This is a genomic window from Enterobacter sp. RHBSTW-00994, from assembly GCF_013782625.1.
Taxonomy (GTDB): domain Bacteria; phylum Pseudomonadota; class Gammaproteobacteria; order Enterobacterales; family Enterobacteriaceae; genus Enterobacter.
Genome location: NZ_CP056199.1, coordinates 402,823 through 518,165 on the forward strand (window position 1 = coordinate 402,823; position 115,343 = coordinate 518,165).

Sequence of the window (115,343 nt, forward strand, 5' to 3'; positions counted from 1 at the left end):
ACGCCGTAAGCTTCGGCATCCAGCATGCCGGGTGAAACATGGACTGCGTTACCATCACGATAACCCCAGGCGTAGTGCTTCTCTTCCGCTTTGGGGACATTAATCCAGGTATGTGCCATGTTTAGTGGCTTGAGGACTCGAGTGGTCATGGCTTTTTCAAAACTCATGCCGGAAGGCTTTACTGCCAGTGCGCCAAACAGACCAATACTGGCGTTCGCATAGAGGCGTGTTGTGCCGGGTTTCCATTGTGGTTGCCAGGTTTGGTAGAAATGCAGCAGAGAGTCGGTGTCTGTGACGTCGTCCGGGACTTGCAACGGTAGGCCGCCAGCGGTGTAGGTCGCCAGATCCAGAAGGCGAATACCTTGCCACTGTTTTCCGGTGAGTTCAGGCCAATATTGTGTTACCTGATCGTTGAGTGAAATTTCACCCCGGGCAATTGCGTCACCGCCAAGCACGCCCGTGAAGGTTTTGCTAATGGATCCCAGTTCGAACAGTGTCTGTTGCGTCACCGGCCGGTTTGCTGCGGTATCCGCTTTCCCGAAGGTGAAATAGTAGGGGTGACCCTCATAAATCACGGCCACCGCCATGCCAGGGATCGCCTGTGTTTTCATCAGCGGTGTAATGGTTCTTTCCACCACGTCAGCCAGCTGTTTTTCTGACATCGGTGCGGCAATGGCGGAGTAAGATAGGCCGAGCAACAGCGCGCAGCAAAGGGATTTTTTCATCATCAGTTATCTTCCGTAATGGCGGGTCGAGGGAGTGTCCGGGCCCATCAGACGAGCGTAGTCTGTTGGATTTGACTCCGCCTGACAAACGGTTAAATTTAGCATTAGCTGTTAATTTTTCTAACGGATTGGTCTATGACGCGCAGCTATCTTCCGCTTAATTCGCTTCGGGCATTTGAAGCCGCCGCAAGGCATCTCAGTTTTACTCATGCTGCAATCGAGCTGAATGTTACTCATTCTGCAATCAGCCAGCATGTGAAAACGCTGGAACAACACCTCAATTGTCAGTTGTTCGTCCGTGTCTCGCGCGGCCTGATGTTGACCACGGAAGGTGAGAATCTGTTGCCGGTACTGAACGACTCGTTCGACCGCATTGCCGGTATGCTGGATCGCTTTGCGCACCATCGTGCGCAAGAAAAACTGAAAATGGGTGTCGTGGGTACGTTTGCGACCGGTATTTTATTCTCGCAGCTCGAGGATTTTCGCCGCAGTTATCCCCATATCGATCTCCAGCTTTCTACCCATAACAACCGTGTTGATCCGGCGGCAGAAGGGCTGGATTACACGATTCGCTACGGCGGAGGAGCATGGCACGGAACCGATGCAATTTTCCTTTGTGATGCGCCACTGGCGCCGCTTTGCACACCAGACATTGCCGCCGGGCTGAATTCACCTGCGGATCTACTGAAATTTACCCTGCTGCGCTCCTATCGGCGGGATGAGTGGGCCACCTGGATGCAGGCCGCCGGTGGACCACAACCATCGCCTACGCACCGGGTTATGGTGTTTGATTCTTCTGTCACGATGCTGGAAGCCGCACAGGCAGGTGTGGGTATTGCTATTGCGCCAGTGGCGATGTTTACCCATTTGCTGAACAGCGAGCGAATCGTGCAGCCCTTCGACACGCAAATTGATCTCGGTAGTTACTGGCTCACGCGATTGCAGTCACGGGCAGAAACACCCGCAATGCACGAGTTTTCACGGTGGCTGGTGGGGAAAATGTCGAACTAAAAGGCCCGCAGGATAGCGGGCCTGAACAGTCAGATGGTAACAACAGCGATCAGTGTTACCACGGTCAGGATGGTTGCCAGACCGTAGAACACCCATTTCCCATTTGGTACATGGATTTTCAGATCATGCATGGCGTGGTGGATACGGTGCAAACCACACCACAGCGGCAGGACAATCATCAGAAAGATGAATACGCGGCCAATAAAGCTGCTCGCGAAGGCCAGCACGCGTTCGTAACCTAATGCCTCGCCAGGGAACAGCCCCAGTGGCAGCATAACGCCGACCAGCAGGATAATGACGGGAGCGATAATGGCACTCCACATGCCGCCTGCACCAAACAGACCCCAGAATACCGGCTCGTCAGAGCGTTTTGGATTTGGATTGATCACAGTGGCCTCCTTTACCAGAACAGTGCGACAAACAGAACGACCACGGTGACGATTGCCGTCACTCCCCAGAGCCCTTTAATCACCGGCTCTGGCCCCATTTTTTCACCTTTAACAATGATGTTCGCTGCTTTTGGCGCGAGCTCAAACCAGGTTTTGGTATGCAATAATGCGGCAGCCAGTACGATCAGGTTCAGGAGCACTACAACAGGGTTTTGCAGGAAACCGACAAAGTTAGCCCAGGTTTCCGGACCGTGCTTCAGGGCAAATACGGCATACATCAGTTCAATACTGAACCAGACAGCCGGAACCGCTGTACCTTCACGCAGCATATAGAAGCGATAAAACGGCAGTTTTTTCCACCAGGTGGCAGGCATTGGCCGCACGTAGGCTTTGCGTTTAGTCGTCATCATGCACTCCTTAGCGTGGTTTCAGGGTTGCGATAAGAAAGTCTTTCGAACTTTCCACTTTACCCTGCTGAATAGCGGCAGCCGGATCGACATGCTTTGGACACACTTCGGAGCAATAGCCTACGAAGGTGCAGGTCCAGACGCCGTTCTGGCCGTTGAGTTGCGCCATACGTTCTTTTTTCCCGTGGTCTCGGCTGTCCTCGTTGTAGCGGTGTGCCAGCGTAATGGCCGCCGGGCCGATGAACTCTGGGTTCAGGCCAAACTGCGGACAGGCGGCGTAGCACAGGCCACAGTTGATGCAGCCGGAGAACTGATGGTATTTCGCCATCTGTGCAGGCGTCTGGGTGTTGGGGCCTTGATCCGGCGTGCGCGGATTGCCGATGATATACGGCTTAATCGCTTCCAGGCTTTCGATAAAGTGGGTCATATCGACCACCAAATCGCGTTCAATCGGGAAGTTACCCAGCGCTTCTACCTTGATGCCTTTGGTGTATTCACGCAGGAAGGTTTTACAGGCCAGTTTTGGTACTTTGTTGACCATCATGCCGCAGGAACCACAAATCGCCATACGGCAAGACCAGCGGTAGCTGAGATCTGGTGCCAGATTATCTTTAATGTACCCAAGCGCATCCAGCAGCGATGTTTGCTCGTCGTAAGGAACTTCATAGAAAGCGCTGTGCGGTGCGGAATCCACTTCCGGGTTGTAGCGCACCACTTCAACTTTCAGGGTTTGCATCTCAGCCATTGGTCGTCTCCTTCTTCTCGGCTGCTTCCGCTTCCGCGCCATACACTCGTTTTGCTGGTGGCAGCGTTGTGATCTTCACATCGCTGTAATCCAGACGCGTTGCGCCATCTGCATCACGCCAGGCAAGAGTGTGTTTCAGGAAATTGACGTCATCACGTTCAGTACAGCCTTCATCCAGACGCTGGTGAGCACCACGTGACTCTTTACGCGCGAGGGCGGAGTGTGCCATACATTCGGCCACGTTCAGGCCATGGCCCAGTTCGATGGTATAGAGCAGGTCAGTGTTGAACACGCTGGAGGTATCGGTAATGCGGACGCGTTTGAAGCGCTCTTGCAGCTCTGCCAGCTTGTCGACGGTTTTTTGCATCAGTTCTGGCGTACGGTAGATACCGCAACCTTCTTCCATCGACAGGCCCATTTCGTCACGGATTTTTGACCAGTTCTCGCTGCCTTCCTGGTTGACCAGGTCCTTCAGCCGTTTTTCCACGTCAGCCACTTGCGCATCCAGCGCCGCGCTGTTTGCTTCGCCCGCGGTAGCCGCACGTTCCATGGCGCGTTCACCGGCCATACGTCCGAACACCACCAGTTCTGCCAATGAGTTAGAGCCCAGACGGTTTGCACCGTGCAGGCCAACAGAGGAACACTCACCGACGGCAAAGAGGCCTTTAATCCGGGTTTCACACTGCTGATCGGTTTCGATACCGCCCATGGTGTAGTGTGCGGTTGGGCGAACCGGGATCGGCTCTTTCACCGGGTCGACACCCACGTAGGCTTTTGCCAGCTCACAGATGAACGGCAGACGCTCCAGTAACTTTTTCTCACCGAGATGACGCAGGTCGAGATAGACCACATCACCGCGCGGGGTCGGGATCGTGTTGCCTTTGCGCCATTCATGCCAGAATGCCTGGGAGACTTTGTCGCGTGGGCCCAGTTCCATGTATTTGTTTTTCGGCTCGCCGAGCGGTGTTTCCGGCCCCATGCCGTAGTCCTGCAAATAGCGGTAGCCATTTTTGTTGACCAGAATACCGCCTTCACCGCGACAGCCTTCCGTCATCAGAATGCCTGAACCTGGCAGCCCGGTTGGGTGATACTGGACAAACTCCATATCTCGCAGAGGAACGCCGTGGCTGAGTGCCATGCCCATCCCGTCGCCGGTGACGATGCCGCCGTTCGTGTTGTAGCGATAAACACGACCAGCCCCGCCTGTCGCCATCACCACCGCTTTCGCGCGGATCTGGACCAGTGAGCCTTCCATCATGTTCATTGCCACCAGGCCACGAGCCTCTCCGTCATCAACCAGAATATCCAGTACGAAGTGTTCGTCGAAGCGTTGAATTTGAGGGAACTGGAGGGAGGTCTGGAACAGGGTATGGAGCATGTGGAAGCCCGTTTTATCGGCGGCGAACCAGGTGCGTTCAATCTTCATTCCACCGAAGCGGCGAACGTTAACGCTGCCGTCTGGACGACGGCTCCACGGGCATCCCCACTGTTCGAGTTGGGTCATTTCGGTTGGACAATGATGCACGAAGTAGTCAACGACATCCTGTTCGCAAAGCCAGTCGCCCCCTGCAACCGTGTCGTGGAAATGGTATTCGAAGCTGTCATGATCCTGCGCAACGGCGGCGGATCCTCCTTCTGCAGCAACCGTATGGCTACGCATCGGGTAGACTTTTGAAATCAATGCGATTTTAGCGTTTGGATTAGCTTGTGCTGCAGCAATTGCAGCCCGTAATCCCGCGCCGCCAGCACCTATAACGGCAAGATCGGCTTGAAAAGTTTGCACGACATTCCTCCAGATTTTTGTTATTTCGCGATGCGATGACCTAAAGGTAGTTCACTTACCCGAGTCGTCGACGACGAAAGTGTTTCCACTGTTCCTTTATGGGTAAGGCAGTATAACCGCGTGGATGTGAGGGAAATTTGACGTGTTCGATTTTTTTGCTGTTATGTGCGGTGATTTATCATTGTGATTGATGAATTGGGTCACGTAATTTCCTGCTCCGGTGAAATGGACGCTTTTGCCGCGCAAAATTTGTCTCTGTCCCCGCTAACGAGTAGACTTCGTGCCCTTGTCTGACATCGGAGAAAAACTCATGAGCGAAACGGCCACCTGGCAGCCGAGCGCATCCATCCCTAACCTGCTAAAACGCGCAGCAATTATGGCGGAAATTCGTCGCTTCTTTGCCGATCGCGGTGTACTGGAGGTGGAAACGCCGTGCATGAGTCAGGCAACGGTAACCGATATTCATCTGGTCCCGTTTGAAACCCGTTTTGTTGGCCCCGGCCACTCGCAGGGTATGAATTTGTATCTGATGACCAGCCCGGAATACCACATGAAACGTCTTCTGGCGGCGGGATGTGGCCCGGTATATCAACTGTGCAGAAGCTTCCGTAATGAAGAGATGGGGCGTCACCATAATCCAGAATTCACCATGCTGGAGTGGTATCGCCCACATTACGATATGTACCGCCTGATGAACGAGGTGGACGACTTGCTCCAACAGGTGCTGGATTGTTCCGAAGCTGAAACGCTCTCCTACCAGCAGGCGTTTCAACGCCATCTGGAAATTGACCCGCTGTCTGCCGATAAAACCCAACTGCGTGAAGTGGCGGCGAAGCTGGATTTGAGCAATGTTGCGGACACAGAAGAAGATCGTGATACGTTGCTGCAACTGCTGTTCACCTTTGGTGTCGAGCCGCAGATTGGTAAAGATCGGCCGACCTTTGTTTACCATTTCCCGGCGAGTCAGGCCTCTCTGGCACAGATCAGCACTGAAGATCATCGTGTGGCAGAACGTTTTGAGGTCTATTACAAAGGTATTGAGCTGGCGAATGGTTTCCACGAACTGACCGATGCGCGTGAACAGCAACAGCGCTTTGAGCAGGATAACCGTAAGCGCGCAGCGCGCGGGCTGCCACAACAGCCGATTGACCATAATCTTCTTGAAGCATTAGCGGCGGGCCTGCCGGATAGCTCCGGTGTCGCGCTGGGGGTGGATCGTCTGGTAATGCTGGCGCTGGGTGCTGAGCAGCTTGCGGATGTGATTGCTTTCACGGTCGACAGAGCCTGACGGTTTTTGGCCTCTCCTGTAGGAGAGGCTTGGTGTGTGGGCATTAGGCCCCACACACCATTAACCTTACAAACTTCCTGCCGGGCGTTTCCTTGCCGCTGATGTAATCGTTCTTCCCGTTTTGCGGCCATCCAGGCTTTCCAGACGCATCTGGAACGGAGGGAATGGCATATCGATTCCGTGTTCACGGAAGCCCGCCAGAATCAGTTGATGGATTTCATGGCGCAGCGGCATGCGATGCCCCATTTCGGCGGCGTAGATACGCAGTTCGAAAATCTGGATCCCCTGCTGTAAATCCACCAAAAAGACTTCCGGTGCTGGGTTATCGATAACCAGTGAACAGCGCTCTGCCGCGGTGTACAGAATTTGTGTGACCTCTTCACTGTTAGCATCCGACGGTGCAGGAACCGTCAGAACAACACGTGTTACCGAATCGGACAGCGACCAGTTGATAAACTGCTCGGTGATAAACGCTTTGTTCGGCACGATGATCTCTTTGCGATCCCAATCGCTGATCGTGGTCGCACGGGTGTTGATCTTGGTGACGCTACCCGTTAAATCGCGGATCGTGACCGTATCGCCAATGCGGATCGGTTTTTCGAACAAAATGATCAAGCCTGAAACGAAGTTAGCGAAGATCTCCTGTAAACCGAAGCCCAGACCAACGGTCAGTGCGGCAACCAACCACTGCAGTTTTGACCACTCAATACCGATCATTGAGAAGCCAACCAGCCCACCAAACAGCATAATTAAATACTTGGTGATAGTGGTAATGGCGTAACCCGTTCCCGGTGTTAAATCCAGGTGCTGCAACAGTGCCAGCTCTAACAACGCGGGGAAGTTACGCACCAGTTGCGTGGTAATGATGAGCACCAGAATGGCAATCAATACCGCGCCGAGGGTAATAGGCTCCAGGCTTTCGACACCCTGAACCGTTGAGGTGACGTCCCACAGGGAAATATTTTCCAGGAAACCAAAAGCGGAGTGAATTTCCGACCACAGAACGATCACCGAGAGCAGGGCGATCAACATCAGAATAGAACGTACCAGACGCAGCGACTGGGTACTAATGGCATCGAGATCCAGTTCGGCCTCATCCACCTCATTGTTGCCTTCGGTGCTGTTGGCGTGGTGAGGATCTTCTTCACCGCGTGCTCGTTGGGCCAGGATTTCAGCACGCCGATGTTTGGCTCGATCAAATGCCAGCCGGCGGCGCTGAATTAACATCCAGCGACGGATGACGTGATAGACCACCAGAAGAAGGAACCATATGGCAACAGACGTTTCGAGTCGCGCCAACAGGGCCTGAGCCGTTGCCAGATAACCGACCGCTGCTGCCAGAATGGCGGCCAGCGGTGCGGTGAGTAACAGATTCCACAGCAGGCGGTTGAACATGTTTTCACCGCTACCTGTTTTATCAAGATAGAGCGGAATGCCCGCCCGTTTCAGGCTGAGTGTCACCATCGCCAGCGCCCCGCCAATCAGCATAAAGCAGAGACGACCCAGCGAGCCGGAGAATTCCCGATCGTTAAGGTTATCGAACATAATCAGTGCCATGATCAATGGCACGATAAGCCCGATACTCATCAGGTAATAGCGCATGGCGCGGACTACGCGCTGGCGCGGCCAGGCAAAGTGGGCGATGAACAGTCCATTTGGACGCGCAAAGGTGGCACAAATCATTACGACCCACAGCAGAGGTACGGTGGCGGTAACACCATCGCCAATTGCCACTGCGAGCGGATACGGCCAGGCCTCGCGCAGGCCGTAGCCCAGTGTCATCCAGAGCACAGGCAGCGGTGAGGCGACGAGTATCGACCAGAACACAGTGCGCAGTGTGAGCCAGAAGTGATCTTGCGTGACTTTGCCTACGCGCGCACCAGAGCGTTCAAGGAAGCGGGTGAAATGCCTGCGCGAATAAATGCTGCACCCTACCAGAATCAACGCCCCTAGCAGCGGGAAGATGGTCTCTTTGCTGGTGAGCATCATGACGCTGGCCTGGCCCAACTGGCTGAAGGTATCCAGCGAGATCAGACGGCGCAGATCCTGCACAATCTCAATCGGCCACGAGAATGTCATCGGACGGACATCAGAGGTCCAGAAGAGATAGCGGTGGGTCGCTTCGTTCACCTCCTTCAACGCATCTTCAAGCTGGCTATTGGAGACCTTCAGCTTGGTCAGCTCCAGAATCAACGTATCGCCACCCTGCAACAGTGAGTTCAGTAATTCCCGCTGAGTCCGCATCTGCGCTTCCAGAATGCGGTTTTGCTCGTTGGTGAGCGCTTGCCCATCGGCCTGACGGATCTGGCGGATTTGCGGCTGTTTGTTGAGTAAATCTTCAAAGTGCAGGCGCTGGACGCGTAACTGCGCCATTTCGGTATCAAGCTGCTGCGGTTTTGGCATTTCCGGCAAACGTGCAACCTGCGCACGCAGTGCTTCACCCAACAGGTTAGAAGACCCCAGCCACTGGGATTGTTCACGCAAGGTGTTTAGAGCCTGGCGAACCTGCAAGGTCTGGTTAGTTGCCTGACGTTGCTGTGAGGCGACCAGATCCATACGTTGCGCTTGCTGGTTCAGTGCCGCGGAAAGCTCACGGTTGACCTTAAATTGATCGACGATCCCGACTGGCAGGTTATCGCTGTTTTCGGCCAGTAATTCGGTACTTTCCAGTGCGCGTTCAGCTTCACGCTGACGCTGGCTGTTCAACTGGTTACGCAAGGCTTGCAGGTAGGCATCAAGCTGTTCGCTTTGCTTTTGTGCCAGCTCGGAGCGCATACGCGCCAGTTCCTGACGGTTATTTGCCGATAGCTGGGCCAGCTCTAGCTCATTAACCAGCGCTTTCAGTTTGGCCGATTCAGCCTGAATGCCGAGATTCTGGGCCTGACTTTGCGGAGTGTTGCCTGATTGCGTGCCGACCCGGCGCTCAACATCATTAAGCTGGCGGCGGGCATCGGTTTGCTGTTGTGGAAGCTGGTTGAGAGAGTCAGCGATTTCCCGCGCTCGTTCCTGTTCCTGTTGAGCCTGACGGCTTTTTTCCAGCAACTGGCTACTGACCTGCAAAATCTCCTGATTCAGGGCATCAGAGGTCATGCCTGCCGGGATCTCACGTGGCTCATCACGCAGGTTATTCAACTGCGAGCGTAATGTTTGTGAGAGTTTGGGGAAGTTATCGATAACTTGCTGATATTGCTGAGCACGCTCAAGAGAACCTTTCCGTTCCTCAAGCGCGTTCAGTGCGGCCTGGAGCGTTTCGACAGTATCGGGCTGTGCGGGTTTTGCCGCTTTAGCCTGCTCCAGTTCTTGTGTGATGTGTTTGGCGTCGGGGGCCGTCGCTGCGTACGCCCCCATGCTGAGGCACCAGGCCATCAGAATTACGATAATCGGGCGCACGTCAGCGATCCTTCTTGAATTAGCCTTCGGTTTTTTTGTCGTCAACCACCGGACGGGTGCTGTCTACGGCAACGATCTCTTCTTCTGTCTGCGGAGCCGATTCAACAACGGGTGCTGCGACGGTTTCCGTAGATATAGCCAGTGGCTGGCCGAGTTTTGTGACTGACAGGCTTTCCAGCTCTTCAACCAGCTTCACTTTGCCTGGCGCAAACAGGTTGATTACTGTTGAACCCAGTTTAAAGCGACCCATTTCCTGACCTTTCAGCAGTGCAACGGAGCCATCGTTTTCACCAGCAGGCCAGGTCCAGCGCTTGATCACACCTTCACGTGGCGGGGTGATCGTGCCAGCCCAAACGGTTTCGATGCTGCCTACAATTGTCGCACCCACCAGAATCTGTGCCATTGGCCCAAATTCAGTATCAAACAGGCAGATGACGCGCTCGTTACGTGCGAACAGGTTTGGTACGTTCTGTGCGGTCAGGTGGTTTACGGAGAACAAATCACCCGGCACATAGATCATTTCACGCAGGATGCCGTTACACGGCATGTGCACGCGGTGATAGTCGCGTGGTGACAGGTAGGTTGTTGCAAATGAACCGTTGCGGAACAGGTCTGCCATCAGGTAGTTACCTGCCAGCAGCGCTTCCAGGCTGTAGTTGTGGCCTTTAGCCTGCAAAATTTTATCGTCTTCAATTTTGCCAAGCTGGCTGATGACGCCATCGGCCGGCATGACCAGTACCGCAGGGTCGTTATTGACAGGGCGAACATCATCACGCAGTGGGCGTACGAAGAATTCGTTGAAAGAGCGATAGCTGGCCGTATCGGGCTTTTGCGCTTCTTTCATGTCAACCTTGTAGTATTTCACAAACAGGTCGATGACCAGCTTGGTCAACCAGCCCGCTCGTTTGCTTGCGCCCCAGCCCGCCAGGCGAGTGAGCCACAGTTTTGGCAGAATGTATTGAAGCGAAAGTTTAAATGAGTTTAACAAGGTAGCCTCCAGGCCATTGTTTTGTCGTTCCTGATCCGGCCAAAAACAGCCGGAACCTGAAAAAAGGGGACGATTTTAGCGATGCTTAGCTTAGTTGTCAGTTATCAGAATCAGAAAAGTTTTTACGCGTTTTTACCTGGTCCATGCTTTCGAGAATACGGTGGTAGTTCTCGAAGCGGGTTTCCGCTATTTCACCGTTTTCAACCGCTTCGCGGATAGCGCAGCCAGGGTCGTTATCGTGTTTACAGTCGCGATATTTGCAAGCGCCTAAATAGTCATGGAATTCGACAAACCCATTGAAGATTTGTTCCGGCTCAAGATGCCACAACCCGAATTCACGCACGCCTGGGGAGTCGATCACATCGCCGCCATGTGGGAAGTGATACAGACGTGAGGCTGTGGTGGTGTGCTGCCCCAGACCTGAGTTGTCGGAAACATCATTCGTGAGGATTTCGTCCTGCAGACCCAAAAGATTGTTCAGAAGGCTGGATTTACCCACACCCGACTGGCCAGCAAAAATGCTGATACGCCCGGTAAGTGCCTCTTCGAGCGGCTTCAGGCCATCTTTCTTATGGCTTGAAACCATCAGTACGCGATAGCCAATATGACGATAGATATCCATCTGTTCGTTGACGAAGTTCATTCCTTCGTCGTCAAGCAGATCAATCTTGTTCAGGACGATCAGCGGTTCGACGTCAAGCGTTTCGCAGGCCACGAGGTATCTGTCGATGATATTGAGTGACAGTTCAGGCAGGATCGCAGAAACGATCACAATCTGGTCGATATTAGAGGCGATGGGTTTCACACCATCATAGAAGTCCGGGCGCGTCAGCACGGACGTGCGTTCGTGGACAGCTTCGACGATCCCTTTTACGGTAACCCCTTCAGCCGCGGCTTTACCAGGCCGCCATACGACACGGTCACCGGTAACCAGCGAGCGGATGGTACGACGGATATTGCAACGGTGAACACCACCATCGGCGGCTTCGACATCCGCATGCATACCAAAGCGGCTAATCACAACGCCTTCTGTCGCTTCACCAAACAGGTTGTCGTCGTAATCGGGCTTCTCCGTAGTGGTTTTAAGACGGCGCTGGTGGTTGGCATTCACGCGGCGCTGTTGCCCTTTGGAGAGTTTATTTTTACTCAATCGTGCTGACTCCTGGTCGCCCATATCGGGCAAAACCTCTATGATACACACTAATTAATACTAGTTAACCTGCTACAGCCGGTTATGCGAGAAGGGTGGAAAATAACATGAGCGCAGATGAAAACAACCTGATTTGGATCGATCTTGAAATGACCGGGCTTGATCCAGAACGCGATCGCATCATTGAGATCGCGACGCTGGTAACTGATGCGAACCTCAACATTCTGGCTGAAGGACCAACCATCGCAGTGCACCAGTCGGATGAACAACTGGCATTGATGGATGACTGGAATGTGCGTACCCATACGGGTAGCGGTCTGGTGGAGCGCGTTAAAGCGAGTACGCAGGGCGATCGCGATGCTGAGCTTGCGACGATTGAATTTCTGAAGCAGTGGGTCCCGCAAGGCAAATCACCGATTTGCGGTAATAGCATTGGTCAGGATCGTCGCTTCCTGTTTAAGTACATGCCGGAGCTGGAAGCCTATTTCCACTATCGCTATCTGGATGTCAGCACGCTGAAAGAACTGGCACGCCGCTGGAAACCTGAAATCCTGGATGGCTTTAAGAAGCAGGGTACACACCAGGCAATGGATGACATTCGTGAGTCCGTGGCGGAACTGGCTTACTACCGTGAGAATTTTATTCAGTTATAAATTTTGGGCCCGGCGTGCTTGCGCAGCCGGGTTTTTGCCGTTAAATTGTGCAGCTTGCCGATTAATTAATCACTTGAACGTAATTTCAAAAAAATCGCTTTCAGGGGGGTTGCAGCTCAGAGGATTTCTCGTATAATGCGCCTCCCGTAACGACAGAGAATTACGCGTTACGACAGCAACAAAAGCAGTGCAAATTTGCGGGAATAGCTCAGTTGGTAGAGCACGACCTTGCCAAGGTCGGGGTCGCGAGTTCGAGTCTCGTTTCCCGCTCCAAAATTTGAATGTATCGCAAGATACAAGCAGCACCAGAACCACCCAAGCGGGAATAGCTCAGTTGGTAGAGCACGACCTTGCCAAGGTCGGGGTCGCGAGTTCGAGTCTCGTTTCCCGCTCCAAAATTTGAAAGTGCTTCTAAAGCACAGACCACCAAATCGTGGAATTTCGAGTTGTAACGTCAATACAGCGGCAGCTTGAAAAGCACAGATTAAGCGGGAATAGCTCAGTTGGTAGAGCACGACCTTGCCAAGGTCGGGGTCGCGAGTTCGAGTCTCGTTTCCCGCTCCAAATTCTTCTTCACTCTCCAGATATCTACAGCGAATTTCTTCGTTGGGGACATTTTCTATTGCGTTTGAAATACTCTTGTAAACAGAGTTATCCACAGAATGGTCACTTTATCGATGAAGAGAAAAACCTTCGCACGGTGAACGGTATCTTGATAACTAGCTGAATTTGTTTAATTAAATTTCATTTAGAAATGTTAAAGAGATCACTTGACCTGTTTGCAAACCCTCATGGTGCTTGAGTTTGTATTTTTATACACAGGCTGTGAATATATCAGGCGTCGCGTGTTAGCCCTTTTTCAATCACTCTCACCAGGCGCTGTTTTTTCGGTAATTGCACCTCTATCACACAGGCATTTCGCTTCTCAATTTGCTGCGCAATCGCCCATTCTATGTGTTCATCGAGAAGTGGGTGCTCACCTCTACGGCTTTCGAGCGCCTGAATATTGGCCTCATTCCAGGCTGCATTACCCAGTGCAACGGCAATATTTCGCAGCCAGCGTAAATGCCCTATCCGGCGGATGGCGGACCCCTCGGTCACTTTAAGGAACCAGGCCTCAGTCCAGGCGAATAACTCGATAAGCGGCGGGGCATGCAGTGCTTTTCGCGGGCTAAAGTCTTCTTCATCCGTGAGCTGTGAGTAGCGGTTCCACGGACAGATTAGCTGGCAGTCATCGCAACCATAGATACGGTTTCCGATGAGTGGGCGAAACTCTTCCGGAATTGCCCCTTCCAGTTCGATGGTGAGATAGGAGATACAGCGGCGAGCATCGACAGTGTAAGGTTCAACGATAGCGCCTGTTGGGCAGATAGTCATACACGCCACGCAGCGCCCGCAGGCTTCTTCTACAGGGCCATCCACCGGCAATGGCAAATCTATTAGCAGTTCGCCCAGAAAGAAGAACGACCCGGCATCACGACTGAGAATAAGTGAGTGCTTACCTGTCCAGCCAAGCCCGGCTTTTTCTGCAATTGGGCGTTCAAGAATAGGCGCAGAGTCTACAAAGGGTCTAAAATTCAGCGAAACACAGTGTTGCTGAATAGTTTCCCCGAGTTTTTTTAACCGATTGCGCAGAAGTTTATGGTAATCACGACCCAGAGCGTAACGGCTGACATAACCCAGGGAAGGATCTTTCAGCGTGCGAGCAAATGCCGCATTGGCAGGCAGATAGTTCATACGCACGCTGATGACGCGTAATGTACCCGGTAAAAGCTCGTGTGGGCGTGCGCGCATCATGCCATGACGCGCCATCCACTCCATCTCGCCGTGGTATTGTTTATCCAGCCAGGCCTGAAGTTTAGGCTCGCTGGCGGAGAGGTCGGTATCCGTGATGCCCACTTTCTGAAAGCCAAGCTCAGCGCCCCACTGTTTGATGTTTTGCGCTAATTGATTGAGATCGAGGGGCTGTGACATGACGGACCATACAGTGAAGAAAAACCCCGCAAGTATACCACATTCCATCTGGCATGCGGATGACCTCCGCCGCGCTGAAAAAGCGGCGGCAGACAGTCTCGGTATGACCTTATATGAGCTGATGCAGCGAGCGGGTGAGGCCGCATTCACTCTTACCCGTAATACCTGGCCGCAATCAGCACACTGGCTAATTTTGTGCGGACACGGTAATAACGGCGGCGACGGTTATGTCGTCGCGCGTCTGGCCGTTGCCGCCGGTATTTGCGTCACCCTTCTGGCGCAGGAAAGCGATAAACCGCTGCCAGAAGAGGCCAGTACGGCACGCAAAGCCTGGCTCAATGCGGGTGGGGTGATTCATGCGTCAGATTGCCTATGGCCCGATGATATTGATGTGATTGTCGATGGCCTGCTGGGAACTGGGCTACGTAGTGCTCCACAGGACAACATTGCCGCGCTGATTGAGCGTGCTAATACACATGCCGCGCCTGTTGTTGCTCTGGATATCCCTTCCGGGTTAATCGCGCAAACCGGCGCAACACCGGGGGCGGTGATCCATGCGACGCTTACCATTACCTTTATTGCACTTAAACCAGGTCTACTAACGGGTAAAGCGCGGGATGTCATCGGGGTATTGCATCACAACGCCCTCGGGCTGGAAAGCTGGCTCGCCGGACAGGAAACAAACCTTTCTCGTTTTGATGCTTCGCAGCTTGCACAGTGGCTTACGCCACGCCGCCCGACATCGCACAAAGGCGAGCACGGAAAGCTGGTGATTATCGGTGGCGATCATGGAACGGCTGGGGCGATTCGCATGGCGGGCGAAGCGGCAGTGCGCTGCGGGGCTGGATTAGTACGAGTGCTCACTCGCCTTGAAAATATCGGTCCAATTGTTACCGCCAGGCCGGAATTAATGGTGCATGAGCTGACGCCGCAATCCCTTGATGACAGCCTCGAATGGGCGGATATGGTAGTGATAGGCCCTGGTCTTGGGCAAGCAGCATGGGGCAAAAATGCGCTTCGCAAAGTCGAGAATAGTCGTAAACCGATGCTGTGGGATGCCGATGCGCTGAACCTTCTGGCAATCAATCCTGATAAGCGTCACAATCGCATCCTGACACCTCACCCCGGCGAGGCCGCGCGTTTGCTCAATTGTAGCGTTGCAGAAATTGAGCGCGATCGCTTACTTTCCGCACAACGTCTGGTAAAACGTTACGGAGGTGTTGCTGTTCTGAAAGGGGCAGGTACAGTCGTCGCCTGTGAATCGGGCGCGATGGGGATTATTGATGCCGGTAATGCGGGAATGGCCAGTGGCGGAATGGGCGATGTGCTCTCCGGTATTATTGGTGCGTTGCCTGGGCAGAAATTTACCCTTTATGATGCAGCCTGTGCGGGCTGCGTGGCCCACGGCGCGGCAGCGGACATGCTTGCCGCACAGTATGGAACACGCGGCATGCTGGCCACCGATCTTTTTTGCACGCTAAGGCGTGTTGTTAACCCGGATGTGATTGACGTAGAAAATGACTAATCGAGCGATTCCTTTACCTGACGAACAAGCGACTTTAGATCTTGGCAAGCGTGTGGCGTTGGCCTGCCAGGGCGCAACCGTCATTTATCTGTACGGTGATTTAGGCGCAGGTAAAACGACCTTCAGCCGTGGTTTTTTGCAAGCATTAGGCCATGACGGGAACGTGAAAAGCCCGACCTATACGCTGGTAGAGCCGTATACGCTTGAAAATGTCATGGTCTACCACTTCGATCTTTATCGTCTTGCGGACCCCGAGGAGCTGGAATTTATGGGGATCCGTGATTATTTTGCCAACGATGCCATTTGCCTGGTGGAGTGGCCGCAACAAGGTGCGGGTGTCTTACCTGACCCGGATGTCGAAATTCACTTAGATTACCAGGCACAAGGGCGTGAGGCACACATCAGTGCTGTTTCCTCATCAGGTAATGCCTTACTGGCCCGTTTGGCCGGTTAAGCTAAGGGATGACGGGATGATTAATCGCGTTAAAGGTTGGTTGTTGGCTGCAACGACACTGCTGTGCGCGCAGGCCGGAGCGGCAAATCTGTCGGATATTCAGGTGTCGAACGGGGATAACCAGGCCCGTATTACGTTCAGTTTTATGGGCAACCCTGAATATACTTTCTCACCGCTTGATAATCGCAGTGTCGCTCTGGACATAAAACAGACGGGTGTCATTCAGGGGCTTCCGCTGCAATTTAGCGGCAATAACCTGGTGAAGAGTATCCGCTCCGGTACGCCTAAAGACAGCCAGTCGTTACGACTGGTGGTCGATTTAACCCAGAAGGGCAAAACTCAGGCGATGAAGCAGCAAAACGGCGCAAATTATACCGTTGTCTTTACGATTAATGCGGATGTCCCGCCGCCTCCGCCCGTAGTGGCTAAGCGCGTAGAAACACCGGTATATACACCGCGTCCGTCTGAGCCTGCACGCAACCCGTTTAAATCAAGCAATGACCGTATCACCAGCGTAACCAGTAGTAATACGGCGACACGTCCTGCCGCCAGTGCGCGCATAGCCAGTGGCGATAAAGTCATTATTGCGATTGATGCCGGACACGGCGGGCAAGACCCGGGGGCAATTGGACCGGGAGGGACTCGCGAGAAAAATGTCACTATTTCGATCGCCCGTAAGCTGCGCGCATTATTGAATGACGACCCGATGTTTAAAGGTGTAATGACCCGTGACGGTGATTACTTTATTTCGGTGATGGGGCGTTCGGATGTCGCGCGTAAGCAAAATGCCAACTTCCTGGTGTCAATTCATGCTGATGCCGCGCCGAACCGTGATGCGACAGGGGCGTCTGTCTGGGTGCTTTCTAACCGTCGCGCCAACAGTGAAATGGCTGGCTGGCTTGAACAACACGAGAAGCAGTCAGAACTGTTAGGTGGTGCAGGCGATGTACTGGCAAACAGCCAGTCTGACCCTTACCTCAGCCAGGCGGTACTGGATTTACAATTCGGTCATTCCCAGCGTGTCGGGTATGATGTCGCCACTAACGTCTTGAACCAACTGCAAAGTGTGGGTGCGCTGCATAAGCGTCGTCCTGAACATGCAAGCCTGGGCGTTTTGCGCTCGCCGGATATTCCGTCAATCCTGGTAGAAACAGGCTTTATCAGCAATAACGGTGAAGAGCGTTTGCTGTCGAGCGATAGCTATCAACAGCAAATTGCCAACGCGATTTATAACGGTCTTCGTCACTATTTTGAGGCGCATCCGCTGCAGTCCGCACCGCAAGGTAGTGCAAGTCAGACGGCCAGCGCGGCTCTGCCTGGCGAGATGACTGCGACAAACTAAGGAGAATTCATGCCGATTCAGGTTCTGCCGCCGCAGCTCGCGAACCAAATCGCCGCCGGTGAGGTGGTGGAACGCCCTGCATCGGTGGTGAAGGAGCTGGTAGAGAACAGCCTCGATGCGGGGGCAACTCGCATCGATATTGATATCGAACGTGGTGGCGCAAAGCTGATTCGCATTCGGGATAACGGTTGTGGCATCAAAAAAGACGAGCTGGCGCTGGCGCTTGCACGTCATGCCACCAGTAAAATTGCCTCCCTGGACGATCTGGAAGCGATTATTAGCCTTGGTTTTCGCGGCGAAGCGCTGGCCAGTATCAGTTCAGTTTCACGCTTGACCCTCACTTCCCGTACCGCTGAGCAACAAGAAGCATGGCAAGCCTACGCCGAAGGGCGTGATATGGACGTGACGGTGAAACCCGCCGCTCATCCTGTGGGGACCACGCTGGAAGTATTAGATCTGTTTTACAACACGCCAGCCCGACGCAAGTTTATGCGTACCGAAAAGACCGAGTTTGGGCATATCGACGAAATTATTCGACGTATCGCGCTGGCGCGTTTCGATGTGGCCATCAATCTGAGTCATAACGGTAAGATAATACGCCAGTACCGCGCAGTGGCCGAAGGTGGACAGAAAGAGCGTCGGTTAGGGGCTATCTGCGGAACCGCGTTTCTTGAGCAGGCGCTGGCGATTGAGTGGCAGCATGGCGATCTTGCGATGCGTGGATGGGTGGCCGATCCGAATGTGAGCAGTTCTGCTTTCGCTGAGATCCAGTATTGCTATGTAAATGGCCGCATGATGCGCGACCGGCTGATTAATCACGCTATTCGTCAGGCCTGCGAAGATAAGCTGGGGGCCGATCAGCAACCCGCCTTTGTCCTGTACCTGGAAATCGATCCGCATCAGGTCGATGTGAATGTGCATCCTGCCAAGCATGAAGTTCGCTTCCATCAGTCTCGTCTGGTGCACGATTTTATCTATCAGGGGGTGCTGAGTGTACTGCAACAGCAGGTGGAGCCTCAGCTTCCAATGGAAAACGAGGCATTAATACCTCGTAGCATCCCGGAAAATCGAGTGGCGGCAGGGCGGAATCATTTTGCCGAACCTGCTGCTGCGCGCGAGCCTGCCGCACCGCGCTTTGCAGCGACGGGAAGCACGCCGCGCCCAACAGGAGCCAGCTACCCTCATGCTCAGCCTGGTTATGAAAAACAGCAGGGTGCGCTTTACCGGAAATTGCTGGATACCCCAGCCGTGGAGCGTAAAGCACACGCAGAGACACCAATGTCTTCACTGGAAGGACATAGTCAGAGCTTTGGTCGGGTATTAACGATTGTTGCACCGGATATGGCGCTGCTCGAGCGAGATAACAAACTGGCATTGTTATCCTTACCGGTGGCTGAACGCTGGCTCAAACAAGCGCAGTTGACGCCCGGGGTTAATGCGGCCTGTGCTCAGCCACTGTTGATCCCGGTTCGCTTGAAAATATCCCCACAAGAAACAGCAGTTTTACAGCGTGCGATGGCATCGCTTACTCAAATGGGTATCGAATGCGTACTGGAAGCACAACATGTGACAATTCGTGCAGTGCCTTTACCCTTACGCCAACAAAATTTACAAAACTTGATTCCTGAACTGATAGGCTACCTGGCGCAGCAAACAACGTTTGATGCCGCGAATACTGCTCAGTGGCTTGCTCGTCATCTGGCGAGTGAACACACCGTGTGGAACATGGCGCAGGCGATTACTGTGCTGGCAGAGGTTGAACGCCTTTGTCCGCATCTGGTCAAAATGCCGCCGGGTGGTTTATTGCAACTTGTTGATTTAAAAACGGCTATGACCGCCCTGAAACATGACTGATGCAAGCAAGGCGAGCCTGCCTAAGGCAATTTTTTTAATGGGGCCTACGGCCTCCGGCAAAACGGCATTAGCCATTGAGTTACGTAAAGTTTTGCCTGTAGAGTTGATTAGCGTTGATTCCGCCCTCATCTATCGAGGGATGGACATTGGTACGGCAAAGCCTGACGCAGAAGAACTGCGTGCTGCGCCGCATCGTTTGCTGGATATTCTCGATCCCGCACAGGCGTATTCGGCTGCTGATTTTCGCCGCGATGCGCTTACGCAGATGGCTGAAATCACTGCGGCAGGCCGTATCCCGTTGTTAGTTGGCGGAACCATGCTTTATTTTAAGGCGCTGTTGGAGGGATTATCGCCTCTGCCATCAGCAGATCCTGACGTTAGAGCGAAGATTGAACAGCAGGCGGCAGAGCAGGGGTGGAGTGCTTTGCATAAGCAACTGGAAGAGATTGATCCGGTTGCGGCAGCCCGGATTCATCCAAATGATCCGCAAAGGCTTTCCCGGGCACTGGAAGTTTTTTTCATTTCGGGTAAAACTTTAACGGAACTGACGCAAACGTCAGGAGACGCTCTGCCGTATCAGGTGCATCAGTTCGCCATCGCCCCGGCGAGCCGTGAACTGCTCCATCAGCGAATTGAGCAGCGTTTTCATCAGATGTTAGCTTCAGATTTTGAAGCAGAAGTGCGGGCGCTTTTTGCCCGTGGAGATTTGCATACGGATATGCCTTCCATTCGTTGTGTGGGATACCGCCAGATGTGGTCGTATCTTGAAGGTGAGATTTCATACGATGAAATGGTTTATCGAGGTGTTTGCGCCACGAGACAGTTAGCGAAGCGCCAGATAACCTGGTTACGCGGTTGGGAGGGAGTTCACTGGTTAGACAGCGAAAAACCACAACAAGCGCTAAACGAAGTCATTCAGGTTATTGGTGATATCGTTCACTGAATGTGTACAATTAAGCCGTATCGTGCGCAATTTTTCAGAATCGCAAGGTTCTAAGTACAAAACAAGCATATAAGGAAAAGATAGAATGGCTAAGGGGCAATCTTTACAAGATCCGTTCCTGAACGCATTGCGTCGGGAACGTGTTCCAGTTTCTATTTATTTGGTGAATGGTATTAAGCTGCAAGGTCAGATTGAGTCTTTCGATCAGTTCGTGATCCTGTTGAAAAACACGGTCAGCCAGATGGTCTATAAGCACGCGATTTCTACTGTTGTTCCGTCTCGCCCAGTATCTCATCACAGCAACAACGCTGGCGGCGGCACAGGTAGTAACTACCACCATGGCAGCAACGCGCAGGGTTCTTCTGCGCCGCAGCAGGACAGCGAAGATACCGAATAAGGTTATTGGCTGTTTTCCACACGGGGAGCCAGGGATCCTGCGTTCCCCGCTGATCTATCTTGAGGGTTTTACGCTTGTTTGACCGTTATGATGCCGGTGAGCAGGCGGTGCTGGTACACATCTATTTTTCGCAAGACAAAGATATGGAAGACCTCCAGGAGTTTGAAGCTCTGGTCTCTTCCGCCGGCGTCGAAGCAATGCAGGTGATTACCGGTAGCCGTAAAGCGCCGCACCCAAAGTATTTTGTTGGTGAAGGTAAAGCAGTTGAAATTGCGGATGCCGTAAAAGCAACTGGCGCGTCAGTCGTGTTGTTTGATCATGCGCTGTCTCCAGCCCAGGAGCGCAACCTGGAAGCCCTTTGCGAATGCCGTGTTATCGATCGCACGGGACTGATTTTAGATATTTTTGCTCAACGTGCGCGTACCCACGAAGGGAAGTTGCAAGTTGAGCTGGCGCAGTTGCGCCATCTGGCAACGCGACTTGTGCGTGGCTGGACCCATCTTGAAAGACAAAAAGGCGGGATTGGTTTGCGTGGCCCGGGTGAAACCCAGCTCGAAACCGACCGTCGATTACTGCGTGGTCGTATTACCCAGATCCTGTCACGTCTGGAAAGAGTTGAGAAACAGCGTGAGCAGGGACGTCGTTCGCGAACGAAAGCCGACATCCCAACGGTGTCGCTGGTGGGCTATACCAACGCCGGTAAATCCACCCTGTTTAACCAGATTACCGAGGCCCAGGTTTATGCCGCAGACCAGTTGTTTGCGACTCTGGATCCAACATTGCGCCGCATCGATGTCGCGGATGTCGGTGAAACTGTGCTAGCAGATACCGTAGGGTTTATCCGTCATCTCCCGCACGATTTGGTCGCAGCGTTTAAAGCGACATTGCAAGAGACGCGACAGGCAACGCTGTTGCTGCATGTGATTGATGCTGCAGACGTGCGGGTGCAGGAAAATATCGATGCGGTGAATGTCGTGCTCGAAGAGATCGACGCGGATGAGATCCCAACGCTGTTGGTGATGAATAAGATCGATATGCTGGATGATTTTGAGCCGCGTATCGATCGAGATGAAGAGAACAAACCAATTCGGGTCTGGCTTTCAGCTCAGACCGGAGTTGGCGTGCCACTGCTTTTCCAGGCTTTGACAGAACGTCTTTCCGGTGAGGTAGCCCAGCACACGCTGCGATTGCCGCCACAGGAAGGTAGGCTGCGCAGCCGGTTTTATCAGCTTCAGGCGATAGAAAAAGAGTGGATGGAGGATGACGGCAGCGTGGGGATGCAGGTGCGTATGCCGATCGTTGACTGGCGTCGCCTCTGTAAACAAGAACCTGCGCTGGTCGACTATATCGTCTGATCAGAAAGGGGATGCCTGAAATAATTCGCCCTTGCATAACAAATATGGAGCATATACATGGCGTGGAATCAGCCCGGTAATAACGGACAAGACCGCGACCCGTGGGGAAGCAGCAATAATCAAGGCGGCAACTCTGGGGGAAATGGCAACAAAGGTGGTCGCGAGCAGGGGCCGCCGGATCTGGATGATATCTTCCGCAAACTCAGCAAAAAGCTGGGTGGTCTTGGCGGGGGGAAAGGTTCTGGCTCGGGTGGCAACACCACTCAGGGACCTCGCCCACACATGGGTGGCCGCGTAGTAGGCATTGTTGCTGCTGCTGTGGTGATCATCTGGGCTGCCAGCGGATTCTACACCATCAAAGAAGCAGAACGTGGTGTGGTAACCCGTTTTGGTAAGTTCAGCCATTTGGTTGAACCTGGCCTGAACTGGAAACCGACCTTCATTGACGACGTCACTGCCGTTAACGTTGAGTCTGTTCGTGAGCTGGCTGCATCAGGTGTGATGCTGACATCTGATGAGAACGTGGTTCGCGTCGAGATGAACGTGCAGTACCGTGTCACCGATCCGCAGCATTATCTGTTCAGCGTGACCAGTGCTGATGACAGCCTACGTCAGGCAACTGATAGCGCCCTGCGTGGTGTTATCGGTAAATACACCATGGACCGTATCCTGACGGAAGGTCGTACCGTTATTCGTAGCGATACCCAGCGTGAGCTGGAAGAGACCATTCGCCCGTACAACATGGGTATCACCCTGCTGGACGTTAACTTCCAGGCTGCTCGTCCGCCGGAAGAGGTGAAAGCGGCGTTTGATGATGCGATTGCTGCACGTGAAAACGAACAGCAGTACATCCGTGAAGCGGAGGCCTACACCAACGAAGTGCAGCCGCGTGCTAACGGTCAGGCGCAGCGTATTCTTGAAGAGGCGCGTGCATACAAGACTCAGACCATCCTGGAAGCTCAGGGTGAAGTGGCTCGTTTCGCGAAGATCCTGCCTGAATATAAAGCGGCTCCGGAAATTACCCGTGAACGTCTGTATATCGAGACCATGGAAAAAGTGCTGAGCCATACGCGTAAAGTACTGGTTAACGACAGCAAAGGTGGAAACCTGATGGTGTTGCCGTTGGATCAGATGCTGAAAGGCGGTTCTGCGCCTGCGGCGAAATCAGATAGTGGCGCGAACAGCCTGCTTCGTCTGCCGCCAGCGGCATCGGGTAGCTCAAGCGCAACAACCACGCCTTCTTCGAACGATGGTGACATCATGGACCAACGCCGTGCTAACGCGCAGCGTAACGACTACCAGCGTCAGGGGGAATAAGGATGCGTAAGTCAGTTATTGCGATCATCATCATCGTACTGGTCGTGCTTTACACCTCTATCTTTGTGGTAAAAGAGGGCGAGCGCGGTATTACCCTGCGTTTTGGCAAAGTTCTGCGTGATAGCGAAAACAAACCGTTGGTGTATGCCCCAGGCCTGCATTTCAAAATCCCGATGATTGAATCGGTGAAAACGCTCGATGCCCGTATCCAGACCATGGATAACCAGGCTGACCGTTTTGTGACCAAAGAGAAGAAAGACCTGATCGTTGATTCTTATATCAAATGGCGTATCAGTGATTTCAGCCGCTACTACCTGGCAACAGGTGGTGGTGATGTTTCTCAGGCAGAAGTGTTGCTGAAACGTAAGTTCTCTGACCGTCTGCGTTCTGAAATTGGTCGTCTGGATGTGAAAGATATCGTCACCGATTCTCGTGGTCGTTTGACCCTGGAAGTGCGTGATGCGTTGAACTCCGGTACTGCGGGTACAGAAGACGAAGTATCGACTCCTGCTGCAGATGACGCAATTGCAAAAGCCGCTGAGCGCGTTCAGGCTGAAACTAACGGTAAAGTACCGATGGTCAACCCGAACAGTATGGCTGCACTGGGTATCGAAGTGGTTGACGTGCGCATCAAGCAAATCAACCTGCCTGCTGAAGTGTCTGAGGCGATTTACAACCGTATGCGCGCTGAGCGTGAAGCGGTAGCCCGTCGTCACCGTTCACAGGGTCAGGAAGAGGCTGAGAAGCTGCGCGCTGCCGCGGACTACGAAGTGACTAAGACACTTGCTGAGTCTGAACGTCAGGGTCGTATCCTGCGCGGTGAAGGTGATGCCGAAGCGGCGAAACTGTTCGCTGATGCCTTCAGCCAGGATCCAGACTTCTATGCCTTTATCCGTAGCCTGCGTGCTTACGAGAATAGCTTCCAGAGCAACCAGGATGTGATGGTGCTCAGCCCGGATAGCGATTTCTTCCGTTATATGAAGACGCCAGCTAACGCGACGCGATAAACTCAGGCTCGTTTGAGTATTCAAACCACCGCTCCTCACGGCGCGGTGGTTTTCTTTTATGAGGGATAAAAATGAATTCAACCATTATCCTGGCGCTTGCGTTAGTGCTGGTGCTCGAAGGACTCGGTCCGATGCTTTATCCGCGTGCCTGGCGTCGAATGATCGCTACCATGAGCCAACTCCCGGATAATATTTTACGTCGTTTTGGCGGCGGTCTTGTGGTTGCAGGTATTGTTATCTACTACATGTTGAGGAAAACGATTGGCTGATCAAAAAGTGGTCTGATTTGCCTCATTTAGCGGTCAAAAAGTGCTGTATATCTGAAAAAGCGATGGTAGAATCCATTTTTAAGCAAACGGTGATTTTGACAAAATGGGTAACAACGTCGTCGTACTGGGCACCCAATGGGGTGACGAAGGTAAAGGGAAGATTGTTGATCTTCTGACTGAACGGGCTAAATATGTTGTACGCTACCAGGGCGGTCACAACGCAGGCCATACTCTCGTAATCAACGGTGAAAAAACCGTCCTCCATCTTATTCCATCAGGCATTCTTCGTGATAACGTCACCAGCATTATCGGTAACGGCGTTGTGTTGTCTCCTGCTGCGCTGATGAAAGAGATGAAAGGTCTGGAAGACCGTGGTATCCCGGTTCGTGAGCGTCTGCTGCTCTCTGAAGCCTGCCCGCTGATTCTTGACTACCACGTTGCGCTGGATGTTGCGCGCGAAAAAGCACGTGGTGCGAAAGCCATTGGGACCACCGGTCGTGGTATCGGCCCGGCTTACGAAGATAAAGTCGCTCGTCGCGGTCTGCGCGTTGGCGACCTGTTCGACAAAGCCACCTTCGCTGACAAACTGAAAGAAGTGATGGAATATCACAACTTCCAGTTGGTGAATTTCTACAAAGCTGACGCGGTTGACTACCAGAAAGTGCTGGATGATGTCATGGCGATTGCAGACATCCTGACCGCGATGGTTGTTGATGTGTCCGATCTGCTGGACCAGGCGCGTAAACGTGGCGATTTCGTCATGTTTGAAGGTGCGCAGGGTACGCTGCTGGATATCGACCACGGTACTTATCCGTACGTAACCTCCTCAAACACCACCGCAGGTGGCGTGGCTACAGGTTCTGGTCTGGGTCCACGTTATGTGGATTACGTTCTGGGTATCATCAAAGCTTACTCCACTCGCGTGGGTGCTGGTCCATTCCCGACCGAGCTGTTTGATGAAACCGGTGAGTTCCTGTGCAAGCAGGGTAACGAGTTTGGCGCAACGACTGGTCGTCGTCGTCGTACTGGCTGGCTGGATGCGGTTGCTGTACGTCGTGCGGTACAGATCAACTCCTTGTCAGGCTTCTGTCTGACCAAGCTGGACGTCCTGGACGGCCTGAAAGAAGTGAAAATCTGTGTTGCCTACCGTATGCCAGATGGCCGCGAAGTGACGACCACTCCGCTGGCGGCTGACGACTGGGAAGGCATTGAGCCGATCTACGAAACCATGCCGGGCTGGTCCGAAACCACCTTTGGTGTGAAAGAACGTAGCGGTCTGCCGAAAGCAGCACTGGACTACATTAAGCGTATTGAAGAACTGACCGAAGTGCCGATTGATATTATTTCTACCGGTCCGGACCGCACTGAAACGATGATTCTGCGCGATCCGTTCGACGCGTAATTTTCGTGATTGCTGGCCTGCGGGGAAACCCGTAGGTCAGATAAGCGTGGCGCCATCCGGCCCGCGCCCTCTGATTCCCGCTTTTTGACCCCGTCTGTCAAATAAATTAGCCGCTAACTATCTGGCTGGTTTATCATCATTAATGAATATCTCTGCGGTTTTGCCGCGTTTTCCCTTTTCCTGAGGTTGATGTGCAGTTAACGAGTTTCACCGATTACGGCTTACGAGCGCTGATTTACATGGCGTCGTTACCCGATGGACAAATGACCAGTATCTCTGAGGTGACAGAGGTCTACGGTGTGTCCCGTAATCATATGGTCAAAATAATCAATCAACTTAGTCGTGCCGGATACGTGGCTGCCGTCCGCGGGAAGAATGGAGGGATTCGCCTCGGTAAGCCGGCGAAGAGTATTCGTGTTGGGGATGTGGTGCGTGAGCTGGAGCCGTTGTCTCTGGTGAACTGCAGCAGTGAATTCTGCCATATTACCCCCGCTTGTCGCCTGAAACAGGCGCTTTCTAAGGCTGTGCAAAGTTTTCTCAAGGAACTGGATAACTATACGCTGGCCGATTTGGTTGAAGAGAATCAACCGCTGTATAAATTATTGCTGGTGGAATGAAGAAAATTTCCACCGGAGCTGACAACGGAGGAACCGATATGTCACATGATCCTTTCCAGGAACGCGAAGCAGAAAAGTACGCGAATCCTATCCCAAGCCGCGAGTTCATCATTGAACATTTAACAAAACGCGAAAAGCCTGCTAATCGTGAAGAACTTGCTGTTGAATTACATATTGAAGGTGAAGAGCAAATTGAAGCTCTTCGCCGCCGCCTGCGCGCCATGGAGCGTGACGGTCAATTGGTCTTTACCCGCCGCCAGTGCTATGCATTGCCAGAACGCCTTGATCTCCTTAAAGGTATGGTTATTGGCCATCGCGATGGCTATGGATTCTTGCGCGTCGAAGGTCGTAAGGACGATCTGTATCTGTCGTCTGAACAAATGAAAATGTGTATTCATGGCGATCAGATCCTCGCGCAACCTTTGGGAGCAGATCGTAAAGGCCGCCGTGAGGCACGCGTTGTACGTGTCCTGGTCCCGAAAACCAGTCAAATTGTAGGCCGCTACTTTACCGAGGCGGGCGTGGGCTTTGTTGTTCCGGACGATAGCCGTCTGAGCTTCGACATTCTCATCCCACCGGAAGAGATAATGGGTGCGCGCATGGGGTTTGTGGTGGTGGTTGAACTCACCCAACGTCCAACGCGCCGTACTAAAGCGGTAGGGAAAATCGTCGAAGTTCTGGGCGATAACATGGGGACAGGCATGGCCGTTGATATGGCGCTGCGTACTCATGAAATCCCTTACGTCTGGCCAAAAGCGGTTGAAGAGCAGATTGAAGGCCTGAAAGAGGTTGTCCCGGAAGAATCCAAAGTGGGGCGTGTGGATCTGCGAGACCTGCCGCTGGTGACGATCGATGGTGAAGATGCCCGTGACTTTGATGACGCAGTCTATTGCGAGAAGAAACGCGGTGGTGGCTGGCGTCTGTGGGTTGCGATTGCCGATGTAAGCTATTACGTTCGCACGCATACTCCGCTGGACAATGAGGCCCGCAGCCGCGGCACGTCGGTTTACTTCCCGTCTCAGGTTGTGCCAATGCTGCCAGAGGTGCTCTCCAACGGGCTGTGTTCTCTGAACCCGCAAGTTGACCGTCTCTGTATGGTCTGCGAGATGACTATCTCGACGAAAGGGCGTCTTACCGGTTACAAGTTCTATGAAGCGGTGATGAGCTCCCATGCGCGTCTGACCTATACCAAAGTCTGGCATATGTTGCAGGGCGATCAGGAACTGCGCGAACAGTATGCGCCGTTGGTCAAACACATCGAAGAGCTGCATAACCTCTATAAAACGCTGGATCAGGCGCGCGAAGAGCGCGGTGGGATCTCGTTTGAGAGTGAAGAGGCGAAATTCATCTTCAACGCAGAGCGCCGTATTGAGCGTATTGAGCAGACGCAACGTAACGACGCGCATAAGCTGATTGAAGAGTGCATGATTCTGGCCAACATCTCAGCGGCACGTTTCGTCGAGAAAGCCAAAGAGCCTGCACTGTTCCGTATTCACGATAAACCCTCGACAGAGGCAATCACCGCCTTCCGTTCTGTATTGGCGGAATTGGGGCTGGAATTGCCTGGTGGCAACAAGCCGGAGCCGCGTGATTACGCTGAGTTGCTGGAGTCCATTGGCGATCGTCCTGATGCCGAAATGTTGCAGACCATGTTGCTCCGCTCCATGAAACAGGCGATTTATGACCCAGAAAATCGGGGTCACTTTGGTCTGGCGCTACAGTCTTATGCCCACTTTACTTCGCCGATCCGTCGTTACCCGGATCTTTCTCTGCACCGTGCGATAAAATATCTGTTGGCGCAGGAGCAAGGACACAAAGGGAACAGCACCGAAACTGGCGGCTACCACTATTCGATGGAAGAGATGTTGCAGCTTGGACAGCACTGTTCCATGACCGAACGCCGTGCCGATGAAGCAACGCGTGAGGTATCGGATTGGCTGAAATGCGACTTTATGCTGGATCAGGTGGGTAACGTCTTTAAAGGCGTGATTGCCAGCGTGACCGGTTTTGGTTTCTTTGTTCGTCTGGATGAGCTGTTTATTGATGGCCTGGTGCATGTCTCCAGCCTGGATAACGACTACTACCGTTTTGATCAGGTTGGTCAGCGACTGATTGGCGAATCTGGTGGCCAAACATATCGTTTGGGCGATCGTGTGGAAGTGAAGGTTGAAGCCGTCAATATGGACGAGCGTAAAATCGATTTTAGCCTGATTTCCAGCGAACGTGCGCCGCGTAACGTCGGTAAAACCGCGCGTGAGAAAGCGAAAAAAGGCGGTAACGGGAACGCGAGCGGGAAACGTCGTCAGACGGGTAAAAAAGTGAATTTCGAGCCTGACAGTGCTTTCCGTGGCGAGAAGAAACAAAAGCCTAAGGCCGCGAAGAAAGAGGCCCGAAAAGCGAAAAAGCCTTCAGCTAAAACGCAGAAAATTGCTGCCGCAACGAAAGCGAAGCGCGCAGCGAAGAAAAATCAGGCGGAGTAACATTCCCCCTCACCCTGACCCTCTCCCCACCGTGGGAGAGGGAACATGTACATTATGAGAACCATCAATGAGTGAAATGATTTACGGCATCCACGCGGTGCAAGCCCTGCTGGAGCGCGCACCGGAGCGTTTTCAGGAAGTGTTTATTCTGAAAGGGCGTGAAGATAAACGTCTGTTGCCGCTGATCCACGCACTGGAAGCTCAGGGCGTCGTGATCCAACTGGCTAATCGCCAGTTCCTGGATGAGAAAAGTGAAGGTGCGGTTCACCAGGGCATCATTGCGCGCGTGAAGCCGGGTCGTCAGTATCAGGAAAATGATCTCCCCGATTTGATCGCTGCACTGGATAATCCCTTCTTCCTGATCCTGGATGGGGTTACCGATCCACACAACCTCGGTGCATGCTTGCGTAGCGCGGACGCTGCCGGTGTTCACGCTGTTATCGTCCCTAAAGATCGTTCTGCACAACTGAATGCAACGGCGAAAAAAGTAGCGTGCGGCGCAGCAGAAAACGTTCCGCTGATCCGCGTGACCAACCTCGCGCGTACTATGCGACAGTTGCAGGAAGAGAACATCTGGATCGTGGGGACGGCGGGTGAAGCTGATCACACTTTGTACCAGAGCAAAATGACTGGCCGTCTGGCGTTGGTCATGGGGGCAGAGGGTGAAGGCATGCGCCGCCTGACCCGTGAACACTGTGATGAGTTGATCAGCATTCCGATGGCGGGCAGTGTCTCATCACTGAACGTCTCTGTTGCAACAGGCATTTGCCTTTTTGAAGCGGTGCGCCAGCGCGGATAACCTTATGTGCCCGGTCAGGTTCAGGTGAGCTACCGGGCATAATTTACCTCACCTTGTGACCTCCCCCTCATGCAACGTCCGCGCTGACTGTCCATACTTACCTTCATTGCCATTGAAGGAGGGACACCACATGCACTGGCACACGCATACCGTTTTCAATCAGCCGACTCCACTCTCTAACAGTAACCTTTTCCTCTCTGACTGCGCCCTACGTGACGCCGTTGGCCGGGAAGGTGCTGAATGGGATACGGATCTTCTCGCCAGTATCGGGCAGCAACTGGGCACAGCTGAATCACTTGAACTGGGTCGTCTGGCCAACGGCAACCCGCCGGAACTTTTGCGTTATAGCGTTACTGGCGAACGACTGGACGACGTGCGTTTTCACCCCGCCTGGCATCTGCTGATGCAGGGCCTCTGTGCCAACCGGGTTCATAATCTGGCGTGGGAGGATCACGCACGCAAAGGCGCATTTGTCGCCAGAGCGGCTCGCTTTATTCTTCATGCTCAGGTGGAGGCGGGTACGCTTTGCCCTGTGACGATGACCTTTGCCGCCACGCCGTTGCTGCAGCAGACATTACCTAAGCCATTTCACGAGTGGTTATCGCCGTTGCTTAGCGACCGCTACGATCCCCATTTTGCGCCCGGCGGGCAAAAGCGCGGGATACTGATTGGCATGGGAATGACCGAAAAACAGGGGGGGTCGGATGTGCTCAGCAACACCACCCGGGCTGAAAAATGCAATGACGGGAGTTATCGTTTGGTGGGCCACAAGTGGTTTTTCTCTGTGCCACAAAGTGATGCGCACCTGGTGCTCGCGCAGGCAAAAGGAGGATTGTCCTGCTTTTTCGTCCCGCGCTTTTTACCTGATGGGCAACGCAATGCCGTCCGACTTGAGAGGCTGAAAGAGAAATTGGGCAATCGATCTAATGCCAGCAGTGAAGTGGAATTTCTGGATGCGTCAGGCTGGCTGTTGGGAGAAGAAGGTGAAGGTGTCAGACAAATTCTTCGTATGGGCGGGTTAACGCGGTTTGACTGTGCACTTGGCAGTCATGGGCTGATGCGTCGGGCGCTATCAGTCGCGTTGTACCATGCTCATCAGCGGCAGACCTTTGGTAAGAATCTCATCGACCAACCTTTAATGCGGGATGTCTTGAGCCGTATGGCTCTGATGCTGGAAGGACAGACTGCACTGCTATTCCGTCTTGCACGCGCATGGGATCGACGAGATGACGTGGAAGAGGCCGCCTTGGCCAGGCTTTTTACTCCAGCAGCGAAATACAGCGTATGCAAAGCCGGTATTCCGTTTGTGGCGGAAGCGATGGAAGTGTTGGGGGGAATTGGCTACTGCGAAGAGAGCGAGCTCCCAAGGCTTTATCGCGAGATGCCGGTGAACAGTATCTGGGAAGGTTCCGGCAACATTATGTGCCTGGATGTCCTGCGTGTACTGGCGAAACAACCGGGTATTCTCGATCTCCTCACCGACGATTTTGCGCAGGTGAAAGGGCAGGACCGGCATTTTGATCGCAGCTGGCGTCAGTTGCAGCAAAAATTACGCAAGCCACAGGAAGCGCAAGGTCGGGAAATAACGCAGCAACTTTTCCTGTTAGGTACGGGAGGGCAGATGTTACGACATGCCTCACCACCTATGGCGCAGGCGTGGTGTCGTATGATGCTGGATACCCGTGGCGGCTCCCTGATGAGCGAGCAGTTGCAACATGATGTGTTGTTACGTGCCACGGGCAGGGTGGGATAATTAGCTTTTCAGGCGGAACAGGCTCACCAGCTCAGTAAGATGAGAGCCCTTCTCGCGCAGCGTTTGTGCGGTTTGCTCACTGCGTGAGACGCGATCGGCGTTGATATGTGAGGCTTCACCAATGTGTGTCATCGCAAGATTGACCTGACGGATCCCCGCAGACTGCTCATGAGAGGCGTGGTTTATCTCAGTGACCAACTGGTTAATGTTATCGATGTGGACGATGATAGTATCCATTGCCAGCCGTGTTTGCTCTGACAGCGAATGACCCTCGCTGACTTTGTTCAGTGTGTCACTGATAAGTTGTTCTATCTCCTTCACCGCATTGGCGCTGCGTGCTGCCAGCGCACGAACTTCTTGTGCGACGACGGCAAAGCCCTTGCCGTGCTCGCCCGCTCGCGCGGCTTCTACGGCGGCATTGAGTGCCAGAATATTGGTCTGGAATGCAATAGACTCAATCACGCGAGTGATGTCCTCAATGCGTTTTGATGCATCACGAATGTCATCCATAGTCGCGACAGCGTTGCTGACCGTCTTGCCACCCTGATGTATTGCTTGCGAAGTTTCAGACACCAGTTGCTGCGTTTGCTGCATGTTTGCCGCATTTTGCTGCACAGTTGCCGCCAGTTGCTCCATGCTGGCAGATGTCTCTTCCACGCTGCTGGCCTGCTTGTTGATCTGCTCAGAGATCTCTCCGCTATCCGATGCCAGCGCATTGGTTCCCAAATGAATGTCGCCAGCCGCCTCACGAACCTGCAGAACAATCTTTTGCAGACCACCACCGATCCCGTTTATCGCGACAATTAGCTGACCGACTTCATCATGGCGCGTTACAGGCAGGCTGGCGCGGAGATCGCCAGCCGCATATTGACGCGCAAGGTGGATCACATTGCGCAGCGGGTGCGTTAACATGCGGCGGATAATGAGGACAAACAGGCCCGCGAACAGTGCAGACAACACCAAACCGGCCAGCAGGAAGCGATCGCGTAGTTGAGTCACGCTGGCGAGCAGCACCGATTTATCCACTTCACCCACAATGGTCCAGTTCCAGCCCGGCAGCGGTGTGTAGGCCATTTTCAATGTACGGCCGTCCTCACTTTCACGTTCCAGTGTGCCGGGTTTATCACTCAGCAACTGCTGCTGCAGGCTTGCATCCCACTTAGGCAACTGGCCTTCTTCACTGGCGTGGAACAGATACTGACCTCGCGTTTTTCCGTTGCTGCGATCTAATACGAAGAAATGACCGCTTTCTCCCAGGCGACGATTCAGGATTTTCTCGCGCATGACGTTCCAGGAATGGGTGATATCTACCCCGACAAAAATGATCCCAATAACCTGTCCCCCGGAATCTTTGACGGGTTGATACTGGGTTATATAGCGCTTGCCAAACAACAGAGCCAGGCCGCGGTAGACCTCGCCTTTGCTGACGGCGGTGAAAGCCGGGCTGGAGGTGTCCAGTACGGTTCCCATTGCCCGATCGCCACTCTCTTTACGCAGCGATGTCGCCACGCGAATGAAATCATTTCCGCTGCGCACAAACAGCGTAGAGATTGCACCAGTACGGTTCAGGAAGTCATCAGAAAGCGTGTTGTTCTCATGCAGCTCAAGCTCCCCCCCTTTAAGAAGTGGGACATCGAATCCGTTAATGGTGCGTTTCTGACTGGTGTCGACATTCAGTGGCTGGGGCAAAAATGTACTGAACAGACGGGTATAACTTTCGACTTCTTCGCTCAGGCTGGTGTTAAACATCTGAACCATATCAACCATGCCGGTGGATTGGTTATGCAGGTCTTCAACCGCCAGGGCTTCAAGCTGCTGGCTGGTTTTATGGCTGAGGAGGAATGTGAACAGAAGGAACAGCAGCGCGACACTCATGCCCGTCAGCAGCGATAGCTTAGTGCCCAGACCTGCACGGCGGAAAAAATTGATCATAAATTGCTCATTGTTGAAAAGGTATGGCTTTTCAACGGCAGAGTAGGGATAACATTTACACCATTAATGTAACAAAGTGTTATTTTGTTGTTTTTTATGGGTTATTAAAAAGATAAAAAATTTGCAATAATGAAAAGCCACTAAAAATAAGTGGCTTTTAGTCTGAGTAATTATGCGTAGAGGATGGCCTGTACTCGCCAGTGATCAACATGGTTATCTTCCTGCATTTGGATGATGCGATACCAGGAAGCGCCCTGTTCATCGGCTTTTAATGCAACGACACGTTCAACATCTTGCGGGCTCCCCGAAATATTCGTCACGGAGATCTGGCCAATTTCATTCAGGCCAGTGACACAATCAGCACTGGCAAATTCAGCTGACTGCGCAGTCGTGCTCACCAGACCAGCTGAGAGCAACAGTGAGGTCAAAGTAAGAGTTCGTTTCATCGTCAGCTCCATTTCACATGTCTCCGGTATCCGCCGGGCAATCCTTCGCGAATAAACTCACTTCCATTGTTGCGGGCATGGAGTTTATTGTGGACAGGAAAATGTCTATGGACGCAAAGCAGTGTAAATATCGTTCAAATGATCACCATTACTTACGGTACAAAATCGCCTGTGAGTACCATTGTCCCGTAATGATGGTTTCATCAATCATGATGATGACGTAATAATCTGCTTTTGCTGCGACAGCTTGTGCTTTGATTGCTTCTTCCGCATCGTCCGGAGAACCGCGAACAAGCGCGGAGACAGTCCCCATTCGCTGTAATCCTTCCGTCTGGTTACGACGAATTTCCTGCGGATGATCTGTGGCCGGGGGAGCGGGTTGTGGAGTTCCCTGTAACGCGCTACAGCCACTGAGCAGTGACACCAGCAATAAAGCAACAAGCCTGCGCATAACCATATCTCGTTTCCTGATAGCCATAGTGTAGTTGTCTGCGAATTTAGTTTTGGGGGAATGTTCCCAAATTGTTATCTGTGACGTAAATTTCGAATGAAAATATCGCGAAAGCGTAATCCAGTTCTCAACATTATGAATCATTCATTAGCAAAGGGGATCGGCCATGATTGAACTTGAAACTCAGCGACTCGGCGACCATGATATTTTACACGCTTTTCCTGCGGGAAAAGGCCAGCAAGCGCTCCCTGTTGTGGTTTTTTATCATGGATTTACCTCATCAAAACTGGTTTATAGCTATTTTGCGGTGGCATTGGCACTTGCCGGATTTCGGGTTGTTATGCCGGATGCACCTGAACATGGCGGGCGATTTAATGGTAACGAACAGGCTCGCTTAAACCGGTTCTGGCAAATTTTGCAGGGGAGCTTAATCGAGTTCTCCGGACTGCGTGATGCGTTGTACCAGGCTGGGCTGGTGGCTGACAATCGCCTGGCTGTGGCTGGCGCATCAATGGGCGGAATGACGGCATTGGGTATTATGTCGCGTCATCCTGAAGTGAAATGTGTGGCAAGCCTGATGGGATCGGGTTATTTCACTTCTCTCTCCCGGACTCTATTTCCACCACAATCGCAGGACGATCTTACCTCACTGGCTGAGTGGGAAGTTACACATGCGTTACCGTCTCTCGCCAATCGACCGCTTTTTTTATGGCATGGTGAAGCAGATGACGTCGTTCCTGCCGCAGAAACCTTCCGTTTACAGCAGGCATTGCAACGTGAAGGTTTGGACGACAATTTAACCTGTCTATGGGAAGCGGGTGTAAGGCATCGCATTACGCCAACTGCACTGGATGCCACTATTGCATTTTTCCGTCAGCATCTTTAAACACGTAAGATCGTGACGCCGTGATCTTCCAGTTTCTTTAGGATCGCGGGGTCAGCATTTTTGCCGGTGATCACCATATCGATCTGCTCTGCGCGGCTGAAAAGCATTCCGGCACGTTCGCCGACTTTGCTGCTGTCGACCAGCACAACAAGTTTACCCACAACATTGAGCATATTCTGTTCAGCCATCGCGGTGAGCATATCGGTTTTATACAACCCTTCAGCGGTGAGGCCCTTGCCGCTGGTAAACATCCAGTGTCCGGCATAAAGGCTGTTTTCGCTGTCCTGAGGACTCAACGTAATTGACTGGCTCTTATTATACTGACCGCCCATGATCACGACACTTTCATGTTCTTGATCGATCAAGAAGTTCGCCAGCGGCAAATAATTGGTAATGATTTGCACTGGTCTCCCGCACATTTCCCGACCGAGAAGAAACGCGGTGGAACCGCAGTTAATGACGACACTCTCACCAGGATTCACCAGTTGCGAGGCTGCTCTGGCGATGCGTACCTTTTCATCATGGTTCTGAGCCTGATGGATATTCATTGGTGTCCAGCGAGGGCGCTGCTGGCTGATGGCTTCTGCGCCGTTACGAACTTTTTTAAGCTTACCGCTCTCATCCAGTTTATTGATGTCACGACGCGCTGTTGCCGGAGAGATCCCTAAGCGTTCGATCACTTGTTCGACGGTGACAAACCCTGTTTGCGCCAGTAGTTCCAGTAAAATTTGATGCCGTTGCGCTTCCGTCATGAGCTATTCCGATAAAAATTGATTTCAAAAGATGATATTTGAAATAGCATGAAATTACTAAGCAAAATATGAGATCGCCAGACACTGAGTCTGGCGATTCCGGGTTCCCTTTTACAGGAATGATTTGAACGGCAGGTCAGGTTCAATTGTGAAGCAATCATCGAAACCACGTGGGTAATGGTATTCGAAATTGTCTTTATCCAGAGGCCAGGTAAATTTCCCGCCAACCTGCCAGATAAAGGGTTTGAAGCCATATTTCAGACGATCTTTTTTCATCTCCCAGAGCACGCGGATTTCTTGCGGGTCGGCCTGGAAGTTTGACCAGATATCATGATGGAACGGGATCACGACTTTTGTATTCAGAGCTTCTGCCATGCGCAGCATATCTGCGCTGGTCATCTTGTCGGTAATACCACGCGGGTTTTCCCCGTAAGAGCCCAAAGCAACGTCGATCTGATGCTCATTACCGTGTTTAGCATAGTAGTTGGAGTAGTGAGAGTCGCCGCTGTGATACAGCGAACCTCCGGGGGTTTTGAACAGGTAGTTCACCGCACGCTCGTCCATGCCATCGGGTAACACACCTGCCGCTTTTTGATCTGCGGGGAGTGTAATTAATGCGGTACGGTCAAAAGCATCGAGAGCATGAATTTCGGTATCCTTAATTCTTACCACATCACCGGGTTTCATCACTATGCAGCGTTCTTTCGGCACGCCCCAACCGATCCACAAGTCAACACACGTTTGCGGCCCAATAAAGGGAATATCGTCGGCACAGTTCTGCATGACTGCCGCCGCAACGTTCACATCGATATGATCATTGTGATCATGAGTTGAAAGCACGGCATCAATCTGGCGAATCGCAAAGGGATCAAGGACAAATGGAGTGGTACGTAAGTTCGGCTGAAGTTTTTCAACACCCGCCATGCGCTGCATTTGGTGGCCTTTTTTCATCAATGGGTTGCCGTGACTTTGCTTGCCAGTTCCACACCAGAAATCCACACAGATATTGGCTCCACCCTCAGACTTCAGCCAGATCCCGGTACAGCCGAGCCACCACATGGCGAACGTACCTGGTGCGACCTGCTCCTGTTCAATTTCTTCGTTTAGCCAGCTGCCCCATTCAGGAAAGGTGCTCAGAATCCAGGATTCACGGGTGATTGTGTTCACTTTACTCATCGTTCGACTCCCTGTTTAAATCAAATGTAGTCATTTGGTGATTTGTTATGATTTATGTTGTCACCATTAAATCAGCAATGCAATGGCAATTTTCTGTTTTTAGTTGTGATTGAAGCTCCGTTCTTAATGCAATATAGCTGTTAAGTGAATAGTGCATTTTTATTAAGTGTATGATTTTTATTGTTTTTAATGATATTTAAAAAACGTAATAATAATCAATATTAAGTGGGGGGAAATAATTTGCGTGATACGTCACAAATAATCAAATGCAATCTTGTGGTGATTATTTGTGATTACTAGAGTGATGGCACAAACCGCACGGGGGTTTCACCTCGTGTTTCCACTTTCTGGAGAGTGCTATGGAAATCCTCTACAGCGTCTTTACCGTCTTTTTTAACCAGGTAATGACCAATGCTCCGCTCTTACTGGGTATCGTGACGTGCCTTGGCTATATCCTGTTGCGCAAAAGCGTGAGCGTCATTATCAAAGGCACGATTAAAACCATTATCGGCTTTATGTTGCTGCAGGCGGGGTCGGGTATTTTGACCGGCACGTTTAAGCCCGTAGTGGCGAAAATGTCCGAAGTGTATGGCATTAATGGCGCGATTTCTGACACTTACGCCTCAATGATGGCGACCATTGAACGCATGGGCGATGCTTACAGTTGGGTCGGTTATGCCGTCTTGTTGGCACTGGCATTGAATATCTGTTACGTCCTGCTGCGACGCATCACGGGTATCCGCACCATCATGCTCACAGGCCATATCATGTTCCAGCAGGCTGGTCTGATTGCGGTTTCTCTCTATATCCTCGGTTATCCGATGTGGACCACGATTATCTGCACAGCAGTGCTGGTCTCCCTGTACTGGGGCATCACTTCCAATATGATGTACAAGCCGACGCAGGAAGTGACTGACGGCTGCGGTTTCTCCATTGGTCACCAACAGCAGTTTGCGTCATGGATTGCCTATAAAGTTGCGCCATATCTGGGGAAAAAAGAGGAGAGCGTTGAGGATCTGAAGCTGCCTGGCTGGCTGAATATCTTCCACGATAATATTGTCTCTACCGCCATTGTGATGACCCTTTTCTTTGGCGCAATCTTGCTCTCCTTCGGCATTGATGTTGTCCAGACTATGGCAGGTAAAACCCACTGGACGGTTTATATCCTGCAAACGGGTTTCTCCTTTGCCGTCGCGATTTTCATCATTACCCAGGGTGTGCGCATGTTCGTTGCAGAGCTTTCCGAAGCCTTCAACGGTATCTCTCAGCGGTTGATTCCTGGCGCTGTCCTGGCGATTGACTGTGCGGCGATTTATAGCTTTGCACCTAATGCCGTCGTCTGGGGCTTCATGTGGGGAACGATCGGTCAGCTGATTGCCGTAGGTATCCTGGTTGGTTGTGGCTCCTCCATTCTGATTATTCCTGGCTTTATCCCGATGTTCTTCTCCAACGCCACCATCGGCGTATTTGCTAACCATTTTGGTGGCTGGCGCGCAGCACTCAAGATTTGCCTGGTGATGGGCATGATTGAGATCTTTGGCTGCGTCTGGGCGGTGAAACTGACGGGCATGAGCGCCTGGATGGGGATGGCAGACTGGTCGATTCTGGCCCCACCGATGATTCAGGGATTTGCCTCCGTTGGGCTGATTTTCATGACCGTCATTATCCTGATCGCCCTGGCTTATATGTTCTTCGCGAGTCGTACACTTCGCGCTGAAGAAGATGCAGAAAAACAAATGGCAGAAATGTCTGCTCACTAAGGAGTTTAGATTATGACCGTACGTATCCTGGCAGTGTGTGGCAATGGGCAAGGGAGTTCCATGATCATGAAGATGAAAGTGGACCAGTTTTTAACCCAGTCAAATATTGACCACACGGTGAATAGCTGCGCGGTGGGCGAATACAAGAGCGAGCTGAGCGGAGCGGACATTATCATTGCGTCTACCCATATCGCTGGTGAGATCACTGTCTCGGGAAATAAATATGTGGTTGGCGTACGCAATATGCTGTCTCCGGCTGATTTTGGTCCAAAACTGCTGGAAGTGATCAAAGAGCATTTCCCTCAGGACGTGAAGTAAGGGAGTCATATGAAATTACGTGATTCACTGGTGGAAAATAACGCCATCCTTTTACACGCTGAGGCCAGCACCTGGCAGGACGCCGTAAAACTGGGTGTTGATCTATTAGTTAAGGCTGACGTTGTTGAGCCGCGCTACTACCAGGCCATTCTTGATGGTGTTGAACAGCATGGGCCCTACTTTGTGATTGCCCCTGGGTTGGCAATGCCACATGGACGCCCGGAAGAGGGCGTCAAGAAAACCGGTTTTGCGCTGGTAACGTTGAAAACGCCTCTGGTCTTCAACCATGAGGATAATGACCCGGTTGATATTCTGATTACGATGGCGGCCGTTGATGCCAATACCCACCAGGAAGTGGGCATCATGCAGATCGTTAATTTGTTTGATGACGAAGCGAATTTTGACCGTTTACGCGCCTGCCGTACCGAGCAGGAAGTGCTGGATTTAATTGATCACGCCACTGCGGCGGCTGTTTAAAAGGAACTCAAAAATGTCATTACCAATGTTGCAGGTCGCTTTGGACAATCAAACCCTGTCCCATGCTTACGAAACGACACGTCTGATTGCTGAAGAAGTGGATATCATCGAAGTGGGTACAATCCTTTGCGTGGGGGAGGGGGTTCGTGCTGTGCGTGACCTGAAAGCGCTCTATCCGCATAAAATTGTCCTCGCAGATGCCAAGATTGCCGATGCAGGTAAAATTCTCTCCCGTATGTGCTTCGAAGCGAATGCCGACTGGGTCACGGTGATCTGCTGTGCAGATATCAACACGGCCAAAGGTGCGCTGGATGTGGCCAGAGAGTTTAACGGTGATGTACAGATTGAACTGACGGGCTTCTGGACATGGGAGCAGGCGCAAGAGTGGCGCGATGCAGGCATACAGCAGGTGGTGTATCACCGCAGTCGTGATGCTCAGGCTGCGGGTGTGGCATGGGGGGAGGCGGATATCAGTGCCATAAAACGTCTGGCTGATATGGGCTTTAAAGTGACGGTGACCGGTGGCCTGGCCCTGGAAGATCTGCCGCTGTTCCAGGGCATTCCCATTCACGTCTTTATTGCGGGTCGTAGCATCCGTGATGCCGCGTCTCCAGTTGAGGCTGCACGCCAGTTCAAACGCTCCATAGCTCAATTATGGGGATAAGGAGCGGATATGCTGTCTAAACAGGTTCCGCTTGGCATTTATGAAAAGGCACTCCCTGCGGGGGAGTGCTGGCTGGAGCGGTTGCAACTGGCAAAAACACTGGGATTCGATTTTGTCGAAATGTCAGTGGATGAGACCGACGAGCGCCTTTCTCGCCTGGACTGGAGCCGTGAACAGCGCCTGGCGCTGGTGAGCGCGGTCGCTGAAACGGGCGTGCGTGTGCCTTCTATGTGTCTGAGCGCGCACCGTCGTTTCCCGCTAGGCAGCGAAGATGACGCCGTGCGTGTGCAGGGGCTGGAGATCATGCGTAAAGCCATTCGGTTTGCACAGGATGTGGGTATTCGCGTGATCCAGCTTGCGGGTTATGACGTTTACTATCAGGAAGCCAATGATGAAACGCGGCGTCGTTTTCGTGACGGCCTGAAAGAAAGCGTCGAAATGGCCAGCCGTGCTCAAGTAACGCTGGCGATGGAAATCATGGATTATCCACTGATGAACTCCATCAGCAAGGCACTGGGTTATGCCCATTATCTGAATAATCCATGGTTCCAGCTCTACCCGGATATAGGCAACTTGTCAGCGTGGGATAATGACGTACAGATGGAATTGCAGGCGGGAATAGGGCATATCGTTGCGGTTCATGTAAAAGACACTAAACCGGGCGTCTTCAAGAACGTACCGTTCGGCGAAGGCGTTGTTGATTTCGAGCGTTGTTTTGAGACACTCAAACAGACGGGTTATTGCGGACCATATCTTATCGAGATGTGGAGCGAAACGTCGGACGATCCGGCTAAAGAAGTGGCACAAGCACGCGACTGGGTACGCGAGCGCATGGCGCGGGTAGGGTTAGTGGAGGCCGAACATGCTTAAGCTTAAGAAGCAGGTTTTTGAAGCTAATATGGATCTACCGCGTTACGGCCTGGTGACCTTCACCTGGGGCAACGTGAGTGCTATTGACCGTGAGCAGGGGCTGGTGGTGATTAAGCCGAGTGGTGTGGTTTATGACACGATGACAGCCGACGACATGGTGGTGGTTGATCTCGACGGAAATGTGGTCGACGGAAAATGGCGGCCATCATCGGATACGGCAACCCATCTGGCGCTCTATCGCCGTTATCCCTCACTCGGTGGCGTTGTCCATACGCACTCAACACATGCCACTGCGTGGGCACAGGCGGGGCTACCGATCCCAGCATTGGGGACAACACATGCAGATTACTTTTTCGGTGATATCCCTTGCACGCGAGCCTTAACTCAGGCAGAGGTGCAGGATGGGTACGAGCTCAATACCGGCAAGGTGATTATCGAAACACTGGGCGATTGTGAGCCGCTGCATACGCCAGGGATAGTGGTCTGGCAACATGGTCCTTTCACCTGGGGAAACGATGCGCATGACGCTGTGCATAATGCGGTAGTGATGGAAGAAGTGGCGAGAATGGCATGGATAGCCCGCAGCATTAACCCTCATCTTCAGGGGATTGATGACTACCTGATGAATAAGCATTTCCAGCGTAAGCATGGCCCTGATGCGTATTACGGGCAGAAGTAAATAAGTGCTCTGGAATACCGAAACAGTTGTAACCGGTGGTATTTCAGAGCCATTTACTAAAAAAAAGCCCCCGGACAGGGGGCAAGTCAAACTATGGCTATCTTTTATTTGTTGGCTTTCCTGGTGCTAGCGTTAAAGCGTTATCTGTAAATATCTGCACTTGCATGCATATTTCCGTTGCTACCAGGCTCACGCATCAACATCACGTGATAGTAATTTGCGCCCTGGGCATCGGCTTCTTCATTAATTGCCTGATCTGCTTCACTTTCTGTGGCGAAATTGTGATTGATGTAGATTACGCCTAAGCTTTGCACATCATCCATGTTTCTGGCCTGTCGGCCGTCGATCTTAATGGCTGCCATCGCGTTTGCACTAAGCAAAAGCACAGCCAAAATGGCGATTGCGATTTTTTTCATGATATGTGCTCCACGACTGTGTGCTGTATGACGGTTGATATCTCTCCTTCTGCCTTCGGATGACCTCTGATTAAAGTGTAATGGCTTATCTCATGGACAATGGTGACCATTTCTGATGCTGTTGTTCAAAAAAACAACGCTTACTGATGTGATTAATTTTAAATCATCCACTTAGTTGAGTTTTGCGCTTTGTGCGAATTATTTGTGCAATCAGCTTGAGTTTCCGTGGCGGCGCAATTAGAATGACGCGTCAATTTTTCGGCCGACCTTTAACACGTTCCTTGCCTCCACGGGCCTCGGCTGACCCAGACAGGAGGCTGAATAATCCGTAAGGAGCAATTCGATGCGTCATTACGAAATCGTTTTTATGGTCCATCCTGACCAGAGCGAACAGGTTCCGGGTATGATCGAGCGCTACACTGGTGCAATCACTGCAGCAGAAGGCACGATCCACCGTCTGGAAGACTGGGGCCGTCGTCAGCTGGCTTATCCGATCAACAAACTGCACAAAGCTCACTACGTTCTGCTGAACGTTGAAGCTCCGCAGGAAGCGATTGATGAGCTGGAAACTAACTTCCGCTTCAACGATGCCGTTATCCGCAGCATGGTTATGCGTACTAAACACGCAGTTACCGAAGCATCTCCGATGGTTAAAGCGAAAGACGAGCGCCGTGAGCGTCGCGATGATTTCGCAAACGAAACCGCAGATGATTCTGATGCTGGGGATTCTGAAGAGTAATTTCTGATGACCAACCGTCTGGTGTTGTCAGGCACTGTGTGCAGGACCCCCGTTCGAAAGGTCAGCCCATCAGGAATTCCTCATTGCCAGTTCGTGCTTGAGCATCGTTCTGTGCAAGAGGAAGCCGGGTTTCACCGGCAGGCGTGGTGTCAAATGCCCGTAATTATTAGCGGACACGAAAACCAGGCCATTACTCACAGTATAACGGTCGGTAGCGCAGTAACTGTTCAGGGGTTCATTTCTTGCCACAAGGCAAAGAACGGTCTGAGCAAAATGGTTCTGCATGCCGAGCAGATTGATTTGATAGATTCTGGAGACTAGCCATATGGCACGTTATTTCCGTCGTCGCAAGTTCTGCCGTTTCACCGCGGAAGGCGTTGTTGAGATTGATTACAAAGACATCGCAACGTTGAAAAACTACATTACCGAAAGCGGTAAAATTGTCCCGAGCCGTATTACCGGTACTCGTGCAAAATACCAGCGTCAGCTGGCTCGCTGCATCAAGCGCGCTCGCTACCTGTCCCTGCTGCCGTATACCGATCGTCATCAGTAATCGGCCGCTGTCTATTAACGACTTTAAGAGGATAAGGTAATGCAAGTTATTCTGCTTGATAAAGTAGCAAACCTGGGTAGCCTGGGTGATCAGGTAAACGTTAAAGCGGGCTACGCTCGTAACTTCCTGGTACCACAGGGTAAAGCTGTTCCTGCTACCAAGAAAAACGTAGAGTTTTTCGAAGCACGTCGTGCTGAACTGGAAGCCAAACTGGCTGACGTTCTGGCGGCTGCTAACGCTCGCGCTGAAGCAATCAGTGCACTGGGCTCTGTTACCATCGCGTCTAAATCTGGCGACGAAGGTAAACTGTTCGGTTCCATTGGTACTCGCGATATCGCTGACGCTGTAACTGCAGCTGGCGTTAACGTGGCTAAGAGCGAAGTTCGTCTGCCGAACGGCGTTCTGCGTACCACTGGTGAGCACGAAGTGGACTTCCAGGTTCACAGCGAAGTATTCGCGAAACTGGTTGTTAACGTTGTAGCTGAGTAATTTTCACTCTGCTCACGTCGAAGCGCCGGCCTTGTGTCGGCGTTTTGCTTTTCAGCGCTCCCAGAAACCTTCTTTTCTTCTTGTATGGTAGCTATTCCTGGCGCATTCTTTGATAATAAATTGAAACGCAATTTTATCTTTGAGATTTGCCATGGATACCGCTCTACCCACGCCTGTCTTTGCCCGTAAAAATGTGGCTTATGCCTGCGCTACGCTCTGTTGTCTGCTTTGGGGAAGCTCTTACCCGGCGATAAAAAGTGGCTATGAACTCTTTCATATCGCGACGGATGACATTCCATCAAAAGTGGTTTTTGCCGGATACCGCTTTCTTTTCGCAGGGGGATTATTGTTGCTCTTTGCACTCGTACAGCGCAAACCCATCGCCAGACTAACGGTCTCACAGTTCGGTCAACTCACGATCCTCGGCGTGACACAAACAACAATCCAGTACACCTTCTTTTATATCGGGCTGGCTTATACAACGGGCGTCAATGGCTCGATTATGAATGCCACAGGAACATTCTTCAGCGTGCTGCTGGCGCACTTTATCTACCACAATGACAAGCTCAGCTATAACAAAGCGCTGGGTTGTATCCTGGGATTTGTGGGGGTCATGCTGGTGAACTTCCACAGTGGGTTGAGTGAGTTCAGGTTTGTCTGGAAGGGGGATGGATTTGTGGTTCTTGCGGCGTTTATTCTTTCTGCCGCAACGCTCTACGGGAAACGCATCTCCCAGACGGTCGATCCTACAGTCATGACTGGCTGGCAACTGGCCATTGGTGGTGCTGTTCTGGTGGCGGGGGGCTATATGACGGGGGGAACGCTGGAGGTACACAGCTACAACGCTGTGGCAATCCTTGGCTATTTGACGCTTCTTTCATCTGTCGCCTTCGCTTTGTGGAGCGTGCTACTGAAAGTGAACCGCGTCAGTATGATTGCTCCGTTTAACTTTGTCGTACCTGTTGCGGGTACTGTCCTTTCCGCTATTTTCCTTGGCGAGAATATTCTGGATATCAAATATGCCGTGGCGCTGGTGCTGGTCTGCTCGGGGATTTGGTGGGTGAACAAGAGTGTGAAAAATAATCAATAGCAGACACTATAAACTGAATTACAGTGTCTGCATGGAGATCCTTTAACAGGCTGCTAGCTTGCCTTCACTTGCGACATCGTTTTCCCGGATTAGAATCCATAATGCCAGTGCGCCAAGAATGTCAAAGAAAGCGAGTGCAATGAAGAACGGTGCAAACCCAATAATGCTGACAAATGCGCCAATGAATAAGTTAAAGATTAGCTGCCCTGTCCATGCGCAGGCTCCCGCCATGCCAACGGCGGTAGCCACTTCATCCTTCTTAAAGAGATCACCACCCAGTGTGGCCGCCACAGTGGAAAGCATCTGATGAGAGAATGCGCCGATGCTGATCAGTAACACCGCGATATAGGGATTTTCGACGATACTGACCAGACCGATGGTCATCATAATGACAGCCGCAATGCTGAAGGTAATGCGTCTGGAGTTAATCAGGTTTATACCGCGGTCATGGAAAAACTTCGCAACAAAGCCGCTGGCAAGACAGCCAAGATCGCCGAGTAAGAAAGGCAGCCAGACGAACATGGCAATCTCTTTTAAGCTAAAATGAAGTGTTTCAACGAAAAATATAGGAACCCAGAAGTTGATTGTCCCCCATGCTGGATCAGCCAGAAAACGGGCAATACCAATACCCCAGAAATTACGTTGTTTGAGAATATTTTTGACAGATGTTTTTTCTTTTTTATCCGTTTTTAAATATTGCTCCTGCCCCGATTCAATATATTCACGCTCTTCCTTAGATAATCGTGACGCATCTTTGGGGTCTTTATATAAAAAGAACCATAACAATGCCGCTATTAGCGCCAGACTACCTGAGACCAGAAACGCAAATTGCCAGCTATGAAACATAATACACCAGGCAATCAATGGCGGTGCTAACATCGCACCCAGCGACGTCCCCATATTAAATACACCAGTGGCAATTCCGCGCTCTTTAGCTGGAAACCAGATTGATGCCGTCTTAACACCCGCAGGAATGGCGGAGGCTTCACTGAAACCCATGAGTGCACGCATAAATGCCAGTCCCTGCCAACTGCCTGTAAGCGCATGCCCCATCGTCGCGAGCCCCCAGATTGCGGCACAAATGGCAAAGCTGAGTTTTAAACCGACGGTATCAATAAAGAAGCCCATCACGGGTTGACCTAACGTATAAGCGAACTGGAACGCACTGACAATCCAGGAATAGTGTTCCTTCGTTATGCCGGTGGTTTCCATAATTGTAGGTGCAGCAATCCCTAAAGCAGTTCTATCCAGATAGTTAATAACAGTAATAAAACATACGAGTGCAATCATATGCCATCGGTAGTTTTTTATTTTTTTCATAATTAAACCCTTTAATTTATGACGGTGGTAATTTATTAAACGTGTGATTTAATATTATTGCGGTAACGGAAATGGGTACTCCTTGCCACCGAATGTTACCGACTTAATTGTTGAGGTAAGTTATTTAATTTTTGATGCGGTATATCTCCCCCGATAAAAAGTCCGGCCAGTTTTTTTCAAAATAATTACCATGTATATCCGGGAAATTACGCAGTGGTTTTCTGCGAACAATGAATTCAGCATCCTGGAACGTCACCGTTAGCTTATGCTGCTTATCGCTGACCTTCTCCGGGCGAAAACGCCACGATGCTTTTGGCCCTAATCGGGTTAGAGGCAGACATGTTCCCTGATTATCAAGGACAATGCGCGCACCACGACTCCCGCCACCGCCGGCAAGATAGTGGTCCAGTGTGGTTAATATCGCTGCGGATGCTAGCGCCATTTGTCGCCACATAAACAACCCAGCAATTTCGGCGGCATGATTAATGGTTAGCCCATTCTGGTAGACAAACTCTGCGGTGATCCTGGCGCTTGCTGCCGCCTGGTGTGTGCTTGCGGGATGACAGATAAAACCCGCGTGATCGGACATTCGTGCCTGAAGCTGTGAGCGTAAGATCGGAATACTCATGCCAGTATCATTTGCCAGTGCATGAGTGATGATCCCTGTGACATCACGGAGAGAGTCCGACGCTACCTCTGCTGTCACCTGGCCCATGAGAGTGCTGCCGCTTTCGCCAATATAGCGAGCCAGGCGAACCGCAAACACCTGTCCGGCATTCAGTGCAGCACCGCCAGGGCGTGTCACACCATGCGTACCTGCAACTTCACCCACGGCAAAGCAGCCTTTCAGGGAAGTTTGTCCCCAGATATCTACTTCAATGCCGCCGTTCATGTGCTGGTTGTTCATGGTAAATTGCAGCGGTTTTTTGGTCAGATCGTGCCCATGCATTTTGTAGAGAGAAATGGAAAGCGGATTCATCTGTTTAAGCCTCTGAATCGGCAAAGAATTCAATGCCTGATTGTTTTCCAGATAGGCTCGAACGTCCTCATCAACCCGCGCCAGTGAAAAAGGGAGATCGCCAGGTACAGCTTCGGGATTACGGTTAAAGTCCATAAACACTTTTCGGCCTAACGACTGCTCGTGTGCAATGGCCATGTCCAGCAAGCTTGAACCAAAGTCCATAATCCGTGATGCGTGGAAAGGCCACTGATACCCTTTACGGAAGATATTCGATGCCAGCTCCTGAGTGGTGCGGTAGTAATCGGCCAGAAAGTTGTATTCTGAACCGTTATTGTCGGTGGAGTAGATGTAAGGGATGACCTGCACATAAGTGCCGGAAAGATTCCATGGGAAAGTACTGCGCGGAGTACCAATACCGAACTGGCTCTCGGTAATGTTGGCGAGCGTCAGCCCCTCTTCCAGTGCCAGCCCCAATGAACCGAAACACTTATTCGGATAGACGCTGTCACGGTAGAGTTCGCCAGGACCGCCAGTCGCTAGCACCACATTAGGTGTCATGACGATAGCCAATCCCCACGCATTATGGGCGCGCGAGTTGGTCACCAGAACTGCGCCGATGACTCGTTCTGTTCCCTCGTCATCGCTGTGGCGGAGCAGTTTGATAACGGTAGCGCTGGTTAACAATGGGATATGAAGGCGTTTTACCTCCTCCAGCAGGACTTTCACCATCAGTCTTGAGGTGCGTGGCCCACAGGATGTCGCCCGCCCGGCTTCATCGTGGTCGGTCTGATAACGAAGAATTGCACCAAAGCGATCTTCCGGAAGTTCCAGACCAAGATATTGTAACCCCCCCAGTGTGTGCAGTGAGCCAACCGCTTCCACATACGCTGTGTCGAGATCCATCGCTCCACCGCTGGCAAGCGCATCCGCAAGCCTCATAAAGCTATCGCCATTACCTGCGGTTGCCGCGGTAAAGAGGGTTTGTTTATCTGAACCGGAGCATGCGGATGTCCCCATATACAAACCTGCTGTTGCCAGCAGCACTTTCTGTTTACGCCGTTTTAGCTCAATGGCGGCGCGTAAACCTGCAGCACCGCTGCCAACTACCAGAGCATCAGCATGCCATACTGGCCAGGTGAGCCCTTCAAGTGTCAGCGTTGACTCAGGTTCAGCATGATCAAACCCTTTTGGAAAGGAGACATGCGTCAGCGCATCAAGGATTGCATCATTCGTGTTGCTCATATGCTCTCCTCCATTGGCGTGAAAAGTGCGGTATCCATGAGCCGGGGTTGGTTAATGAGCGGCTGGAACGCCATGAAGGGTAAAATATCGCGCTCTATCTCAATTCCTGGGGCAATCTCAATTAACTCGACGCCTTGTTCGGCCAGACGGAAAACGGCACGTTCCGTGATATACAGAACTTCTTGCCCTTTTTGCCGGGCGTACTGGCCACTGAAGGTGATTTTCTCCACCTGCGTCACGAGTTTGGGGACCTGACCAGGCTGGAGGATAGCGAGGCCATCGGGCGTGACATTAACCTTACTTCCTTTGGCATCAAATGTGCCGCAGAAGACCACTTTACGGGCATTCTGGGCAATCTCCAGGAAACCGCCTGGGCCAATTAAACTTCCATTAAGGTGTGAGACATTTACATTGCCGTACTGATCCATTTCCCCCATGCCAAGGAACGTTACATCAATCCCACCGCCGCTATAGAACTCGAACTGATCCAGCGAAGAGAGAATGGCATCGGCATTGCGTGCGCAACCAAAGAATGCATCATCCAGCATCATGCCGTTATGAACGCCTTGTTCGACGCTTAACCACAGGCTGTTGTAAGGCACACCTTCGCGTAGGGCTATACCGGGAATGCCGCCAGGAATACCAAAACCAAAGTTGGTGGATGCCCCAGGAATCAACTCACGAGCGGCACGACGAGCGATCAACCGTCGTACAGGATGTTCAGGAAGAGCGATGGCGTCCGTTGAGCAGCGACGGCGATGCTGTCCACTGATGGTCAGGTCATAGCCGCCGAGGTAGGTTTGCGACTGTTCGCGATATTCAACAATACCGTCAACCAGAATGCCCGGGAGTTTTACTCGCCGTGGCTCGATGGCGCCTGTTTCGAGTACATCGCGGACCTGTACGAACACTTTTCCACCGCAGTTGTGCGCGGCCAGTGCCATTGAGTAGCTATCCATATCAATGGCTTCTTCTTCCAGGCTGACATTGCCGCGCGCATCGGCGTAGGTTCCACGTATGATGGCGTAGTCGACCTTGAAGGGGAGATAGCGGAGTTTTTTTTCACCGTCAATCTCAATAATCTCGACCAGATTATCCGTTGTTCGGGCGTTCGATTTTCCACCGCCATGACGTGGGTCGACAAAGGAGTCCAGCCCTACATGGGTGAAAAGCCCTGGGCGGCCCGCGCCAATTTCCCGGAGCAATGCCTGAATGACGCCTCCAGGAAAACAGTAGGCCTCGATCTCTTCCTTGCGAACCAGTTCCTGCATTTTGGGAGACCAGGTAAAGTGTCCGGCAATCACTCGCCGGAGCATGCCGGCATGGGCGAAACGGTTACTTCCTTTCCTGTCTCGATCGCCAATACCTAGTGAGTGAACCAGCGTCAGGTCGCGAGGATGACCTGTTTCGAGGAAGCGTGCCTCCAGTGCTTCCAGCAGATGGTCTGCTTCTACCATCCCGCCGCCGTTACCACTGATAGCGATGGTTGCACCGTCGTGGATAGTCGCGACCAGCGCTTGCGCTGTTGCTAATTTCTGCATCGTCATTTCTCTCTAGTGGTTACTGAAGTGAACGTCACCTTTTTCAGCAAAGGCGCGGGTTGCCTGCTGGCAATCCTGAGTGGCGGACATCAATCCGGCTAATAGCTGGTGTTGTAACGCGGCATGTTTGTTCTCTAATGCGAGGATCAACTGCTTGATGTGGGCCAATGCAACGGGACCGCATTTTTCCAGCGTGGCGAGTTGCTCGGTAATCCAGCCCTCAGCAAGGTCATTTTCAACCACGGCATTGATGAGCTGGGCTGTGCAGGCCTGTTCTGCTGTGAGCCTTTTCCCCAGCAGCAGCATTTCGCGGCTTAGCGCAGGGCCGACCTGTGCAAGCAGACGTTCAATACCCATCCAGCCGGGAACCATGCCTAGCATCACCTCTGGTGAGGAAAACTTGGCCGTTGGGCGTGCAATTCGAATATCGCAGCACAGCGCCAGTTCGAGGCCACCGCCAATGGCATGACCATTAATGTTAGCGAGCGTTAACTGAGGTAAATTGCGTAGCCGGTCGAAGACTTCATTCCCACGTTTAATCCACTTTCTCCCCATATCCAGCGGTGAATAAGCAGACCAGGATTTGATATCACCACCTGCACAGAAAAATTTATCGCCTGTGGCGGTCAGTTCGACCAGGCGTAATGATTCATCTTGTTCGATATCGATTAGCAAGCGGTCGAGACACTCGATCATCTCCTCGTTAATGGCATGGCATTTGTCTTCCCGGTTCAGCGTCAGGCGGCAGGAGGCCGCTGCTCTGCTGAGCAGAACAGGTTGCTTTTTCATGGTAATTCCTCAGCAAAAATGAGCGATGCGATCGACGCTAATATCCAGCGTGCGGTTCAGGTCTTGTTGCCACCAGTAAGTAGAGAAGATTTCCAGCTCGACAGCGCCACGATAACCTGCGTTTTCAACCAGGTGGCGAATCGACTGGATTTCAATAACACCGTCGCCCGGCATTCCCCGGTCATTGACCAGATCTGTGGTGGAGATAAGCCAGTCAGAAACGTGAAAGGCGAGAATGCGTCGTCCGGCGCGCTGAATTTGACTGGCAAGATCCGGGTCCCACCAGAGATGGTAAACATCTACAGCGACACCCAGCCCGAATTCACCATCGGGATCCAGTTCGTCACACCAATCGAGTGCCTGGCGGAGTGAACAGAGACATGAGCGATCAGCCGCCGTCATGGGATGCAGTGGCTCCAGCGCAATCGGTACGCCGACCTCACGAGAGTGAGGTAATAGCTGCCGAATCCCCGCTTTCACCTGCTCTCTGGCTTCATGAAGATTCTTGCTCCCTTGCGCAAGGCCGCCGACGACTTGCATATAGCAGGCAGCGTTGAGAATGGCTGCGTCATCCAGTGCCCGACGGTTGTCATCTACAGCCTTATTTCTCTCAGCCTGGGTGGCGGCTGTGTAATAAGTGCTACGGCAATAGCCGGAAACGTGGATATTATTCGCGGCAAGCTGTCGGGCGATGTTGTGATGTTCTCCCGGCTTAATCTCACGCCGCCAGGGGGCGATTGCACCAATACCTCTGGCAGCGCAGGCATCAATAATGGTGGGCAGTGAGGTATTAAACCCGAGTGTCGCGGTATTGATGCTGTAGAGGCCAGGGTTGTACTGAAGATCTCTCATCATCTGTCCTCAGAAGCGTTGCATGCTGAGTCCACCATCAATGGCGACCGCCTGCCCACAGGTATAAATCAGCTTACCTTCTGCCATTGCACGAACGGTGGAGGCGATATCTTCGGGAAAGCCCCAGCGTCCTTGCGGCACAAGCCCGTTGGCGATCAGTTCATCGTAGTAGGCGGTTGCCGGGAGAGTCATGTCGGTTTTGATAAGACCGGGGCGGATTTCATAGACGCCGATTTGATCGCTAATTAATCGAGCGGCAAACAGGCGCGCAGCGGCAGAAACGGCGGTTTTTGCCATGGTGTATTCCCCACGATTCATCGCCAGCATCACTGCATTGATAGAGCTGACAAAAATAATCGACCTGTGCTGTGCGTCGTGAGCCGGTTTTGCCAGCAGGCGTTTACTGAAAGACTGGCTGAGGAAGAAAGGTGCGCGCGTGTTAACGCTGATATTTTCATCGAAGCTGTCGGGCTGCATATCAAGGATGTCTCCGCGTTTTTTCACTGAGATCCCTGCGTTATTCAGCAGGCAGTCCAGGCGTCCCCAGCGATGCTGCGCGGCGTCCAGCATCTCCTCATGGCGTGTCAGATCTGCAATATCTGCCGGGAAACAGAGAACCTCAGCCCCTTCGCATTGACAGGCTTCGCGTGTTTCATTGAGTTTCCCGATGCTTACATCATCAGGCCTGTCATTAATCAACAGATTGAATCCTGCTCGTGCCAGTTCAATGGCACAGCTTTTACCTATGCCGCGTGCCGCGCCAGTGATGATGGCAACGGGTTTGTTGAAAGACATAATTAACCTCATTAGGAAAATGGTTTCTGGTGTAATTATAAGATGCTATTAGATCATAATTAGATCAACCATCTGGTTGGTTGATTTGTGGTTATGATCACCTTATTATTTTTAATGCATTGATTAATAATCATATTTCTTTTCTGTGAAGCGGAATTTAAATAGGGTTATGATGATGAGATTGAATTGAGTGAGGGAGGTGACATGTATTTCGATACCAGCAGCACGCAAAGTCTGAAAGAGAAACTTCTGCTGTGTGCGGTCAATGAATTTGCTGAATACGGTTACGAAGGGGCCAGGGTCGATAATATTGTGAAAGCGGCAGGTTGCAGCAAACAGACCGTTTATCACCATTTTGGTAACAAAGAGAATTTGTTTATCGAAGTGTTGGAGTTTACCTGGAATGATATTCGGCAAAGGGAAAAGGCACTGGACACGACGGGGCTGTCACCCGTGGCTGCAATAGAAAAGCTGATAGATTTTACCTGGGATTACTACATCGAAAATCCCTGGTTTTTGAAAATAGTAAATAGCGAAAATCAAAGCAAAGGTGAGCATTACAAAAAGTCAGCGCGATTGCCGGAAATCAATCACGCCCATCTTCAGCTAATGGCAAATCTGTTGGAAGAAGGGAAGAAAAAAAACCTTTTTAAACGGGATATTGATCCCTTGCAGGTGAATATCAGTATTGCTGCTCTGGGGGCATATTATCTGATCAACCAGCACACCCTCGGGCTTGTCTACCATATGAGTATGACATCAGTAGAAGCACTGGAAGCCAGAAGAAGGGTGATCAAAGATACCATTCTCAGCTGGCTTCTGGAGGCGCAATAACCCGCTGCGCGTTATCTTACGCGAATGAAACTGCCATCATTCTGGCGCGTGAAGAGTACCTGCTGCCCATTGCCAGTATCAATGGTCAGGCCCGTGACGACGCCACTGGCATTCTGTCGAATTTGCACCATCTGACCGTTTTGCAAATTGCTGAGCGGTTTACCTGCGCCTTCTACCTGCGCCATAGCATAGACATCTGTCGGTGGTAGGCTGTGGTCACGGAACAGCTGTGCCAGTGTTTTTCCTGGTTCAACCCGGTATGAGCGCCACTGCTGCTCAATACCTGTCTGATGTTGTGGCGGCGGTGTGGAAACCGTGGTCTGTTCCTGTGGCTGCTCTTCCTGCACAGGTTCTGGTTCAACGGGAGCGACCTGGCCAGGATCGTTAGACGGTGTGACCAGTTGAGTCTGCATTGGCTGGGCGTCAGGCTGTGGTCGCGTTTGCGACTGGAGGTCCAGTTGTGCATTCCGCGTGACTGGCGTGGTATCGCCGTCGTCGCCAGACGGTAGCAGGAAGCCAATAATCAGCAGCAGTGCCCCAATAATAATGCCTCTGCGGTGCAGGGGCGGCAGAGGGTCCATGATGCGAAAATTGTCCGGCGCATGCCAGATTTTCGCCAGGGTAGGTTTCAGTTCAAATCGCCCGGGCATGGCTCTCCTCCTGCTCCGCGTCTTTTTTATCCTGTGTTCCGAAGTATAGTTTGCTAACTGCCTGAACGGCGTAGCAAAGACGACTTCCGTGACATCAGTTCGGGATTAATCCTGGTCCGCTCTATTGTTTCTGTTTCGCCGCAGTTTGTCACCTTTACTTAAGACAAAGTTTTACCCATAAGGGCATGGCTGATATGCTGCCCGCTACTTTAAATGTGATGGAAGGAAAACCCATGACCACCCCGACTTTTGACACTATCGAAGCGCAGGCAAGCTACGGTATCGGCTTGCAGGTAGGACAGCAACTGAGCGAATCCGGCCTGGAAGGACTGTTACCTGAAGCTCTGGTGGCGGGTATCGCTGATGCGCTGGAAGGCAAACACCCGGCCGTTCCGGTTGATGTTGTTCACCGTGCGTTGCGCGAAATCCATGAACGTGCAGACACCGTTCGTCGTGCTCGTTTCGAAGAAATGGCAGCTGAAGGTGTGAAATTCCTGGAAGAAAACCGTGAGCGTGAAGGCGTGAGCAGCACCGAGTCTGGGCTGCAGTTCCGTGTGATCACCCAGGGTGAAGGCGCTATTCCGGCACGTACCGACCACGTACGTGTTCACTACACCGGTAAGCTGATCGACGGTACTGTATTCGACAGTTCTGTTGCGCGCGGCGAACCAGCTGAATTCCCGGTTAACGGCGTCATTGCAGGCTGGATCGAAGCATTGACCCTGATGCCAGTTGGCTCTAAATGGGAACTGACCATCCCGCAGAACCTGGCGTATGGCGAACGTGGCGCTGGCGCGTCCATTCCTCCATTCAGCACTCTGGTCTTTGAAGTCGAATTACTGGAAATCCTGTAATCGGCTTTTCTTATTTCCTCTCTCCGTTAGGGGAGAGGAAAATAGTGATAAAACCTATAGTTACGACAGAATCAACATTTTATCTTGCAAACGAAACTGTTGCGTGTATTTTTGTGAGCTGTTTCGCGTTGTATGAGTGATATGACACTCACTTTAAACATATTATTAACATAATATCCAAATCATAGTATTCATCCCGCCGATTCTTACCTAATATCGATGAGTCCTTTTATAAGGGACCGTCACTTTTTGACGTATTTAAAGGCCAGAAGAGCCTTAACAACACAGACAGGCACAAACAGGAAAATATCACATGGTAGATCAGGTAAAAGTCGTTGCCGCTGAAGAGGCTTCGTCTGAACAGTCGCTACGGCGCAATCTTACAAACCGTCATATTCAGCTTATCGCCATCGGCGGTGCTATTGGCACAGGGCTGTTTATGGGGTCAGGTAAAACGATCAGTCTTGCCGGGCCGTCGATCATATTCGTTTATATGATCATCGGTTTTATGCTCTTTTTCGTGATGCGAGCAATGGGTGAATTGCTGCTCTCGAATCTCGAATACAAATCCTTCAGCGATTTCGCCTCTGATTTGCTCGGGCCCTGGGCAGGCTATTTCACCGGCTGGACATACTGGTTCTGCTGGGTTGTTACCGGTATGGCTGACGTCGTGGCGATTACCGCTTATGCACAGTTCTGGTTCCCCGGTTTGTCAGACTGGGTGGCCTCGCTTGCGGTGATCATCCTGCTACTGAGCCTGAACCTCGCCACCGTAAAAATGTTTGGTGAGATGGAGTTCTGGTTTGCGATGATTAAAATTGTGGCCATCGTTGGACTCATCGTTGTAGGTCTGGTGATGGTTCTCACCCATTTCCAGTCACCAAATGGGGTTGAAGCATCCTTCACGCACCTCTGGAATGAGGGCGGTTGGTTCCCGAAAGGGCTGAGTGGTTTCTTCGCAGGCTTCCAGATTGCGGTATTTGCCTTCGTGGGTATTGAACTGGTCGGGACGACAGCAGCGGAAACCAAAGATCCGGAGAAGTCCCTGCCACGTGCCATCAACTCGATTCCGATTCGTATCATCATGTTCTACGTGTTTGCGCTGATCATCATAATGTCGGTCACACCGTGGAGCTCGGTTGTTCCTACCAAGAGCCCGTTTGTTGAGCTGTTTGTGCTGGTGGGGCTGCCTGCTGCGGCGAGCCTGATTAACTTTGTGGTACTGACCTCGGCGGCCTCTTCCGCGAACAGTGGCGTGTTCTCGACGAGCCGTATGCTGTTCGGTCTGGCGCAGGAAGGTGTTGCGCCGAGCGCGTTTGCGAAGCTTTCTAAGCGTGCTGTACCTGCGAAAGGGCTGACATTCTCCTGTATCTGCCTGCTGGGTGGTGTGGTGATGCTCTACGTTAACCCAAGTGTGATTGGTGCGTTCACCATGATTACAACGGTTTCTGCAATCCTGTTCATGTTCGTCTGGACCATCATCCTGTGCTCGTACCTGGTGTACCGCAAACAGCGTCCGCACCTGCATGAAAAATCCATCTACAAGATGCCGCTCGGCAAACTGATGTGCTGGGTGTGCATGGCATTCTTTGTCTTCGTACTGGTACTGCTGACGCTGGAAGATGACACCCGTCAGGCACTGATCGTGACGCCACTGTGGTTCATCGCACTGGGTCTGGGCTGGTTGTTTATCGGTAAGAAACGTATGGCGGGAATGCGCTAACAAAAAAGGCCACGTATGCTGTGGCCGAATTCGAACTTTATGAAGACGCTCCTGGGCGTCTTTTTTTATTCACCAGCGAGGGCACGCGGGAACAGAACATTGTTCTCAAGACTGATGTGTTCCATCAGGTCGTCGATCAGTTCATTGATGCCGTTATACATCGCTTTCCAGGTGGTGCATGCTTCAGGTGGCGGTGTAACGTTGTTCGTGGTGTGTTTGATCACTTCCAGCAGTTCACCCGCATCGTCGTGTTCACTTTCCATCACACTGATCGGACCCATTGCCTGGCTGCCCATGCCTTGTTTAATCATCGGGAACAGGATCTGTTCCTCTTTCATCATGTGGCTGGACAGCTCTTCGTGCAGCATGGTCAGGTATTTTGCCAGACCGCGCGGAACGGAGGCTTTGTCGGCGTGAACACGTTCAACTTTGGTTGCTTGCAGGATCAGTTCCGGTAGTTGTTCGCGGTGGCGATCGTGGTAACGCACAATGATGTGATCGATGATTTCAGCCAGCGCAACGGCGCGCCAGTCTTTCTCGACAGGCTGCTCTGCTAATGTTGCCAGCTCAGCTTCTATGGCATCAACATCCAGCTCTTTGCGTGAGGCTGCACGCGCCAGAGTTTGCTTACCGCCGCAGCAGTAATCCATATCGTATTTACGAAACAGTGCGGAAGCGCGCGGGATAGAGAGCGCCAGCTCACCTAAAGGTTGGTCGCGAAAGGCCATAGCAGTTACCTCGTCATTAATAATATAAGATGTATTTTAAATACATCTTTAAGGCGATACTATAACCCTTTAGGGGCAAACAAGAAAATGGGAGCTAGATCACAAAAAAATCTTAAGGTTTAACTCGCTGAATGGCTTTAGAAAATCCCCTTTCGAAAGTTTTGAAAGGTGGGGGGACGTTAAACAACCCGCTGCGCCTGCCGATAGATACACGTCAGACAATATCCTGCATATAAAAAAGGCGACGAATGTTTAAACGTATAAAAGTGATTACCCTCCTGGTCTCGGTGCTGCTTGTGCTCGGCATCATGCAACTGCTCTCTGCGGCTATTTTTATCAATGCCCTCAATAACGACAAAGACAACTTCACCGTGTCTCAGGTGTCCAGCAAGAACGTAGCGGAGTTTACTGATGCATGGATCAGCCTGAATCAGGCGCGTGTCACCCTGAACCGCGGCATGCTTCGTCTGCAAAGCAGCGTCGCAACACAGATCAACGGTGGACAACTGGCTGAGCTGGTTGCGACAGCGAAAAACCTGCTGGCAGAGGCGCAAGACCATTACGACAAATACTACGCGCTGCCCAATACTCCCGGTCTGGATGACGACCTTAGCAAACAACTTGAAGAGCAATATCGCATCTACTCCGCGACGCTGACTCAAATGAATGTTCTGCTGTCACAGGGCAACCTGGAAGATATGTTCAAGCAAAATGCTGAGCAAAAACAAACGGCGATGCAGAAAGTCTATCGTGAATGGCGTCACGCGCAGACAATGCTGACCGATAAAGGTATTAAGGATAACGAGAGCGATTACAAACGCATTCTGTGGATCCTCTCCGCCGTGATGCTGGCGGTCATGGCGATCATTATTTCCAGTTGGGTTGCGATGCGTCGTGTCCTTCTGCTGCCACTGCATGATGTTATTGGGCATATTCGCGCGATAGCGGCGGGTGATTTGACGCAGCCTATTGAGGCCAGTGGTAAAAATGAAATGGCTCTGCTGGCGCATAACGTTCAGGAGATGCAAACCGCACTGGCGAATACCGTCGGCGTGGTGCGTGAAGGCGCGGATACGATCTACACCGGCGCAGGCGAAATTTCCGCGGGTAGCAACGATCTCTCATCCCGTACCGAGCAGCAGGCGGCATCCCTGGAAGAGACGGCAGCCAGCATGGAGCAACTGACAGCAACCGTGAAGCAAAACGCCGACAACGCGCGTCAGGCTTCGCGTCTGGCACTGGATGCGTCATCCACCGCGAAGAAAGGCGGTAACGTCGTGGAAGGCGTGGTGCGTACCATGGATGAAATCGCCACCAGCTCCAGCAAAATTGCGCAGATCACGAATGTGATCGACGGGATTGCTTTCCAGACCAATATTCTGGCACTGAACGCCGCGGTTGAAGCCGCGCGTGCTGGTGAGCAAGGCCGTGGGTTTGCGGTGGTCGCGGGTGAAGTTCGTACCCTGGCCCAGCGTAGTGCTCAGGCTGCAAAAGAGATTAAAGCGCTGATTGATGACTCCGGCGATCGCGTAAATGCGGGCTCGCAACTGGTGAATGAAGCAGGGGAAACGATGGCAGAAATCGTGAACGCGGTAACGCGCGTCACCGATATTATGGGTGAAATCGCGTCAGCCTCTGACGAACAAAGCCGTGGTATCGATCAGGTTGGGCAGGCAGTGGCTGAGATGGATCGCGTCACTCAGCAAAACGCCTCGCTGGTGGAAGAGTCTGCGGCGGCGGCGGCGGCTCTGGAAGATCAGGCTGCACGCCTGAACGAAGCGGTAGCGGTGTTTAAGATCACCCGTAACCAGGCGGCCAAAGCGGCTCCAGTGAAAGCGTATGTACCAAAAACGCAGCCTGTTTCAACCTCTTCTGAAGCAAACTGGGAAACGTTTTAACATCTTGCCCGGTGGCGCTGGCGCTTACCGGGTCTGCAAAATCATGACAACGCAGGCCAGGTAAGGCATAGCCACCGCCCGTCAAAAAAGTCACACTTCCGAAGCCGGAACAACCGTCGGTTTTTCTGGCTTCGCTCTTACCGCAACCACCACCCCGACCACGAGCAATGCGATCCCGCAGGCCGTTAACAATGGCGGAACGCTCTGGCGCATCAGGAATGTATAGAGCAAACCTGCCAGAGTCTCAAAGACAATCAGCGGCCCTAAGATCACCGTTGGCAGCTTCTGGCTGGCGATATTCCAGCACAACGCGCCAACCCAGGAACAAAGCACCGCGATTGCAACCATTAAGCCGACAAAGACCCACGGTCGTGGCCCAAAGGGTAAGGCAAATTCCGGCTGTTGCGCCCCAAGCCATGCACAGGCAGCCACGTAGCCAAGCAGTGACACGGGCAGAGTAACCAGCGCCTGTGCCGTCGCCCACATCATCGGGTGTTTGTCCGGGTTTTCCCGCAGCCAACGGGCATTGCGCAGGGCATACCACGCCCAGCACACCACTGAAATCAGCGCCAGCAAGATGCCAGAACCGTAGCGCCACCAGTTGACGTTTTCCTGCCCATTCCGGAGCTCCGCGACATTGACACAAATCAGCCCCACCGCAATACAAACCAGAGCCGGAGCCATTTTTGACCATGCCAGTTTGCCGTCGCGGTGGCTGTAAAGCAGGTTTGCAAAGACCGGGATCACGACGGGCAATGTGCCGATAATCATGGTCGAAACCGGAGCGCCTGTACGCTGAATGGCGCTTGCCAGGCAGACGTAATAGATGAGATTGCCCATCATGGTTAATGCCAAAGCGGTTATCCAGTCCTGGCGGCTAAGCTGTTGCAAACGTCTGCGACCCAGCCAGGCAAGAGGAAGGGCGATCAGCCCCAGCGCCAGATAGCGGCCCATTGACTGCAGTACGGCCGGGTACTCTGGCACAATCAATGGACCCACAAAAATTAATCCCCACATCAAACCTGCAAGCAGGGCATACAACACGCCGCTAATCATTTTTTCTGTCCACACTCATTCAGATACCGCCAGTGTAGGAAGAGGCAATGTGCGCGTATTGTATGAGATTGCGCATTAGCGCCTGGCGACCTGTTTCTGGTAGCGAACGGGCGTGATGCCGTAGCGGCGGGTGAAAGCCCGGGTCAAATGCGACTGATCGGTTAGCCCGGTTGCTGCGGCCACTTCTGCCGCAGGCATACCGTGAGTGAGGAAGGCCTTTGCACGCCAGAGGCGGATTGCCATCAGCATTTGATGAGGCGTGACATGGAAATGCGCTTTGAACTGGCGCTGGAAATGGTATGGACTCAACGACACGACGTTTGCCAGTTCATCCAGTGTGAGCGCGTGCATATAGTTGTCGTGCAGATACTCCCTCGCTCGTTCAAAACGGTGTGCCCCTTCCCGAATCATGGGCGCATGGTGCGCCAGCGGTTGGAATGTCTCGATTAAGTCCAGCAGCAACCCTTTTTGCGCCAGCGGATCATCCGTATGCCACAGGCCATAAATAAGCTGACAGATCTGCTGCGAGCGCAGTGGGTCATGGCGCGTGACATCACTAAACCACCAGTGACGAAGGCCAGTGACCTCTTCCAGTAAATCAGGATCGAGATACACCATCCGGTAGCGCCAGCCGTCGGCGGTTTCAGCTTCGCCGGTGTGAAGCTCGTCCGGGTTCATGGTGACAACCGAATTCACCGGGGCGACGTATTGCGTGCCGCGGTAGCGAAAACGCTCGGCTCCGGCTTCAATCGCGCCGATGCCGAAGGCTTCATGAGTGTGAGGCTCAAAGGCGTAACGTGAGATGTGTGCATGATACAGTTCAACACCCGGAACCTGCGCCAGATGGCGAAAGCGGGCGCTGTCTCTTTCATCAATGAACTGTTCAGGTACGCCTTGCACGTTGAGCCTCCTTTTGGGTCATCTCTTCATTATCAGAGATGACCCGTGGGGATGCCACAAAAAATAACCAGTTTGTAACAACTACAGGATACCTTTGACGCTCTCAGCGAGCGGCGTCGTTGGGCGACCAATCAGTTTGCTCAGCGTATGGCTATCGTCGAACAACCCTCCTTTAGACGCGCCAGTATCAGAGTCTGCCAGCATATCAGCCAGACCCGCAGGCAGGCCAACCCCCTTCAGTGCCGCGGCAAAATCGGCTTCACTCAGGTTCTGATACACCACGTTTTTACCACTCTGTTTGCTCAGCTCCGCAGCCAGTTGGCTTAATGTCCATGCCGCATCACCGGCCAGCTCATATACCTTTCCTGCATGTCCCTCTTCAGAAACAACTTTGGCTGCCGCTGCGGCATAGTCGGCACGGGGGGCTGATGCAATTTTGCCTTCCCCAGCAGCGCCGATAAACACGCCGTGTTCCAGGGCTGGCGGTGCGCTTGCCAGATAGTTTTCGGTATACCAGCCATTACGCAGCAGGGCATAAGGTACGCCAGATCCGGCCAGTGCTTTCTCGGTGGCAACGTGTTCAACGTGCAGGCCGAGCGGTGATTGGTCTGCATGAAGCAGGCTGGTATACGCGATGAATTTCACGCCTGCCGCTTTGGCCGCATTAATGACATTTTGATGCTGTACCGCGCGTTGGCCGACTTCGCTGGACGAGATCAGCAGCAGTTTATCCACACCTTTCAGCGCCTGAGTGAAGGCAGCCTCGTCGGTGTAATCGGCCTGGCGAACGACAATGCCTTGCTGGCTCAGTGCGTCGGCTTTTGCCGGGTTACGCACAATGGCCACAATCTGGTTTGCCGGAACGGTTTTCCGCAGGTTTTCAATAACGAGATGGCCAAGCTGGCCAGTAGCGCCGGTGATTGCGATCATGAGGAATCTCCTTCGTGTTTGTCTTGTGTTGTGGCACACTATCACCATAACTAACTTTTAGTAAGTACGTACAAAAAGGTAAGTATGAAAACGTCTATTCCGACACTCAGCGAGCAAATGCGGGACGGGAATCTGTTTGCGGAGCAGTGTCCCTCTCGCGAAGTGCTTAAACACGTCACCAGCCGCTGGGGGGTATTGATCCTGGTCGCGTTGCGCCAGGGAACACACCGTTTCAGCGATCTGCGCCGTAAAATGGGCGGGGTCAGCGAGAAGATGCTGGCTCAATCGTTACAGGCGCTGGAGCAGGACGGGTTTATCGACCGCGTCTCTTATCCGGTTGTTCCCCCGCATGTGGAGTATAGCCTGACGCCGCTGGGGGATGAGGTGAGTGAGAAAGTTGCTGCCCTGGCGGACTGGATTGAGGTGAATACGCCGAAGGTGTTGGTTAATCGGGACGATCGTGCGGCGTAACGTGCCGGGTGAGCGCCAAGACTCCCCGGCACACCGTGTGCTACTTGCTCAGATCGAGCTGATAGATCGCAAAGCCAATATCATCTGTACCGACTTTGTGCATCGGGTACTGCGCCTTGTCTTTGATAAAGGCTGCTGCCTTATCGGACGGTGACGTTTCGAAACGGATATCCAGCGTCGTCTCACTCTGGATCGGCGCCAGACGCCAGTTCTTATCCACGGCAGGATGAATTTCTCCGTCCTTTTTCGTCCGGGCGCTGATCCACGCCGCCAGAACCGCACGGTTTTCATCCGGTGAAGCAAACGCAATATGGCTGTCGCCGGTTCCGGCAAACTTGCCGCCGTAGGCCCGGTAGTTATTGGTGACGACCAGGAACGTTGCATCTGGATCAACCGGTTTTCCGTTGAAGCTCAGGCCTTTGATACGCTCAGCTTGCGGATTGATGGCCTGGCATTCGCCGTCGTATTTGGCAGGCTGGGTAACATCAATTTGATAATCCACGCCGTCGATGACGTCGAAATTATAGGTACGGAATCCCTCCCAGTTGATCAGCGATTGCGGTTTACTGCTGTTCGGATCGATCTGATTAAACTGCCCGGCAGAACACTCCAGCCACTCCTTGACCTCTTTACCCGTTGCTTTTACGACCACCAGGGTGTTCGGGTACAGATAGAGATCGGCAGCGTTGCGGAACGTAAGTTGGCCCTTTTCGACCTCGGTATAGCTGGATGGATCATTCTTGCGCCCGCCAACCTTAAACGGTGCGGCAGCAGATAACACAGGCAGTTTCGCCAGGTCAGGATCGCCCTGGATAAAGTGTTCGGCGTAGGCTTTTTGCGCCAGGTTGACAACCTGAACCGTTGGATCGTCCTGAACCAGCGCCAGGAAGCTGTACATATTGTCGGAGGATTTGCCGATAGGTTTACTGACGAACTCGCGTGTTGCGTCATGGTCGTGCTTCAGCACATCGACCAGCTTTTTATCTTCGGCAGCCAGCGGCTTTTTAGCGACCGCATCGTAAATCGGACGGGCTTCCGCTTTGGACTGGGTGACCTGCCATTGACCGCTATCGTTATTGAGCACCAGATCGACCACGCCAAGATGATCGCCCCACATGCCCGGCATCACTGATGGCACGCCATTCAGCGTCCCCTTGTCGATATCCGCGCCTTTGATGCTGGCAAAGTCTTTTCCCGGAAATACCGCGTGGGCGTGGCCAAACAGGATGGCATCAACGCCGGGGACTTCACTCAGATAGTAAACGGAGTTTTCTGCCATCGCTTGATATGGGTCGGCTGAAAGACCTGAGTGCGCCACGACGACGACCAGGTCCGCCCCTTTTTCGCGCATCTCTGGCACATATTTGCGTGCGGTTTCGGTGATGTCGTTAACAGTGACTTTTCCGGTGAGATTTGCTTTATCCCACGTCATGATCTGCGGTGGCACAAAACCGATATAACCGATTTTCAGCGTCTGTTTTTTACCATCCTGATCGAGAACGTCAGTCTCTTTAATTAAATATGGGGTAAAGAGCGGTTTTTGGGTCTTAACATCGATGATATTGGCGTTAACGTAGGGAAATTCCGCCCCGGCCAGGGCCTTATGAAGATAGTTCAGACCGTAGTTAAACTCGTGGTTTCCCAGGTTGCCGACGGTATAATCCAGGGTGTTCATCGCCTTGTAAACCGGGTGAATTTCACCTTTTTGCAACCCTTTCGCGGCCATGTAGTCACCGAGCGGGCTACCCTGAATTAAATCGCCGTTATCCACCAGTACGCTGTTCTTCACTTCACCCCGAGCAGCGTTAATCAAACTTGCCGTGCGTACCAGCCCGAATTTCTCTGTTGGGTTATCTTTGTAGTAATCGAAGTCCATCATGTTGCTATGCAGGTCAGTGGTTTCCAGAATGCGAAGATCCACTGTCGCCGCTTGTACACTTGCAGCAACCAGCGTCGCCAGGAGCGTTGCGCTAAACTTAATCATCAGAGGAGTCCTTTTTTCGATCCAAGCCACAAAAGAATATGTATGTATATTTTGTTGCTTACAGAAATGTGAATGCTGCCAGAAAAAATCGCCATGAAACCAGAATTGCCTCACAGATAGTGATTACGATATAAATAAAACAAATAGTTACAGCCACTGCGTTAACGAAGAGGTGGAAAATGTTAGATAAGATTTGTCAGCTCGCACGGGATGCGGGTGAGGCCATCATGCAAGTGTATGATGGATCGAAACCGATGGAGGTTGTCAGCAAGTCTGATAACTCTCCTGTTACGGCGGCGGATATCGCGGCACATGCGGTTATTCTCAAGGGGTTACAGGCCCTGACGCCCGATATTCCGGTTCTGTCGGAAGAAGCGCCTCAGGGCTGGGAAGAGCGTCAGCACTGGCAGCGTTACTGGCTGGTGGACCCGCTGGATGGGACCAAAGAGTTCATCAAGCGTAACGGCGAGTTCACGGTGAATATCGCGCTGATTGAGAAGGGAAAAGCGGTGCTGGGCGTGGTATACGCGCCGGTGATGAACGTGATGTACAGTGCAGCCGAAGGTAAAGCCTGGAAAGAAGAGTGTGGTGTGCGTAAGCAGATTCAGGTACGCGATGCGCGTCCGCCGCTGGTGGTGATCAGTCGTTCGCACAGCGATAATGAATTGCAGGAATACCTGCAACAACTGGGTGAGCACCAGACCACGTCGATTGGCTCATCGCTTAAGTTTTGTCTGGTCGCGGAAGGCCACGCACAGCTCTATCCACGCTTTGGGCCTACCAACGTCTGGGATACGGCGGCAGGCCATGCGGTCGCAGCCGCTGCCGGGGCGCACGTTCATGACTGGCAGGGCAAGCCGCTGGACTATACCCCGCGCGAGTCATTCTTAAACCCCGGCTTCCGGGTATCGATCTACTGAGCCAGCAACGTGTGCAGCAGGGCAACAACCTGCTGTACCTCTTCCTGAGTTAATGCCCCATCTTTGGCCCACTGCACGCGGCCATCTTTATCCAGCACGATGATTGCAGAACTCTCTTCATCCAGTTGCCAGGTCTTGCGGGCGATACCATCGCTGTCGACGATGAATTGCGACCACGGATAGAGCTTTTTATTACTCTCAAGACTGCTGCGAACAAACATGCCTGAGCCTGGGATTGCATCGTCGGTATTAACAATGGTGGTGGTCTGGTAGCGATCGTGAGGGAACTGCGCTGCTTTGATCGCCTCAACCAGGGTGGCGTTTTTCTCTTTTGCAGATGTACGCCCTGCAATATGTTGTACAACTCTCACTTTGCCCGTGAGCTGCGCGCTATTCCAGGGTTTATAGCTAAACTTATCATTGTCGAGAATCAATTCTCCCCGGTCAGCAATACCGACTGGTGGCACGCGTTGTCCTTTTTCAAAGTTGTGTGCACAAGCCATCAGGGGCAGCAGCAGGCAAGCTGCGGTCAGGATGTTACGTAGGGTCATGGTGTTTCCTTATTTTTAGCAGGTGATCCGACCACTTGGTCTTACGGCTTTAAGCATAAGTGCGATCTATGGGCTTTTCCCGCAATCCCGATGCCAGTTTGCGGGTGAACGCACATAACCACGAAAAAACGACGGCTTATACTGCCTTCAGTAATGGTGTGCAAAGAAAATTCTGAATAACTGTAATCAAAAGGTAAATAAACTTATGCATACTGGGTATCAATGGTTTTCTGGTCTATAGTCATTGAGCACTAAAATTTGCGCTCAGGACAGTCGGGCCGATTGTGGCACCGCAAGAGCGTATGATTCGCAGGAGATACAAGAATGAAAATTTTCCAACGCTACAACCCGCTTCAGGTGGCGAAGTACGTGAAGATCCTGTTCCGTGGACGGTTGTATATCAAGGATGTTGGCGCTTTCGAATTTGATAAAGGTAAGATTCTTATCCCGAAAGTGAAGGACAAACAGCATTTGTCTGTGATGTCCGAAGTCAACCGTCAGGTTCTGCGTCTGCAAACTGAGATGGCTTAACCAACGTGCTATGCAGTAATTAAAGCAGTATAAAAAAACGGCTCCCATTGGGAGCCGTTGATGTTTATAAGGGCTTACGCCGCCGCGTTTTCTTCCGCATCTGGCAGTTTCGGAACCAGCACCGTCGGTTTATTATCGATTCGCGTCACCAGCAGCTGATCTATACGGTAGTTATCAATATCTACCACCTCAAACTTGTAGCCGGAGAACTTCACTGAGTCGGTACGTTTCGGGATTTTCCGCAGCATAAACATCATAAAGCCGCCAATGGTCTCGTAGTTACCCGACTGCGGGAATTCATCGATATCCAGCACACGCATCACGTCTTCAATCGGTGTCCCGCCATCGATAAGCCATGAGTTCTCATCACGCTGCACAATTTGTTCTTCCAGGCCCTGGCCTACCAGGTCACCCATTAGCGTGGTCATCACGTCGTTCAGGGTAATAATACCCACAACAAGTGCGTATTCGTTCATGATAACCGCAAAGTCTTCACCGGCGGTTTTGAAACTTTCCAGCGCTTCAGAGAGCGTCAGAGTGTCCGGCACAATCAGTGTATTGCGGATCTGTACTCCGCTGTTCAGCGCCAGACTTTGGTTTGCCAGAACGCGGTTCAGCAGGTCTTTAGAGTCAACGTAGCCAATGATGTGGTCAATATCTTCATTGCAGACCAGGAACTTGGAGTGCGGATGTTCCGCCACTTTGCTCTTCAGGCTCTGTTCGTCTTCGTGCAGATCGAACCAGATGATATTTTCGCGACCGGTCATGGATGACGGCACAGTGCGGGATTCCAGTTCAAACACGTTCTCAATCAGTTCATGTTCTTGCTTACGCAATACGCCAGCCAGTGCGCCAGCTTCCACCACGGCATAGATATCATCAGAGGTGATGTCATCTTTACGTACCATCGGCAGTTTAAAGATGCGGAATATCACGTTAGCCAGTCCGTTGAAGAACCATACCAGCGGGCGGAACACAAACAGGCAGAAGCGCATCGGGTTGATGATACGCAAAGCAACAGCTTCTGGCGCAATCATACCGATGCGTTTCGGGGTCAGGTCGGCGAACAAAATAAACAGGCCAGTGACCAGTGAGAAGGAGAGAATAAAGCTCAACTGCTCGGCCAGTTCTGCGGACATGTATTGAATAAAGAGGCTATGAAACGCCGGGGAAAATGCTGCATCACCCACGATACCGCCCAAAATAGCGACCGCGTTCAGGCCAATTTGCACCACGGTAAAGAACATACCTGGGTTTTCCTGCATTTTCAGAATGCGGGATGCATTGATGTTGCCTTCATCGGCAAGCAGCTTCAGTTTAATTTTACGGGACGCGGCCAGTGAGATCTCAGATATCGAGAAAAATGCACTGACGGCAATGAGGCAAAGTATTACTAAAATACTGTTTAACATAGTTTATCCGGCCTAACGCCAGATCCTCGGAAGGGAAGTTAATTACATTTGTGTGAAAACACATAGAACGTCAGCTCGTAGCGTTGAGCTGATTATTTCAGCGGGTAGTATAGCGTAAGAGTATGTAAATCTGCCAGAGGTCACATTTTAGCGGGAAATCGGTCGAAATTTGAGGCCAGGTCATGTCCGTATTGACCTGGCCTGAGTGATAATCAGGCGAGTTGAGGGGGAAGGCATACGCCTATGCCACCAATGCCGCAGTAGCCATATGGGTTTTTATGCAGATACTGCTGGTGGTCATCCTCTGCGTAGTAAAACGGGGTAGCGGTGACAATCTCCGTAGTGACCTGACGCGAGTCACCTGCATCGCGCATCGCATTCTGGAAGCGTTCCAGGCTGGCATGGGCGGCGCTATCTTGCTCTGGTGTGAGCGGGTAGATGGCTGAACGATACTGGGTTCCGTGGTCGTTGCCCTGACGCATACCCTGCGCCGGGTCATGGTTTTCCCAGAACACCTGCAGCAGTTGCTCATAGCTCATGACGGACGGGGCGTAGACCACACGTACAGCTTCGGCATGACCCGTTTCGCCTGAACACACTTCACGGTAGGTTGGATTTGGCGTGTAGCCCCCGGTGTAGCCTGCTGCGGTGCTGTAAACACCAGGCAGTTGCCAGAACAGGCGTTCAACGCCCCAGAAACAGCCCATGGCGAAGAGGGCAATCTCCATCCCCTCCGGGACATGCGTCATCGAATGATCGTTAACGGCGTGTAATGTTGCGACTGGCATTGGGGTGTTCCGTCCCGGTAATGCATCTGATTGAGAGATAAGATGCTTTTTGTCGAATAAACTCACGGTAGGGCCTCCCGGGCTGCGATGTTTCGGTTAAGGTTGTCACGAAGCGTTTAATTGAACACAATAAATGCGCTGAATGAGTCTAGATTTAATCATAAGAAATATTTGGGTGTTAAACCCTTTTTCAACCCACCGATTGGGTTTTGGGCTATTAAGCCGTATTGAGCCGCGGAGCGGTACTTCATTTGCTTCCAGGGGTGGAAACAAGGATATTCAGGAGAAAACGTGCCAAAGATCCGCCAGTTATGTTTGGTCAGTTTATTGCTGACAAGCGGAGTCGCCAGCGCGGCGAATGTCCGTTTGCAGGTTGAGGGGTTAACCGGGGCGCTGGAAAAAAACGTGCGTGCACAGTTGTCAACGATTCAAAGTGACGAGGTGACGCCGGACCGGCGTTTTCGTGCGCGTGTGGATGACGCAATCCGTGAAGGGTTGAAAGCGCTGGGCTACTACGAGCCCACCATCGATTTTGACCTCCGTCCGCCGCCGAAAAAGGGACGGCAGGTTCTGGTTGCACGTGTCTCACCAGGTGAACCCGTATTGATTGGCGGCACGGATGTCGTGCTGCGCGGCGGTGCGCGCACCGATCGGGATTATCTGGATCTGCTCAGCACACGGCCAAAAATTGGTACGGTGCTGGATCACGGCGACTACGATCATTTCAAAAAAGAGCTCACCACCGTTGCGTTGCGCAAGGGCTATTTCGACAGCCAATTCAATAAAAGCCAGTTGGGTGTTTCGCTGGACAGGCATCAGGCCTTCTGGGACATCGACTATGACAGCGGTGAACGATACCGCTTTGGCGATGTGACGTTTGAAGGCTCGCAAATCCGCGATGAGTATCTGCAAAACCTGATCCCGTTTAAAAAGGGGGATTACTACCAGTCCAAAGATTTGGCCGAATTAAACCGTCGCCTGTCGGCGACCGGATGGTTTAACTCAGTGGTCGTTGCTCCCGAATTTGATGATGCCCGCAAAACAAAGGTGTTGCCGCTGCATGGCGTCGTTTCGCCACGCACCGAGAACACCATTGAAACCGGCCTGGGATATTCGACGGACGTTGGCCCACGGGTGAAAGCCACCTGGAAAAAACCGTGGATGAACGCCTACGGCCATAGCCTGACGACCAGCGCCAGTATCTCTGCGCCTGAGCAGCAACTGGATTTCAGCTATAAAATGCCACTGCTCAAAAACCCGCTTGAGCAGTATTACCTGCTACAGGGCGGCTTTAAACGCACCGATTTGAACGATACCGAGCAGGACTCCACCACGCTTGCCGTGTCACGGTACTGGGATCTCTCCAGCGGATGGCAGCGCGCCATTAACCTGCGCTGGAGTCTTGACCACTTTACGCAGGCAAACGTCACTAACACCACCATGCTGCTCTACCCTGGCGTCATGATCAGCCGCACTCGCTCGCGCGGTGGGTTAATGCCCGTCTGGGGGGATTCACAACGTTATTCGATCGATTACTCCAACACGGCCTGGGGCTCAGACGTTGATTTCTCCGTGGTCCAGGCACAGAACGTCTGGATCCGTACTCTTTATGATAGACATCGCTTTGTGATGCGCGGCAACCTTGGCTGGATTGAAACCGGTGATTTTGAACGCGTTCCTCCAGACTTGCGTTTCTTTGCCGGGGGCGATCGCAGCATTCGTGGTTATAAGTACAAATCGATCTCGCCGGAAAATGATAAAGGCAAGTTGACGGGAGCATCCAAGCTGGCGACCGGCTCTCTGGAGTATCAGTACAACGTCACCGGAAAATGGTGGGGTGCGATGTTTGTTGATAGCGGCGAGGCGGTGAATGATATCCGTAAAAGCGATATTAAAACCGGCGCGGGTGTGGGGGTGCGCTGGCAGTCCCCTGTCGGGCCTATCAAGCTCGACTTCGCCGTTCCGGTAGGTGACAAAGACGAACACGGTTTACAGTTTTACATCGGTCTGGGGCCTGAATTATGAGTTTATGGAAGAAGATAAGCCTCGGGGTACTGATTTTTATCGTGCTGCTGCTCGGTACGGTGGCCTTTCTGGTCGGGACCACGACAGGTCTGCATCTGCTGTTTAATGCGGCGAACCGCTGGGTTCCTGGGCTTGACATTGGTCAGGTTACAGGCGGCTGGCGCGACTTGCGTCTGAAGAACATTCGTTACGAACAGCCTGGCGTGGCCGTTAACGCAGGTGAGTTTCATCTGGCAGTGAAGCTGAGTTGCTTGCGTGACAGCAGTCTGTGCGTAAACGACTTGTCGCTAAAAGATGTCAATGTGGCGATAGATTCGAAAAAAATGCCGGCATCAGCGCCCGTAGCGGAGGAAGATAGTGGCCCGCTGAATCTCTCCACCCCATATCCGATTGCGCTTTACCGGGTGGCGCTGAATAACGTCAACATCAAAATCGACGACACGACCGTTTCGGTGATGGATTTCACGTCAGGCCTGCGCTGGCAGGAGAAAAACCTCACCCTGACGCCCACCTCCCTGCAGGGACTGCTGATTGCACTGCCGAAAGTGGCGAAAGTGGCGCAGGAAGAGATCGTCGAACCTAAGATCCAGAATCCACAGCCGGAAGAAAAACCGCTGGGCGAGACGCTGAGCGAGCTCTTCTCGAAGCCCGTATTGCCTGAGATGACCGACGTTCACCTGCCGCTGAACCTCAATATTGAGGCATTTAAAGGCGAGCAGTTGCGACTGACGGGTGACACCGATCTGACGGTCTACAACATGCTGCTTAAAGTCAGCAGTATCGACGGCAACATGAAGCTTGATGCGCTGGATATTGATACTAATCAGGGCTCTGTTAACGCCACCGGTACTGCGTTACTGCGTGATAACTGGCCGGTGGATATCACCCTCAACAGCGCACTGAATATCGACCCGTTGAAGGGCGAAAAGGTGAAAGTGAAAGTCGGCGGTGCGCTGCGCGACAAGCTGGATGTGGGCATCAATCTTTCCGGTCCGGTGGATATGGTCCTGCGTGCGCAGACTCAACTGGCCGAAGCCGGATTGCCGATCAATGTTGATGTGGTTAGCCAGCAGTTGTACTGGCCATTTACCGGCGAAAAGCAGTTCCAGGCGGATGACCTGAAGTTGAAGCTGAGCGGCAAAATGACCGATTACACGCTGTCCTTCCGCACCGCGGTCAAAGGGCAGGGTGTGCCGCCTGCCACTATTACGCTGGATGCAAAAGGTAACGAAAAACAGGTCAATCTCGATAAACTGACGGTGGCGGCGCTGGAAGGAAAAACGGAACTGACTGCGCTGCTCGACTGGCAGCAGGCCATCAGCTGGCGCGGTGAGTTAAAACTGAGCGGCATCAACACCGCAAAAGAAGTGCCGGACTGGCCGTCAAAACTTGATGGCCTGATTAAAACACGCGGCAGTTTGTACGGCGGTAGCTGGCAGATGGATGTGCCGGAGATAAAAATCACCGGCAACGTGAAGCAGAATAAAGTCAACGTTGAAGGTTCGGTCAAAGGCAACAGCTATCTGCAATGGATCATCCCAGGGCTGCATGTTGCTCTGGGGCGTAATACTGCCGATATCAAAGGTGAGCTGGGCGTAAAAGATCTTAATCTTGATGCCACCATTGATGCACCGAATCTTGATAATGCCCTGCCAGGTTTGGGGGGGACAGCGAAAGGGCTGGTGAACGTTCGCGGTACGGTGGATGCCCCGCAACTGCTGGCGGATATTACGGCGAACAGCCTGCGCTGGCAGGAACTGTCTATTGCCCGCGTTCGCGTCCAGGGGGACGTAAAATCTGCCGATCAAATCGGCGGGAATCTGAATTTGCGCGTGGAGCGCATTTCGCAACCTGATGTCAATATTGGCCTGGTGACACTGGATGCCAAAGGCAATGAGAAACAGCACGAGCTCCAGTTGCGCGTGCAGGGGGAACCAGTGTCCGGGCAACTGCATTTGACCGGCAGTTTTGACCGCAAAGAGGAACGCTGGAGAGGGCAGTTGGATAACACCCGCTTCAACACCCCTGTGGGGCCGCTGGCGCTCTCCCGTTCTGTCGCGCTGGATTACCGTAATGCGGAACAGAAAATCAGTATTGGACCGCATTGCTGGGTGAACCCAAATGCGGAGCTGTGTGTTCCGCAGACAATTGATGCCGGTGCGGAAGGCCGCGCGCAGATCACACTCAACCGCTTTGACCTCGCCATGCTGAAACCCTTTATGCCGGAGACCACGCAAGCCAGCGGCATCTTTAGCGGTAAAGCGGATGTGGCATGGGATATCACCAAAGAGGGGCTACCCCAGGGAAGTGTGACCCTTTCCGGGCGTAACGTGAAGGTGACGCAGGTCGTTAACGATGCGCCGCTGCCGGTAGCATTTGATACGCTGAACCTGAGCGCAGATCTACATAACAACCGCGCCGAGCTTGGCTGGTTGATTAAGCTGACCAACAACGGTCAGCTCGACGGAAAAGTGCAGATTACCGATCCGCAAGGACGACGTAATCTGGGCGGCAACGTCAATATCCGCAACGTTAACCTGGCGATGGCGAATGCCATTTTCTCTCGTGGAGAAAAAGCCGCAGGGATGCTCAATGCCAATCTGCGTCTGGCAGGAAATGCGCAAAGCCCGCAACTGTTTGGGCAAATGCAGCTGAATGGTGTGGATATTGACGGCAACTTCATGCCGTTTGATATGCAGCCAAGTCAGATTGCGATGAACTTTAATGGTATGAGCTCGACGCTTGCCGGGGTGGTACGTACTCAGCAAGGACAAATCAACCTGAGTGGTGACGCCGACTGGAGCCAGCTTGATAACTGGCGCGCACGTATCGCGGCGAAGGGCAGTAAAGTGCGTATTACTGTGCCACCAATGGTCCGCCTGGATGTGTCGCCGGATGTGGTCTTTGAAGCTACGCCGAGCCTCTTCACTCTGGATGGCCGCGTGGACGTGCCGTGGGCGCGCATTGTGGTACATGACGTCCCGGAAAGCGCGGTGGGTGTCTCCAGCGATGAAGTTATGCTCAGTGATAATCTGAAACCGATCGAACAGAAGAGCGCGGGCATCCCGATCAATAGTAATCTTATTGTGCACGTGGGAAATAACGTGCGTCTCGATGCTTTTGGGCTGAAGGCGAGACTGACGGGCGATCTGAAAGTTGCGCAGGATAAACAGGGATTAGGTCTGAACGGGCAAATCAATATCCCTGAAGGACGTTTCCACGCGTATGGTCAGGATCTGATTGTGCGTAAAGGTGAGCTGTTGTTCTCCGGCCCACCGGATCAACCACTGTTGAATATCGAAGCGATCCGTAACCCTGATTCGACTGAAAACGAGGTGATTGCCGGTGTGCGTGTGACCGGGACCGCTGATGAACCGAAAGCCGAAATCTTCTCCGACCCGGCGATGTCTCAGCAGGAAGCGCTCTCTTACCTCCTGCGTGGGCAAGGTCTGGAAAGTGGTCAAAGTGACAGCGCAGCGATGACATCGATGTTAGTCGGCCTGGGGGTTGCACAAAGTGGTCAGGTTGTGGGTAAAATCGGCGAGACGTTTGGTGTAAGCAATCTGGCGCTGGATACCCAGGGCGTGGGTGACTCTTCGCAAGTGGTGGTCAGCGGCTATGTGCTGCCAGGTCTGCAGGTAAAATATGGTGTGGGGATCTTTGACTCACTGGCAACTCTCACGCTACGCTATCGCCTGATGCCTAAGCTATATCTGGAAGCAGTGTCTGGCGTAGACCAGGCACTGGATGTGCTCTATCAGTTTGAGTTTTAGCAATGCGAATATTTGTTTACGGCAGTTTACGCACCAAGCAGGGCAACAGTCACTGGATGACGAACGCCCAGTTGCTGGGAAATTACAATATCGAGAACTACCAGTTGTACAGTCTGGGCCACTATCCAGGCGCCGTTCCGGGAAATGGAACAGTACAGGGTGAAGTTTATCGTATTGATAATGCCACGCTTGCCGAACTTGATGCCTTGCGCACCAGGGGCGGTGAATACGCTCGCCAGTTGATCCAGACGCCATACGGGAGTGCATGGATGTACGTGTACCAACGTCCGGTCGAAGGGCTAACGCGGATTGAAAGCGGTAACTGGTTAGACAGAGACCAGTACTGAAAAAAAACAACGCCACCGTAAGGTGGCGTTGTTTTTTAGACCGTTTCCTGTCGCAGCTTAAAGAGTTGCACCGTATCCAGAAGCTGCTCGGCCTGACGATGCATCGCCTGTGCCGCCGCTGATGACTCCTGGGACAATGTGGCATTCTGCTGTGTCGCCGTGTCCATATGCGTTACCGCAACATTCACCTGATCGATTCCGGTGCTTTGCTCATGGCTGGCATGTGAAATCGCCTCGATCAATTCACTGACCTTGCTCACGCTGTGCAGGATATCCGCCATCGCTGCGCCTGCCTGTTTCACCTGGCCGTTACCGTCATCAATACGGCTCACCGAACGATCAATCAACACGCGAATATCTTTGGCAGCAGCGGAAGAACGCTGTGCGAGGGCGCGAACTTCAGCGGCAACGACGGCGAAACCACGTCCCTCGGTTCCCGCGCGTGCGGCTTCGACGGCAGCGTTAAGCGCCAGAATATTGGTCTGGAACGCGATGCTGTCGATCATACTGATAATCGTATTGATTTCGCTGGAGAAGGTGTGGATTTCGCTCATGGTCTGCACCGCACGCTCAACCGCTTCTTCACCCTGACGCGCGAACTGACGCGCGTTGCGGGCCAGGTCACTGGCCGTTCGTGAGTTTTCAGCGTTGCTTTTCACCACGGAGGTCAGCTGTTCCATCGATGCGGCAGTTTGCTCCAGCGCGCTGGCTTGTGCCTCATTTCGTGATGACAGCTCATGGCTCCCGCTGGCAATTTGCGCAGACGCCGTGGCGATGGTTTCTGTGCCGCTGCGCACACCGGATACGATGCGGGTGAGGTTTTCGTTCATCTCCTGTAGCGCGCGCATCAGCTCAGCGGTCTCATCACGGCCCACAACGGTAAAGCGAGATTGCAGATCGCCTGCGGCAACGGTACGCGCGATGCTGACAGCCTGAGCCAGTGGACGGGTAATACTGCGAATCAGCCACCAGGTCACGAGCATCCCCGCAGCCAGCGTCAGTAACATGGCAAGCATCAGCATCCATTTTGTTTCCTGATACTTCGCCTGATTCTGAGCGATCGTCTGCTGGTGGAGCGTTTGTGCATGTTGCAGTGTGCGGGCCACCACCTCATCAATCATTTTGGTGGGTTCCCGGTCAATCCCCGTGACAAGCTTGTCGACACGCTGTGTGCTGGTGGCATCCCCTGTTTGATAGGAGGCCAGTGCAGCCAGGTATTTTTGCTCAAGCCCGGCGTGGATTTCGCGTGTTGCCAGCACCTGCTGGTTATCCATGCCAATTTTTGGCAGAAGTTCACTCAGATGCGACAACAGCGTCTGGGTGTTTTTACTCTCGGTGATAAACGCATTTTTATACTTATCAAACGCCTCCTGTCCCTGAGCGCCACGAATGAGCGTGTTTTTCCACTCCTGAACCTGAATTTTGAATTGAACCTGAGCGTTTCTCGCGGTATCGATGCTGTCGGTGATGGTTTGTTCCATCGCCATAATCTGTTCGTTTTGCGCCCGGCTGTCGCTGTTAATCACCAGGCCACGCAGGCCGATAAAGAGCGTCGCAAGCAGCAGAAGCGACGCCAAAAGCCCCAGGCGTTGTCCAATAGTGAGTGTATTGAGTTTCATGTTTTCCCGTTCTGTGAAAATGCGATCGCGGTCACGTCACGGGAGGTATCGACCTGCGGCAGGCAGACTTTAAGGGGGGAAAGCAGGGGTAAGGCAGGAAAAAAGCGCTATCTAATTAATATCGTGAGACAAAATATCTTTATGACGTTTTTGTGATAATTTCAGCCTACAAAAAAGCCCCGACTGGCGGGGCTTAGAAACAGGGGGCAGAATTACTTCTTAGCGCGTTCGAAGGACGCAATGATTTCAGCTTTCGCAGCTTCAGCATTGTCCCAACCGTCAACTTTAACCCATTTGCCTTTTTCGAGATCTTTGTAGTGCTCGAAGAAGTGAGTGATCTGTGCTTTCAGCAATTCTGGCAGGTCGTTCACATCTTTGATGTGATCGTACTCTTTGCTCAGTTTGGTGTGCGGTACAGCAACCAGTTTCGCATCTTCACCAGATTCGTCGGTCATTTTCAGAACGCCAACTGGACGGCAGCGGATCACTGAACCAGGTTCCAGTGGGTACGGCGTTGGGACCAGAACGTCAACCGGGTCACCGTCCAGAGACAGGGTGTGGTTGATGTAGCCGTAGTTGCACGGATAGAACATCGCGGTAGACATGAAACGGTCAACGAACAGTGCGCCGCTCTCTTTGTCCACTTCGTATTTGATTGGATCTGCGTTAGCCGGGATTTCGATAACAACGTAGATGTCTTCTGGCAGTTCTTTACCCGCAGGGACGTTGAGTAAGCTCATGTCTGTGTCCTTTAAAATGTATGGTAAACAAGTGGCAGGTATTATAGCCAACTCGCGCTGAAAGTCTTCGCCTGTTTTCGCCTTCTCTCTCCGTTCATCCCACTTTTCAGACCGATTCCATGACAGGAAAATCCATAAACTCAGCTGCATTTTTCATGGCTGAATGAAAGCGATTACAAACTTGTGATTAACGTTTTATTCACTTTTCTGAAGTGTGATGTAACGCAATCCGTTACATCTCGCATTGTCTATAGTTTTTTCGCAGAACATCTTTTATCCAACAATAATCTACCCTACGAGGACGCACTTATGTGGAAGCGTTTACTTCTAGTCACAGCAGTTTCGGCAGCCATGTCGTCTATGGTGATGGCTGCACCCTTAACCGTAGGATTTTCGCAGGTAGGCTCGGAGTCAGGCTGGCGAGCGGCTGAAACCAGCGTTGCGAAAAGCGAAGCTCAAAAACGCGGCATCACGCTGAAAATCGCCGATGGCCAGCAAAAACAAGAGAACCAAATCAAAGCAGTACGCTCCTTTATCGCTCAGGGTGTCGATGCCATCTTCATCGCCCCTGTGGTAGCAACGGGTTGGGAGCCCGTCCTGAAGGAAGCCAAAGATGCTGAAATTCCGGTCTTCCTGCTCGATCGTTCCATCGATGTAAAAGACAAATCTCTCTATATGACCACCGTGACCGCTAACAACATTCTTGAGGGGCAGTTGATTGGTGACTGGCTGGTGAAACAGGTTGATGGCAAGCCGTGTAACGTGGTCGAGCTGCAAGGTACGGTAGGGGCGAGCGTGGCCATCGACCGTAAAAAAGGGTTTGCTGAGGCTATCGCCAACGCGCCAAACATCAAAATCATCCGCTCTCAGTCCGGTGACTTTACCCGCAGTAAGGGCAAAGAAGTCATGGAAAGCTTTATCAAGGCTGAAAACAACGGCAAGAACATCTGTATGGTTTACGCCCATAACGACGACATGGTGATCGGGGCGATTCAGGCCATTAAAGAGGCGGGTCTGAAGCCGGGCAAAGATATCCTCACCGGCTCTATCGACGGCGTACCGGATATCTATAAAGCGATGATGGCAGGTGAAGCGAACGCCAGCGTAGAGCTGACTCCAGACATGGCTGGCCCGGCGTTTGATGCACTCGAAAAGTACAAAAAAGACGGCACGCTGCCTGAGAAACTGACTATCACCAAATCCACACTCTATCTGCCTGATACCGCGAAAGAAGAGTTAGAGAAGAAGAAAAACATGGGCTACTGATGCCCGTCCCCCTCTCCCCTTTGGGGAGAGGGTCAGGGTGAGGGGGACGTTATGACCACAGAACAACACCAGGAGATCCTCCGCACAGAAGGATTAAGCAAATTTTTCCCCGGCGTGAAGGCGCTGGATAACGTCGATTTCAGTCTGCGACGTGGTGAAATCATGGCGTTGCTCGGAGAAAATGGTGCGGGGAAATCGACGCTCATCAAAGCATTAACCGGCGTCTACCATGCCGATCGCGGCACGATCTGGCTTGAGGGCCAGGCAATTTCGCCCAAAAACACCGCCCATGCCCAGCAGTTAGGCATCGGGACGGTCTATCAGGAAGTGAACCTGCTGCCGAATATGTCAGTAGCGGATAATCTGTTCATTGGCCGCGAACCGAAGCGATTTGGCTTGATCCATCGCAAAGAGATGGAAGCGCTGGCGACGCAGTTGATGGCCTCTTATGGTTTTTCGCTGGATGTGCGCGAACCGCTCAACCGCTTCTCTGTGGCGATGCAGCAGATTGTCGCTATTTGTCGCGCCATCGATCTCTCGGCGAAGGTGTTGATCCTGGATGAGCCAACTGCCAGTCTCGATACCCAGGAAGTTGAGATGCTCTTCACCCTGATGCGTCAGTTGCGTGACCAGGGCGTGAGCTTGATCTTCGTGACCCATTTTCTCGATCAGGTGTATGAGGTCAGCGATCGTATTACTGTGCTGCGTAATGGCGGCTTTGTGGGCTGCCGTGAAACCCGCGAGTTGCCGCAAATTGAGCTGGTGAAAATGATGCTGGGTCGTGAACTGGATACCCATGCGCTTCAGCGAGCCGGTCGCACGTTATTAAGTGATAAGCCGGTCGCGGCATTCAGTGACTTCGGTAAAAAAGGGGTCATCTCTCCCTTCAGTCTGGAGGTTCGTCCCGGCGAGATTGTGGGCCTGGCCGGATTGTTAGGGTCAGGGCGCACCGAAACTGCCGAGGTGATCTTCGGGATCAAGCCTGCCGACAGCGGTCGCGCGTTAATTAGAGGCAAGCCGCAAACCCTGCGTTCACCTCATCAGGCATCCTGTCTTGGTGTGGGTTTTTGCCCGGAAGATCGTAAAACGGACGGCATCATTGCCGCCGCGTCGGTGCGGGAAAATATCATTCTGGCCTTACAGGCGCAGCGTGGATGGTTAAGACCGATCCCCCGCAAGGAGCAGAATGCCATTGCCGAGCGTTTTATTCGTCAGCTCGGTATTCGCACGCCGAGCGCGGAACAACCCATTGAGTTTCTCTCCGGTGGTAACCAGCAGAAGGTGCTGCTTTCCCGCTGGCTGCTGACCAAACCCCAGTTTCTGATCCTTGATGAGCCTACGCGCGGTATCGATGTGGGCGCGCATGCAGAGATCATCAGGCTCATTGAAACCTTGTGCGCCGATGGGCTGGCGTTATTGGTCATCTCTTCCGAACTTGAAGAGCTGGTTGGCTATGCCGATCGCGTCATTATTATGCGCGATCGCAAGCAGGTGGCAGAGATCCCGCTGGATAAACTGTCTGTTCCGGCGATCATGAATGCCATTGCGGCATAAGGAGTACCGCGTGATGCCCCGTTCTCTTCCCCAGACTGGAGAGTCAAAGCGCCGCTTTAACTGGCCGACCGGCACGCCGCAGATCGCGGCGCTCTTGCTGGTGCTGCTGGTGGATAGCCTTGTCGCGCCACATTTCTTCCAGATTATTGTGCAGGATGGCCGCCTGTTTGGCAGCCCGATCGACATCTTAAACCGCGCTGCACCTGTCGCGCTGCTGGCAATAGGTATGACGCTGGTGATTGCGACGGGTGGGATCGACCTCTCCGTTGGCGCGGTGATGGCCATCTCTGGTGCGACGGCCGCGTCGATGACCGTGGCCGGGCACAGTTTGCCAGTGGTTCTGCTGGCCGCGTTAGGAACCGGTGTGCTGGCCGGATTATGGAACGGCATTCTGGTGGCGATACTTAAGATCCAGCCGTTTGTCGCAACGCTGATTCTGATGGTGGCCGGTCGCGGAGTGGCGCAATTGATCACCTCCGGGCAGATTGTCACCTTCGATTCTCCCAGCCTTGCGTGGATCGGCAGCGGCAAGCTGTTCTTCTTCCCCACACCGGTCATTATTGCCCTGGTGACGCTGCTGGTGTTCTGGCTTTTCACCCGCAAAACGGCGCTCGGCATGTTTATTGAAGCCGTAGGGATCAACATTCGGGCTGCAAGAAATGCCGGGGTGAATACCCGTCTGATGGTCATGCTGACCTATGTGCTCAGCGGTGTGTGTGCTGCCATTGCCGGTGTGATCGTTGCGGCAGATATTCGCGGTGCGGATGCCAATAACGCCGGATTATGGCTGGAGCTGGATGCGATCCTGGCGGTGGTGATTGGCGGCGGCTCGCTGATGGGAGGCCGCTTCAACCTGCTGTTGTCGGTGATGGGGGCACTCATTATCCAGGGGATGAACACGGGCATTTTGCTTTCCGGCTTCCAGCCAGAGCTGAACCAGGTGGTTAAGGCCGTTGTGGTGCTGATTGTGCTCATCGTCCAGTCGCCGCGGTTTATCAGCCTCATCAAGGGGATTCGTGGTCATGATAAAACGTAATTTGCCATTAATGATTACGCTGGGCGTGTTTGTGCTGGGCTATCTCTATTGCCTGACGCAGTTCCCCGGTTTTGCTTCTACGCGCGTCATCTGCAATATCCTGACGGATAACGCCTTTTTAGGCATTATCGCCGTTGGGATGACCTTCGTGATCCTCTCCGGCGGGATAGATCTCTCCGTGGGCTCTGTGATCGCCTTTACCGGCGTATTTCTGGCGAAAGCGATTGGTTTCTGGGGGATCTCGCCGCTGCTGGCCTTCCCACTGGTGTTAGCGATGGGCTGCGCATTCGGCGCGTTTATGGGGTTGTTGATCGATGCCCTGAAGATCCCGGCGTTTATCATCACGCTGGCGGGGATGTTCTTTCTGCGTGGCGTGAGCTACCTGGTTTCGGAGGAATCGATACCGATCAACCATCCCATTTACGACACGCTCTCAAGCCTGGCCTGGAAAATCCCTGGTGGCGGTCGGTTAAGTGCGATGGGGCTGCTGATGCTCGGTGTCGTGATCATCGGTATTTTTCTCGCGCACCGTACCCGGTTTGGTAATCAGGTTTATGCCATTGGCGGCAGTGCGACCTCGGCAAGCCTGATGGGGATCTCTACCCGCAGTACGACGATCCGCATTTATATGCTTTCGACCGGGCTGGCGACGCTGGCGGGTATTGTGTTCTCCATTTATACCCAGGCGGGCTATGCGCTGGCGGGTGTTGGGGTCGAACTGGATGCCATCGCATCGGTGGTGATCGGCGGGACGCTGCTCAGCGGGGGGGTAGGAACGGTGCTGGGCACGCTGTTTGGCGTGGCGATCCAGGGGCTGATCCAGACCTACATTAACTTCGACGGAACGCTCAGTTCGTGGTGGACGAAAATTGCCATTGGCATTCTGCTGTTCATTTTTATTGCGCTGCAGCGAGGTCTGACGGTGCTTTGGGAGAACCGCCAAAGCTCGCCTGTTACACGCGTCAGCACATCAGCAACAAAGTTATAACACCATGAATTTGCTTAAAGTCTAAACATTTTCCGGTAGCGGCCGATACTCTTTTTTTATGCCCAGAAATATCTCGCTACCGGAAATAACATCATGCTTAAAACGCTATCGATTCGTACCGGCTTGCTTTCGTTACTGGCCGTTATGACCCTTCTGCTGCTGATTGTCAGCGGCATTGGCATTTATGCCCTCACACAGAGTTCTTCCTCACTCCAGCGCATCAATCACCTTCAGGGTGAGCAAATGGTGCAGCTGAATTCTGGCTATACGTTGATCCTGCGCGCGCGCAATGAAGCGGGTCAGGCCGTTCGTATGATGGAGATCGGCATGCTGGACGATGCCGCCAAATCCGTTAAAAACATTAATCAGGAAGTTGCTCAGGCGCAGAAAACGCTGAAAGGTGTGATTGATGGCGGTGTTGCGGATACGGAGGGGCAGCAACTGCTGGGCAAGGTTGCGACCAGCTTTGCGGCGTATAACGAGCAGGGGATCAATCCAATGCTTACCGCTCTGAATCAGCAAAGTGCTGATAGCTATTACGATCTGCTGGAGAACAAGCTGATCCCGGTGGCGAAACAGTTTGATAATGATATGCAGACGTTCCAGGCGTGGAGTGAAGCGCGTGGTAAGGCGGAAGTGAGCGCCGTGCAGTCGAGCAAAACTCGCGTGCTGATCCTGATTATCGTCGCGGCGTTGTTGACGGCGGGGATTATTGTGCTGGCCTGGCTGGTGCTGCGCCATATGCTGCTCAAGCCCCTGTCGGACTCGATTTCACAGCTGGAGCACGTTGCCGCAGGTGACTTAACGCACACCCTGAATGCCCCTGCGAGCCAGGAGTTCAACCGTCTGAACACGGCGATTGAGGAGATGCGTCAGTCATTGATGAATTCGGTGTTGCGCGTGCGCGATGCCAGTTCTCAGATTGATACCGGCAGCCGGGAACTGACTGCTGGCAATATCAACCTTGCCCAGCGGACGGAATCTACGGCGACATCACTGGAGCAGACGGCGGCCAGCATGGAAGAGATTACCGCCACGGTGAAACAAAACGCGGATAACGCCGAGCAGGCGCATCAGATGGCGAAGTCGGTTTCCGACACCGCCGATCACGGTAGCGAAATGGTTTGCTACGTGATTGAGAAAATGCGCGATATCTCCGGTAGCTCTGCGCGTATTGCCGACATCCTGAGCGTTATCGACGGTATCGCCTTCCAGACCAATATCCTTGCACTCAACGCCTCCGTTGAAGCGGCACGTGCGGGTGAGCAGGGGCGCGGCTTTGCGGTTGTTGCCGGGGAAGTTCGCAATCTGGCCAGCCGAAGTGCCGATGCAGCGAAAGAGATCCGCACACTGATCAGCGATTCTCAAACCCACGTGAATGAAGGTAGCGAACTCGCACAGCAGGCGGGTGAAACGATGGATGAAATTGCGACCGAAGTGCTGCGCATGACCAAACTGATGCGTGAGATCGCCACGGCATCGCAGGAACAAAGCCGGGGTATTGAGCAGGTGAATATCGCTGTGAATCAGATGGACGAAACCGCACAGCAAAATGCGGCGCTGGTACAACAGTCTTCAGCTGCAACGCGTTCGCTCGAAGATCAGTCACGCGAACTGATGGAAGCTATGTCATCCTTCAAGCTGACGGCACAATCTGCCTGACGGTAATAGCAACCCCTGTGGCGTTACCGACCAGGGGTTATATCGGTGCAGAATTCACTGCACCGATATTGTCATGAATATCGCCCATTAATATTTCCAGCGAGTGGGTTAAGGCCAGTGCTTTATCGGTAGGCTCCAGGTATAAACCTTTACGAAGAAATAGCGGCTCGTCAAAGAGCTGATTAAAGCGTTTTAATGCAAGACTCACCGCCGGACGCGACATCTCCAGTCGTACTGAGGCTTTGGCCATACTGCCGCATCTCACCACTTCAATAAAAACAGGAATAAGATTTAAGTCGATACCGGTATTTGCACGGGAAAAGTTTTTCATCACGATTATGCTCAGCGAAATATTTAAGAAACTGTTCAGAAATAATGCGTGAGTGAGTCGAGATATTAAAGCGCGATTTTTATATTCATTTATACGTTAAAATATATAAATGAAAAGGGAGCCAGACTGGCTCCCTCTCTTTTACCAAGCCCAGTTACAGCGTTATCACTGTTTCCGGGGATTCATTCGTTTACCGCTTTGACGCAGCCTGAATGAGGTTGTGCTGGTGTTCGTCATGCGTCGGGGAATTCGCGGATGAAGCGTTCAACGTCTTCAACCATATGATCATTACCCACAAAGAACGAACGGCGCTGGTGCAGGCTTTCCGGAGTGATATCCAGAATACGCTCTTTACCATCACTGGCTTTACCGCCGGCCTGTTCAGCCAGGAACGCCATCGGATTGCACTCGTACAGCAAACGCAGTTTCCCTTCCGGGTGGCTGGCGGTGCTTGGATAGAGGTAAATGCCACCTTTCAACAGGTTACGATGGAAGTCTGCCACCAGAGAACCGATATAACGGGAGGTATACGGGCGCTGGGTGGATTTATCTTCTTCCTGGCAGAATTTGATGTACTTCTTCACACCATTCGGGAACTTGATGTAGTTGCCTTCATTGATGGAGTAAGTGCTGCCTTTCTGCGGATAACGCATACGCTCCTGGCAAAGGCAGAAGACCCCCAGTGACGGATCGTAGGTAAAGGCATGCACGCCGCACCCGGTGGTATAAACCAGCATGGTGGACGAACCATACACGACGTATCCGGCAGCAACTTGTTTGCTGCCCGGTTGCAGGAAATCTTCTTCAGTAACCGGTGTGCCAACAGGTGTGACGCGACGATAAATGGAGAAAATTGTGCCGACAGAAACGTTAACGTCGATGTTAGAGGAGCCATCCAGCGGGTCCATCAGTACAACGTATTTTGCGTGTTCGCAGCCTTCGAAAACGACAATTTCATCTTCTTCTTCAGAGGCGATACCCGCAACGATGTCGCGTGCGCGCAGTGCAGCTTTCAGTTTTTCATTCGCGAACAGGTCGAGTTTTTGTTGCACCTCGCCCTGAACGTTTTCGGCACCGCTTGCACCCAGGATATCGACCAGACCGGCCTTGTTGATATCACGGTGGATGATCTTAGCGCCCAGCTTTATTGCCGACAGCAAAGCAGTGAGCTCACCCGTAGCATGAGAAAACTCGTGCTGCTTTTCGACAATAAATTCACCTAACGTTTTCATAACACTTTCCCTGCATTTTATGTTGAGTAAAGCGATCGTATGTTCAGTAAAACGGCTGACGTCCAACAATCTTAACAAACATTCAAATATTAGCGCAGAGGTGAATCGCGCCAGCAAAATACGGATTTACCTGAAATGCGTTTCGCTGCCGCTGACATGTGAGTAAAATGTGCACCACATTGAAGAGGGATAGTGACGTATGCGCATTCATATATTGGGGATTTGTGGCACTTTCATGGGCGGGCTGGCAATGCTGGCGCGCTCTCTGGGCCATGAAGTGACAGGTTCGGACGCCAATGTGTATCCACCGATGAGCACGCTTCTGGAGAAGCAAGGGATCGCCCTTATTCAGGGATATGATGCCAGCCAACTGGATCCGCAGCCGGATCTGGTCATCATTGGCAACGCCATGACCCGAGGCAATCCGTGTGTTGAAGCGGTCCTGGAACGCAACATTCCGTACATGTCTGGCCCACAGTGGTTGCATGATTTCGTGCTGCGTGACCGCTGGGTGCTGGCGGTTGCCGGTACGCACGGCAAAACCACTACCGCCGGTATGGCAACCTGGATCCTGGAAGCCTGTGGCTACAAGCCCGGCTTTGTGATTGGCGGTGTGCCGGGCAATTTCGACGTTTCTGCACGTCTGGGCGATAGCCCGTTCTTTGTGATCGAAGCTGACGAGTACGACTGTGCGTTCTTTGATAAGCGCTCCAAGTTTGTTCACTACTGCCCGCGTACGCTGGTCCTCAACAACCTTGAGTTTGATCACGCCGATATCTTTGACGACCTGAAAGCCATCCAGAAACAGTTCCACCATCTGGTGCGAATTGTTCCGGGCCAGGGTCGCATCATCCTGCCGGAGAACGATATTAACCTGAAGCAGACGATGGCGATGGGGTGCTGGAGCGAGCAGGAGCTGGTGGGTGAACAAGGTCACTGGCACGCGAGAAAACTCAATACGGATGCCTCTGAGTGGGAAGTGCTGCTCGATGGCGAAAAAGTAGGTGAGGTGAAGTGGGGCCTGGTCGGCGAGCACAACATGCACAATGGCCTGATGGCGATTGCAGCCGCGCGTCATGTCGGGGTTCAACCTGCGGATGCGGCCGACGCGCTGGGGTCATTTGTGAATGCCCGCCGCCGTCTGGAGCTGCGTGGCGAGGCCAACGGCGTGACGGTGTTTGATGACTTTGCGCATCACCCAACCGCGATCCTCGCAACGCTTGCCGCCCTGCGCGGTAAAGTGGGTGGAACCGCACGCATTCTGGCGGTACTGGAGCCTCGCTCAAACACCATGAAGATGGGGATCTGCAAAGACGATCTCGCCCCGTCTTTAGGGCGTGCAGACGAAGTGTTCCTGTTGCAACCGCAGCATATTCCGTGGCAAGTCGCTGAAGTCGCAGAGGCGTGCGTCCAGCCAGCACACTGGAGTGCAGACGTGGATACGTTAGCGGATATGGTGGTGAAAACGGCTCAGCCAGGCGATCACATACTGGTTATGAGCAACGGTGGTTTTGGTGGTATTCATCAAAAACTGCTGGATGGCCTGGCGAAGAAAGCCGAGGCCGCCGCAGAGTAATTCCCTCACCCTGACCCTCTCCCCAAAGGGGCGAGGGAAATTGAACACTCTCTCCCCTTTGGGGAGAGGGCTGTGGGTGAGGGGGAACAGGCGTTCCCGACCTTACTCGTCGTTCTCAGACAGCTCGCGCAGATACTGGAAAATCAGACGCGCAGATTTTGGCGGCTTATTCCCCTCTTTCTCTTTCTTCGCATTACGGATAAGCGAACGCAGTTGCTGGCGGTCGGCGTCTGGCCACAGATTTAATACCTCAGGCACAGCATCATCGCCTTGTTCAATCAGACGATCGCGGATCTGCTCAAGCTTATGGAACAGCGCAACCTGCTGGTTGTGGCGGTTTTTCAGCTTGTCCAGTGCCTGGCGGATAGGTTCCACATCGCGCTGGCGCAACATTTTACCGATCAACTGAAGCTGGCGGCGACGGCCTTCTTTCTTGATACGCTGTGCCAGTTCAATGGCGGCACGCAGATCGGGGTCGAGCGGGAGTTTATCCAGCGCGTTTTTCCCCAGTTCTACCATTTCCGCACCAAGCTGTTTTAACTCTTCGGCGTCGCGTTTAATTTCACTTTTACTGACCCAGATGATTTCATCATCTTCGTCTTCGATGTCATCACCGGGAACGTCGTCGAGCCAGTCTTCGGGCTGCTTAGTCATGTCAGGCTCCTTAAAAAAAGAGGCTAATGTTACCAGTTAAGATGCGCACTGAAAAACGGTTCTCTGATAGACTTCAGTTAACTCTCTCTTACAGTATGGCATTTGCGATGAAAGTAACCTCACAAGTTGAAGCGCAGCGTAAGATTCTGGAAGAAGCGGTATCCACAGCGCTGGCGCTCGCTTCAGGCAAATCAGATGGCGCTGAAGTAGCAGTAAGCAAAACCACCGGCATCAGCGTGAGTACCCGCTATGGTGAAGTGGAGAATGTTGAATTCAACAGTGATGGGGCGCTTGGGATCACGGTTTATCACCAGAATCGCAAAGGTAGCGCGTCATCCACTGACCTCAGTCCGGACGCGATTGCCCGTACCGTTCAGGCGGCGCTGGACATTGCGCGTTACACCTCCCCCGACCCTTACGCAGGCGTAGCCGATAAAGAACTGCTGGCGTTCGATGCGCCGGATCTGGACTTGTTCCATCCGGCGGAGGTCACGCCGGATGAGGCCATCGAGCTGGCGGCTCGTGCAGAGCAAGCGTCTTTGAAAGCGGATAAACGTATCACCAATACCGAAGGCGGTAGCTTCAATAGCCATTATGGCATCAAAGTGTTTGGCAACAGCCACGGCATGTTGCAAGGCTACTGCTCGACCCGCCACTCGCTTTCCAGCTGTGTGATTGCTGAAGAGAATGGCGATATGGAACGTGATTACGCCTACACCATTGGGCGTGCGCTCGCTGATTTGCAGTCTCCAGAGTGGGTTGGGGCGGAATGCGCGCAACGCACGCTTTCACGCTTGTCGCCACGCAAACTCTCAACCATGAAAGCCCCGGTTATTTTTGCCAATGAAGTGGCAACCGGCCTGTTTGGCCACCTGGTCGGGGCGATTGCCGGTGGCGCGGTATACCGTAAATCCACGTTCCTGCTGGATGCGCTGGGAACACAAATTCTGCCGGAATGGCTGACCATTGAAGAGCACCCGCATCTGCTGAAAGGGCTGGCATCGACGCCGTTCGACAGCGAGGGCGTGCGTACTGAACGTCGAGACATCATTAAAGACGGTGTGCTGACGCAGTGGCTGCTGACCAACTACTCGGCACGCAAACTGGGGCTGAAAAGTACCGGTCACGCGGGCGGTATCCATAACTGGCGCATTGAGGGTCAGGGGCTGAGCTTCGAGCAGATGCTGAAAGAGATGGGAACGGGTCTGGTGGTGACTGAACTGATGGGCCAGGGTGTGAGCGGCATTACCGGGGATTATTCTCGCGGCGCAGCTGGTTTCTGGGTCGAAAACAGTGAAATTCAGTATCCGGTGAGCGAAATTACGATTGCCGGTAACTTAAAAGATATGTGGCGCAATATTGTCACGGTCGGTAACGATATTGAAACACGTAGCAATATACAGTGTGGTTCAGTTCTGTTGCCGGAGATGAAAATCGCCGGCCAGTAATACTTGTCAAAGCGTTATTAATAATAAAAAAGGAAGTGAGCAATGCGTAAACACCTGTTAGCGATCGTCGCAGCTTCAACGCTGGTTCTTGGCTCTTCTGCGTTTGCTGCCGATCTTGAAGATAATATGGACACCCTCAGTGCCAATCTGAAAGTGGTACAGAAAACGGATAATGCGACGGAAATGAAAGACGCATTAACCAAAATGCGTGCAGCGGCACTGGATGCCCAGAAAGCCACGCCGCCAAAACTGGAAAGCCAGGCAGCAGACAGCGCGGAGATGAAAGATTATCGCCACGGCTTTGATGTGCTGGTCGGCCAGATCGACGGTGCACTGAAACTGGCTAATGAAGGCAAAGTGAAAGAGGCGCAGGCGGCGGCTGACCAGTTTGTCACGACCCGCAACACCTATCACAAGAAATACCGTTAACAGGCCGTTGCGCCTGACGAAATACGAAAACGAGGGCAATATGCCCTCGTTTTTTTTCGCAACGTAATAAGTAAACCCTATCGCTGTCACATTTCTGCGACGCTGTGCCTGAACCTATTCGTTTTCCTCTCCTCCATTTTCCCGGGTGATTACGTGATATTCATCACGCAAATCTAGCGATATGTAATCATTTGGTGCATTTATGTGGCACAGATCACTGCTGCCGCTTTCCTTTCCACTTCGAAGTGGAAAACAACTCGCTACAAACAATGAACCGCCAACGTTAGTTTTATCCCAGAGCCATTAACGGGGTAAGACGAGTGATTAACGGAGCGGTAATGAACGAGGTTGGGGAACAAGCAGCACACATTGAGCAACTCGCTGACACCATGCTTAAGCAGGTTTATGCCCTGCTTGCCCGCCACAACATCATCCCCAATGCAGTACAGGAACAGATGCTCACTTCCCACGTCCGCGCGATGGCACACCGGTCTGTGACCGGCGAGCCGCTGCCGGAAGTTGAAGCGGATCTGTTTGACGAAATTTCACCAGATTCAATGCGGCTGGCCAGAGAAGTGGTCGCGCAGTTTGGCAACCTTCCTGATGAAGAGGCCTGGCTGCTCTCCGTTCATTTTGAAGTCGCAAAAGACAACCTTTAAGGAGCAACACATGGAACAGATTACAGTCGTGATTGGCGATCGCCTGGGCAAAGGCCAGAAAGTGGCTGCCGGTGTGGAAAAAGCAGGTGGACGTGCGGTTGTCGTACCGGGTGTCGCAGCAGATATGAAACTGGGTGACGTGATGAAAGCGGAAAACGCCACTTTCGGCATCTCCTTCTGCGGCAGTGGCGGTGCGGGTGCGATCACTGCGCAAACCAAATATGGCTACAAAGCCAAATACGGTATGCGTTCCGTGGAAGAGGGCATAACGGCCATCAACGAAGGCTGCAACGTGCTGGGCTTTGGCTTTATGGATAAAGAAGAGCTGGGCGAGCGTCTGGTGCAGGCGTGGCAGAAGAAACACGGCGCGTAAGCATGAAAGAACAATTCACTACCACGGTGCGGGTGAAAGGAAAAGGCGACGCCAAAGCGCGCGCCTTTGCCGATGCACTCAACCATGTTCAGGCCGCGGTGATGAAATCTTCACCGCATATCTTACTGCGTATTGAGCCACAGGACGTGCAGGTTGTTCAGGCGCAAGAAGCGGTGCGCAAAGAAGCCTTTCTGTTTTTCTTTTTGCGCCGGGAAAGACGTACATACAGCGTGGAGCTGGATGTGACCGTCAACGTGACTGCCATCAATCTCGACCAGGTGGACTTCGTCACGCAACGCTGATTATTCATAAAAGGGCAGACTGATGTTCTTAATTATATTAATAAAATCGCTCATTATCGGCGGCCTGGTGGGCGTCGGTGTGGGGGCCGGGGCTGCACGCATGTTTCATGCGCCTACCACACAGGGTATGGGCGCGTTTCGTACGTTGGGGGAGCTGAACTCCTGTGAAGGCGATCCGGCGTCTCATTTCTCCTTTGGGTTAGGTTTCTTCTTTAACGCCTGGGCATCTTCGGTGGCGGCAGGTGCGTTTACTCAGGACGTTGACCACCGCATCATCCCGAACTGGGGCGCAGCGGCATTGATGGTCAAAAACCGTAATGTCGGTGAAACCCTGCACGACCCACGTAAAATGGCGATTGCCTGCGGCATCATCGGCATGATTGTCGTCACCTTCCTTAACCTGACCGCCTCCTCCGTACCGGCTGCGCTTCAGGTGACCGCCGTTAAGGTACTGGTTCCTGCCGCAAACCTGCTGGTGAACACCGTCATGCCGGTGATCTTCTGGCTGGCCGCTATCGATGCGGGCAAAAAATCGGGCTTCTGGGCGACCGTCTTTGGTGGCGCTGCGCAGCTGATTATGGGGAACGCCGTTCCGGGTCTGGTTCTGGGCATCCTGATTGGTAAAGGTGTGGAAGAGAGTGGCTGGAACCACGTCACCAAAGTGATGATGGCCGCGATTGTTCTGCTGTTTGTGCTGAGCGGTTTCTTCCGTGGTTTCGACATGAAGATGATCGAATCTTTCCACCTGACCGTGCCGAACTGGCTCGATCTTATCCATAGCTCGCTCAGCGGCAAATAACAGGGGCCTCGAAATGGAACAGAATAAAGGTTTTTGGTATGCCGACTGGTCGTTCCCGATCTTCGTTGGCCTGCTCTCCTCCGGCGTGTTTGCCGGGACGCACATGTACTACCTCTACGGCATCGGCGCGTTTAACGAAGTGGCCTTCGTCGCCATGTTAAAAGCGGGGATTGATACCGGTGCTTACGGCGCGGTCGCCGCGTTCGGTGCGAGCTTCCTGTTTGCCCGTATTATCGAAGGTTCTCTGGTCGGGATCCTGGATATCGGCGGGGCGATTCAGACCGGTGTGGGCTTAGGTGTGCCGGCGCTGCTGCTGGGCGCGGGGATCATGTTCCCGGTGACAAACTTTATTGCCTCGCTGATTACCGGCCTGGTGATTGGTCTGGCCATTGGTTACGTCATTATCCTGGCGCGTAAGTTTACCATCAATCAGAGCAACTCCACCTATGGGGCAGACGTGATGATGGGCGCGGGTAATGCATCTGGTCGCTTCCTCGGGCCGTTGATTATCCTCAGTGCGATGACCGCGTCGATCCCTATCGGCATTGGTTCACTGGCAGGTGCTCTATTGTTCTACATCTGGCAGAAGCCGATTACCGGTGGCGCTATCCTCGGTGCAATGCTTCTGGGTTGGTTGTTCCCGGTCGCGCTTTGACCTTCAGCGGGCGCGTATGCGCCCGTCTTATCAGGAGATACCCATGTTTGATTTACTCCTGCGCCGTGCGCGCCTTACCGACGATACCCTGACCGATATCGCCATCCAGGACGGGAAAATCGCGGCGCTTGGTGAGATTGATGCGCCCGCCCACAAAACCGTTGAGCTTAATGGTGAAGTGTTCGTCAGCGCAGGCTGGATTGACTCCCATGTTCACTGCTACCCGAACTCCCCGATTTACCACGACGAGCCAGACAGCGTCGGTATCGCCACGGGTGTCACCTCTGTGGTTGACGCAGGAAGTGCCGGGGCGGATGACGTGGACGATTTCTACGCCATCACCCGCAAAGCGTCGACAGATGTCTTTGCCTTACTGAACATCTCCCGCGTGGGCCTGATTGCCCAAAACGAACTGGCCAATATGGATAACATCGACGCCGACGCGGTAAAACAGGCGGTCAAACGCCACCCTGATTTTATCGTTGGCCTGAAAGCGCGCATGAGCAGCAGCGTGGTTGGTGAAAACGGCATTACGCCGCTGGAACGGGCCAAAACCATTCAGAAAGAGAACGGCGACCTGCCGCTGATGGTGCACATTGGCAACAACCCGCCAAACCTCGACGAAATCGCCGAATTGCTGAGTTCCGGGGACATCATCACCCACTGCTATAACGGCAAACCCAACCGCATCCTGACGCCGTCAGGTGAATTGCGGGCGTCGATCACCTCAGCGCTGAAACGCGGCGTGCGTCTGGATGTGGGACACGGTACGGCGAGCTTCAGCTTTGAAGTGGCAAAACGCGCCATCGCGATGGGGATCCTGCCGCACACCATCAGCTCAGATATCTATTGTCGTAACCGCATTAATGGCCCGGTAGGTAGCCTCGCCAGCGTGATGTCGAAATTCCTCGCCATCGGGATGTCGTTACCACAGGTGATTGAATGCGTCACCGCGAATGCCGCTGACGGTCTGCGTCTGACGCACAAAGGCCGTATTCAGCCTGGCCTGGATGCTGATCTGACACTTTTTACCGTCAAACGCCAGTCGACGCTGCTGGTGGATGCGGAAAACGACAGCCTGCAGGCTGACCATATTCTGATGCCGCTTGCCGCCATTCGCGCGGGCAAGGGCTACATGACCGAACAAGGGAGCACGGAACATGCCTTCGATTTTTGAGAAATACCATTTAAAACAGGTTATTAACACCTCAGGTCGCATGACGGCGCTGGGCGTTTCTACCCCTCGTCCGGAAGTTGTACAGGCGGCGATGGACGGCATGAACCAGTACTTTGAAATGAAAGATCTGGTGAACAAAACCGGCGAATACATTGCGAAACTGCTGGATGTCGAAGGGGCGACCGTCGTCTCGTGCGCGTCGGCGGGTATTGCGCAGTCGGTGGCGGCGGTGCTGGTAAAAGACAGCGACTGGCTGCTGGAAAATTTGCACGTGACTCCTGTTGAGAACAACGAAATCGTGTTGCCGAAAGGCCACAACGTGAACTTCGGTGCGCCGGTCGGGACGATGGTTACTTTGGGCGGAGGCAAGCTGGTGGAAGCGGGTTACGCTAACGAATGCTCTGCCGATCAACTGGCGGCGGCGATCACCCCACGTACCGCGGCAATCCTCTATATCAAGTCTCACCACTGTGTGCAGAAAAGTATGCTCAGCGTGGAGCAAGCGGCGGTGGTCGCCCGTAAGCACGATCTGCCACTGATCGTCGATGCCGCAGCGGAAGAAGATCTGCATGTGTACTACCGTTCCGGCGCTGACCTGGTGATCTACAGCGGCGCGAAAGCGATTGAAGGGCCAACCAGCGGGCTGGTTATCGGTAAAACGCAGTACGTTGAGTGGGTGAAACGCCAGTCAGCAGGGATTGGTCGCGCAATGAAAGTGGGTAAAGAGGGCATCCTTGGGCTGACCTGCGCCATCGAACATTACCTGACGGCCACCAAAGAAAGTGGCGCAGAAATGGTGGCGAAGATGACGCCGTTTATCAATGCCATCAATACCTTAAATGGCGTTGCTGCGCGCGTGGTCTGGGATAGCGCTGGTCGCGATATCGCCCGCACTGAAATCAAATTCGACGAAGCCACGACGGGCGTGGGCACTGGGGATGTTGTAGCGAAACTGAAGCAGGGTGAATACGCCATCTATTTCCGTGGCTATAAAGCCAACGAAGGGATTATCGAAGCGGATGTGCGCAGCGTGACAGCGGATCAGCTAAACATTGTGTACCGCCGTATTAGCGAAGTATTAGGACAGGAGAAAACTGCATGAAACTGACCCCCAATTTTTACCGTGACCGCGTCTGCCTGAATGTGCTGGCAGGTTCAAAAGCGAATGCCAGTGCCATTTACGAGGCGGCTGAAGGTCATGTGCTGGTGGGTGTGCTCTCCAAAAATTACCCGGATGTCACCAGTGCGGTTGCCGATATGCGTGAATATGCGGCGCTGATTGATAATGCGCTCTCCGTGGGGCTTGGCGCGGGCGATCCGAACCAGTCGGCCATGGTGAGTGAAATTTCCCGTCAGGTGCAGCCGCAGCATGTCAACCAGGTGTTCACTGGCGTAGCAACCAGCCGCGCACTGTTGGGGCAGAACGAATCGGTAGTGAATGGTCTGGTGTCGCCCACCGGAACGGTGGGCATGGTGAAAATCTCGACCGGCCCGTTGAGCAGTGCCGCGCCAGATGGAATTGTCCCGGTAGAGACGGCCATTGCTCTGTTGAAGGATTTCGGCGGCAGCTCCATCAAATATTTCCCCATGGGCGGCCTGAAATGCCGTGATGAGTATAAAGCAGTGGCAGAAGCCTGCGCCCGTCACGATTTCTGGCTGGAGCCGACGGGGGGGATCGATCTGGAAAACTATGAAGCGATCCTGCAAATCGCGCTGGATGCGGGCGTGAGCAAAATCATTCCGCATATTTACAGCTCGATTATCGACAAAGCCAGCGGAGATACGCGTCCGGAAGATGTCCGTACGCTGCTGGCGATGACGAAGATGCTGGTGAAATAAAGCTAAACCTTACCCCTCATCCTCTTCCTTTGGGAAGGGGGAGGGGAACACACCGCACAAACCTGAAGGAGCCACCATGCACACCCGTAACCTGCTTGTTGCTTCACTCTCTTTACTGGCTACCGCCGCTGTCGCCCAGACGCAGTTTGCCTGGGTGGGGACCTATAATCCGAACGGTGAAGGGTTGTACCGTTTTACCGTCGATCCGCAAACCGGTGCACTCGCGAACAAAACCCTGGTAAGTAAACTGCCGAACGCCGCGCAACTTACGGTATCGCACGACGGTAAGACGCTTTATGTAGCAAGCGAAGTGGAGCAGGGCGTGGTGCAGGCGCTTCATGTGGGCGATAACGGTGACCTGACTGAGCTTAATCAGGTGGCATCCGGCGGGGCTGGGCCGGTTTATCTTTCCCTTACGCCAAACGGTCAACACCTGCTGGTGGCGAACTACGTCAGTGGATCGATTGCCGTGTTGCCGATCAAGGCCAATGGCAGTCTGGGCGAGGCAACGGATACGCACCAGGATCAGGGCGAGCAGGGTGCAGCAAAACCGGAAGCCGCGGCGGAAGGGAGCTTTGCCATCAGCGATCATAACGGGCCGCATGCGCATATGATCGCCGCCGATCCGAGTGGGAAATATGTTTTTTCCACCGATCTTGGGTTGGATCGGATCTACCAGTATCGATTCGACGATCGGAGCGGAAAATTAACCCCGAACGATCCACCGTTTATTGACGCGTCCTCAAAAGGGGCCGGACCTCGTCACTTTGTTTTTACCCCGAAAGGCGATGGCCTGTGGCTGATTAACGAAGAGGCGTCCACTCTCACTCATTACGCCGTGGATAAACACTCCGGTACGCTGAAAGAGGGCAAAACGCTCTCTGCTTTGCCGAAGGCGTATAAAGGGACGAGTTTTGCCGCCGGGCTGGTATTAAGTGAGGACGGCAAGCAACTGTATGTTGCCAACCGTTTGCATAACAGCATCGGGCACTTTACCGTAACGGCGGATGGCACACTGACGCATCAGGATGATGTCTGGACACGAGGTGATTATCCACGCTCGCTGACTCTGGATAAGCAGGGCCAATGGCTGTACGTCATGAATCAGCGTAGCGATAACATCACCCGTTTTCGCGTAACGCAGGACGGCGCGCTAAGCTTTGAGCCAGACTATATCCCGGTTGGCAGCCCATCCCAGATGATCATTTCACCTGCACCTTAAGCGGTAAGAGGACTCACTCGTGCGATTTCCGAACCAACGTTTAGCGCAACTTTTCGATCTGTTGCAAAACGAAACGCTGCCACAGGATGAACTGGCGCAGCGGCTGTCGGTCTCCACGCGTACCGTCCGGGCCGATATCACCGCTCTGAATGCGCTGCTGGCAAGCCACGGCGCACAGTTTATTCTGAGCCGTGGCAACGGTTATCAACTCAAAATTGACGATGCCGCGCGCTATCAGCTATTACAAGATTCCCACCCGCGCGCGCTGCGTATTCCGCGTACTGGCCCTGAGCGCGTGCACTATCTGGTGGTGCGTTTTCTGACGTCGGCCTTCTCCCTTAAGCTTGAAGATCTGGCGGATGAGTGGTTTGTCAGTCGTGCGACGCTGCAAAATGATATGGCAGAGGTGCGCGAGTGGTTTAACCGTTATCACCTGACGCTGGAAACGCGCCCACGCCACGGAATGAAACTGTTTGGCAGCGAGATGGCAACCCGTGCCTGTCTTACCGATTTGCTCTGGACGCTGGCACAGCAGGACAGCCTGAACCCGCTGGTGACCGAAGTGGCGTTGAACGTGGGTGTACCTGAGCAGATGGTGACAGTGTTACACGATGTGCTGACGCGCCACCATATTCGCCTTACCGATGAAGGTGAACTGTTCGTGCGCCTCTATTGCGCGGTATCGGTGAGGCGGATTAGCGAAGGCTACCCGCTGCCAGAATTTCACGCGGAGGATGTGGAAGAGAACGTACGTGAAGCCGCGAAGGATATTGCCGTAACCATCCAGCAACTGGCAGGCAAAGCGCTTTCGCCATCGGAAGAGAGCTGGCTGTGCGTGCACATTGCCGCGCGCCAGATCCAGGAGATCGCCCCAAGCGCCATCAACGCCGATGACGATGAAGCGCTGGTCAATTACATCCTGCGCTACATCAATACCCACTATAACTACAACCTGCTCAGCGATGAGCAGCTGCATGCGGACTTGCTCACGCATATTAAAACCATGATCACCCGCGTGCGGTATCAAATCATGATCCCCAACCCGCTGCTGGATAACATCAAACAGCACTACCCGATGGCGTGGGATATGACGCTGGCAGCAGTCTCAAGCTGGGGTAAATACACGCCGTATGTGATCAGTGAAAACGAGATCGGTTTTCTGGTGCTGCATATCGGTGTGGGACTGGAGCGTCACTACAACATTGGCTACCAGCGCCAGCCGCGTGTGTTGCTGGTGTGTGATGCCGGTAACGCGATGGTACGCATGATTGAGGCGGTGCTGCAGCGCAAGTATCCACAAATTGAGGTAACGCGAACGCTCACTTTGCGTGAATACGAGCAGGCGGAGACCCTGAGTGAGGACTTTGTTATCTCCACGGCGCGGATCAGCGAGAAAGCGAAACCGGTGGTGATGATTGCGCCGTTCCCGACGGATTATCAGCTGGAGCAGATTGGCAAGTTGGTGCTGGTGGACAGAACCCGCCCGTGGATGCTGGAAAAATACTTCGACGCGGCCCATTTTCGGATCATCGACAAGCCGGTTGACCAGCAAACCTTGTTCCTGGAGCTCTGTTCACAGCTGGAAGCTGAAGGGTTTGTCGGCGCGGAGTTCCTTGATTCGGTTGTTGAGCGTGAGGCTATCGTCAGTACTATGCTGGGTGAGGGTATTGCGCTGCCTCACTCACTCGGCCTGCTGGCGCAAAAAACGGTGGTTTACACCGTTCTGGCTCCGCAAGGCATTCAGTGGGGCGATGAAACCGCACATGTGATCTTCCTGCTTGCCATCAGTAAAAGCGAGTACGAAGAGGCGATGGCGATTTACGATATTTTCGTCACTTTCTTGCGGGAACGCGCGGTGACACGGCTTTGCGGATGCAGGGATTTTGCAGAGTTTAAAACCGTGTCGGTCGAGTGTTTGAGCCGGTTTTGAGAGGTGTTATCCAGAATTAGATGTAATGCTAAACTGCATTACACGTCCCATTCTACCGGAGGCATAATGGCCACGCTTAACGTCCGTCTGGATGACAAACTCAAAAACGAGGCTTATGCCGTGCTGGAAAAACTCAATATCACGCCGACAGAGGCGGTGCGCTTGCTGTTTCAGTATGTCGCTGAAACAGGGCGGATGCCGGTGAAAACCGTCACGATCAGCGACAGTGAAGATGCTCTGATTCAGACCGTCCGGGAGAGACTGGTCAGTCCGAAAAAGGGAATTAAGGTCAGTCTGGATGACTTATGATCTGGTATTCGACCTAAGGGCGTTAAAGGAGTGGCATAAGCTGAGCGATACAGTAAAAGCCCAGTTTAAGAAGAAACTTGCTGATGTGTTGGTAAACCCCAGAGTGGAATCGGCCCGCCTGCATGGTCTGCCCGATTGCTACAAAATAAAACTCAAATCCCAGGGTTATCGTTTGGTTTATCAGGTTCAGGACAACGTTATAACGGTATTTGTCATCGCCATTTGGAAACGTGAGAAATCAGCCGTTTATCATGACGCAAACAAACGGCTTTAGCGTTTAACGCAAATGGTGCACGACCTGATTGCTGCTTCCTCGCCAGATCAGTGCCGGATCTTTTAAATCCTGCACAAACTTGCCGTCGACCAGCACGTTGATCAGATCCACCACCTCCATTTGTGCGGCGTTCAGCTCATCCAGCTTGTAGCCCGTCCACACCCAGATGTCCTTTCCCGCACACTCGCGGCGGATACGTTTAACCAGCTTCAGAATTTCCGGCACGTTTTGTGGATGAAGCGGGTCACCGCCTGAAAGGGAAATTCCCTGGCGGTGAATACGTGTGTCGTTCAGATCGTTGATGATCCGGTCTTCCACCTCTTTGGTGAACGGCATTCCGGAATTTAAACGCCAGGTGCTTTTGTTGTAGCAACCGGGGCATTCATGCACGCACCCTGAAACAAACAGGGTACAACGCGTTCCAGGACCGTTGACGATGTCGACGGGGTAGTATTGATGGTAATTCATAGCGTTAACCTGATGCCCTCACCCCGGCCCTCTCCCACCGGGAGAGGGAGAAAACTGGAGTCAGGCTTAACAATGTGCTCGATCGGTCCCCTCTCCCTTGAGGGAGAGGGGTAGGGCGAGTGGGAGAACCCTGTGCAGAACTTAACCGATCTGCCCGTTCCCTAAATGTTTCACGCGACGTTTCACCTCTTCCTGCTTCCCGGCGTTGAACGGACGAGCATCCGGACTGCCGAGATAACCGCATACGCGGCGGGTCACGGAGACACGGGAGGCATCGTGGTTACCGCATTTCGGGCAGGTGAAGCCTTTGCTGGTGCACTCAAATTCACCGGTGAAACCGCACTCGTAACACTCGTCGATTGGTGTGTTCGTTCCGTAATACGGCACGTGCTGATAGCTGTAATCCCATACGTCTTCCAGTGCTTTCAGGTTGTGCTGAATGTTCGGGTACTCGCCGTAGCAGATGAAGCCACCGTTGGCGATCGGCGGGTAAGCGGCTTCAAAATCAATTTTGTCGTACGGATTAACCTTTTTCTCAACGTCGAGGTGGAAGCTGTTGGTGTAATAACCTTTATCGGTCACACCGCCAACGATGCCAAACTCGGCGGTATCCAGCCGGCAGAAACGGTCGCAAAGGTTTTCACTTGGCGTGCTGTACAGGCTGAAACCGTAGCCGGTTTCCTCTTTCCACTGGTCAACGGCATCACGCAGACGTTGAACAATAGCGACACCTTTCGCCCGCAGGGCATCGCTGTCGTAGACGTGTTGATTGCCTGACAGCGCGTTGATGGTTTCGTGAATACCGATATAACCGAGGGAGATTGACGCTCGCCCGTTTTTGAAGATCTCTGAAACATCATCATCCGCGTTAAGACGCACGCCGCAGGCCCCTTCCATATACAGGATTGGTGCAACGCGGGCTTTCACCCCTTCCAGACGTGCAATACGCGTCATCAGCGCTTTACGCGCCAGTTGCAGACGTTCGTCCAGTAGTTTCCAGAAGGCCGTCTCATTACCTTTGGCTTCCAGCGCGATGCGCGGCAAGTTAAGGCTAATCACGCCCAGGTTGTTACGGCCGTCGTGGATCTGCTCACCGTTTTCGTCCTCATACACCCCGAGGAAACTGCGGCAACCCATTGGGGTTTTAAAGGAGCCGGTCACTTTCACGACCTGATCGTAGTTCAGGATGTCCGGGTACATGCGCTTGCTTGCGCACTCCAGCGCCAGCTGTTTGATGTCGTAGTTCGGATCGCCAAATTTATGGTTCAGGCCGTCGCGAATGGCAAAGACCAGTTTCGGGAAGACGGCGGTTTTGCGATTTTTGCCAAGACCGGAAATACGGTTGCGCAGAATAGACTGCTGAATCAGGCGTGACTCCCAGCAGGTTCCCAGACCAAAGCCAAAGGTTACAAACGGCGTCTGGCCGTTGGCGGTATGGAGCGTGTTCACTTCATATTCCAGCGACTGGAATGCGTCATAGCACTCTTTTTCAGTGCGGGATCGCGCATAGCCGTCAGCATCCGGGATCTGCCACTCTTCCGCCGTTTTACGGTGTTTGTTGAAGCTCTCGGTCACAAACGGTGCGAGCACTTCGTCAATACGGTTAATGGTGGTTCCGCCGTAAATATGGCTGGCAACCTGGGCAATGATCTGCGCGGTTACGGCTGTCGCGGTAGAGATAGATTTTGGCGGTTCAATCTCAGCGTTACCCATTTTGAAGCCGTGGGTCAGCATGCCTTTCAGATCAATCAGCATGCAGTTGAACATTGGGAAGAACGGCGAATAGTCGAGATCGTGATAGTGGATCTCACCGCGTTCGTGCGCCTGGACGACATCGCGCGGCAGCAGATGCTGGCGGGCATAGTGTTTGGCGACGATACCGGCCAGCAGATCGCGCTGGGTTGGGATCACTTTACTGTCTTTGTTGGCGTTTTCGTTGAGCAGGGCGGAGTTGGTCTGTTCTACCAGGCCACGGATCTCCTGATTCAGGCGGCCCCGTTTCTCACGCTGAATGTCACGATCGTGACGGTACTCAATGTAGGCGCGCGCCAGTTGTTTGTACGGGCCAGACATCAGCTGGTTTTCTACGGCGACCTGGATCTCGCTGATATCCACCTGACTGCGCGCGTTCATCTGACTACTAACGACTTCTGCGACGGTGGCGCAGTAATCTGCGTCATCGACTCCCGCTGCTTTAGCTGCACGCAGAATGGCTTCTTTGATGCGCTCTGATTTAAACGGCACTTTACAGCCATCTCGTTTCATCACATGCGGTGTCATGATCACTCCATTTTAAAAACAGGTTATCCACAGAGGTGGAGAAGTATTCACCGGGCAGATTTACAGATAGCCCAGCGACTTCCCTCGTTCCCCACACTTGTTATCCACAATTCCGGAGAGCTGAGTCGCCGTCTTGTTGTTGGAATAGTAGACGATAAATACAAGATGTTGGGTCGGCGTGCATTTTAAGTGCTACATATAGTGATTTGCATCAAACATGTTTGCGTTTTTTTTGATGCAGAACAAAGTAAAAAGACGAGAGTACAAACGACGGGCGCTTCAGCCTTTGTAAAGGCAGGAAGGAAAAATCTGATTAATTATTCAACAAAAACAGCAAAATAAACCGGGCATATTGGCATGCCCGGTGTTTTGATTTATGCCTGTAACCACCATACGGCTTCAAACGGGCGTAGTGTCATTGGGCCTGGTTTGTTGGCCGTTTCCACGTAGTTGCTCATCACGGCCTGCCATTCGCCGCTGAACGCCTCTGGCTGCCATTCATGGCTGTTATGGGTGAGGTTGGCCACAACGATCAGGGTTTGCCCCTGCCACTGACGACGGTAGCACCACAGAGAAGGGTGTTCAGGCAGCAGATCCTGGTAATCGCCCCATGTCAGCACCGGCAGCGTTTTGCGCAGCGTAATCAGCGACTGATAGGCATAAAACACGGAGCCTGGGTCGTTAAGCGCAGCGCTTGCATTAATGTCCTGGAAGTTATCGCAGACAGCAATCCAGGGCTCACCCGCAGTAAAGCCCGCGTTTGGTGATGCATCCCATTGCATTGGCGTGCGGCCATTATCGCGGGATTTGCTTGCCAAAATATCGAGCAACTCGTCGGCTTCACGTCCACTGGCGCGCAGTTCCGTAAACATATTCAGGCTTTCAACATCGCGATAATCAGTAATGCGGGTGAAGTGTGGGTTAGTCATGCCCAGCTCTTCGCCCTGGTAGATATACGGCGTCCCCTGCATTCCATGCAGCACCATCGCCAGCATTTTCGCGGCAGGCACGCGGTATTCTCCCTCGTCGCCAAAACGCGAGACAATGCGTGGTTGATCGTGATTACACCAGAACAGCGCATTCCAGGCTTTGTTATGCATGCCTTGCTGCCAGTGGTTGAACAGGGTTTTCAGCGCAACGTAATCCGGTTGCGCCTTCGTCCATTTTTCTCCGCCAGGATAGTCGACCTTCAGGTGATGGAAGTTAAAGGTCATGGATAACTCACGCCCGTCGAGGGAGGCGTACTGCTGGCAGTTTTCCAGCGAAGTTGAAGACATCTCGCCTACCGTCATCAGGTTACGCGGGACAAAAACGTCTCGGCTCATCTCCTGTAAATATTCATGGATGCGTGGCCCGTCGGTGTAGAAGCGGCGCCCATCACCGTACTCATCGTTCGGGAAATCCTGATCTTTGGACACCAGATTGATCACGTCGAGGCGTAATCCGTCGACGCCGCGATCGGCCCAGAACTCACACACTTTTTTCAGTTCGGCCCGAACAGCCGGATTTTCCCAGTTGAGATCCGCCTGTTCCGGGGCAAACAGATGCAGATAATACTGCTCGCTTCCGGCGTGCCAGCGCCAGGCGTTACCGCCAAACTTCGAGCGCCAGTTATTCGGTAACAAACCATCCGGTGTGCCATCACGCCAGATATAGAACTGACGATACGGGCTCTCTTTATTCAGCGACTCACGGAACCACGCATGTTGCGTCGAGGTGTGGTTAAACACCATATCCAGCACAATGCGAATGCCACGCGTATGTGCCTCGGCAACCAGTTCATCAAAGTCATCCAGCGTACCGTAGGCCGGGTCTATGGCGGTATAACTCGCCACGTCGTAACCGTTATCAATCTGCGGAGAGAGGTAGAACGGCGTCAGCCAGATGGCGTCAATGCCGAGGGTTTTCAGGTAGTCGAGGCGCTGTGTCACGCCGCGTAAATCACCCGTACCACAGCCGGTTGTATCCTGAAAACTCTTTGGGTAAATCTGATAGATGACGCCGTTTTGCCACCAGTGAGGAAGGGTATTCATAATGCGTTCCTGCAAATGCTGAGGGGCGCAATTGCGCCCCGAAAGATGAAGTTAAACAATCTGCAACGTGCCCTGACGGAATTTACGCTGGTAAATGAAGGTGGTCAGCGCCATTGGGACAATAATCGCAACTGCCATCGCCAGCGCAAATATCTGCCAGTAGGTCGGCTGGATGGAGAGGATACCCGGCAATCCGCCAACCCCGATTCCGTTCGCCATCACGCCATTCAGACCGCAAATCAGACCCGCCAGGCCGGAGCCGATCATTGCGCACAGCATTGGGAAACGGTATTTGAGGTTAATCCCGTACATTGCCGGTTCTGTGACGCCGAGATAGGCGGAGATGGCCGCAGGTACAGAGATTTCGCGTTCGTTATGTTTACGGCTGACCAGAATAATACCGGTTACCGCAGAGGCCTGAGCGATGTTAGACAGCGCGATGATAGGCCAGACTGGCGTTCCGCCAAGGCTTTGAATCATCTGCATATCAATTGCGAGGGTGGTCTGATGCACGCCGGTGATCACCAGTGGGGCATACAAGAAGCCAAACAGGGCAGCACCAATTGGCGCGAAGCTACCGGTCATCAGGTGGCGAACCGCGAAAGCAACGCCGTCACCGATCATGCGGCCAAAGGGGCCGATAAAGGCATGGGCGAGGAAGACCGCAATAATCAACGAACAGACCGGCACGACCACCAGATAGAGGTAATCAGGCACGATACGTTTTAAGCGGGTTTCAATAAAGCCCAGTGCCAGGCCCGCCAGCAATGCCGGGATAACCTGCGCCTGGTAGCCCACTTTCGCAATGGTAAACAGACCAAAGTTCCACACCTCGGGGACTTGTTGACCAAGTAAGTAAGCGTTCATTAACTGAGGCGAAACCAGCGTCACGCCCAGCACGATACCCAGTATTGGCGTGCCGCCCATCTTGCGTACCGCTGACCAGCAAATCCCGACCGGCAGATAGAAGAAGATCGCCTCACCAATCAGCCACAGGAAATCGTAGATGGTTTGCAGCGCGGGGTACATTTGCGCCAGGGTTTTGCCATCGCTTATCGGCACATCACCGATCACGTTGCGGAAGCCTAAGATCAAGCCTCCGCTGATAAGCGCTGGCAGCAGCGGGAAGAAGATCTCCGCAAAGTGAGAGATTAACTGCTCATGCCATTTCATATTTTGACGCGCGGCTTTCTTCGCCTGCTCTTTATCGGCAGAAGAGTGGCCGGTGGTCGCCAGTAGAGCCTGGTAGTAATCGCCCACTTCCGTGCCAATGACAACCTGGAACTGCCCGGCGTTGGTGAAACAGCCTTTGACCATCGACAACTCTTCGATAGCTTTCGGGTTGGCTTTGGCTGGATCGTTCAGCACAAAACGCAGGCGGGTAATGCAATGGCTGACGGTCGCGATGTTCTCACGGCCCCCAACCAGGACGATCAACTGGTCGATATCTGCTTGCTTGACTTTACTCATCATGAAACCTCATGACAGATGGAGAAGGGTGTAATGACCTGAACGCAAGCCTACTCTTTAAGCGTCTTTACGAAAATGGGAACGTTCCCGAAATTGGGCGAAGATCACAATAATCTGTTTATGACCTGTGCAATTCGCGTTGCAGGAACACGCCTGCGACGCGAAAAAAAGAAGGGATAAGAAGCTTAAGAGAGGTGAACTGGAATAACGATCTGGCGCAGTTCGCTGCGGCCGTTGATCTGCTCGATCAACTGTGTGGCGGCTTGTCTGCCGGACTCGGCATAGCCCGGATCGACGGTGATGATCTCCGGGTGCAGGAACTTCATCAGCGGTGTACTTCCCACGCTCGCCACTTGCAGGTTGTCGATGCGTTGTTCCTGCAAATATTTGCTCGCACCCAGCGCCAGGGTATCCGTGGCACACACCAGCGCGGTGGTCTGTGGTGTCAGGACGCTGGCGACCTGCTCGTAACCCTGCTTCATGCCCAGCCCAGGCAGGGAGGCCACGGCAGAGAGGTTGTGCTTTTTGCAAAATGCCAGGTAGGCTTCATGGCGACGCTTGCCGGTCGTGACATCCGCGTGCGGTACGCCGAGGAAACTAATGTGGCGATGACCTTTATCAAACAGACGCTGCATCAGGGTGATAATCGCGCCCTCGTCGTCATAACACACCGAGGCAAATCCAGTGGCATCACGCGCCAGCAGAACCAGTGACGGCTGCCAGGGTTTGAGCATTTCATCTTTTATGCCAGTGAAACCAAACAGTACCACACCGTCGATGTTACGGCGTTGCAGCATCCCCAGGTGTTCTTCAACCATTTGCGGCGAGAACTGGCTTTCCATCATGATCGGGTCATAACCCTGCTCATAAAACGCCGGCAGCATGGTCTGAACGGCCAGGTTTTCTGACAGCGAATCCAGACGCGAAACGATAATCGCCACCACTTTGTCGCTTTGTCCACGCATGGCGCGTGCGGAGCGGGAAGGGGAAAAACCGTGCTGATTCATCACCGCTTCGACGCGCTCGCGTGTGCGCTCGCTGACACCACTTTCGTTGTTCAGCACGCGTGACACGGTGGATTTCCCCACGCCGCTTAAACGCGCGATGTCTTTAATCGTAAGGCGGTTTTGCATCTTTTATTCCCTGTCACGGCGAAGGCAGTCGTCAATTGAGCCTAATGCTATAGCGTGATTTCGCTATGGGCAAAGTCTGGTTTACGTTTGGTTTATTTGCATGGCGTTATAATACCGCCCGAATCGCCACAAACGGTACGGTTAAATCCTTATACTGCGCGGCGACACCCTCATTTTACTTACCGGAGGTTACATGGATCCCGATCCCACGCCTCTCCTGAACGGGAGAGTTCTTTCTATCCGGTAAGCCAGCCCGTGCTGTCTCACCGGTGATGTGAGGCAGCAACGTTTCATTCGTTCCTGCTGAAAATTTAAGTGCCGCCAGGTACGGCCTTGTCGTGCCTGAAGACTGAACTGTGTTCGCCCTGGTGAACGCAGGGGAGCTTATGATGCTGAAAAATATCACCCGCCAGCTGCAAGCGCTGCTGAACCGCCATTTGCCGCACCGCCTTGTACAACGCGATCCGCTACCCAACGCCAAAAATCTGGCGGGGGCGGTGATTCCACCTTCCCTTACCGAGCAGTGCCTGAACATTGCGGCCATGGACGAAAACGAAGTCTGGCGCGCGTTTGGCGGACACCCGGAAGGGCTGAATGCCTCCGAAGTCGAGAAAGTTCGCGCCGAGTATGGCGATAACCAGATCCCGGCACAAAAACCCGCGCCCTGGTGGGTACATCTGTGGGTGTGCTACCGCAACCCCTTCAACCTGTTGTTAACGGTACTGGGCATTATTTCCTATGCCACTGAAGATCTGTTTGCCGCAGGCGTGATCGCGTTGATGGTTGGGATTTCCACGCTGCTCAATTTTGTGCAGGAAGCGCGTTCAACCAAAGCGGCTGATGCCTTGAAAGCGATGGTCAGCAACACCGCCACCGTCTCCCGCGTGATTAATGAACTCGGCGAAAATGCCTGGGTTGAGCTACCGATTGACCAACTGGTGAGAGGCGATCTCGTCAAGCTGGCCGCCGGGGATATGATCCCCGCCGACTTACGCATTATTCAGGCCCGGGATCTGTTTGTGGCTCAGGCTTCTTTGACGGGGGAATCGTTGCCGGTTGAAAAGGTCGCCCGGACTCGCGATCCTCAGCAGGTGAACCCACTTGAATGCGATACCTTGTGTTTTATGGGCACGACGGTAGTCAGCGGAACGGCGCAGGCCATTGTGACTGCCACTGGTGGACACACCTGGTTTGGGCAACTCGCCGGGCGCGTTGGTGAGCAAGAAAATGAACCGAATGCCTTCCAGAAAGGCATTGGCCGCGTCAGCATGCTGTTGATCCGCTTCATGATGGTGATGACGCCGATTGTGTTGTTGATTAATGGCTACACCAAGGGTGACTGGTGGGAGGCCGCGCTGTTTGCCCTCTCCGTTGCCGTGGGCTTAACGCCGGAAATGCTGCCGATGATTGTGACCTCCACGCTGGCGCGCGGGGCGGTGAAACTCTCTAAGCAGAAAGTGATCGTCAAACACCTCGACGCGATCCAGAACTTTGGCGCGATGGACATCCTGTGTACCGATAAAACCGGGACGCTGACCCAGGACAAGATCGTGCTGGAAAACCATACCGATATCTCCGGTAAAACCAGCGATCGTGTGCTGCACAGCGCCTGGCTTAACAGCCACTACCAGACCGGGCTGAAAAACCTGTTGGATGTTGCTGTGCTGGAAGGCGTTGATGAAGAGTCCGCCCGCACACTTTCGGGCCGCTGGCAAAAAGTGGATGAGATCCCGTTCGATTTTGAACGCCGCCGGATGTCGGTGGTGGTCAGTGAACAGCAGGATGTACATCAACTGATCTGCAAAGGAGCGTTACAGGAGATCCTGAATGTCTGCACACAGGTGCGTCATAACGGCGACATCGTCCCGCTGGACGACACCATGCTGCGCCGCATCAAACGTGTTACCGACAATCTGAACCGTCAGGGGCTGCGCGTTGTGGCTGTGGCAAGCAAATTCCTGCCTGCACGTGAGGGTGACTATCAGCGTATCGACGAATCCGATCTGATCCTCGAAGGGTATATCGCCTTCCTCGATCCGCCGAAAGAAACGACCGCTCCGGCACTGAAAGCGCTGAAAGCGAGTGGGATCACCGTAAAAATCCTCACCGGTGACAGTGAGTTGGTGGCCGCGAAAGTGTGCCATGAAGTGGGGCTGGATGCGGGTGATGTGGTGGTGGGGAGTGATATTGAACACCTCGGAGATGATGAACTGGCGAAACTGGCGCAACACACCACGCTGTTCGCCCGTCTCACACCGATGCATAAAGAGCGTATCGTCATGCTGCTGCGCCGTGAGGGGCATGTGGTGGGCTTTATGGGAGATGGCATCAATGATGCGCCAGCATTGCGGGCGGCTGACATTGGTATCTCCGTCGACGGGGCGGTGGACATCGCCCGTGAAGCGGCCGATATCATTCTGCTGGAAAAAAGCCTGATGGTGCTGGAAGAGGGGGTGATTGAAGGCCGTCGCACCTTTGCTAACATGCTGAAGTACATCAAGATGACCGCCAGCTCTAACTTCGGTAACGTCTTTAGCGTACTGGTGGCGAGCGCGTTCTTACCGTTCCTGCCGATGCTGCCGTTGCATCTGCTGATTCAAAACCTGATGTACGATGTCTCTCAGGTGGCGATCCCGTTTGATAACGTGGACGATGAGCAGATCCAGAAGCCACAGCGCTGGAATCCATCTGATCTTGGCCGTTTCATGCTGTTCTTTGGTCCGATTAGCTCGATCTTCGACATTCTGACCTTCTGCCTGATGTGGTTTGTGTTCCACGCAAACACACCGGAACACCAGACTCTGTTCCAGTCAGGCTGGTTTGTGGTCGGACTGCTGTCGCAAACGCTGATTGTGCATATGATCCGCACGCGTCGTATTCCGTTTATCCAGAGCCGTGCTGCGTGGCCGCTGATCATCATGACTGGTATCGTGATGGCACTCGGTATCGCGCTGCCGTTCTCACCGCTGGCGAGCTACCTGCAACTGCAGGCACTGCCGCTGAGCTACTTCCCGTGGCTGGTGGCGATTCTGGCTGGTTACATGGTGCTGACGCAGATGGTGAAAGGGTTCTACAGCCGTCGGTATGGCTGGCAGTGACAGAATGATGTCAAAGGTCGATTAATCTGAATGATAAAACAGCCAGTAAAAACATCTTACTGGCTGCTATTTTATCTATCTGATAATTAAGTGCGATGTGATAAAAATTATTTTCAGGAATGTTTTTCAGGAGCTGATAATAGATATTCAAGATGTCACTCAGTAAGAATAATTATCTATAAAAATCCATTAACATTTACTTTGCATCCTTTTTATTATCCATTTTATTATTCTTTGGCATCCAGGTCAGCCAGCATTCGAATGGTTTCACAGCCCGCGAGTGCCAGTCGTTCAATATGGTTGGCGCTATGGTCAAATTCTTTTTGCGGATCAAACTGGCCGCTCTCACCTGCAACGTTACAAATATTATCCATAACGACTGCACATCCTCCGGCCCGTAATCCCCAGAGTCTGGCGAGCACAAAAATGATACTGGCTTCCATTTCGGCTGCGAGTACATTCATGCGTTTTAAGTCTTCGAAATGATGCGCCCAGGATGATTGCCAGTAATCATTGAAGGAGGAACCCGGTTTCGCATGTCCGGCATAGAATGTATCTGCGGAACGTGTTGTTCCGACATGGCCTGTGTAGCCCAATCCTCTTACTGCGCGTGCGCATGCGTCAACCACTTCATGGCTTGCAACCGCAGGATATTCAGCAGGAACGTAGAGTTTAGACGATCCATCCAGCCTAAGCGCGGAGTCAAAAATAGCAATATCACCATTTTTGACATGATCCTGAAATGTTCCGCAGGTACCAATACGCACAAACGTAGTCGCGCCGCAGCGTGCCAATTCTTCCATGGCGATTGATGTTGATGGGCAGCCAATGCCGGTACTGGTACAACTAATTGGAACACCTTTATATTCGCCAGTATAGGTGACGTATTCACGATTGCTTGCGATAAGTTCTGCCTTATCCCAATAACTGGCGACAGCTTTTACTCTGCCTGGATCACCTGGTAGTAAAACATACGGTGCCACATCTCCTTGGCTGATTTTTAAATGGTATTGTTCAGACATATTTTGGCTCTCCTTTTTTAAAGTACCTTAATAATTTAAATAGGCATTTTCAACCTGAAAAAATACATTTTTGAAAAATACTCCCTATATATAATTAAATTATTGTTTGATGGCTTTGTATTTATCTGATGAGTAATTTTATTCCTTTTGGCATATTGAATGTGCGAGGGAGCGGAATAGAAATGATGAAAAAACTCATGCAAACATCCCTGTAAAATTCAGCAACCTGTGATCTCCGTCGTGGCATTTCCTTGACGACAAATTGACCGTATGTTAACAGAATGTTTTGCCTTTAATTGGCCCGTCAGATTCTGATAAGGAACATTCATGTTACGGTACAGTCTCTTAACCGCCGGACTCTTACTCGGCTCTTCTGCGTTTGCCGCTCCGGCAGGCGATCTTCCCCTGATGCCATGGCCTGCGAAGGTCGAACGCCCGGCTACTCAGGGTGCGCTGGTCCTGACCGATAAAACCTCTGTTAACGTGACGGGGGATGACCTGGGCGATGCCCCGACACGCCTGCGTCAGCGTATTGCCCTGCAAACGGGCTGGACGTTACAGCCGCAGGCAGCCAAACCGGAGCACGCCACGATCACCTTCGCCATTGCCCGAAAGGTCCCGACGCAACCCATGCCGGACAGCGACGAAAGCTATACGCTTACCGTGAATGCCAGCGGCGTGAATATTGCGGCCAACACGCGCTTTGGTGCGCTACGCGGTATGGAGACATTACTGCAGCTCATCCAGAACGGGACAGAAAACACGTTTATCCCCTGGGTGACGATCGACGATTCTCCGCGCTTCCCGTGGCGAGGACTCTTGCTCGACTCTGCCCGCCACTTTATTCCGCCTGACGATATCAAACGACAGATTGACGGCATGGCTGCGGCAAAACTCAACGTCCTGCACTGGCATCTGACCGACGATCAGGGCTGGCGTTTCGCCTCAAAACGCTATCCGAAGCTGACACAGCTTGCCAGCGACGGGCTGTTTTACACACCGGATCAAATGCGGGAGATTGTGCGCTACGCCACCGCACGCGGGATTCGTGTGGTTCCTGAGATCGATATGCCAGGCCACGCTTCGGCTATTGCCGTGGCTTATCCCGAACTGATGAGCGCACCAGGGCCTTATGAAATGGAGCGTCACTGGGGAGTCCTGAAGCCGGTGCTTGATCCAACAAAAGAGGCCACTTATGCATTTGCTGAGGCGATGGTTACGGAACTGACCGCGATCTTCCCGGACCCTTATCTGCACATTGGCGGCGATGAAGTCGATGACACGCAGTGGAAGAACAACGCAGCGATCCAGACATTTATGCGAGATAATAGCCTGACCGACAGCCACGCATTGCAGGCCTATTTCAACCGCAAGCTGGAAACGATCCTCGAAAAACATCATCGCCGGATGGTGGGTTGGGATGAGATCTTCCACCCTGATCTGCCAAAAAGCATTCTGATCCAGTCCTGGCAAGGGCAAGATGCGCTGGGGCAGGTGGCGGAAAAGGGCTATAAAGGCATCCTTTCCACCGGCTTTTATCTCGATCAGCCTCAGTCCACGGCTTACCACTATCGCAATGAAATTGTGCCTCAGGGCTTAAACAACGTTGATGTTATTGGTGACAACGACAGCGCGCAGAGCTGGTCTTTCTCGATGCCACGCCTGAAGGGGAAACCGGTGGAGGGGAGCTTTACGCTGGTGAAAGGCGAGTCTGGCTGGCGCGGGTTTATCGACTTTAGCGGTAAATCCCGCCGTGCAGTGCAGGATATCGAATGGCGCAGCGATAACCAGGTGACCTTCACCGTGGATACCTGGATGGGAGAAACGCGTCCAGTGGTGACGGTAAATAACGATACGCTGAGCGGCTATTTCCTGTTGGGCAACGCCCGTTATCCTGTTAGTGGCAAGCTGCTGGATGATGTACCGAAAGGTATTGTCCCGGTTGTACCCGATGCCAGCCCGCAGGCTAATCTGTCTGGCGGTGAAGCGGCTCTGTGGGCGGAAAATGTGGTTGCACCAGTACTGGACATCAAACTGTGGCCGCGTGCATTTGCGGTCGCTGAACGTCTGTGGTCGGCACAGGACGTTAACGATATCGACAACATGTACACCCGCTTACAGGCTATTGATGCCTGGTCGACGGTATCAGTGGGCTTACAACAGCACAGCCAGCAGCAGGCGTATTTTACCCGGCTGGCGAACAATGCTGACACGCTGCCGCTGCAAATTCTCGCTCAGGCGGTGGAGCCTGCACAGTATTACACCCGCCAACACCTGAAATTCCAGGCCGGTAACTATCATCAGTTTGAGCCGCTCAACCGTTTTGCCGATGCGCTGAATGCGGAAAGCAACACCGTGCGGCAGATGACGAAATGGGTCGATCGCTTAGTCAGCGATGCAGAAGATAACGAAAGTGCTGAGGCGTTACGCCATGTGTTTAACCGCTGGCAGAGTAATACCAGCGACGTGCTGGCGCTCAGTGAAAGCAATTACCAACTCAAGGCGATAAAGCCCGTGATTCAGGAGGTTGATAAGCTGGCGTCCATCGGCCTGAGGCTGACAGATTTGGTGGCGCGGCAGGGCACGCTCGACGACAAAGAAATTGCCTCAATTCAGAATGAACTTGATAACGCGGCGAAGATTCAGGACGAGGTAGTGATTGCGGCGGTCTATCCGCTCGAAACGTTACTCAATGCGACGCGGAATCAGTAGACGTCGAAAAATGCTCCTCTCCCCGATGGGGAGAGGAGATCAGGCGACTCAGTTTTTCAACACCCACGCCTCTTTCCAGTGTGCTCCTACGCCAGGTTCAAACTGATTTGAATAGGCTTTCCACTGCACACAATATCCGCTGTATGGCATCGGCCTGCACTGGTAGGTCTTACCATTTTTAGGCTGCAGCACGACGGTTCCCGCTTTGTAAGACGCAAGGTTTTCGGGGAAGGTGTAATCATATTTCGGGGTATTTCCTGCCGGGGCATTGTCTTCCAGCATCAGATTAATGACGTCCTGGGCAAACAGCGTGCCGTCTTTATTGGTGGCGAAATACTTCAGCATATGGTGGCCAGCTGTTACCCCCGTCAGGGTCAGAGTGACGTCCTGGTTGGCATTGTTCATATCTTGCTTCAGATAGCCTTTTTCCACTCCCATATGGTTCATCACATGTGCTTCAACATTCACGTTGCCGCGAGTGTTGATGTGGAATTTCACGGTTGCGTTACCACCCACAATTTTGCTGTATTGCACGTTAGAGACGGCGATGCTCTCATTCACAACGGCCTGCTGCTCTTCATACGAAATTGCAACGGATCTGAGCGCGCTCCCGTCTTTCACGAACACGCTGTTTGCGCCATGCACCGGGTTAACGTCCCCACTTTCATCTTTCACGCCTACCCGCACCTCGCTTTGTGCGGTATTCACTTTCTGCGCCAGATCGTAGGACCACTGATTCGCATCGCCCTGTTCGGCAGAGGCGATGGTCATCTCTGTGCGCAGGGCGGCAACTTCACCGTTAGCGTCAAAGAAGCGGGCGATCACTTTATCGCCTGCATTCAGGTTATTCCCCGAGATTTGTCCGCTCAGGGATTTACGCCATTCGGAAACGGCCGCAGGCGATTCATCGGGTGTCACATGACTTCCCTGACCGAAATCAACGTCAATCGTCTGATAGAAGCTGTTTGCGGTATCCGCAATTTCCCATACGCCGTATATCACCTGGTAACCGGTACGTTCTGGCACATTGCACGTCATGGATTGGGTCATTGACGGCGCTTGTCCATTACCATTGATGGTACAGAATGGGGTTAATTCAAACTGGTTTCGGCTGAGAGGCTTATTCGGGTCCCAGTTTTGCTTTGTGATATAAAAACGCCAGTTAGCGGTTTTATGTGGCGCAGTATGACGCCAGACAAAGTTATGTGGGCCTGCCGTCATCGGGTTTTTAGTCCAGGCATTCAGGCTCTGTTTGTCTAACTGGGAATAGTTGGCAATCCCTGCACTGGCAAGCTGACCGTCAGGTGGCATCGCACCCGCCGGGAAGCCGGAGGATTTCTCTACACTTTGCGGTTCGTACTGAACAGAACCGCAATCGATATTTTGGCCGAGCTTGCACATGTATGCACGGCTGGCGGGGGATTCGATATACCCATGGGCAAATACAGATGTGGCAACCGTCA

At 52.8% G+C, this 115,343-nt stretch carries 104 protein-coding genes and 3 tRNA genes (2 of these 107 only partly in view); 65 read left to right on the forward strand and 42 right to left on the reverse strand.

The genetic code is table 11. The features are described from left to right. Nucleotides 1-728, reverse strand: the 5' portion of a protein-coding gene (gene blaACT / locus HV346_RS01905; RefSeq protein WP_181621939.1) for an ACT family cephalosporin-hydrolyzing class C beta-lactamase. It extends 418 nt beyond the left edge of the window; the window shows 728 of its 1,146 coding nt (coding positions 1-728); its start codon is at nt 726-728; the stop codon falls past the left edge of the window. A gap of 132 nt (nt 729-860) precedes the next feature. Between blaACT and ampR the strand changes: the two genes are divergently transcribed. Next, a complete protein-coding gene (gene ampR, locus HV346_RS01910; RefSeq protein WP_181621940.1) occupies nt 861-1,736 on the forward strand; it encodes a LysR family transcriptional regulator AmpR in 876 nt (291 codons plus the stop codon). A gap of 29 nt (nt 1,737-1,765) precedes the next feature. On the opposite strand, the gene frdD is transcribed toward ampR, so the two are convergent. The 4 genes from frdD to frdA are packed head-to-tail and all read right to left on the reverse strand — an operon-like array spanning nt 1,766 to nt 5,060. Continuing rightward, entirely contained in the window at nt 1,766-2,125 is a 360-nt protein-coding gene (frdD, locus tag HV346_RS01915; protein WP_181621941.1) for a fumarate reductase subunit FrdD, read from the reverse strand. 11 nt (nt 2,126-2,136) lie between these two features. Further along, complete coding sequence (gene frdC, locus HV346_RS01920; RefSeq protein WP_181623669.1) at nt 2,137-2,532, reverse strand: fumarate reductase subunit FrdC; 396 nt, start codon at nt 2,530-2,532, stop codon at nt 2,137-2,139. Nucleotides 2,533-2,542: 10 nt separating this feature from the next. Then, on the reverse strand, nt 2,543-3,277 hold the full coding sequence (locus tag HV346_RS01925) for a succinate dehydrogenase/fumarate reductase iron-sulfur subunit (RefSeq protein WP_181621942.1): 735 nt from the start codon (nt 3,275-3,277) through the stop codon (nt 2,543-2,545). Beyond that, nucleotides 3,270-5,060 carry a fumarate reductase (quinol) flavoprotein subunit gene (gene frdA, locus HV346_RS01930; protein ID WP_181621943.1) on the reverse strand — a complete coding sequence of 597 codons (1,791 nt, stop codon included), beginning with the start codon at nt 5,058-5,060 and terminating at the stop codon, nt 3,270-3,272. Before frdA ends, HV346_RS01925 begins: the two co-directional genes overlap by 8 nt. Before the next feature lie 310 nt (nt 5,061-5,370). Between frdA and epmA the strand changes: the two genes are divergently transcribed. Next, nucleotides 5,371-6,348: an elongation factor P--(R)-beta-lysine ligase gene (gene epmA / locus HV346_RS01935; protein WP_181621944.1), complete on the forward strand. Its 978-nt coding sequence runs from the start codon at nt 5,371-5,373 to the stop codon at nt 6,346-6,348. A gap of 66 nt (nt 6,349-6,414) precedes the next feature. On the opposite strand, the gene mscM is transcribed toward epmA, so the two are convergent. From mscM to rsgA, 3 genes are all read right to left on the reverse strand, one after another. Beyond that, entirely contained in the window at nt 6,415-9,738 is a 3,324-nt protein-coding gene (mscM, locus tag HV346_RS01940) for a miniconductance mechanosensitive channel MscM (RefSeq protein WP_181621945.1), read from the reverse strand. 19 nt (nt 9,739-9,757) lie between these two features. Then, nucleotides 9,758-10,726, reverse strand: coding sequence for an archaetidylserine decarboxylase (gene asd / locus HV346_RS01945; protein WP_181621946.1), 969 nt, complete (start codon nt 10,724-10,726; stop codon nt 9,758-9,760). Between the two features lie 97 nt (nt 10,727-10,823). After that, the gene (rsgA, locus tag HV346_RS01950; protein ID WP_181621947.1) at nt 10,824-11,876 is read right to left on the reverse strand and encodes a small ribosomal subunit biogenesis GTPase RsgA; all 1,053 of its coding nucleotides are present in this window, start codon (nt 11,874-11,876) and stop codon (nt 10,824-10,826) included. Between the two features lie 107 nt (nt 11,877-11,983). Between rsgA and orn the strand changes: the two genes are divergently transcribed. The 4 genes from orn to HV346_RS01970 all read left to right on the forward strand — a co-directional run bounded on the left by orn (nt 11,984) and on the right by HV346_RS01970 (nt 13,093). Next, nucleotides 11,984-12,529, forward strand: coding sequence for an oligoribonuclease (orn, locus tag HV346_RS01955; RefSeq protein WP_181621948.1), 546 nt, complete (start codon nt 11,984-11,986; stop codon nt 12,527-12,529). A gap of 197 nt (nt 12,530-12,726) precedes the next feature. Next, nucleotides 12,727-12,802 (forward strand) — tRNA-Gly (locus HV346_RS01960). Nucleotides 12,803-12,848: 46 nt separating this feature from the next. Next, nucleotides 12,849-12,924 (forward strand) — tRNA-Gly (locus HV346_RS01965). A gap of 93 nt (nt 12,925-13,017) precedes the next feature. Continuing rightward, nucleotides 13,018-13,093: transfer RNA gene (locus HV346_RS01970), tRNA-Gly, on the forward strand. Nucleotides 13,094-13,363: 270 nt separating this feature from the next. Here HV346_RS01970 and queG read toward each other — a convergent pair. Then, entirely contained in the window at nt 13,364-14,503 is a 1,140-nt protein-coding gene (gene queG / locus HV346_RS01975) for a tRNA epoxyqueuosine(34) reductase QueG (protein ID WP_181621949.1), read from the reverse strand. Between queG and nnr the strand changes: the two genes are divergently transcribed. The 15 genes from nnr to HV346_RS02050 all read left to right on the forward strand — a co-directional run bounded on the left by nnr (nt 14,502) and on the right by HV346_RS02050 (nt 32,017). Beyond that, nucleotides 14,502-16,028 (forward strand): bifunctional ADP-dependent NAD(P)H-hydrate dehydratase/NAD(P)H-hydrate epimerase, encoded by a 1,527-nt coding sequence (gene nnr, locus HV346_RS01980; protein ID WP_181621950.1) that lies wholly within the window; start codon nt 14,502-14,504, stop codon nt 16,026-16,028. The genes queG and nnr overlap by 2 nt on opposite strands. Next, the gene (gene tsaE / locus HV346_RS01985; protein WP_181621951.1) at nt 16,021-16,482 is read left to right on the forward strand and encodes a tRNA (adenosine(37)-N6)-threonylcarbamoyltransferase complex ATPase subunit type 1 TsaE; all 462 of its coding nucleotides are present in this window, start codon (nt 16,021-16,023) and stop codon (nt 16,480-16,482) included. The genes nnr and tsaE overlap by 8 nt, the downstream gene beginning before the upstream one ends. 16 nt (nt 16,483-16,498) lie before the next feature. After that, nucleotides 16,499-17,824 (forward strand): N-acetylmuramoyl-L-alanine amidase AmiB, encoded by a 1,326-nt coding sequence (amiB, locus tag HV346_RS01990; protein WP_181621952.1) that lies wholly within the window; start codon nt 16,499-16,501, stop codon nt 17,822-17,824. Nucleotides 17,825-17,833: 9 nt separating this feature from the next. Next, on the forward strand, nt 17,834-19,678 hold the full coding sequence (mutL, locus tag HV346_RS01995; protein ID WP_181621953.1) for a DNA mismatch repair endonuclease MutL: 1,845 nt from the start codon (nt 17,834-17,836) through the stop codon (nt 19,676-19,678). After that, nucleotides 19,671-20,621 (forward strand): tRNA (adenosine(37)-N6)-dimethylallyltransferase MiaA, encoded by a 951-nt coding sequence (gene miaA, locus HV346_RS02000; RefSeq protein WP_181621954.1) that lies wholly within the window; start codon nt 19,671-19,673, stop codon nt 20,619-20,621. Before mutL ends, miaA begins: the two co-directional genes overlap by 8 nt. An 85-nt stretch (nt 20,622-20,706) precedes the next feature. Continuing rightward, nucleotides 20,707-21,018, forward strand: a complete 312-nt coding sequence (hfq, locus tag HV346_RS02005; protein ID WP_181621955.1) for an RNA chaperone Hfq — start codon at nt 20,707-20,709, stop codon at nt 21,016-21,018. Nucleotides 21,019-21,092: 74 nt separating this feature from the next. Continuing rightward, nucleotides 21,093-22,373 carry a ribosome rescue GTPase HflX gene (gene hflX / locus HV346_RS02010; RefSeq protein ID WP_181621956.1) on the forward strand — a complete coding sequence of 427 codons (1,281 nt, stop codon included), beginning with the start codon at nt 21,093-21,095 and terminating at the stop codon, nt 22,371-22,373. Between the two features lie 57 nt (nt 22,374-22,430). Then, on the forward strand, nt 22,431-23,690 hold the full coding sequence (gene hflK, locus HV346_RS02015) for an FtsH protease activity modulator HflK (RefSeq protein ID WP_181621957.1): 1,260 nt from the start codon (nt 22,431-22,433) through the stop codon (nt 23,688-23,690). Nucleotides 23,691-23,692: 2 nt separating this feature from the next. Continuing rightward, complete coding sequence (gene hflC / locus HV346_RS02020; RefSeq protein ID WP_181621958.1) at nt 23,693-24,697, forward strand: protease modulator HflC; 1,005 nt, start codon at nt 23,693-23,695, stop codon at nt 24,695-24,697. Nucleotides 24,698-24,768: 71 nt separating this feature from the next. Continuing rightward, on the forward strand, nt 24,769-24,966 hold the full coding sequence (locus tag HV346_RS02025; protein WP_181621959.1) for a DUF2065 domain-containing protein: 198 nt from the start codon (nt 24,769-24,771) through the stop codon (nt 24,964-24,966). 103 nt (nt 24,967-25,069) lie between these two features. Beyond that, nucleotides 25,070-26,368 (forward strand): adenylosuccinate synthase, encoded by a 1,299-nt coding sequence (locus HV346_RS02030; RefSeq protein WP_181621960.1) that lies wholly within the window; start codon nt 25,070-25,072, stop codon nt 26,366-26,368. Nucleotides 26,369-26,559: 191 nt separating this feature from the next. Then, nucleotides 26,560-26,985 (forward strand): nitric oxide-sensing transcriptional repressor NsrR, encoded by a 426-nt coding sequence (nsrR, locus tag HV346_RS02035; RefSeq protein WP_181621961.1) that lies wholly within the window; start codon nt 26,560-26,562, stop codon nt 26,983-26,985. Between the two features lie 38 nt (nt 26,986-27,023). Continuing rightward, on the forward strand, nt 27,024-29,465 hold the full coding sequence (gene rnr / locus HV346_RS02040) for a ribonuclease R (RefSeq protein WP_181621962.1): 2,442 nt from the start codon (nt 27,024-27,026) through the stop codon (nt 29,463-29,465). A 67-nt stretch (nt 29,466-29,532) separates the two neighbouring features. Beyond that, nucleotides 29,533-30,264 carry a 23S rRNA (guanosine(2251)-2'-O)-methyltransferase RlmB gene (rlmB, locus tag HV346_RS02045; protein ID WP_181621963.1) on the forward strand — a complete coding sequence of 244 codons (732 nt, stop codon included), beginning with the start codon at nt 29,533-29,535 and terminating at the stop codon, nt 30,262-30,264. Between the two features lie 130 nt (nt 30,265-30,394). Then, complete coding sequence (locus tag HV346_RS02050) at nt 30,395-32,017, forward strand: isovaleryl-CoA dehydrogenase (protein ID WP_181621964.1); 1,623 nt, start codon at nt 30,395-30,397, stop codon at nt 32,015-32,017. Here the strand turns inward: HV346_RS02050 and HV346_RS02055 are convergent, their stop codons facing one another. The 3 genes from HV346_RS02055 to bsmA form a co-directional block, all read right to left on the reverse strand. After that, entirely contained in the window at nt 32,018-33,949 is a 1,932-nt protein-coding gene (locus HV346_RS02055) for a methyl-accepting chemotaxis protein (protein WP_181621965.1), read from the reverse strand. It lies immediately after the preceding gene. Nucleotides 33,950-34,119: 170 nt separating this feature from the next. Beyond that, a complete protein-coding gene (gene yjfN / locus HV346_RS02060) occupies nt 34,120-34,395 on the reverse strand; it encodes a DUF1471 family protease activator YjfN (RefSeq protein ID WP_181621966.1) in 276 nt (91 codons plus the stop codon). 148 nt (nt 34,396-34,543) lie between these two features. Beyond that, nucleotides 34,544-34,873 (reverse strand): biofilm peroxide resistance protein BsmA, encoded by a 330-nt coding sequence (bsmA, locus tag HV346_RS02065; RefSeq protein WP_181621967.1) that lies wholly within the window; start codon nt 34,871-34,873, stop codon nt 34,544-34,546. Between the two features lie 139 nt (nt 34,874-35,012). Here bsmA and yjfP point away from each other — a divergent pair, with 139 nt between their 5' ends. Beyond that, nucleotides 35,013-35,732 carry an esterase gene (yjfP, locus tag HV346_RS02070; RefSeq protein ID WP_181621968.1) on the forward strand — a complete coding sequence of 240 codons (720 nt, stop codon included), beginning with the start codon at nt 35,013-35,015 and terminating at the stop codon, nt 35,730-35,732. On the opposite strand, the gene ulaR is transcribed toward yjfP, so the two are convergent. Both ulaR and ulaG read right to left on the reverse strand, forming a co-directional pair. Beyond that, nucleotides 35,729-36,484: an HTH-type transcriptional regulator UlaR gene (gene ulaR / locus HV346_RS02075; RefSeq protein WP_181621969.1), complete on the reverse strand. Its 756-nt coding sequence runs from the start codon at nt 36,482-36,484 to the stop codon at nt 35,729-35,731. The genes yjfP and ulaR overlap by 4 nt on opposite strands. A 111-nt stretch (nt 36,485-36,595) precedes the next feature. Further along, complete coding sequence (ulaG, locus tag HV346_RS02080) at nt 36,596-37,660, reverse strand: L-ascorbate 6-phosphate lactonase (RefSeq protein WP_181621970.1); 1,065 nt, start codon at nt 37,658-37,660, stop codon at nt 36,596-36,598. Nucleotides 37,661-38,019: 359 nt separating this feature from the next. On the opposite strand from ulaG, the gene ulaA reads away from it, so the two are divergent. From ulaA to HV346_RS02110, 6 genes are read left to right on the forward strand one after another with little or no spacing between them, the layout of a single operon-like run. Then, entirely contained in the window at nt 38,020-39,420 is a 1,401-nt protein-coding gene (gene ulaA / locus HV346_RS02085) for a PTS ascorbate transporter subunit IIC (RefSeq protein ID WP_181621971.1), read from the forward strand. Nucleotides 39,421-39,432: 12 nt separating this feature from the next. Beyond that, nucleotides 39,433-39,738: a PTS ascorbate transporter subunit IIB gene (gene ulaB / locus HV346_RS02090; RefSeq protein WP_045439008.1), complete on the forward strand. Its 306-nt coding sequence runs from the start codon at nt 39,433-39,435 to the stop codon at nt 39,736-39,738. Between the two features lie 9 nt (nt 39,739-39,747). Then, a complete protein-coding gene (gene ulaC / locus HV346_RS02095; protein WP_181621972.1) occupies nt 39,748-40,215 on the forward strand; it encodes a PTS ascorbate transporter subunit IIA in 468 nt (155 codons plus the stop codon). A gap of 13 nt (nt 40,216-40,228) precedes the next feature. Next, nucleotides 40,229-40,879, forward strand: a complete 651-nt coding sequence (ulaD, locus tag HV346_RS02100; RefSeq protein ID WP_181621973.1) for a 3-keto-L-gulonate-6-phosphate decarboxylase UlaD — start codon at nt 40,229-40,231, stop codon at nt 40,877-40,879. 9 nt (nt 40,880-40,888) lie between these two features. Further along, the gene (locus HV346_RS02105) at nt 40,889-41,749 is read left to right on the forward strand and encodes an L-ribulose-5-phosphate 3-epimerase (RefSeq protein ID WP_181621974.1); all 861 of its coding nucleotides are present in this window, start codon (nt 40,889-40,891) and stop codon (nt 41,747-41,749) included. After that, nucleotides 41,742-42,428, forward strand: coding sequence for an L-ribulose-5-phosphate 4-epimerase (locus tag HV346_RS02110; RefSeq protein WP_181621975.1), 687 nt, complete (start codon nt 41,742-41,744; stop codon nt 42,426-42,428). The genes HV346_RS02105 and HV346_RS02110 overlap by 8 nt, the downstream gene beginning before the upstream one ends. A gap of 140 nt (nt 42,429-42,568) precedes the next feature. Here the strand turns inward: HV346_RS02110 and yjfY are convergent, their stop codons facing one another. Continuing rightward, nucleotides 42,569-42,844 (reverse strand): DUF1471 family protein YjfY, encoded by a 276-nt coding sequence (gene yjfY, locus HV346_RS02115; protein WP_181621976.1) that lies wholly within the window; start codon nt 42,842-42,844, stop codon nt 42,569-42,571. A 343-nt stretch (nt 42,845-43,187) separates the two neighbouring features. On the opposite strand from yjfY, the gene rpsF reads away from it, so the two are divergent. From rpsF to HV346_RS02140, 5 genes are all read left to right on the forward strand, one after another. Next, nucleotides 43,188-43,583 (forward strand): 30S ribosomal protein S6, encoded by a 396-nt coding sequence (rpsF, locus tag HV346_RS02120; RefSeq protein WP_119935816.1) that lies wholly within the window; start codon nt 43,188-43,190, stop codon nt 43,581-43,583. A 6-nt stretch (nt 43,584-43,589) separates the two neighbouring features. Further along, on the forward strand, nt 43,590-43,904 hold the full coding sequence (priB, locus tag HV346_RS02125) for a primosomal replication protein N (RefSeq protein WP_181621977.1): 315 nt from the start codon (nt 43,590-43,592) through the stop codon (nt 43,902-43,904). A gap of 4 nt (nt 43,905-43,908) precedes the next feature. Next, complete coding sequence (gene rpsR, locus HV346_RS02130) at nt 43,909-44,136, forward strand: 30S ribosomal protein S18 (RefSeq protein ID WP_002210155.1); 228 nt, start codon at nt 43,909-43,911, stop codon at nt 44,134-44,136. 39 nt (nt 44,137-44,175) lie between these two features. After that, the gene (gene rplI, locus HV346_RS02135) at nt 44,176-44,625 is read left to right on the forward strand and encodes a 50S ribosomal protein L9 (protein WP_181621978.1); all 450 of its coding nucleotides are present in this window, start codon (nt 44,176-44,178) and stop codon (nt 44,623-44,625) included. A gap of 151 nt (nt 44,626-44,776) precedes the next feature. Beyond that, nucleotides 44,777-45,715, forward strand: a complete 939-nt coding sequence (locus HV346_RS02140) for a DMT family transporter (protein ID WP_181621979.1) — start codon at nt 44,777-44,779, stop codon at nt 45,713-45,715. A 42-nt stretch (nt 45,716-45,757) separates the two neighbouring features. On the opposite strand, the gene HV346_RS02145 is transcribed toward HV346_RS02140, so the two are convergent. The 6 genes from HV346_RS02145 to HV346_RS02170 form a co-directional block, all read right to left on the reverse strand. After that, entirely contained in the window at nt 45,758-47,035 is a 1,278-nt protein-coding gene (locus HV346_RS02145) for an MFS transporter (RefSeq protein ID WP_181621980.1), read from the reverse strand. A gap of 124 nt (nt 47,036-47,159) precedes the next feature. Continuing rightward, entirely contained in the window at nt 47,160-49,238 is a 2,079-nt protein-coding gene (locus HV346_RS02150; RefSeq protein WP_181621981.1) for an FAD-binding protein, read from the reverse strand. Next, complete coding sequence (locus HV346_RS02155) at nt 49,235-50,779, reverse strand: CoA-transferase (protein ID WP_181621982.1); 1,545 nt, start codon at nt 50,777-50,779, stop codon at nt 49,235-49,237. Before HV346_RS02155 ends, HV346_RS02150 begins: the two co-directional genes overlap by 4 nt. Nucleotides 50,780-50,791: 12 nt before the next feature. Further along, nucleotides 50,792-51,568 (reverse strand): enoyl-CoA hydratase/isomerase family protein, encoded by a 777-nt coding sequence (locus HV346_RS02160; RefSeq protein ID WP_181621983.1) that lies wholly within the window; start codon nt 51,566-51,568, stop codon nt 50,792-50,794. Nucleotides 51,569-51,577: 9 nt separating this feature from the next. Then, nucleotides 51,578-52,420 (reverse strand): sugar phosphate isomerase/epimerase family protein, encoded by an 843-nt coding sequence (locus HV346_RS02165; RefSeq protein WP_181623670.1) that lies wholly within the window; start codon nt 52,418-52,420, stop codon nt 51,578-51,580. A 9-nt stretch (nt 52,421-52,429) separates the two neighbouring features. Further along, the gene (locus HV346_RS02170) at nt 52,430-53,215 is read right to left on the reverse strand and encodes a 3-ketoacyl-ACP reductase (RefSeq protein ID WP_181621984.1); all 786 of its coding nucleotides are present in this window, start codon (nt 53,213-53,215) and stop codon (nt 52,430-52,432) included. 204 nt (nt 53,216-53,419) lie between these two features. Here HV346_RS02170 and HV346_RS02175 point away from each other — a divergent pair, with 204 nt between their 5' ends. Then, the gene (locus tag HV346_RS02175) at nt 53,420-54,049 is read left to right on the forward strand and encodes a TetR/AcrR family transcriptional regulator (RefSeq protein WP_181621985.1); all 630 of its coding nucleotides are present in this window, start codon (nt 53,420-53,422) and stop codon (nt 54,047-54,049) included. Nucleotides 54,050-54,060: 11 nt separating this feature from the next. On the opposite strand, the gene HV346_RS02180 is transcribed toward HV346_RS02175, so the two are convergent. Beyond that, nucleotides 54,061-54,699: a LysM-like peptidoglycan-binding domain-containing protein gene (locus tag HV346_RS02180; RefSeq protein ID WP_181621986.1), complete on the reverse strand. Its 639-nt coding sequence runs from the start codon at nt 54,697-54,699 to the stop codon at nt 54,061-54,063. A gap of 233 nt (nt 54,700-54,932) precedes the next feature. On the opposite strand from HV346_RS02180, the gene fklB reads away from it, so the two are divergent. Together fklB and cycA are read left to right on the forward strand one after the other, a co-directional pair. After that, on the forward strand, nt 54,933-55,553 hold the full coding sequence (fklB, locus tag HV346_RS02185; protein WP_181621987.1) for an FKBP-type peptidyl-prolyl cis-trans isomerase: 621 nt from the start codon (nt 54,933-54,935) through the stop codon (nt 55,551-55,553). 313 nt (nt 55,554-55,866) lie between these two features. Next, nucleotides 55,867-57,276: a D-serine/D-alanine/glycine transporter gene (gene cycA, locus HV346_RS02190; protein WP_181621988.1), complete on the forward strand. Its 1,410-nt coding sequence runs from the start codon at nt 55,867-55,869 to the stop codon at nt 57,274-57,276. Nucleotides 57,277-57,341: 65 nt separating this feature from the next. Here cycA and ytfE read toward each other — a convergent pair whose 3' ends face one another. Further along, nucleotides 57,342-58,004, reverse strand: a complete 663-nt coding sequence (gene ytfE / locus HV346_RS02195) for an iron-sulfur cluster repair protein YtfE (RefSeq protein ID WP_181621989.1) — start codon at nt 58,002-58,004, stop codon at nt 57,342-57,344. Between the two features lie 248 nt (nt 58,005-58,252). On the opposite strand from ytfE, the gene HV346_RS02200 reads away from it, so the two are divergent. Then, nucleotides 58,253-59,902, forward strand: a complete 1,650-nt coding sequence (locus HV346_RS02200; RefSeq protein ID WP_181621990.1) for a methyl-accepting chemotaxis protein — start codon at nt 58,253-58,255, stop codon at nt 59,900-59,902. 90 nt (nt 59,903-59,992) lie between these two features. On the opposite strand, the gene HV346_RS02205 is transcribed toward HV346_RS02200, so the two are convergent. The 3 genes from HV346_RS02205 to HV346_RS02215 all read right to left on the reverse strand — a co-directional run bounded on the left by HV346_RS02205 (nt 59,993) and on the right by HV346_RS02215 (nt 62,788). Further along, complete coding sequence (locus HV346_RS02205; RefSeq protein ID WP_181621991.1) at nt 59,993-60,958, reverse strand: DMT family transporter; 966 nt, start codon at nt 60,956-60,958, stop codon at nt 59,993-59,995. Between the two features lie 75 nt (nt 60,959-61,033). Next, on the reverse strand, nt 61,034-61,858 hold the full coding sequence (locus HV346_RS02210) for an AraC family transcriptional regulator (protein ID WP_181621992.1): 825 nt from the start codon (nt 61,856-61,858) through the stop codon (nt 61,034-61,036). An 81-nt stretch (nt 61,859-61,939) separates the two neighbouring features. After that, the gene (locus HV346_RS02215) at nt 61,940-62,788 is read right to left on the reverse strand and encodes an SDR family oxidoreductase (protein ID WP_181621993.1); all 849 of its coding nucleotides are present in this window, start codon (nt 62,786-62,788) and stop codon (nt 61,940-61,942) included. Between the two features lie 84 nt (nt 62,789-62,872). Between HV346_RS02215 and HV346_RS02220 the strand changes: the two genes are divergently transcribed. Then, nucleotides 62,873-63,259 (forward strand): helix-turn-helix domain-containing protein, encoded by a 387-nt coding sequence (locus HV346_RS02220; protein ID WP_181621994.1) that lies wholly within the window; start codon nt 62,873-62,875, stop codon nt 63,257-63,259. Nucleotides 63,260-63,299: 40 nt separating this feature from the next. Here HV346_RS02220 and HV346_RS02225 read toward each other — a convergent pair whose 3' ends face one another. Then, nucleotides 63,300-65,243, reverse strand: coding sequence for a bifunctional 2',3'-cyclic-nucleotide 2'-phosphodiesterase/3'-nucleotidase (locus HV346_RS02225; RefSeq protein ID WP_181621995.1), 1,944 nt, complete (start codon nt 65,241-65,243; stop codon nt 63,300-63,302). Between the two features lie 179 nt (nt 65,244-65,422). Between HV346_RS02225 and cysQ the strand changes: the two genes are divergently transcribed. Further along, nucleotides 65,423-66,163 carry a 3'(2'),5'-bisphosphate nucleotidase CysQ gene (gene cysQ, locus HV346_RS02230; protein ID WP_181621996.1) on the forward strand — a complete coding sequence of 247 codons (741 nt, stop codon included), beginning with the start codon at nt 65,423-65,425 and terminating at the stop codon, nt 66,161-66,163. Here cysQ and HV346_RS02235 read toward each other — a convergent pair. Next, complete coding sequence (locus HV346_RS02235) at nt 66,157-66,714, reverse strand: YtfJ family protein (RefSeq protein WP_181621997.1); 558 nt, start codon at nt 66,712-66,714, stop codon at nt 66,157-66,159. The genes cysQ and HV346_RS02235 overlap by 7 nt on opposite strands. Nucleotides 66,715-67,038: 324 nt before the next feature. Between HV346_RS02235 and HV346_RS02240 the strand changes: the two genes are divergently transcribed. Further along, a complete protein-coding gene (locus HV346_RS02240; protein ID WP_004857160.1) occupies nt 67,039-67,245 on the forward strand; it encodes a DUF1107 domain-containing protein in 207 nt (68 codons plus the stop codon). Nucleotides 67,246-67,319: 74 nt separating this feature from the next. On the opposite strand, the gene HV346_RS02245 is transcribed toward HV346_RS02240, so the two are convergent. Together HV346_RS02245 and msrA are read right to left on the reverse strand one after the other, a co-directional pair. Further along, nucleotides 67,320-68,657 carry a hemolysin family protein gene (locus HV346_RS02245; protein WP_181621998.1) on the reverse strand — a complete coding sequence of 446 codons (1,338 nt, stop codon included), beginning with the start codon at nt 68,655-68,657 and terminating at the stop codon, nt 67,320-67,322. A gap of 212 nt (nt 68,658-68,869) precedes the next feature. Beyond that, nucleotides 68,870-69,511 (reverse strand): peptide-methionine (S)-S-oxide reductase MsrA, encoded by a 642-nt coding sequence (gene msrA / locus HV346_RS02250; protein ID WP_181621999.1) that lies wholly within the window; start codon nt 69,509-69,511, stop codon nt 68,870-68,872. A 225-nt stretch (nt 69,512-69,736) separates the two neighbouring features. Here msrA and tamA point away from each other — a divergent pair, with 225 nt between their 5' ends. The 3 genes from tamA to HV346_RS02265 are packed head-to-tail and all read left to right on the forward strand — an operon-like array spanning nt 69,737 to nt 75,590. Beyond that, entirely contained in the window at nt 69,737-71,470 is a 1,734-nt protein-coding gene (gene tamA / locus HV346_RS02255) for an autotransporter assembly complex protein TamA (protein ID WP_181622000.1), read from the forward strand. Continuing rightward, on the forward strand, nt 71,467-75,243 hold the full coding sequence (tamB, locus tag HV346_RS02260) for an autotransporter assembly complex protein TamB (protein ID WP_181622001.1): 3,777 nt from the start codon (nt 71,467-71,469) through the stop codon (nt 75,241-75,243). The genes tamA and tamB overlap by 4 nt, the downstream gene beginning before the upstream one ends. 2 nt (nt 75,244-75,245) lie before the next feature. After that, the gene (locus tag HV346_RS02265) at nt 75,246-75,590 is read left to right on the forward strand and encodes a gamma-glutamylcyclotransferase (RefSeq protein WP_014068657.1); all 345 of its coding nucleotides are present in this window, start codon (nt 75,246-75,248) and stop codon (nt 75,588-75,590) included. A 35-nt stretch (nt 75,591-75,625) separates the two neighbouring features. Here HV346_RS02265 and HV346_RS02270 read toward each other — a convergent pair whose 3' ends face one another. Beyond that, nucleotides 75,626-77,209 carry a methyl-accepting chemotaxis protein gene (locus HV346_RS02270; RefSeq protein ID WP_181622002.1) on the reverse strand — a complete coding sequence of 528 codons (1,584 nt, stop codon included), beginning with the start codon at nt 77,207-77,209 and terminating at the stop codon, nt 75,626-75,628. Between the two features lie 212 nt (nt 77,210-77,421). Further along, nucleotides 77,422-77,949, reverse strand: a complete 528-nt coding sequence (ppa, locus tag HV346_RS02275) for an inorganic diphosphatase (RefSeq protein ID WP_181622003.1) — start codon at nt 77,947-77,949, stop codon at nt 77,422-77,424. 309 nt (nt 77,950-78,258) lie between these two features. Here ppa and ytfQ point away from each other — a divergent pair, with 309 nt between their 5' ends. From ytfQ to HV346_RS02300, 5 genes are all read left to right on the forward strand, one after another. Then, nucleotides 78,259-79,215: a galactofuranose ABC transporter substrate-binding protein YtfQ gene (gene ytfQ, locus HV346_RS02280; protein WP_181622004.1), complete on the forward strand. Its 957-nt coding sequence runs from the start codon at nt 78,259-78,261 to the stop codon at nt 79,213-79,215. A gap of 51 nt (nt 79,216-79,266) precedes the next feature. Continuing rightward, complete coding sequence (ytfR, locus tag HV346_RS02285; protein WP_181622005.1) at nt 79,267-80,769, forward strand: galactofuranose ABC transporter, ATP-binding protein YtfR; 1,503 nt, start codon at nt 79,267-79,269, stop codon at nt 80,767-80,769. 10 nt (nt 80,770-80,779) lie between these two features. Continuing rightward, on the forward strand, nt 80,780-81,805 hold the full coding sequence (gene ytfT / locus HV346_RS02290) for a galactofuranose ABC transporter, ATP-binding protein YtfT (RefSeq protein WP_181622006.1): 1,026 nt from the start codon (nt 80,780-80,782) through the stop codon (nt 81,803-81,805). Further along, the gene (gene yjfF / locus HV346_RS02295) at nt 81,792-82,793 is read left to right on the forward strand and encodes a galactofuranose ABC transporter, permease protein YjfF (RefSeq protein ID WP_181622007.1); all 1,002 of its coding nucleotides are present in this window, start codon (nt 81,792-81,794) and stop codon (nt 82,791-82,793) included. Before ytfT ends, yjfF begins: the two co-directional genes overlap by 14 nt. 93 nt (nt 82,794-82,886) lie before the next feature. Further along, complete coding sequence (locus HV346_RS02300; RefSeq protein WP_181622008.1) at nt 82,887-84,455, forward strand: methyl-accepting chemotaxis protein; 1,569 nt, start codon at nt 82,887-82,889, stop codon at nt 84,453-84,455. 37 nt (nt 84,456-84,492) lie between these two features. Here the strand turns inward: HV346_RS02300 and HV346_RS02305 are convergent, their stop codons facing one another. Then, complete coding sequence (locus HV346_RS02305) at nt 84,493-84,786, reverse strand: LysR family transcriptional regulator (RefSeq protein WP_181622009.1); 294 nt, start codon at nt 84,784-84,786, stop codon at nt 84,493-84,495. A gap of 233 nt (nt 84,787-85,019) precedes the next feature. Further along, a complete protein-coding gene (gene fbp / locus HV346_RS02310) occupies nt 85,020-86,018 on the reverse strand; it encodes a class 1 fructose-bisphosphatase (RefSeq protein WP_181622010.1) in 999 nt (332 codons plus the stop codon). Nucleotides 86,019-86,217: 199 nt separating this feature from the next. Here fbp and mpl point away from each other — a divergent pair, with 199 nt between their 5' ends. Continuing rightward, nucleotides 86,218-87,594 (forward strand): UDP-N-acetylmuramate:L-alanyl-gamma-D-glutamyl-meso-diaminopimelate ligase, encoded by a 1,377-nt coding sequence (gene mpl / locus HV346_RS02315; RefSeq protein ID WP_181622011.1) that lies wholly within the window; start codon nt 86,218-86,220, stop codon nt 87,592-87,594. Nucleotides 87,595-87,696: 102 nt separating this feature from the next. Here mpl and yjgA read toward each other — a convergent pair whose 3' ends face one another. Then, nucleotides 87,697-88,248, reverse strand: a complete 552-nt coding sequence (gene yjgA, locus HV346_RS02320; protein WP_181622012.1) for a ribosome biogenesis factor YjgA — start codon at nt 88,246-88,248, stop codon at nt 87,697-87,699. A 95-nt stretch (nt 88,249-88,343) separates the two neighbouring features. On the opposite strand from yjgA, the gene pmbA reads away from it, so the two are divergent. The 14 genes from pmbA to HV346_RS02390 all read left to right on the forward strand — a co-directional run bounded on the left by pmbA (nt 88,344) and on the right by HV346_RS02390 (nt 99,664). Beyond that, a complete protein-coding gene (gene pmbA, locus HV346_RS02325) occupies nt 88,344-89,696 on the forward strand; it encodes a metalloprotease PmbA (RefSeq protein ID WP_181623671.1) in 1,353 nt (450 codons plus the stop codon). Nucleotides 89,697-89,738: 42 nt separating this feature from the next. After that, nucleotides 89,739-90,125 (forward strand): cytochrome b562, encoded by a 387-nt coding sequence (gene cybC, locus HV346_RS02330; protein ID WP_181622013.1) that lies wholly within the window; start codon nt 89,739-89,741, stop codon nt 90,123-90,125. A gap of 320 nt (nt 90,126-90,445) precedes the next feature. After that, nucleotides 90,446-90,784, forward strand: a complete 339-nt coding sequence (locus HV346_RS02335; protein ID WP_181622014.1) for a glycine dehydrogenase — start codon at nt 90,446-90,448, stop codon at nt 90,782-90,784. Nucleotides 90,785-90,794: 10 nt separating this feature from the next. Continuing rightward, entirely contained in the window at nt 90,795-91,157 is a 363-nt protein-coding gene (locus tag HV346_RS02340; protein WP_181622015.1) for an SFCGS family glycine-rich protein, read from the forward strand. Nucleotides 91,158-91,159: 2 nt separating this feature from the next. After that, nucleotides 91,160-91,459 (forward strand): DUF4312 family protein, encoded by a 300-nt coding sequence (locus HV346_RS02345; RefSeq protein ID WP_063926351.1) that lies wholly within the window; start codon nt 91,160-91,162, stop codon nt 91,457-91,459. A gap of 22 nt (nt 91,460-91,481) precedes the next feature. Beyond that, complete coding sequence (locus tag HV346_RS02350) at nt 91,482-92,258, forward strand: DUF4311 domain-containing protein (RefSeq protein ID WP_181622016.1); 777 nt, start codon at nt 91,482-91,484, stop codon at nt 92,256-92,258. A 13-nt stretch (nt 92,259-92,271) separates the two neighbouring features. After that, nucleotides 92,272-92,913 carry a DUF4310 family protein gene (locus HV346_RS02355; protein WP_181622017.1) on the forward strand — a complete coding sequence of 214 codons (642 nt, stop codon included), beginning with the start codon at nt 92,272-92,274 and terminating at the stop codon, nt 92,911-92,913. Nucleotides 92,914-92,956: 43 nt separating this feature from the next. Further along, nucleotides 92,957-94,090 (forward strand): amidohydrolase/deacetylase family metallohydrolase, encoded by a 1,134-nt coding sequence (locus HV346_RS02360; protein ID WP_181622018.1) that lies wholly within the window; start codon nt 92,957-92,959, stop codon nt 94,088-94,090. Then, the gene (locus tag HV346_RS02365) at nt 94,074-95,192 is read left to right on the forward strand and encodes a DgaE family pyridoxal phosphate-dependent ammonia lyase (protein WP_181622019.1); all 1,119 of its coding nucleotides are present in this window, start codon (nt 94,074-94,076) and stop codon (nt 95,190-95,192) included. The genes HV346_RS02360 and HV346_RS02365 overlap by 17 nt, the downstream gene beginning before the upstream one ends. Then, nucleotides 95,189-95,929, forward strand: coding sequence for a KDGP aldolase family protein (locus tag HV346_RS02370; RefSeq protein ID WP_181622020.1), 741 nt, complete (start codon nt 95,189-95,191; stop codon nt 95,927-95,929). Before HV346_RS02365 ends, HV346_RS02370 begins: the two co-directional genes overlap by 4 nt. A gap of 76 nt (nt 95,930-96,005) precedes the next feature. Beyond that, the gene (locus HV346_RS02375) at nt 96,006-97,151 is read left to right on the forward strand and encodes a lactonase family protein (protein WP_181622021.1); all 1,146 of its coding nucleotides are present in this window, start codon (nt 96,006-96,008) and stop codon (nt 97,149-97,151) included. Between the two features lie 19 nt (nt 97,152-97,170). Further along, a complete protein-coding gene (locus tag HV346_RS02380) occupies nt 97,171-99,081 on the forward strand; it encodes a PRD domain-containing protein (protein ID WP_181622022.1) in 1,911 nt (636 codons plus the stop codon). Between the two features lie 66 nt (nt 99,082-99,147). After that, complete coding sequence (locus HV346_RS02385) at nt 99,148-99,390, forward strand: type II toxin-antitoxin system RelB/DinJ family antitoxin (protein ID WP_181622023.1); 243 nt, start codon at nt 99,148-99,150, stop codon at nt 99,388-99,390. After that, complete coding sequence (locus HV346_RS02390; RefSeq protein WP_181622024.1) at nt 99,380-99,664, forward strand: type II toxin-antitoxin system RelE/ParE family toxin; 285 nt, start codon at nt 99,380-99,382, stop codon at nt 99,662-99,664. The genes HV346_RS02385 and HV346_RS02390 overlap by 11 nt, the downstream gene beginning before the upstream one ends. Nucleotides 99,665-99,667: 3 nt before the next feature. On the opposite strand, the gene nrdG is transcribed toward HV346_RS02390, so the two are convergent. The 5 genes from nrdG to treR all read right to left on the reverse strand — a co-directional run bounded on the left by nrdG (nt 99,668) and on the right by treR (nt 107,048). Further along, nucleotides 99,668-100,132 carry an anaerobic ribonucleoside-triphosphate reductase-activating protein gene (nrdG, locus tag HV346_RS02395; RefSeq protein WP_181622025.1) on the reverse strand — a complete coding sequence of 155 codons (465 nt, stop codon included), beginning with the start codon at nt 100,130-100,132 and terminating at the stop codon, nt 99,668-99,670. Nucleotides 100,133-100,273: 141 nt separating this feature from the next. Then, complete coding sequence (nrdD, locus tag HV346_RS02400) at nt 100,274-102,412, reverse strand: anaerobic ribonucleoside-triphosphate reductase (RefSeq protein ID WP_181622026.1); 2,139 nt, start codon at nt 102,410-102,412, stop codon at nt 100,274-100,276. A 374-nt stretch (nt 102,413-102,786) separates the two neighbouring features. Beyond that, complete coding sequence (treC, locus tag HV346_RS02405) at nt 102,787-104,445, reverse strand: alpha,alpha-phosphotrehalase (RefSeq protein ID WP_181622027.1); 1,659 nt, start codon at nt 104,443-104,445, stop codon at nt 102,787-102,789. 51 nt (nt 104,446-104,496) lie between these two features. Beyond that, nucleotides 104,497-105,915 (reverse strand): PTS trehalose transporter subunit IIBC, encoded by a 1,419-nt coding sequence (gene treB / locus HV346_RS02410; RefSeq protein WP_181623672.1) that lies wholly within the window; start codon nt 105,913-105,915, stop codon nt 104,497-104,499. Between the two features lie 185 nt (nt 105,916-106,100). Continuing rightward, a complete protein-coding gene (gene treR, locus HV346_RS02415; RefSeq protein WP_181622028.1) occupies nt 106,101-107,048 on the reverse strand; it encodes a trehalose operon repressor TreR in 948 nt (315 codons plus the stop codon). A 389-nt stretch (nt 107,049-107,437) separates the two neighbouring features. On the opposite strand from treR, the gene mgtA reads away from it, so the two are divergent. Next, a complete protein-coding gene (mgtA, locus tag HV346_RS02420) occupies nt 107,438-110,146 on the forward strand; it encodes a magnesium-translocating P-type ATPase (protein ID WP_181623673.1) in 2,709 nt (902 codons plus the stop codon). Nucleotides 110,147-110,373: 227 nt separating this feature from the next. On the opposite strand, the gene HV346_RS02425 is transcribed toward mgtA, so the two are convergent. After that, nucleotides 110,374-111,168, reverse strand: a complete 795-nt coding sequence (locus HV346_RS02425) for a nucleoside phosphorylase (protein ID WP_181622029.1) — start codon at nt 111,166-111,168, stop codon at nt 110,374-110,376. Between the two features lie 327 nt (nt 111,169-111,495). On the opposite strand from HV346_RS02425, the gene HV346_RS02430 reads away from it, so the two are divergent. Further along, entirely contained in the window at nt 111,496-113,880 is a 2,385-nt protein-coding gene (locus HV346_RS02430) for a family 20 glycosylhydrolase (RefSeq protein WP_181622030.1), read from the forward strand. Between the two features lie 48 nt (nt 113,881-113,928). Here the strand turns inward: HV346_RS02430 and gbpA are convergent, their stop codons facing one another. Continuing rightward, nucleotides 113,929-115,343: the 3' portion of an N-acetylglucosamine-binding protein GbpA gene (gbpA, locus tag HV346_RS02435; protein ID WP_181622031.1), read on the reverse strand. 37 nt of this gene lie beyond the right edge of the window; only the last 1,415 of its 1,452 coding nucleotides appear in the window; its start codon lies off the right edge, out of view; the stop codon is at nt 113,929-113,931.

Bases quoted from the DNA above. Each gene is read 5' to 3' on its own strand.
- ytfQ (WP_181622004.1), top strand. From the start codon at position 78,259: ATGTGGAAGCGTTTACTTCTAGTCACAGCAGTTTCGGCAGCCATGTCG.
- HV346_RS02170 (WP_181621984.1), bottom strand. From the start codon at position 53,215: ATGTCTTTCAACAAACCCGTTGCCATCATCACTGGCGCGGCACGCGGC.
- rplI (WP_181621978.1), top strand. From the start codon at position 44,176: ATGCAAGTTATTCTGCTTGATAAAGTAGCAAACCTGGGTAGCCTGGGT.
- hflK (WP_181621957.1), top strand. From the start codon at position 22,431: ATGGCGTGGAATCAGCCCGGTAATAACGGACAAGACCGCGACCCGTGG.
- HV346_RS02105 (WP_181621974.1), top strand. From the start codon at position 40,889: ATGCTGTCTAAACAGGTTCCGCTTGGCATTTATGAAAAGGCACTCCCT.
- HV346_RS02235 (WP_181621997.1), bottom strand. From the start codon at position 66,714: ATGACCCTACGTAACATCCTGACCGCAGCTTGCCTGCTGCTGCCCCTG.
- ulaB (WP_045439008.1), top strand. From the start codon at position 39,433: ATGACCGTACGTATCCTGGCAGTGTGTGGCAATGGGCAAGGGAGTTCC.
- cycA (WP_181621988.1), top strand. From the start codon at position 55,867: ATGGTAGATCAGGTAAAAGTCGTTGCCGCTGAAGAGGCTTCGTCTGAA.
- miaA (WP_181621954.1), top strand. From the start codon at position 19,671: ATGACTGATGCAAGCAAGGCGAGCCTGCCTAAGGCAATTTTTTTAATG.
- HV346_RS02305 (WP_181622009.1), bottom strand. From the start codon at position 84,786: ATGAAAAACTTTTCCCGTGCAAATACCGGTATCGACTTAAATCTTATT.
- rnr (WP_181621962.1), top strand. From the start codon at position 27,024: ATGTCACATGATCCTTTCCAGGAACGCGAAGCAGAAAAGTACGCGAAT.
- ytfR (WP_181622005.1), top strand. From the start codon at position 79,267: ATGACCACAGAACAACACCAGGAGATCCTCCGCACAGAAGGATTAAGC.
- HV346_RS02140 (WP_181621979.1), top strand. From the start codon at position 44,777: ATGGATACCGCTCTACCCACGCCTGTCTTTGCCCGTAAAAATGTGGCT.
- frdC (WP_181623669.1), bottom strand. From the start codon at position 2,532: ATGACGACTAAACGCAAAGCCTACGTGCGGCCAATGCCTGCCACCTGG.
- HV346_RS02150 (WP_181621981.1), bottom strand. From the start codon at position 49,238: ATGAGCAACACGAATGATGCAATCCTTGATGCGCTGACGCATGTCTCC.
- ulaA (WP_181621971.1), top strand. From the start codon at position 38,020: ATGGAAATCCTCTACAGCGTCTTTACCGTCTTTTTTAACCAGGTAATG.
- HV346_RS02180 (WP_181621986.1), bottom strand. From the start codon at position 54,699: ATGCCCGGGCGATTTGAACTGAAACCTACCCTGGCGAAAATCTGGCAT.
- HV346_RS02385 (WP_181622023.1), top strand. From the start codon at position 99,148: ATGGCCACGCTTAACGTCCGTCTGGATGACAAACTCAAAAACGAGGCT.
- HV346_RS02355 (WP_181622017.1), top strand. From the start codon at position 92,272: ATGGAACAGAATAAAGGTTTTTGGTATGCCGACTGGTCGTTCCCGATC.
- bsmA (WP_181621967.1), bottom strand. From the start codon at position 34,873: ATGGCTATCAGGAAACGAGATATGGTTATGCGCAGGCTTGTTGCTTTA.
- HV346_RS02220 (WP_181621994.1), top strand. From the start codon at position 62,873: ATGAAAACGTCTATTCCGACACTCAGCGAGCAAATGCGGGACGGGAAT.
- orn (WP_181621948.1), top strand. From the start codon at position 11,984: ATGAGCGCAGATGAAAACAACCTGATTTGGATCGATCTTGAAATGACC.
- ulaC (WP_181621972.1), top strand. From the start codon at position 39,748: ATGAAATTACGTGATTCACTGGTGGAAAATAACGCCATCCTTTTACAC.
- fklB (WP_181621987.1), top strand. From the start codon at position 54,933: ATGACCACCCCGACTTTTGACACTATCGAAGCGCAGGCAAGCTACGGT.
- hflC (WP_181621958.1), top strand. From the start codon at position 23,693: ATGCGTAAGTCAGTTATTGCGATCATCATCATCGTACTGGTCGTGCTT.
- HV346_RS02160 (WP_181621983.1), bottom strand. From the start codon at position 51,568: ATGAAAAAGCAACCTGTTCTGCTCAGCAGAGCAGCGGCCTCCTGCCGC.
- mgtA (WP_181623673.1), top strand. From the start codon at position 107,438: ATGCTGAAAAATATCACCCGCCAGCTGCAAGCGCTGCTGAACCGCCAT.
- treB (WP_181623672.1), bottom strand. From the start codon at position 105,915: ATGAGTAAAGTCAAGCAAGCAGATATCGACCAGTTGATCGTCCTGGTT.
- tsaE (WP_181621951.1), top strand. From the start codon at position 16,021: ATGACTAATCGAGCGATTCCTTTACCTGACGAACAAGCGACTTTAGAT.
- yjgA (WP_181622012.1), bottom strand. From the start codon at position 88,248: ATGACTAAGCAGCCCGAAGACTGGCTCGACGACGTTCCCGGTGATGAC.
- rlmB (WP_181621963.1), top strand. From the start codon at position 29,533: ATGAGTGAAATGATTTACGGCATCCACGCGGTGCAAGCCCTGCTGGAG.
- HV346_RS02175 (WP_181621985.1), top strand. From the start codon at position 53,420: ATGTATTTCGATACCAGCAGCACGCAAAGTCTGAAAGAGAAACTTCTG.
- ytfE (WP_181621989.1), bottom strand. From the start codon at position 58,004: ATGGCCTTTCGCGACCAACCTTTAGGTGAGCTGGCGCTCTCTATCCCG.
- HV346_RS02155 (WP_181621982.1), bottom strand. From the start codon at position 50,779: ATGCAGAAATTAGCAACAGCGCAAGCGCTGGTCGCGACTATCCACGAC.
- HV346_RS02430 (WP_181622030.1), top strand. From the start codon at position 111,496: ATGTTACGGTACAGTCTCTTAACCGCCGGACTCTTACTCGGCTCTTCT.
- nnr (WP_181621950.1), top strand. From the start codon at position 14,502: ATGACGGACCATACAGTGAAGAAAAACCCCGCAAGTATACCACATTCC.
- HV346_RS02270 (WP_181622002.1), bottom strand. From the start codon at position 77,209: ATGAAACTCAATACACTCACTATTGGACAACGCCTGGGGCTTTTGGCG.
- ulaR (WP_181621969.1), bottom strand. From the start codon at position 36,484: ATGACGGAAGCGCAACGGCATCAAATTTTACTGGAACTACTGGCGCAA.
- treC (WP_181622027.1), bottom strand. From the start codon at position 104,445: ATGAATACCCTTCCTCACTGGTGGCAAAACGGCGTCATCTATCAGATT.
- yjfY (WP_181621976.1), bottom strand. From the start codon at position 42,844: ATGAAAAAAATCGCAATCGCCATTTTGGCTGTGCTTTTGCTTAGTGCA.
- pmbA (WP_181623671.1), top strand. From the start codon at position 88,344: ATGGCATTTGCGATGAAAGTAACCTCACAAGTTGAAGCGCAGCGTAAG.
- ulaG (WP_181621970.1), bottom strand. From the start codon at position 37,660: ATGAGTAAAGTGAACACAATCACCCGTGAATCCTGGATTCTGAGCACC.
- HV346_RS02265 (WP_014068657.1), top strand. From the start codon at position 75,246: ATGCGAATATTTGTTTACGGCAGTTTACGCACCAAGCAGGGCAACAGT.
- HV346_RS02215 (WP_181621993.1), bottom strand. From the start codon at position 62,788: ATGATCGCAATCACCGGCGCTACTGGCCAGCTTGGCCATCTCGTTATT.
- HV346_RS02225 (WP_181621995.1), bottom strand. From the start codon at position 65,243: ATGATTAAGTTTAGCGCAACGCTCCTGGCGACGCTGGTTGCTGCAAGT.
- rpsR (WP_002210155.1), top strand. From the start codon at position 43,909: ATGGCACGTTATTTCCGTCGTCGCAAGTTCTGCCGTTTCACCGCGGAA.
- cysQ (WP_181621996.1), top strand. From the start codon at position 65,423: ATGTTAGATAAGATTTGTCAGCTCGCACGGGATGCGGGTGAGGCCATC.
- hfq (WP_181621955.1), top strand. From the start codon at position 20,707: ATGGCTAAGGGGCAATCTTTACAAGATCCGTTCCTGAACGCATTGCGT.
- HV346_RS02365 (WP_181622019.1), top strand. From the start codon at position 94,074: ATGCCTTCGATTTTTGAGAAATACCATTTAAAACAGGTTATTAACACC.
- tamB (WP_181622001.1), top strand. From the start codon at position 71,467: ATGAGTTTATGGAAGAAGATAAGCCTCGGGGTACTGATTTTTATCGTG.
- HV346_RS02390 (WP_181622024.1), top strand. From the start codon at position 99,380: ATGACTTATGATCTGGTATTCGACCTAAGGGCGTTAAAGGAGTGGCAT.
- HV346_RS02345 (WP_063926351.1), top strand. From the start codon at position 91,160: ATGAAAGAACAATTCACTACCACGGTGCGGGTGAAAGGAAAAGGCGAC.
- HV346_RS02375 (WP_181622021.1), top strand. From the start codon at position 96,006: ATGCACACCCGTAACCTGCTTGTTGCTTCACTCTCTTTACTGGCTACC.
- HV346_RS02245 (WP_181621998.1), bottom strand. From the start codon at position 68,657: ATGTTAAACAGTATTTTAGTAATACTTTGCCTCATTGCCGTCAGTGCA.
- epmA (WP_181621944.1), top strand. From the start codon at position 5,371: ATGAGCGAAACGGCCACCTGGCAGCCGAGCGCATCCATCCCTAACCTG.
- yjfP (WP_181621968.1), top strand. From the start codon at position 35,013: ATGATTGAACTTGAAACTCAGCGACTCGGCGACCATGATATTTTACAC.
- HV346_RS02350 (WP_181622016.1), top strand. From the start codon at position 91,482: ATGTTCTTAATTATATTAATAAAATCGCTCATTATCGGCGGCCTGGTG.
- HV346_RS02025 (WP_181621959.1), top strand. From the start codon at position 24,769: ATGAATTCAACCATTATCCTGGCGCTTGCGTTAGTGCTGGTGCTCGAA.
- ppa (WP_181622003.1), bottom strand. From the start codon at position 77,949: ATGAGCTTACTCAACGTCCCTGCGGGTAAAGAACTGCCAGAAGACATC.
- ulaD (WP_181621973.1), top strand. From the start codon at position 40,229: ATGTCATTACCAATGTTGCAGGTCGCTTTGGACAATCAAACCCTGTCC.
- HV346_RS02205 (WP_181621991.1), bottom strand. From the start codon at position 60,958: ATGATTAGCGGCGTGTTGTATGCCCTGCTTGCAGGTTTGATGTGGGGA.
- fbp (WP_181622010.1), bottom strand. From the start codon at position 86,018: ATGAAAACGTTAGGTGAATTTATTGTCGAAAAGCAGCACGAGTTTTCT.
- HV346_RS02145 (WP_181621980.1), bottom strand. From the start codon at position 47,035: ATGAAAAAAATAAAAAACTACCGATGGCATATGATTGCACTCGTATGT.
- treR (WP_181622028.1), bottom strand. From the start codon at position 107,048: ATGCAAAACCGCCTTACGATTAAAGACATCGCGCGTTTAAGCGGCGTG.
- cybC (WP_181622013.1), top strand. From the start codon at position 89,739: ATGCGTAAACACCTGTTAGCGATCGTCGCAGCTTCAACGCTGGTTCTT.
- queG (WP_181621949.1), bottom strand. From the start codon at position 14,503: ATGTCACAGCCCCTCGATCTCAATCAATTAGCGCAAAACATCAAACAG.
- HV346_RS02340 (WP_181622015.1), top strand. From the start codon at position 90,795: ATGGAACAGATTACAGTCGTGATTGGCGATCGCCTGGGCAAAGGCCAG.
- nrdD (WP_181622026.1), bottom strand. From the start codon at position 102,412: ATGACACCGCATGTGATGAAACGAGATGGCTGTAAAGTGCCGTTTAAA.
- HV346_RS02360 (WP_181622018.1), top strand. From the start codon at position 92,957: ATGTTTGATTTACTCCTGCGCCGTGCGCGCCTTACCGACGATACCCTG.
- HV346_RS02370 (WP_181622020.1), top strand. From the start codon at position 95,189: ATGAAACTGACCCCCAATTTTTACCGTGACCGCGTCTGCCTGAATGTG.
- HV346_RS02165 (WP_181623670.1), bottom strand. From the start codon at position 52,420: ATGAGAGATCTTCAGTACAACCCTGGCCTCTACAGCATCAATACCGCG.
- HV346_RS02110 (WP_181621975.1), top strand. From the start codon at position 41,742: ATGCTTAAGCTTAAGAAGCAGGTTTTTGAAGCTAATATGGATCTACCG.
- HV346_RS02030 (WP_181621960.1), top strand. From the start codon at position 25,070: ATGGGTAACAACGTCGTCGTACTGGGCACCCAATGGGGTGACGAAGGT.
- amiB (WP_181621952.1), top strand. From the start codon at position 16,499: ATGATTAATCGCGTTAAAGGTTGGTTGTTGGCTGCAACGACACTGCTG.
- HV346_RS02425 (WP_181622029.1), bottom strand. From the start codon at position 111,168: ATGTCTGAACAATACCATTTAAAAATCAGCCAAGGAGATGTGGCACCG.
- HV346_RS02200 (WP_181621990.1), top strand. From the start codon at position 58,253: ATGTTTAAACGTATAAAAGTGATTACCCTCCTGGTCTCGGTGCTGCTT.
- nrdG (WP_181622025.1), bottom strand. From the start codon at position 100,132: ATGAATTACCATCAATACTACCCCGTCGACATCGTCAACGGTCCTGGA.
- HV346_RS02240 (WP_004857160.1), top strand. From the start codon at position 67,039: ATGAAAATTTTCCAACGCTACAACCCGCTTCAGGTGGCGAAGTACGTG.
- yjfN (WP_181621966.1), bottom strand. From the start codon at position 34,395: ATGAAACGAACTCTTACTTTGACCTCACTGTTGCTCTCAGCTGGTCTG.
- HV346_RS02055 (WP_181621965.1), bottom strand. From the start codon at position 33,949: ATGATCAATTTTTTCCGCCGTGCAGGTCTGGGCACTAAGCTATCGCTG.
- mutL (WP_181621953.1), top strand. From the start codon at position 17,834: ATGCCGATTCAGGTTCTGCCGCCGCAGCTCGCGAACCAAATCGCCGCC.
- HV346_RS02300 (WP_181622008.1), top strand. From the start codon at position 82,887: ATGCTTAAAACGCTATCGATTCGTACCGGCTTGCTTTCGTTACTGGCC.
- yjfF (WP_181622007.1), top strand. From the start codon at position 81,792: ATGATAAAACGTAATTTGCCATTAATGATTACGCTGGGCGTGTTTGTG.
- rpsF (WP_119935816.1), top strand. From the start codon at position 43,188: ATGCGTCATTACGAAATCGTTTTTATGGTCCATCCTGACCAGAGCGAA.
- HV346_RS02050 (WP_181621964.1), top strand. From the start codon at position 30,395: ATGCACTGGCACACGCATACCGTTTTCAATCAGCCGACTCCACTCTCT.
- priB (WP_181621977.1), top strand. From the start codon at position 43,590: ATGACCAACCGTCTGGTGTTGTCAGGCACTGTGTGCAGGACCCCCGTT.
- mpl (WP_181622011.1), top strand. From the start codon at position 86,218: ATGCGCATTCATATATTGGGGATTTGTGGCACTTTCATGGGCGGGCTG.
- ampR (WP_181621940.1), top strand. From the start codon at position 861: ATGACGCGCAGCTATCTTCCGCTTAATTCGCTTCGGGCATTTGAAGCC.
- HV346_RS01925 (WP_181621942.1), bottom strand. From the start codon at position 3,277: ATGGCTGAGATGCAAACCCTGAAAGTTGAAGTGGTGCGCTACAACCCG.